The sequence below is a fragment of the Streptomyces sp. NPDC093064 genome, from assembly GCF_044754605.1.
GTDB lineage: Bacteria > Actinomycetota > Actinomycetes > Streptomycetales > Streptomycetaceae > Streptomyces.
Genome location: NZ_JBIVPK010000001.1, coordinates 1 through 95,468 on the forward strand (window position 1 = coordinate 1; position 95,468 = coordinate 95,468).

A 95,468-nucleotide genomic window follows, 5' to 3' on the forward strand; every position below is an offset into this window, starting at 1 on the left:
GTCGATGTCGAGACCAAGCAGGCCATGCGTCCGCGTGACGCCATGGCGTCCGCCGGCAAGACCCTGGTGGAGCTGTTCGGTCTGGCGCGCGAGCTGAACATCGACGCCGAGGGCATCGACATGGGCCCGTCCCCGACGGACGCCGCCCTGGCCGCCGACCTGGCGCTGCCGATCGAGGAGCTGGAGCTCACGGTCCGCTCCTACAACTGCCTCAAGCGTGAGGGCATCCACTCCGTGGGTGAGCTCGTCGCCCGCTCCGAGGCCGACCTGCTGGACATCCGCAACTTCGGTGCGAAGTCCATCGACGAGGTCAAGGCGAAGCTGGCCGGCATGGGCCTGGCCCTGAAGGACAGCCCGCCCGGATTCGACCCGACCGCCGCGGCGGACGCGTTCGGCGCCGACGACGACGCGGACGCGGGCTTCGTGGAGACCGAGCAGTACTGAGCGTTCCGCGGGGAGGCCGTACTGTGTCTGCGGGCCGGTTGTGGCCGGTCGCGCCCACGCGACGGAGTCGCATGTCGACACCACCCCGCGCCCCTTCCGGGAGCCCCCTTCGGGGCGGCTCCCGGATCTCTGACAGACAACCGTCTGCTCAGATACTGACTCCGGTACCTGATACGGCCGGGGCAGACAACTAGGAGAAGAACCATGCCGAAGCCCGCCAAGGGTGCCCGTCTGGGCGGCGGCGCCGCGCACGAGAAGATGCTCCTCGCGAACCTCGCGAAGGCGCTGTTCGAGCACGGTCGCATCACCACCACCGAGGCGAAGGCCCGCCGCCTGCGCCCGTACGCCGAGCGTCTGGTCACCAAGGCGAAGAAGGGCGACCTTCACAACCGCCGCCAGGTGCTCCAGGTCATCACGGACAAGAGCATCGTCCACACGCTCTTCACCGAGATCGGCCCGCGGTACGAGAACCGTCCGGGTGGCTACACCCGCATCACCAAGATCGGCAACCGCCGTGGCGACAACGCGCCCATGGCCGTGATCGAGCTGGTCGAGGCGCTGACGGTGCAGCAGAACGCCGTGGGTGAGGCCGAGGCCGCCACCAAGCGTGCGGTCAAGGAGGCCGAGGAGGCCAAGGTCGAGGAGACCAAGGCGGACGAGGCTCCGGCCGAGGCCACCGAGGCTCCCGCCGAGGAGTCCAAGGACGCCTGAGGCCCTGCCTGACGTCGGAAGCGGGTCCGCCCCTCGGGGCGGGCCCGCTTCCGCGTTTCTTCCGGGGGATCCGCCCTGAGAGGATCTGCACGTGAGTGACGAAGTACAGCCCGGTCATGTCCGCGTCCGTCTCGACCTGTCCTACGACGGCACCGCCTTCCACGGCTGGGCCAAGCAGGCCGGCGGCAGGCGGACCGTGCAGGGGGAGATCGAGGACGCGCTGCGCACGGTCACGCGGTCCGCGGAGACGTACGAGCTGACCGTGGCCGGACGGACCGACGCCGGCGTGCATGCGCGGGGCCAGGTGGCGCACGTGGACCTGCCCGAGCGCGTCTGGCGCGAGCACCACGAGAAGCTGCTCAAACGGCTCGCCGGGCGGCTGCCCAGGGATGTGCGGGTGTGGGCGCTGCGGCCCGCGCCCAGCGGCTTCAACGCCCGGTTCTCGGCCGTCTGGCGCCGCTACGCCTATCGCGTCACCGACAACCCCGGCGGTGTCGACCCGCTGCTGCGGAGCCACGTCCTGTGGCACGACTGGCCCCTCGACGTCGAGGCCATGAACGAGGCCGCGCGGCGGCTGCTGGGGGAGCACGACTTCGCCGCCTACTGCAAGAAGCGGGAGGGCGCGACCACCATCCGCACGCTCCAGGAACTGGGCCTCGAACGCGGCGGCGACGGCATCATCACGGCCACCGTCCGGGCCGACGCGTTCTGCCACAACATGGTGCGCTCGCTCATCGGGGCGCTGCTGTTCGTCGGTGACGGCCACCGTCCGCCGGACTGGCCCGGAAAGGTGCTGGCCGCGGGCGTGCGGGACTCCGCCGTGCACGTCGTGCGACCGCACGGGCTGACCCTGGAGGAGGTCGGCTACCCGGCCGACGAGCTGCTCGCCGCGCGCAGCCGGGAGGCGCGCAACAAGCGGTCCCTGCCGGCGGCCGGCTGCTGCTGAGCGGCGGTCCGCCGGTCCCTCGTGTGTCGCCCGCCGCCGCCGTCGCGGCGGGCGACCGGCTACTGGTTGGCCGCGGCCGACGCCTGGGTCTCGCCGCGCCGGCGGATCTGCTGGAAGGAGAACTCGGCGAGGTCGTCGCCGGCCCGGAAGGCCGCGGTGTCCTTGTTCGTCACGCTCGTGCCGTTGGTGAAGCCGGTGAGGGTGAAGTAGGCGTAGCGGCCGTAGGAGTTGGTCGTGGAGCGGCAGACGGCGCCGTTGCAGAAGGCCTTGACGCCGCTGCCGGACAGCGGCTTGATGATGCTCTTCTTGTCCGTCTCGCTCTTCGCCTTGAGCGCCTGCGCCTCGGTGTCGAAGACCGCGATGCCGACCGTGACCGCGACGCCGCCCTGGCTGTAGGTCACCCGCAGCAGGCGGGTGCAGTCGTTGTCCGTGAGGGCCTTGACGAGCGTGCCCTGGGCGGCCGTGGCGCAGCTCTTGGCGTCGTCCGTGGGGCCCTTCTTGTACACGGTCTCGCCCATGGTCAGCTGGGTGCCCGGGAAGAGCGTGTCCGTGCTGAGGGGGGCCGTGTCCTTCTTCGCGCTGGATATGAAGTCCTTCGGGTCCAGCGGAGGCGGAGCGGTGGTCGGGGCGAAGGACGGCCCCGTGGCGGACTCGCTCGGCAGGGCGGAGGTGCCGGGCGGCTGGGTGGCCGGCCCGCCCGACGCGTTGTTGTCGCCGTTCGCCGACACCACGGCCATGGCGACGGCTGCGCCGATCCCGACGGTGGCCAGCAGGCCACCGCCGACGAACAGCAGCCGGCGCCTTTTGTTCCGTGCCTCCGAGGCCTCGGCGAGCGCGGCCCAGTCCGGGGTCTGGCCGCTGCCTCCGCTGTTCCGCGACTGCTCAGAATTCGGTTTCCAGGGATCCCACTGGGACTGCGAGCCCCCCTGCCCATAACTCATGGGGCGCATCTTAGACGGGGTCCGGGGGCCCTCCGCGCGCCCGCCGCCGGCTCTCCCGGTGCCTTAGGTGCACGCCGGTACAAAGCGACGCGCCGCCGACGGATACCAGCCGTCGAGCGGCCGGGAATGCGGTGCCGGGACCGCCGGGACCCGCGGTCGCACACCGTTTTGACCGTTCCAGGGCGCCACGGGTATCCTGCATCTTCGTTGTGTATTGGCTTGCTCATTCTCACGGGACGGGCCCTTACACCGGTCCACCGGGCCGATGACCAGCGACCAGCACGCGGTTTGCGTCACCGTGGTGCGGTCAGGGCTGTCGTGATCGTCTTCGGTGACCTTGTCAGGACCACCCACTGAAGAAGCGAAGGCTACGAACCGTGCGTACGTACAGCCCCAAGCCCGGCGACATCACGCGCCAGTGGCACGTCATTGACGCCCAGGACGTCGTCCTGGGTCGCCTGGCGTCCACCGCCGCCACCCTCCTGCGGGGCAAGCACAAGCCGATCTACGCGCCGCACGTCGACGCTGGTGACTTCGTCATCATCATCAACGCGGACAAGGTGCACCTCTCCGGCAACAAGCGGACCCAGAAGATGGCGTACCGCCACTCCGGCTACCCGGGTGGTCTGCGCTCCGTCCGTTACGACGAGCTGCTCGACAAGAACCCGGAGAAGGCCATCGAGAAGGCCGTCAAGGGCATGCTCCCCAAGAACTCCCTGGGCCGTCAGATGCTCTCGAAGCTGAAGGTCTACAAGGGTGACCAGCACCCGCACGGCGCCCAGCAGCCGGTGCCGTTCGAGATCACCCAGGTCGCGCAGTAAGTCCGGCCACCCCCTAAGACTGAAGAGAATCTGAGGAGAATCGTGGCCGAGACCACTGCCGAGCAGCCGCTCGAAGAGCTTGACATCGACAGCTACACCACCGAGTCCGAGGTCCCCGTCGAGGGCGAGTACACCTCGGAGTCCATGGCCTCCCGCTTCGGCGAGCCGCAGCCGGCCGCCGGCCTGGGCCGCCGCAAGAACGCCATTGCCCGCGTCCGGATCGTCCCGGGCTCCGGCAAGTGGAAGATCAACGGCCGCACCCTCGAGGACTACTTCCCGAACAAGGTGCACCAGCAGGAAGTCAACGAGCCCTTCAAGGTGCTCGAGCTCGAGGGCCGTTACGACGTCATCGCCCGCATCGCCGGTGGCGGCGTCTCCGGCCAGGCCGGTGCCCTCCGCCTCGGTGTCGCCCGTGCCCTGAACGAGGCCGACGTCGACAACAACCGCGGCGCGCTCAAGAAGGCCGGCTTCCTGCGTCGTGACGACCGTGCGGTCGAGCGCAAGAAGGCCGGTCTGAAGAAGGCCCGCAAGGCCCCGCAGTACAGCAAGCGCTAATCTCAACGGCGCCCCTGCACGTACTCCGAACGCCCCGGCGGCACGCCTATGTGCCTCCGGGGCGTTCGTTTATCGCAAGGCTTCGGCGTATAACGGCACAAGGTGCTCAACGGCTGGTGTGATCGGATGCCCGGAGCGTCGAATGCCATGGACCGGCCCACGGACCGGCCCCTTCTCGAACTGACGCTTCCTCAGGAGGACAAGTGGGACGACTCTTCGGCACGGACGGCGTCCGTGGTGTCGCCAACGCGGACCTGACCGCCGAGCTGGCGCTCGGCCTCTCGGTCGCGGCGGCGCACGTACTGGCCGAGGCGGGCACCTTCGAGGGCCACCGGCCGACGGCCGTGGTCGGGCGGGATCCGCGCGCGTCCGGGGAGTTCCTGGAGGCGGCCGTGGTCGCGGGCCTGGCGAGCGCGGGCGTGGACGTCCTGCGGGTCGGCGTGCTGCCGACGCCGGCGGTGGCGTACCTGACCGGGGCGCTCGGCGCCGACCTCGGCGTGATGCTCTCGGCCAGCCACAACGCCATGCCCGACAACGGCATCAAGTTCTTCGCCCGGGGCGGTCACAAGCTCGCCGACGAGCTGGAGGACCGGATCGAGTCCGTCTACGAGGAGCACCGCACCGGCGCGCCCTGGAACCGCCCGACGGGCGCCGGCGTGGGCCGGGTACGCGACTACGACGAGGGCTTCGACGGGTACGTCGGCCACCTCGTCGGCGTCCTGCCGAATCGGCTCGACGGACTGAAGATCGTGCTCGACGAGGCGCACGGCGCCGCGTCCGGCGTCTCGCCGGAGGCCTTCCGGCGTGCCGGGGCCGAGGTCGTCACCATCGGCGCCGACCCGGACGGCCTCAACATCAACGACGGCTGCGGCTCGACCCACCTCGGCCCGCTCAAGGCCGCCGTCGTCGAGCACGGCGCCGCCCTCGGCATCGCGCACGACGGCGACGCCGACCGCTGCCTGGCCGTGGACCACACGGGCGAGGAGATCGACGGCGACCAGATCCTGTCCGTGCTGGCGCTGGCGATGCGGGAGCGTTCCGCACTGCGCTCCGACACCGTCGTCGCGACCGTGATGTCGAACCTGGGCTTCAAGCTGGCCATGGAGCGCGAGGGCATCCAGCTCGTGCAGACCGCCGTCGGCGACCGCTACGTCCTGGAGGAGATGAAGGACAAGGACTACGCCCTCGGCGGCGAGCAGTCCGGCCACGTCATCATCCTGGACCACGCCACGACCGGCGACGGCACGCTCACCGGCCTGTTGCTGGCCGCCCGGGTCGCCGGGACCGGTCGTACGCTGCGGGACCTGGCCTCCGTGATGGAGCGCCTGCCGCAGGTCCTCATCAACGTCCCCGACGTGGACAAGTCCCGGGTGAAGACCTCCGCCGACCTGGCCGCCGCGGTCGCCGAGGCGGAGCGGGAGCTGGGCGGGACCGGCCGGGTGCTGCTGCGCCCGTCGGGCACCGAGCCGCTGGTCCGGGTGATGGTCGAGGCCGCGGACATCGAGCAGGCCCGCTCGGTGGCGGGCCGCCTGGCGGATTCGGTGAAGTCGGCGCTCGGCTAGTCCTTTCCGGTCGCAGCACTAGAGCAGGCCCTGGCCGGCCTTGGACATGCGCTCGCGTTGCCTCGCCCAGAACCACTTCTGGGCGAGCAGGGTGAGCGTGCCGGCCAGGACGATGCCGAGCATGTTCAGCAGGAGCTGGATCGTCGAGCCCAGGGTCTGGGCGGTGCCGCCGTAGGCGAGTGCGACGGCCGCGTTGGCGGCGGCCGGGACGGTGGTCACGGAGATGGCCACGCCGATCAGGGCGCCGGACTTGGCGGAGGTCAGCGAGAGCGTGCCGGCGGCTCCGGCGAGGACGGCCACGACGAAGGAGAACGCGTCGGGGGCGTAGACGAAGGCGGTGTTGGGCCGGGCGCCCTCCAGTTTCGCCTTGCTGAACAGCCCGACGGCGTCCATGAACAGCGTGAAGCCCGCCGTGACCGCCATCGCCAGCGCGAACCCGGCCAGCAGGGCGATCAACGAGCGCAGTGCCAGCCGCGGGGCCCGCTGGACCAGGGCCGTGCCGATGCCCGCCAGCGGTCCGAACTCCGGTCCCACGGCCATCGCGCCGACGATCAGGACGGCGTTGTCGAGCACCACGCCGCAGGCGGCGATCATGGTGGCCAGCGTGATGAACGCGAGGTAGGTGACCGACAGCGTCGACTCCTCGTGCGTGGCCTCCGTCAGCTCCTGCCACAGCACCGCGTCCGCGCCCTCGCCCGGTGCCGCCTTCTCGGCCCGCTCGGCCTGGGCGGAGAGCGTCAGGTCGGGGCTCTCGACGGAGACGGAGCCGCTCCGTTCGATCCCCAACTTCCGCAGCCCGTCGAGGAGTTCGTCGCCGGCTTCGCGTGCGACGTCGCACAGGACCACGTCACCGGCCGGACTGCGGGCGGCGGAGGGCAGCACGACGAGGTGCGCGGTACCGACCGTCGTCTCGATCAGACGCACCACGGCGTCGGTCTGTTCGGGCGGTGTGATCAGGCGCAGATGCAGCATGGCGGCAGCGTAGACGTCACAGTTTGCGCAGGCTCAGCCGCTGCACCTTGTGGTCGGGTCCTTTGCGCAGCACGAGCGTGGCACGGCCCCGGGTGGGGGCGATGTTCTCCACCAGGTTCGGCTTGTTGATCGTCCGCCACATCGTGCGGGCGTAGTCGAGGGCCTCCGCCTCGGACACCTGGGTGTACTTGCGGAAGTACGAGGACGGGTCCTGGAAGGCCGTCGTGCGCAGCTTGCCGAACCGGTTCAGATACCACCGCTCGATGTCCTCGGCGCGCGCGTCGACGTACACGCTGAAGTCGAAGTAGTCGGCGAGCCCGACCCTGGTGCGGCCGTCCGTGCCGGGCAGGGCGGGCTGGAGGACGTTCAGGCCCTCGACGATCAGGATGTCGGGGCGCCGTACGGTGAGCTTCTCGCCGCGGACGATGTCGTAGATGAGGTGGGAGTAGACGGGCGCGGTCACCTCGTCCTTGCCCGCCTTGATGTCGGCGACGAACCGGGTCAGGGCCCGCCGGTCGTACGACTCCGGGAACCCTTTGCGCGACATCAGCCCCCGCGCCTCCAACTCCCGGGTGGGCAGCAGGAACCCGTCGGTGGTGACCAACTCGACCCGCGGATGCTCGGGCCAGCGGGACAGCAGCGCCTGGAGCAGCCGGGCGACGGTCGACTTGCCCACGGCGACCGAGCCGGCCACCCCGATCACGAAGGGCGTGCCCGACTGGGACCCCTGCTCGCCGAGGAACGTGTTCAGCGCGCCGCGCAGCCCGTCCGTGGCGCCGACGTAGAGATTGAGCAGCCGGGACAGCGGCAGGTAGATGTCGCGCACTTCGTCGAGGTCGATCACGTCGCCGAGACCGCGCAGTTGTTCGACCTCGGCGGCGGAGAGCGGCAAGGGCGTCTTGTCACGCAACGCGCTCCACTCGGCGCGGGTGAGGTCGACGTAGGGAGTCGCCTCCGGCCGGGACCGGTGGGCGCTCCGGGGCATCGAAGAGACCGGAGAGATCACATTCCATTGTTAACGGAGTTCGAACAGCGCGCAGGGTGGGGTGTGTCACGTAGGCGGATGCGGGAGATCACGTCGGCGTCACGGTTGGGTACCGGGCGGCCAATTCATGATCATCTTCGGGTCGCGGTGCGTAGGGTGCCCGTTGACTCGCCGCGGAGACCGTCCGCCGGTCAGAAGAGAAAGAGTGCCCTTCCGTGAGTTCCCCCGTGGTCCGCCGTACCGCGCTCGCCGCGTCCACCGCCGCTCTGGTCCTGCTCGCCACCGCCTGCGGCGGCTCCTCCGGCAGCGGAGACGAGAAGGCCGGTGACGGCAAGACCGCGCAGGCCGACAAGACCGCCTCCACCGCCCCGGCCAAGGCGCTGGGCGCCGCCGAGTTGGAGAAGGCAGCGCTCACCCAGGCGGACGTCAAGAGCGGCAAGGTCACCACCAAGCCGCCGGCGACGGACGACGTCGCGCAGGACAAGGTGAAGACCGGCGACACCGCCTGCACGCCGCTCGCCCTCCTCCAGGCCGGCAGCTACGTGGGCACGCCCGCGGCCACCGTGAAGCGGTCGTGGCTGGGCGACGCGAAGAAGCCCCCGGCGGGCGCCGACCCCCAGGTCGCCCTGCTGGCCGGACTCGACCGGTCGAAGGTCGTCGTGACCCTCGCCTCCTACGACGACGACGGCGCCGAGCAGGCGATGAAGGACCTTCAGGCGGCCGCCGGGAAGTGCGCCGGCGGTTACTCCTACACCGCGGCCGGCACCAAGACCGGGATCGACAAGGTGGCCGTGACCCAGGCGCCCGCGGGTGCCGACGAGGTGTTCGCCGTGACGCAGACCGTGAACGCCGAGGGCGTCAAGGCGCCGGTGAAGGGCGTCGTCGTCCGCAAGGGCGCCACCCTGGCCTACTTCCCCGCCGTCAACCTCGCCTCGGCCGCCTCGGGCAAGGACTTCGACTTCCCCGCGGAGCTCGTCGACGCACAGCTCGCCAAGCTGAAGTGATCCGGAGACCCACCGGGGCCCTTCCTGCCTCGGTGGGAATTTCCGATTTCGGGCATGAAGGAGCCACTTTCGGTGGGTGTGTGCCCGTAGGCTGCCGCCCATGTGCGGAATCGTGGGATACGTGGGGTCGCAATCGGCACTCGAAGTCGTGATGGCCGGTCTGAAGCGGCTGGAGTACCGGGGTTACGACTCGGCCGGTGTCGCCGTGCTCGCGGACGGCGGGCTGGCGGCGGCGAAGCGGGCCGGGAAGCTGGTCAACCTGGAGAAGGAACTCGCGGACCGGCCGCTGCCGACCGGTTCCACGGGTATCGGGCACACCCGGTGGGCCACCCACGGCGGGCCCACCGACGGCAACGCCCACCCGCACCTCGACAACTCGGGGCGGGTCGCCGTCGTCCACAACGGCATCATCGAGAACTTCGCCGCGCTGCGGGCCGAGTTGGCCGAGCGCGGGCACGAACTGTACTCCGAGACCGACACCGAGGTCGTGGCGCACCTGCTCGCCGAGGAGTTCTCGGCGAGCGCCGATCTCGCGGAGGCCATGCGGCTGGTGTGCCGGCGCTTGGAGGGCGCGTTCACGTTGGTCGCCGTGCACGCCGACGAGCCGGACGTGGTCGTGGGTGCCCGCCGCAACTCCCCGCTGGTCGTGGGTGTCGGCGAGGGTGAGGCCTTCCTCGCCTCCGACGTCGCCGCGTTCATCGCCCACACCCGCTCCGCGATCGAGCTGGGCCAGGACCAGGTCGTGGAGCTGCGCCGGGACGGGGTGACGGTCACCGGGTTCGACGGTCGGCCCGCCGACGTCCGCTCCTACGACGTCGACTGGGACGCGGCAGCCGCAGAGAAGGGCGGCTACGACTACTTCATGCTCAAGGAGATCGCCGAGCAGCCCAAGGCGGTCGCCGACACGCTGCTGGGCCGTATCGACGCGGGCGGCTCGCTGACGCTGGACGAGGTCCGCATCTCCGCCTTCGAGCTGCGTGAGATGGACAAGGTCGTCATCGTCGCCTGCGGTACGGCCTTCCACGCGGGCATGATCGCCAAGTACGCCATCGAGCACTGGACGCGGATCCCCTGCGAGGTGGAACTCGCCAGCGAGTTCCGCTACCGGGACCCGATCCTGGACGCGCAGACCCTCGTCATCGCCATCTCCCAGTCCGGCGAGACCATGGACACGCTCATGGCGCTGCGGCACGCCCGCGAGCAGGGCTCCAAGGTGCTGGCCATCTGCAACACCAACGGCTCCACCATCCCGCGCGAGTCGGACGCGGTCCTCTACACCCACGCGGGTCCGGAGGTCGCGGTCGCCTCGACGAAGGCGTTCCTGACCCAGCTGGTGGCCTGTTATCTGGTGGCGCTGTACCTGGGCCAGGTCCGCGGCACCAAGTGGGGCGACGAGATCCAGGTGGTGATCCGCGACCTGTCGCAGATCGGCGGCGCGGTCGAGCGGGTCCTGGAGACGATGGAGCCGGTACGGGCGCTGGCGCGCTCGCTCGCGGACAAGAACACGGTGCTGTTCCTCGGCCGGCACGTGGGTTATCCGGTCGCCCTCGAAGGCGCCCTGAAGCTCAAGGAGTTGGCGTACATGCACGCCGAGGGCTTCGCGGCGGGCGAACTGAAGCACGGGCCGATCGCGCTGATCGACGAGGACCTGCCGGTGGTCGTGGTGGTGCCGTCCCCGCGGAGCCGGTCCCTCCTCCACGACAAGATCGTCTCCAACATCCAGGAGATCCGTGCGAGGGGTGCCCGCACGATCGTGATCGCGGAGGAGGGCGACGAGGCGGTCGCCCCGTACGCCGACCACCTGATCCGCATCCCGGCCACCCCGACGCTCCTCCAGCCGCTGGTCGCCACGGTGCCGTTGCAGGTCTTCGCCTGCGAGCTCGCCACCGCGCGGGGCAACGAGGTGGATCAGCCGCGGAACCTGGCGAAGTCCGTCACGGTGGAGTGACCCTTCAGCGCTTCAAGGAAGTTGGTGAAGGCCTCGGCCGGGAGCGTGACGGTGCCACCGGCCGGGGCCTTGGAGTCTCGGATGACTGTGTGGGCGGGGGAGTTGGCGATCTCGACACAGTTGTTTCCGTTGCCGCCGTCGGAGTAGGACGACTTCCGCCAGTTGACCGGGGTGGCCACGATGAGCCTCACCATTCCTTGGCGGAGCCGTCAGTTCCGCTGCCGGGCCCACCTGCGGACGCGGCTCGTCAGCCAGATGAGCAGGAATTCCGACAGCCACATGCCCCGGATGAAGCCGGCGCTGGTGTCCGGGGCCTGGAGCTCCTGGATCGTCGCGGTCAGGGCGATCAGGCCCCACACGACCGCCACCGCGACCGCCGGCCAGACCGCCACCTGGCGGCCCTGGACGCGGGGGCGCTTCACGGTGGTGGCCATCGATAAGCCGTCGTGGCCCGTCAGGGCACGGGCCCGTCGGGGCGCACGGTCATCGCCGCGCAGGCGTCGTACCGGACGGTGACCGGGCCGCGCGGGGTCCGCAGCACGCTGACGGTCGGTGAAGTGATCAAGTCGCCGCAGGCTGGCAGCCCCCTGTGACAGACGGACAGGTGATTTCGCGGGGCCGTAGGGTGCTCCGCATGAGCATCATCGGGGTCGGTATCGACGTGGCCGAGATCGACCGGTTCGCGGCGTCACTGGAGCGGACGCCCGGACTGGCGACGCGGCTGTTCGTGGAGAGCGAGTTGCTGCTGCCCGGCGGGGCACGCCGGGGCATGGCCTCGCTGGCCGCCCGCTTCGCCGCCAAGGAGGCGCTCGCCAAGGCGCTCGGCGCGCCCGCCGGACTGCTGTGGACCGACGCGGAGGTGTACGTCGAGGATTCGGGCCGGCCGCGGCTGCGGGTGACCGGCACGGTCGCCGCCAAGGCCGCGGAACTGGGCGTCCGCTCCTGGCACGTGTCCCTGAGCCACGACGCGGGAGTGGCCTCGGCCGTGGTGATCGCGGAGGGCTGACGCCTCCCGCCACCGCCCCCGCTCACCGGTCCGCGTGCGGGACCGGACGCATCCGGGGCAGACTCGACCGCATGCGTACCGCGTACAGCGTTGAGACGGTCAGGACAGCCGAGCGCGCGCTCATGGCGAGGCTCCCCGACGGCGCCCTCATGCAGCGGGCCGCCGCCGGACTCGCCGCCGCGAGCGCGGACTTGCTCGGGCGGGTGTACGGACGCCGGGTGGTACTGCTGGTCGGCAGCGGCGACAACGGGGGCGACGCGCTGTACGCCGGGGCCCGGCTGGCCCGGCGCGGCGCCGGGGTGACCGCCGTGCTGCTCGCGCCCGACCGCACCCACCCCGGCGGCCTCGCCGCGCTGCGCCGGGCGGGCGGGAGCGTGGCCCGGGCCGACGGCGCCGAGGAGGCGATCGACCGGGCCGACCTCGTCGTCGACGGCATCGTCGGCATCGGCGGCAAGGGCGGCCTGCGCGCCGACGCCGCGCCGCTGGCCGAGCGCGCGGCACGCTCCGGGGCGGCCGTCGTCGCCGTGGACCTGCCGAGCGGGGTGGAGGCGGACTCCGGCCAGGTGCTGGGCCCCGCCGTGCGCGCCGACGTGACCGTCACCTTCGGCACGCACAAGCCGGGGCTGCTCGTCGACCCGGCCCGCGAGCACGCCGGCACGGTCCGCCTCGTCGACATCGGCCTGAGCCCCGAGCTGCCCGCCGAACCCGAACTGGAGGCGCTCCAGCACGCCGACCTGGCCGCGCTGCTGCCGCTGCCCGCCGCCGAGAGCGACAAGTACCGGCGGGGTGTCGTCGGCATCGCGGCGGGCTCGGCCCGCTACCCGGGCGCGGCCGTGCTCGCCGTGTCCGGCGCGCTGCGCGGCGGGGCGGGCGCGGTGCGGTACGTCGGCCCGGCCGGACGCGCCGTCATCGCCCGCTTCCCGGAGACGCTCGTGTCCGACCAGGGGCCGCACAAGGCAGGCCGCGTCCAGGCGTGGGTGACGGGACCGGGCGCCGGGGACGACGCGGCCACCGTCGCCGAGGTACTGGAGACCGACGTGCCCGTACTGATCGACGCGGACGGGCTGCGCCTCGCCGACCGCGACGCCGTACGCGCCCGTACCGCCCCGACCCTGATGACCCCGCACGCCGGGGAGGCCGCCGCCCTGCTCGGCGTGGCCCGCGAGCAGGTCGAGGGCGCGCGGCTGGCCTCCGTACGCGAACTCGCCGCCCGCTACCGGGCGACGGTCCTCCTCAAGGGCTCCACCACACTCGTCGCCGACCCGGACGGAGGCCCCGTCCGGGTCAACCCGACCGGCACGTCCTGGCTCGCCACCGCCGGCAGCGGTGACGTCCTGTCAGGCCTCGCCGGTTCGCTGCTGGCCGCCGGTCTCTCCGCCCGCGACGCGGGCAGCGCGGCGGCCTATCTGCACGGACTGGCCGGCCGGCTCGCCGCGCACGGCGCGCCGATCGGCGCCCACGACATCGCGGAGACCATCCCGCGGGCCTGGCGGGACGTGCGGGACTGAGCGGCGAACGGGGCGGCGGACGGGGCGCGACGGCGGACCGGAGGTCCGGCCGACGGCACATGCCGCGTCCGTCACCGACCCGCTTCTCGAATGGCCGTCCGGTGCCTCTGAGACACTGGGGGCGCGATGAACGACACAGCACACCCACGGACGGCGCCGCAGCGTGCCCGTGCCGAGATCGATCTGGCCGCCGTACGGGCCAACGTGCGGGCCCTGCGCGGGCGCGTGACCGGCGCCGCCGTCATGGCGGTGGTCAAGTCCGACGCCTACGGCCACGGCGCGGTCCCGTGCGCCCGCGCGGCCGTCGAAGCCGGTGCGACCTGGCTGGGCACCGCCACGCCGGAGGAGGCCTTCGCCCTGCGCGCGGCCGGGCTGTCGCCCGCGCAGGCGCGCATCATGTGCTGGCTGTGGACGCCGGGCGGACCCTGGCGGGAGGCCATCGAGGCCGACCTCGACATGTCCGTGAGTGACCTGTGGGCCCTGGCGGAGGTCCGCGAGGCCGCCCGGCAGGCCGGCCGTTCCGCGCGCGTGCAGCTGAAGGCCGACACCGGACTCGGCCGCAACGGCTGCCAGCCCGCCGACTGGCCCGAACTCGTCGCCGAGGCCCTGCGCGCCGAGGCCGAGGGGCTGGTCCGCGTCACCGGGCTCTGGTCCCACTTCGCCTGCGCCGACGAGCCGGGCCACCCCTCCATCGCCGCGCAGCTCGGCCTCTTCCGCGAGATGACCGCCCACGCCGAACAGCGCGGTCTGCGCCCGGAGGTGCGGCACATCGCCAACTCGCCCGCCGCGCTCACCCTCCCCGAGACCCACTTCGACCTCGTCCGCGCCGGGATCGCCGTCTACGGTGTCTCGCCCAGCGCTGAGCTCGGCACCCCCGCCGACTTCGGGCTGCGCCCCGCCATGACGCTGTCCGCCTCGCTGGCCCTGGTGAAGCACGTGCCGGGCGGCCACGGCATCAGCTACGGGCACCACTACGTCACCCCCGGCGAGACCACCCTCGGCCTGGTGCCCGTCGGCTACGCGGACGGCATCCCACGCCACGCGTCCGGCACCGGGCCGGTCCTGGTCGGCGGCAAGTGGCGTACGGTCGCGGGACGGGTCGCCATGGACCAGTTCGTGGTCGACCTGGGCGGGGACGAGCCCGAGATCGGCTCCGAGGCCGTGCTCTTCGGCCCCGGCGACCGCGGTGAGCCCACCGCCGAGGACTGGGCGCAGGCCGCCGGCACCATCGCGTACGAGATCGTCACGCGCATCGGAACGCGCGTCCCCCGCGTCTATGTGAACGAGAAGCCGGACCGGGCAGAGGGCGGGGAGCGGGCAGCACAGGACGGGTGACCCGCGTGGACACCCGGCCGGGGCACGGCACCCCGCGCGGGGCGGCGGCACCCTCCGCCCACGGGGACCGGTGCCGGCCACCGAGCGAACAGCAGTACGGCAAAAAGAGGAGCGGTACGTGAGCGAGAGCAGTGCGGGGGCCGTCGCGAAGGCCGCCACGGCGGCCGTCGCCTCTGCCGCGGAGGCGGCCGGCGGCTGGCGGCGGGCGACCGGCATCGCCGGCGCCGCGATAGGCGTGGTGGCGGCGGGTGCCGCCGCCGGGGTCGCCATCGAGCGGATGACCGTCGGCCGCGGCATACGCCGCAAGGCCCGGCTCGCCCTGGACTCGGTGGGCCCCTACGGAGCCCTGCGCGGCACCCCGGGCAAGGCACTGGCCGACGACGGCACCGAACTCTACTACGAGGTCGACGACATCGACCCCGACGTCACCGCGAACCTCGGCCCGCGCCGCCGGCGGCTCTTCGGCCGCAAGGCCCCCGCCCCCGTCACCGTCGTCTTCAGCCACGGCTACTGCCTCAGCCAGGACTCCTGGCACTTCCAGCGCGCCGCCCTGCGCGGTGTCGTCCGCACCGTGCACTGGGACCAGCGCAGCCACGGCCGGTCCGAGCGGGGCCTGGCCCAGACCCGCGACGGCGTGGAACTGACCATCGACCAGCTCGGCCGCGATCTGAAGGCCGTCATCGACGCCGCCGCGGCCGAGGGACCGATCGTGCTGGTCGGGCACTCCATGGGCGGCATGACGATGATGGCGCTGGCCGACCAGTACCCCGAGCTGATCCGCGAGCGGGTCGTCGCCACCGCCTTCGTCGGCACCTCCTCCGGGCGGCTCGGCGAGGTCAACTTCGGACTGCCGGTGGCCGGCGTCAACGCGGTGCGCCGGGTGCTCCCCGGCGTGCTCAAGGCGCTCGGGCAGCGCGCCGAGCTGGTGGAGAAGGGGCGGCGGGCCACGGCGGACCTGTTCGCCGGCATCATCAAGCGGTACTCGTTCGCCGGCCGGGACATCGACCCGGCGGTCGCCCGGTTCGCCGAGCGCATGATCGAGAGCACGCCGATCGACGTGGTCGCCGAGTTCTACCCGGCCTTCACCGACCACGACAAGACCGAGGCGCTCGCCCTCTTCGCGGACATGCCGGTGCTGGTCCTCGCCGGAGTGCAGGACCTCGTCACGCCCAGCGAGCACAGCGAGGCCATCGCCGACCTGCTCCCCGAGGCGGAGCTGGTGCTGGTCCCGGACGCCGGGCACCTGGTGATCCTGGAGCATCCGGAGGTCGTCACGGACCGCCTCGCCGACCTGCTCGCCCGCGCGGGCGCGGTCCCGGCAGGCACTACCGTTGACGGTTATGGAAGCACCAGCAGCACGGCACACCCCTGACCCCGGGTCCGTCGAGATCACCGTCAACGCCCCCGAGCAGATGCGCGAGCTGGGCCGCCGTCTGGCCAAGCTGCTGCGCGCGGGCGACCTCGTGATGCTCAGCGGGGAGCTCGGCGCGGGCAAGACCACGCTGACCCGCGGTCTCGGCGAGGGGCTCGACGTGCGCGGCGCCGTCACCTCCCCGACCTTCGTGATCGCCCGGGTGCACCCGTCCCTGGGCGACGGCCCGCCGCTCGTCCACGTCGACGCCTACCGCCTGTCCGGCGGGCTCGACGAGATGGAGGACCTCGACCTCGACGTGTCGCTGCCGGACTCGGTGGTCGTCGTGGAGTGGGGCGAGGGCAAGGTCGAGGAACTGACCGACGAGCGGCTCCAGGTCGTGATCCACCGGGCCGTCGGAGACACCACGGACGAGGTGCGGCACGTGACGGTGTCCGGGATCGGGGACCGCTGGGCCACCGCCGGCCTGGGCGTTCTGACCGCCTGAGGGCCGCCCGGACTTTCCGACAGGACGTCGGCAAGTCCTTGCGCCGGGTGCTCCGGGCATGGTCACATGGTGTTCAGCCCGTGGTTAGGCGTGCCTAACCACGTCCGCCCCCGGCCCCCAGGAGGCGTCCATGTCGGCCATGGAGAGCAACGAGCAGCAGCAGCGGCGGCACCAGTCGAAACCGAAGCCGCGGCCGTACGCGGTGGGCGGTGTGTCCATGCGCGATCTGCTGGCCTCCTGCGCCGCCGCCGACGCGGTCTCCCGGCCGCCGCGCGCCCCGGAGCCGGCGGACCCCCGCACGGTGGAGGAAAGCCGTGAAGCGGCGTAGCCCTATCGGATGACTTTCGGCCGACGCGCCCCGGTGAGGGCATGACCTCGCGAGGGAACGGTCCGGTGGGCGGTGGCTCTAGCGGATGACGACGACCTTCTGGCCGATCGTCGCGAACATCCACATCGCCTCGCCGTCCGCCCGGGACGCACGGATGCCGCCGGTCTTGATCGCCGGGTCGGGCGTCGGCCAGGAGCCGTCCAACGCCGCGCTGAAACCGATGACCACCCCGTCCGTGCTGGTGAACCGCACGACGTGCTCGACGGGGACACCGTCGGTCCCGGTGATCGCCTTCGAACGGGACACGACGGCGTAGGTCCCCGGCGCCGGGTCGACGTTGCCGGGGCCGACCCGGAAGGTGTTCTGGACCGACCCGTTCGGGCCGACCAGCCACACCCGGTCGTCGTCCAGCGAGTACACGACCCGCTCGCCGGTCCCGGAGCCGCCGGGCAGGGCGGTCGGGCGCCGTTTGTCCCGGGGTGCCTTGGCGACGCTCGCCGCGGGCGTCGCCGTCGGGCCGGGCCGGCCGCTCAGGCTCCGCGGAACGGTCGCCTGCGCCTGGTAGGCGAGGAAGCCGACCGCGAGGACGGCCGCGGCGATGAGCCCGGCCACGATCCCCGAACTGCTCCGTGCCACGGTCGTCCACCTCCGCCTCGGTCGTCACGCGCTGCCTCGCGGCGACCGTAGCAGCCGGAATCCGCCCGACCGGGGCGGCCGTGCCGGAGGCGCGGGAGCCGTAGGCTGTTTGCGTGCTCTTGCTCGCTCTGGATACCGCCACCCCCGCCGTCACCGTCGCCCTGCACGACGGAACGGCCGTCATCGCCTCCTCCAGCCAGGTGGACGCGCGCCGGCACGGAGAGCTCCTGCTGCCGGCCGTCGACCGGGTGCTCGCCGAGGCCGGGCTCAAGCTGGACGCCGTCACGGGCGTCGTCGTCGGCGTCGGGCCCGGCCCGTACACCGGCCTGCGCGTCGGCCTGATGACCGCCGACACCCTCGGGCTCGCCCTCGGTGTGCCCGTGTACGGGGTGTGCACGCTCGACGGCCTCGCCTACGCGGCCGACCTCCCAGGCCCCTTCGTCGTGGCGACCGACGCCCGCCGCAAGGAGGTCTACTGGGCCCGGTACGCCGACTCGCGCACCCGGGTCACCGACCCGGCCGTGGGCCGGCCGGCCGATATCGCCGACCAGGTCAGGGGCCTGCCCGCGGTCGGCGCGGGCGCGCTGCTGTACCCCGAGACCTTCCCGCAGGCGCACGAGCCCGAGCACGTGTCGGCCGCCGCCCTCGCCTCGCTGGCCGCCGAGAGGCTGGCCGCCGGTGAGGAGCTGCCCGCGCCCCGGCCGCTGTACCTGCGCCGGCCGGACGCCCAGGTGCCCAAGAACTACAAGGTGGTCACCCCGAAGTGACGGGACAGACGACGACCGGGTCCGCCCGGTGCGTACTGCGCGAGATGCGCTGGTGGGACATCGACCCGGTGCTGGAACTGGAGAAGGACCTGTTCCCGGAGGACGCCTGGTCCCGGGGCATGTTCTGGTCCGAGCTGGCGCACTCGAGGGGGCCGGAGGCGACCCGGCGCTACGTGGTGGCCGAGGACGGCGGCCGGATCGTCGGGTACGCCGGGCTGGTCGCCTCCGGCGGGCAGGGCGACGTGCAGACCATCGCCGTCGCCCGCGACCACTGGGGCACCGGGCTCGGCGCCCGGCTGCTGACCGAGCTGCTGCGGGCCGCGAGCGCCTTCGAGTGCGCCGAGGTGATGCTCGAGTGCCGCGTGGACAACGTCCGCGCGCAGAAGCTCTACGAGCGTTTCGGCTTCGAGCCCATCGGCTTCCGGCGCGGCTACTACCAGCCGGGGAACGTGGACGCCGTGGTGATGCGCCTGTCCGACCCGGCAACCTCCGTCAACGGTGTACAAGGAACCGAGATCCATGACTGACTTGAGGGACGAGCCGCTCGTCCTCGGCATCGAGACCTCCTGCGACGAAACCGGCGTCGGCATCGTCCGCGGCACCACCCTGCTGGCCGACGCGGTCGCCTCCAGCGTCGACGAGCACGCGCGGTTCGGCGGGGTCGTCCCGGAGGTGGCCTCCCGGGCCCACCTGGAGGCGATGGTGCCGACCATCGAGCGCGCGCTCAAGGAGGCGGGGGTCAGCGCGAGGGACCTGGACGGCATCGCGGTCACCGCGGGACCCGGCCTGGCCGGCGCCCTGCTCGTCGGCGTCTCGGCGGCCAAGGCGTACGCCTACGCCCTGGGCAAGCCGCTGTACGGCGTCAACCACCTCGCCTCGCACATCTGCGTGGACCAGTTGGAGCACGGCCCGCTGCCGGAGCCCACGATGGCGCTGTTGGTGTCCGGCGGGCACTCCTCGCTCCTGCTGTCCACGGACATCACCGCGGACGTACGGCCCATGGGCGCGACGATCGACGACGCGGCGGGCGAGGCCTTCGACAAGATCGCGCGCGTACTGGACCTGGGCTTCCCGGGCGGGCCGGTCATCGACCGGTACGCGAGGGAGGGCGACCCGGCGGCGATCGCCTTCCCGCGCGGGCTGACGGGTCCACGCGACCCCGTCTACGACTTCTCCTTCTCCGGCCTCAAGACGGCCGTGGCCCGCTGGATCGAGGCCAAGCGGGCGGCCGGGGAGGACGTGCCGGTGCGTGACGTGGCCGCGTCCTTCCAGGAGGCGGTGGTGGACGTGCTGACCCGCAAGGCCGTACGGGCCTGCAAGGACGCGGGCGTCGACCACCTGATGATCGGCGGCGGCGTGGCCGCGAACTCGCGGTTGCGGGTCCTGGCGCAGGAGCGGTGCGAGGCGGCCGGGATCCGGCTGCGCGTGCCCCGGCCCAAGCTGTGCACGGACAACGGCGCGATGGTGGCGGCCCTCGGCGCCGAGATGGTCTCGCGCGGTCGCGCGGCCTCCAGTTGGGACCTGTCGGCGGACTCGTCCCTGCCGGTGACGGATCCGCATGTGCCGGGCACCGGACACACTCACGACCATGTGCACGAGGTGAGCAAGGAGAACCTGTACCCGTGACGGTGGCGCTGATGTGGGAGGCCCGTGCGGTTGCGGGCCGGGGGGAGGAACTGCTCGCCTGGGCGCGGCGGCAGGAGCTCGCCGGGCGCCCCCTGCGCCGGGAGACCTTCCGCGCCCCGCAGGACCGGGTGCTGGTCATCACCTGGTGGGACGCGGAGTTCACCGCCGAGCTGCCGGAACTTCCCGAACCGGAGGGTGAGTTGGTCACGCGGGCCGTGCATCGGTGGCGGTTCGAGTCGGTCGGTGGGGGCCAGGACGGCTGATTGGCCCGCGGCCCTCCCGGTGGGCTATGATCATTACACGCAAGCGGCCAACAAAGGTCCGCGAGCAGTGCGTTGGTGGTCCAAGGAAAGACGTCCCGCTTCCTGCGGGGAGATGCAGGTGCAAGGCCTGCCCGGCGCTCGACGGAACCCCGTCCCCGGTTCATCCGGGGGCGGGGTTTTTTGTTGCCGTTTCGGCTGCCCCCTGCACCCCCGCTTTCCCACCCTCGCACTCGTCTCGGTGAGTTGAGTGGTTTGAGCCCGTCCGGCGATTGAGGACGAGGCCGTTCAGGCCGAAGCGGGGGTCTGGGGGCGGCAGCCCCCAGGGGGGCGGGTCAAGCCGTCGGTGCGGTTTCCGTTTCGCAGTGCAGGCGGCGCTCCGCGCCAACCTCCCGCACCGGACCCGTCAGGGTCAGGTGCGCTGCGTGGCGGACGTCCGACGCCGACGTGGCCAGCCGCAGTTCCAGGGCGCCCGGCTCCACCACCAGCCGGCCCGTGCGGTCGGTGAACGCCGACAGGTCCGCGTGGAAGCGGAAGGTCACCCGGCGGGACTCGCCGGGGTCCAGCTCCAGCCGCCGGTAGCCGATCAGGCGGACGTCCGGGCGGGTCACCGACGCCACCGGATCGTGCAGGTACAGCTGCACGACCTCCGCACCGGCCCGGTCACCGGTGTTGCGCACGGTCAGCGAGACGTCGTACGAGCCGTCCGTGCCGATCTCCGTGCCGATCTCCGCGCCGGTCGCCGCGCCGCCGGCGCCCTGCAAGTCCGACCACTCGAACGTCGTGTAGGACACCCCGTGCCCGAACGGGTACAGCGGCGTCGGGTCCAGGCTGCTCACCTCGCCCGCCAGGCCCAGCGGCGGCTGGAGGTACGTCCACGGCTGGCCGCCGGGCCCGCGCGGCACGCTCACCGGCAGCCGGCCCGAGGGGTTCACGCGGCCCGACAGGACGCCCGCGACCGCCGGGCCGCCCTCCTCGCCCGGGAAGAACGCCTGCACGGCCGCGCCCAGCAGGCCGTCCCAGCGGCCGAGCGCGTAGGGGCGGCCGGTGAGCAGGACGAGGACGACGGGGACGCCCGTCTCCACCAGCGCGTCCAGCAGCGCGCCCTGCACGCCGGGCAGCGCGAGGTCCGCCACGTCGCAGCCCTCGCCCGACGTGCCCCGGCCGAACAGGCCCGAGCGGTCACCGAGGACGGCCACGCACACGTCCGCCTCCCGCGCCCGGGCGACCGCCTCCTCGAAGCCGGAGGCGTCCGGCTCGGAGACGCCGCAGCCCTCCGTGAACGTCACCTTCGCGTCCGGCAGTTCGCCGCGCAGGGCGTCCAGCAGGGTGGGGATCTCGATGCCCATGGGCACCTCGGGGTGCTGGGTGCCCACATGGGAGGGGAAGGAGTAGCAGCCCAGCATCGCCAGGGCGTCCGCCGCCCGGGGGCCGACGACCGCGATCCGGGTGTCGGGGGAGAGGGGCAGCACCCCGTCCGGGTTGGCCAGCAGCACCACCGACTCCTCGGCCACCCGGCGGGCCACGGCCCGGTTCTCCGCCGAGTCCAGGTCGATGGACTCGGCCGGGGCGTCCGCGGCCCAGTCCTCGTCCAGCAGGCCCAGTTCGCACTTCTGGAGCAGGACGCGGCGGGCCGCGCGGTCCACCAGCGACTCCGGAACCGTGCCGTCCTGGACCGCCGCCACCAGTTCCTTGCCGTAGCACTTCAGCGTCGGCAGCTCGACGTCGATCCCGGCGGCCAGGGCCAGGTGCGCCGACTCGGCGGGGGTGCCGGCGACCCGGTGCAGGGTCCGCAGGAAGTCGACGGCGAAGTAGTCGGCGACCACCGTGCCGGAGAAACCCCACTGCTCGCGCAGGAGTTCGGTGAGCAGCCGCGGGTCCGCGGAGGCCGGGACGCCGTCCGTCTCCGTGTACGCGGCCATCACCGAGCGCGCGCCACCCTCGCGCAGCGCCATCTCGAAGGGCGGGAGCGTGACGTCGGCGAACTCCCGGGTGCCGGCCCGTACCGGGGCCAGGTTGCGGGCGCCCGCCGAGGAGGCGTACCCGGCGAAGTGCTTCAGCGTGGACACGATCCCCGCCGACTCCAGGCCCCGCACGTACGCGCTGCCGATCGTGCCGACCAGGTACGGGTCCTCGCCGGCGGTCTCCTCGACCCGGCCCCAGCGGGGATCGCGGACCACGTCCAGGACGGGCGCGAGCCCCTGGTGCACGCCCACCGCGCGCATGTCCCGCCCGATGCGGCCGGCCATCTCCTCCACCAGCGCCGGGTCGAACGTGGCGCCCCACGCCAGCGGGACCGGGTAGGCGGTCGCGCCCCAGGCGGTGAAGCCCGCCAGGCACTCCTCGTGCGCGACCGCGGGGATGCCGAAGCGGCCGGCCTCGGCGATCCGGCGCTGGGCGCGGGCCAGTGCCTGCGCGCCCAGCGCGGGGTCCACGGGGGCGGTGCCGAAGGAGCGGGTGAGCTGACCGAGTCCGAGGGTGATCAGCTCGTCCCAGTCGTAGTCCGCGTTCATCTGCTGCTGGTGCGGAGCGACGCCGTCGCCGTCCGTCGCGGCACCCACCCACACGCCGTACAGCTGGGCGACCTTCTCCTCGAGGGTCATCCGGGAGAGCAGGTCGTCGACGCGGGCGGCGGCGGGCAGGGCGGGGTCGCGCCAGGGGGCGGTGGTCATGAAACTCCTGTCGGGTCTGTCAATGAGGGGGGATTCGGCTGCCGCGGGTCGGTCCCGGTCACTCGGTCACTTGCCGCCCACGCCGATCAGACCGCCCACGAGGGCGCGCCGGGCCACCAGGTAGACGGCGAAGATCGGGATGCCGGAGAGGACGACGGAGGCGAGCAGTGCGGGGATGTTCACGCCGAACTCGCTGACGTAGTTGAACAGGCCGAGGGTCAGCACGCGCGGGCCGTCGGACTGGGTGAAGATCAGCGGGAAGAGGAAACCGTTCCAGGCCTGGAGGGCGGAGTAGACGACGACGGTGCCGATGCCGCCCTTGGCCATCGGGATGACCAGCTGGAACAGCATGCGCGTGGGGGAGGCGCCGTCCAGCGCCATCGCCTCGTACAGCTCCTCGGAGATGTCCCGCAGGGTGCCGGTGAGGATGAGCGTCGAGACCGGCATCGCGAACGCCGCCGTCGGCAGGATGACCGCGAGCAGGCTGTCGTAGAGGTTCAGCTTGGCGATCATCAGGTAGAGCGGGACGACGACCGCCTGGGCCGGGATCGCGACCCCGAGCAGGAACATGCGGAAGGCCGCGCCCGACCAGAAGCTGCGGGTGCGGACGGCGACGTAGGCGAGCGGGACGCACAGGACGAGGACGATGGCCACCACCGCCGCCGCGACGGTCATCGTGTTGGCGAGGAGGTGGCCGAAGCCGCTGTGCAGGACGGTGTTGTAGTTCTCCAGGGTCGGGTGCTCGGGCGGGTCGAGGGCGTTGCCCAGCGCCTCGTCCTGCCGGGTCAGCGAGGTCGAGATCATCGCGTAGATCGGGATGATCACGACGATCAGCCAGACGACCGAGCCGAGGCCGGCCAGCGGGTTCGGGCGCCTGGTCCAGTGGCGGCGGCGGTGCGTGGGAGCCGCGGTCACCGGCGTCCCGGGGGTGCGCAGCGGACGGCGCGGCAGCGTATCGTGCGACACCTCGTCACATTCCTTCCCTGGTGCTGCGCATGGCACCGAAGCCGGTCAGCCGGACCAGCAGCAGCGACAGCGCGGTGGCGGCCACGACGAGGAAGGACGCGATGGCGCTCGCGTAGCCGAAGTCGTAGCTCTTGAAGCCCGCCTCGTACATCAGGTACGGCAGGATCGCGGTGTCCGTGCCGGGGCCGCCCTGGGTCAGGATCAGGACGGTCTCGAAGTACGTGAGCGAGCCGACGATCATCAGCACGCTGGACGTGGTCGCCGTGTTGCGCAGCTGGGGCAGGGTGATCGAGAAGAACTGGCGGTAGCGGCCGGCTCCGTCGATGGCCGCGGCCTGGTAGAGGACCTCGGGGATCTGCCGCGCCCCGCCCTGGTAGATCAGGGTGTGGAAGGGGATGAACTGCCAGCCGCCGACGAAGACGATCGCCAGGAAGGCGCCGGACGTCGAGCCGAACGTGTCCCCGCGGATGATGCCGAAGTTCGGGTCGAGCAGGGAGTAGAAGAGCAGCGCGATCGCCGTCGAGGACAGCAGGAACGGCGTGAAGAAGATCGCGGACAGCACCGCCCGGTTGCGCTGGCGGCCCGCCGCCCAGACGCCCAGCAGCAGTGAGACCACCGTCTGGAAGGTCCAGCTGACCACGGTGAGCAGCACGGTCACCGTGATGGACTGGGTCAGGCGCGGATCGTTGAACAGTTTCTGCCAGTTGGCCAGGCCCGCCGGTTCGGGGTCGCCCAGGCCGTTCCACTTGGTGAAGGACAGGTAGAAGGCGAGGACCATCGGGGCGATGGCGAAGAAGGCGAAGAACAGAACGCCGGGCAGGGCCCAGGCGGCGTGCGGGCGACCGGCCCGCACGCCCTTCCCGGGCCTGCCCTTCGTTCCGGTGGAGACCGTCGAACTCACTTCAGCCCCTGGAGCGCGGTGACGAACTGGCTCGGGCTCGACTTGCCCACGAACAGCTTGTTGATCTCGGTGAGCATCGGCGTGGAGACGTTCGGGTCGACCGCCTGGTCCCAGCTCAGGGTGAAGGCCGGGGCCTGCTGCACCATCTGGTACTGGAACTTGGCGAACGCGGGGTTGGGGGAGGCGTCCAGCAGGTTGGCCGCGTTGGACGTGGTCGGGATGTCGCCGTTGGCGATCAGGTCCTTGGCGTACTGCTCGGAGGCGCAGTCCTTCAGGAAGGCGATCGCCGCGTCCTTGTTGGACGTACGAGCGTTCACCGACCAGTAGTTGGTCGGGTTGCCGACCACGTTGCGGATGTCGCCGGCGCCGCCGTCGTACTTCGGGAACGCGCACCAGCCCAGGCTCGTCTTGGCGAAGTCCGGGAACTCGCCGAGCTGCGTGGAGTACTCCCACGAGCCCATCAGGTGCATGGCCGCCTTGCCCTTGGCGAAGACCGCCGGCGCGCCCTTGTTGGTGTACGCCACCGAGCTGAAGCCCTTGCCGAAGGCGCCGTCGTCTATGAGCTGCTTGACCGTCTCGGCGGCCTTGAGGACGGCCGGGTCGCCCCAGCCGGAGGAGTCGCCGTTCTTGATCTTGTCGAAGACCTCGGGGCCGCCGATGCGGTCGACCAGGTACTCCAGCCACATCAGTTCCGGCCAGATGTCGGCGCCGCCGAGCGCGAACGGGGTGATCTTCGCCTTCTTCAGCTTGGCGTTGATGTCGAGCAGCTGGTCCCAGGTGGTGGGCGGCTGGAGCTTGTGCTCGGCGAAGATGGCCTTGTTGTAGAAGAGCATCACCGGCTGCATGCCGCGCATCGGGATACCGAAGTTGCGTCCGCTGAGCGCGCCGGCCGCGAGCACGGAGGGCAGGAAGCCGTCCTTGAGGACCGGGTCGGACTCGATGGTGTCGGTCAGGTCGATCAGCTGGCCCGCGTCCTTGTAGGCCTTGATGGAGCCGCCACCCCAGTTGAAGAACACGTCCGGGGCGTGGGGCGAGCCCATCGCGGTGCGCAGCTTGGCCGGGTAGTCCGAGCCGGGCACCTTCTCCAGCTTGATCTTGCCCTTCGCCTTCTTGGCCGCGGCGGAGGCGTTGAACCGGGTGACGGCCGCGGTCTGCACCTTCACCGCGTCGTCGCCGTACACCATCGCCGTGATCGTGCCGCCCGAGCCGCCGGAGCCGCTGCCGGAACCACAGGCGGTAAGTCCGGCGGCCGAGATGAGGGTGGTGGCGCCGGCGCCGAGAAACCAGCGCCTGCTGTAGGACTCCATGTGACGGCACCTCTCACGAATGTCGTGTTCCGAATGTTCGTCTGGCCGAACTGTTCGAATGGCCGAATGTTTCGTATGGCACTTCGAATGTTCCGGGAACCTAAGGCGGTCGAGGGGGTTCGTCAAGAGGTCTCGCAGAGATACGATCGCGGCTATGAAGCCGACGAAGACCGCAGGAACGCAGACCGCCACGCTCGCCGAGATCGCCCGCGAGGCCGGTGTGTCGGCTCCGACTGTTTCGAAGGTTCTCAACGGTCGTGCCGACGTCGCCCCGACCACCCGCTCCCGGGTCGAGGAGCTGCTGCGGGCGCACGGCTACCGGCGCCGGCGGGCCGAGGCGACCCGCTCGCCGCTGATCGACGTGGTCTTCCACGAGCTGGAGAGCGCCTGGGCGATGGAGGTCATCCGGGGCGTGGAGAACGTGGCGCGGGACGCGGGGCTGAGCGTCGTGCTCTCCGAGAGCGCGGGCCGGCTCACTCCCGGGCGGACCTGGGCCGACCAGGTCGCCGCCCGCCGGCCGCACGGCGTGGTCCTGGTGCTGTCCGGGCTCGACGAGTCCCAGCGGGCGCTGCTGACCAGTCGTTCCATCCCGTTCGTGGTGATGGACCCGGCCGGCGACCCGGGCGCCGACGTGCCCTCGATCGGCGCCACCAACTGGCAGGGCGGGCTGGCCGCCACCCGGCACCTGGTGGAGCTCGGGCACACCCGTATCGGCGCGATCAGCGGGCCGTCCCGGATGATGTGCAGCCGCGCCCGGGTCGACGGCTACCGGGCCGCACTGGAGACGGCCGGGCTGCCGGTGGACCCGTCGCTGATCATGACCGGCGACTTCCACCACGAGGCCGGCTACCGGCTGGGGCTGAAGCTGCTGCGCCGCGAGGACCGGCCGACCGCCGTCTTCGCGGGCAACGACCTCCAGGCGCTCGGCGTGTACGAGGCGGCGCGCGAACTGGGCCTGCGCATCCCGGAGGACCTGAGCGTGGTCGGCTTCGACGACCTGCCGGTGGCGCGCTGGGTCGGGCCGCCGCTGACGACCGTGCGTCAGCCGCTGACGGAGATGGCCGAGGCGGCGGCGAAACTGGTGCTGGACCTCGGGCGCGAGGAGGACTCGCCGGTGGCGACCCGGGTGGAGCTGGCGACGAGTCTGGTGGTGCGCAGCAGTACGGCGGCGCCCGCGAAGTGAAGCTCAAGTGCCGAAAGTTTCGGGGAGGATGAGATTTTCCGAAGAAATCGGTTGTGGGCGCCTCCCCCTGTGGGGCTCCTCATGAGTCGGACGTATGTTCCTCCCCGTGAGGGGACACAACAGGGGACATGACAGGGGACAGGACGACAGCGACAGCGGGGAGGCGGGCGGAGGGGCCGGCCGGCGGTCACGGGCCCTGAAGGCCGTGGGCCTCGGCCTGTCGGGCGTCCTGGTGCTGGGCGCCGCGGCGGCGGGCTTCGCGTACTGGCACCTGAACCAGAACATCAAGAGCGTCGACATCAACAGCGCGCTCGGGGACGACCGCCCGCCCGGGGCGCGCACGGGACCGTCGGCCGACACGGCCGCCCTGCCCAGAGGGGCCCTCAATATCCTGGTCCTCGGCTCGGACTCGCGCAGCGGCGAGCAGAACGAGGAACTCGGCGGCGGCGACAGCGAGGGCGCCCGCTCCGACACCGCGATGATCGTGCACATCGACGCCGGCCGGACCTCGGCCACCGTGGTGAGCATCCCGCGCGACACGCTGGTGACCCGCCCGTCCTGCCCGCTGAAGTCCGGCGGTTCCACGGCGGTGGCGAACTACACCATGTTCAACAGCGCGTACTCGGTGGGCGGACCGGTGTGCGCGGTCAAGACGGTCGAGACGCTCACCGGCATCCGCATGGACCACTACGTCGAGATCGACTTCTCCGGCTTCGCGAAACTGGTGGACGCGATGGGCGGGGTCACCGTCACCACCGAGCTGGACATCGACGACGACAAGAGCCATCTGCACCTGAAGGCCGGCACCCACCATCTGAACGGCACCGAGGCCCTGGCCCTGGCCCGTACCCGGTACGGCGTGGGCGACGGCAGCGACCTGGGCCGCATAGGCCTCCAGCAGACCCTGGTCAAGGCGCTGCTGGAGGAGATCTCCGACTCCGGCCTGCTGGACGACCCCGCCGGGCTCTACCGGGTCGCCGACGCGGTGACCGGCAGCCTGACCACCGACACCGGCCTCGACTCGCTGGGCGAACTGGCGACCCTCGGCGAGAGCCTGAAGGGCCTGTCGGCGCAGAACGTGAAGACGGTGACCATGCCGGTGGTGACGGCCCCGTGGAACCCCAACCGGGTGGTGGCGCAGGAACCGGACGCGGGCGAACTGTGGACATCGCTGCGGTGAGCGCCCGCCGTAGAAAAAAATCTTCGAGGAATTCCGGGGAGCGTGTCGATTCCGCGGTGTTCCGTTCGACGCACGGGTGAGAGGCGGGGAAAGGACCCCGCCCCGAACCGAGGAGTCACCGATGCCGCGTTATCTGTCGCTCGTGAAGATCGACGAGAGCACCATGCCCGCCGAGGGCCCCAGCCCCGAGCTGATGCGGCGCATGGGTGAGCTGATCGAGGAGGTCACCAAGGCGGGCGTGATGCTCGACACCGCCGGGCTGACCCCGTCCGCGCAGGGCACCCGGGTGCACTGGGAGAGCGGGAGGATCTCCGTCACCGACGGCCCCTTCACGGAGTCGAAGGAGGTCATCGGCGGCTACGCGATCATGCAGTGCAAGGACATGGCCGAGGCGATCGAGTGGTCCAAGCGCTTCCTCAAGGTCCACGAGGAGTTCTGGACGGTGACCTGTGAGGTGCGCGAGATCGCCGAGGGCTGAGCGGTTTTGCCCCGGGCCGCCGGGGGTGTTCGATGGTGGACTGTGGAACAGCAGCCCATCGGACCCTCCGGCGCCCTGGAGACCGTCTTCCGGCTCGAGTCGCCGCGTGTCGTCGCCGCCGTCGCCCGGATCGTGCGGGACGTCGGCATAGCCGAGGAGCTGACGCAGGACGCGCTGGTCGCGGCGCTGGAGCAGTGGCCCAGGGACGGGGTGCCGGACAACCCCGGCGCCTGGCTGATGACCACGGCCCGGCACCGCGCCGTCGACCTGGTGCGCCGCCGCGAGCGGTACGCCCGCAAGCTCCAGGAGATCGGCCGGGACCTTGGGACGGTGGCACCGCCCGAGGAGCCCTCCGCCCCGGACGACATCGACGACGACCTGCTGCGCCTGGTCTTCACCACCTGCCACCCCGTGCTGTCCGCCGAGGCCCGCACCGCGCTCACCCTGCGGCTGTTCGGCGGTCTGACCACGGCCGAGATCGCCCGCGCGTTCCTCGCGCCCGAGCCGACGATCGCCCAGCGGATCGTGCGCGCCAAACGCACCCTGGCCAAGCGGAACGTCGCCTTCGAGGTGCCGTACGGCCCCGACCGCGAGGCCCGGCTCGGCTCGGTCCTGGACGTCATCTACCTGATCTTCAACGAGGGGTACGCCGCGACGGCCGGCGACGACTGGCTGCGCCCGGGGCTGTGCGAGGACGCGCTGCGCCTGGCCCGGCTGCTGGCGGGCCTGATGCCGAAGGAGGCGGAGGCGCACGCGCTGGTGGCCCTCCTGGAGTTCCAGGCCTCCCGCTCCGCCGCCCGCACCGGCCCGCACGGCGAACCGGTCCTGCTCAGGGACCAGAACCGCCGCCGCTGGAACCGCATGCTCATCGCCCGCGGCGTCACCGCGCTGGCCCACGCCGAGGCCGCTGCCGTCGGCGGCCCCGGCCCGTACCTCCTCCAGGCCGCCATCGCCGCCTGCCACGCGCACGCGTACACCTACGAGGAGACCGACTGGCCGAGGATCGCGGCCCTCTACGGTCTGCTGGCCGCCCGGTCCCCGTCGCCCGTCGTCGAGTTGAACCGCGCGGTCGCCGTGTCGATGGCCGAGGGCCCGGCCCCGGCGCTGCGGATCGTCGACGCCCTCGCCGCCGAACCCGCCCTGCGCGACTACCACCTGCTGCCCAGTGTCCGCGCCGACCTGCTGGCCCGCCTCGGACGTACGGCGCAGGCGCGCGCCGAGTTCGAACGGGCGGCGGCCCTGGCCCGCAACGAGCGGGAGCGGGAACTGCTGCTGAGGCGGGCCGCGGAGCCCGGCTGAGTGTTCGTCGCGTTCCGAGGGCGTCAGCCCGCCCGGTGGCCGAGCAGCATGGTGGGCGCCCCGGCGACCCGGGTGAGGAACACCGTCGCTGCGTTCCTGCCGTGCGGCTTCGGAAGGACCTTCCTGCGCAGTTCCTCAGGCTCGACCGCCGAGCCCCGCTTCTTCACGGTCAGCGCGCCCACCTCGCGCTCCCGCAGCAGGGCCTTCAGCTTCTTGACGTTGAAGGGGAGCCGGTCGGTGATCTCGTAGGCGGTGGCGTACGAGGTGGGGCGGAGTTCGTCGGCGGTCACGTACGCGATGGTCGCGTCGATCAGGCCGCCGTCGAGTTCCTGGGCTGCCTCGGCGACCAGGTGGGCGCGGATCACGGCGCCGTCGGGCTCGTACAGGTAGCGGCCCGGAGTACGGACCGGGGGGTCGGGCAGGCCGCGGCCGCGCAGGGTGCGCGGGCCGGGCAGCAGGGTGGCCCGGACCAGGCCCGGCTCGGTGCCGAACCACAGCACCGCCTCCTTCACGTCCCCGCCGTCGGAGATCCACTCGGCCTCGGCCTGCGGCGGGACCAGCTCGTGCGGGATGCCGGGGGCGATCTTCAGGGCCGCGCGGGGCGCCCGGAGCGCGGCGCCGACGGCCCAGGACAGCGGCGGCGAGTACGCCTCGGGGTCGAAGATGCGCCCGCCCGCGGCCCGGCCGCCGCCCCTTCCTCCGCCCGCTCTGCGGGCCGGATCCACGAACACCGCGTCGTACGACGCGGTGTCGACCTCCGTGACGTCCGCCTCCCGTACCTCGATCAGGTCCGCCACCCCGAGCGCCTCGGCGTTCGCACGGGCCGCGGCGGCGGTCAGCGGGTCCCGGTCCACGGCGAGGACCCGGATCCCGGCGCGGGCGAGGGCGATCGCGTCGCCGCCGATCCCGCAGCACAGGTCCGCGACCGAGGACACCCCCGACTCCCGCAGCCGGCCCGCCCGGTACGCCGCCACGCTCGCCCGCGTCGACTGCTCCACCCCGTTCGGCGTGAAGAACATCCGTCCCGCGTCCTCGGCCCCGAACTTCGCGGCCGCCCGCTGCCGCAGCCGGGCCTGGCCGAGCGCCGCCGACACCAGTTCGGCGGGGTGTTCACGGCGCAGTCGGGTGGCGACCGCGAGTTCGTCGGCGGGTTCGGTGCCGCGCACCTCGTCGAGGAGGCCGCGGCCCTCGGGGGTGAGCAGCGAGGCGAAGGCGTGGAGGTGGTCGTTCACCGGGTCATTGTGGGCCAGTCGGTGGACGGTGTGCCTGCGGCCGCGGTGTCGCCCCGGGTTCCGGGCGGTGGCCTGCGAGGATCCGGCGCCATGAGGCAAGTAGTACAAAATGACAAAAAGGGCCCCGGAAGGGCCCCGAGTCACAGGACCCGGATCCGCGGCGGGCTCGCGGTGCTCGCTGTCGCCGCCCTCGCCTCCGGCTGCGCACAGCCGGAGGCGCAGGTGCGCCCGGCCCCCGGCCAGCAGCACCCCCAGGCGCCCCCCGCCCCCGGCTCCTTCGCGGACCGCCTGCACACCTCCTACGCGCAGCGGGCGGTCACTGCCAAGCGCTGGAGTCTGGAGCGGGTCCCGCTGATCCCCCCGCAGCCGCCCACGGCGAAGCCGAGGGCCACCGCCCGCGTCGGCTTCGAGGTGAAACACCAGAAGGACTGGAACCTGCCCCCGGTCTTCACCACGGTCCCCACCAAGGACAAGGTCGTCTTCCTCACCATCGACGACGGAGCGGAGAAGGACCCGGAGTTCCTGCGGATGATGCGGGACCTGAAGATCCCGTACACGGCGTTCCTCACCGACGACCTCATCAAGGGCGACTACGGCTACTTCTGGAAGATGCAGGGCTCCGGGGTCACCCTCAACAACCACACCCTGCACCACCGCTACCTGCCGGCCCTCTCTTACGAAGAGCAGAAGCGCGAGATCTGCGGCATGCAGGACATCATGGCGGAGCAGTTCGGCAAGCGCCCGAAGATGTTCCGCCCGCCGTACGGCAACTACAACCAGGACACCCTGCGCGCCGCCAAGTCCTGCGGCATCGAGTACGCGCCCATCTGGAACGAGGAGGTCTACGTCGACCACTGGGAGTTCCGCGAGGACGACCAGCGGCTGCGGCCCGGCGACATCGTGCTCACCCACTTCCGGGGCCGCAGCGAGTGGAAGGGCACGATGGCCGACGACATGCGCCGGTTCCTGAACAAGGTCACGGCCGACGGGTACGCGGTGGCCCGGCTGGAGGACTACCTGTGACACCGCGGCCCGTCCGGCCGCGGCGCCTGGCCGCGGCCTTGCTCGCCGCCTCGCTGCTGACCGGCTGTGCCACGTCCGTCGACCCCCTCGAGCGGCTCGGCCGCAAGGCGGCGCAGGGCGTACGGTCGCAGAGCCCGACGGCCGACCAGGCCTACCGGCGCTGGGGGCTCAGGGCGCCACTCGCCGCGCCGCCGAAGCCGCCGGACCGTCCGCCGCGGCTCGCCGGCGCCACCCCGTCCGGCGGCCTGCCCGAGGTCGTGGACCGCGTCGCGACCTCCGACCCGGTGGTCTTCCTCACCTACGACGACGGCGCGGAGAAGGATCCGCGGTTCGTCGACATGGTCCGTGAACTGCGGCTGCCGGTCAGCATGTTCCTCACGGACAGTGTCGTCGGGCCGGGGTACGGGCACTTCGCGCACCTGATGTCGGTCGGCGCGGACCTTCAGAACCACACCCTGGACCACCCCTCGCTGCGCGGCCTGCCCTACGCGGGCCAGCGCGCCGAGATCTGCGGCCAGCGGGACAAGATCCGCTCCCGCTTCGGCGTCAGCCCCCGCCTCTTCCGCCCGCCCTACGGCAGGTACGACACGACGACCCTGCGCGCCGCCGCCGACTGCGGGGTCTCGGCGGTCGCCCTGTGGCGCGGCGTCACGACCGACACCGGCCTGCGCTTCAGGCACGGCCCCCACGAACTGCGCCCCGGCGACATCCTCCTCGTCGCCTCGGACGACGACGACCTCGACGGCCCACCCCTACGCGACCGCACGACCCGCCTGCTCCGCAGAATCCAGAAGAAGGGCCTGACGGTGGGCCGGCTGCAGGACTATCTCTGAGCAGGCCTGTCTCCGGGCTGAGGCGGGACTTTCTTTGGGCTGGGGCAGGGCTGTCTCCGGGTTGGGGCGGGACTGTCTCCGGGCCGAGGCTCTCAGCCGAGTCCGGCATCAAGCAGCCCGTCCGGCGCTTGAGGACGAGGCCGTCCAGGCCGAAGAACGGGGGTCTGGGGGCGAAGCCCCCAGGGCCGTCCACACAGACCCACAGCACCTTGAACACACGTTCCCCCGAAGGCACCCCACCCCCGACGCGCCACGAGGCAATTGGCACTCCGCTTGACCGAGTGCTAACGACGGTCATAGTCTCAGGTCTGGCACTCCCCCCTGGAGAGTGCCAACAAAGCGACGGGCAGGTCCGGCACCCGCGACGACGGATCCACCTGGTCGCCACCTCAGACAGTTAACCCCGTGAGATCTCCGAAGGGGGAGGTCGGATCGTGACGACCGCCAGCACCAAGGTTGCCATCAAGCCGCTCGAGGACCGCATTGTGGTCCAGCCGCTGGACGCCGAGCAGACCACGGCCTCTGGCCTGGTCATCCCGGACACCGCGAAGGAGAAGCCCCAGGAGGGCGTCGTCCTGGCCGTGGGCCCGGGCCGCTTCGAGGACGGCAACCGTCTTCCGCTTGACGTGAAGGTCGGCGACGTCGTGCTCTACAGCAAGTACGGCGGCACCGAGGTGAAGTACAACAACGAGGAGTACCTCGTCCTCTCGGCTCGCGACGTCCTCGCGATCATCGAGAAGTAGTTCACCCGCTTCTTCACGAAGACGAAGCAATTCTGCTTGAGCTGCGCCCCTGGCCCCCCGCGACCGATAAGAAGCCGGGCGCCCGGGGCGCAGTGTCTTTCCACCAGATTTCGAGAGGGCTCCCGCTGCCATGGCGAAGATCCTGAAGTTCGACGAGGACGCCCGTCGCGCCCTCGAGCGCGGCGTCAACAAGCTTGCCGACACGGTCAAGGTGACGATCGGTCCCAGGGGCCGCAACGTCGTCATCGACAAGAAGTTCGGCGCGCCCACCATCACCAACGACGGCGTCACCATCGCCCGTGAGGTCGAGATCGAGGACCCGTACGAGAACCTCGGCGCCCAGCTGGTGAAGGAGGTGGCGACCAAGACCAACGACATCGCGGGTGACGGCACCACCACCGCCACCGTGCTCGCCCAGGCGCTCGTGCGCGAGGGCCTGAAGAACGTCGCCGCGGGCGCCTCCCCGGCCGCGCTCAAGAAGGGCATCGACGCCGCGGTCAAGGCCGTCTCCGACGACCTGCACGCCTCGGCCCGCCCGATCGACGAGAAGTCCGACATCGCCGCCGTCGCCGCGCTGTCCGCCCAGGACCAGCAGGTCGGCGAGCTCATCGCCGAGGCGATGGACAAGGTCGGCAAGGACGGCGTCATCACCGTCGAGGAGTCCAACACCTTCGGTCTGGAGCTGGACTTCACCGAGGGCATGGCCTTCGACAAGGGCTACCTGTCCCCGTACTTCGTCACGGACCAGGAGCGTATGGAGGCCGTCCTCGACGACCCGTACATCCTGATCCACCAGGGCAAGATCTCCGCCATCGCGGACCTGCTCCCGCTCCTCGAGAAGATCATCCAGGGCAACGCCTCGAAGCCGCTGCTGATCATCGCCGAGGACGTCGACGGCGAGGCCCTGTCGACCCTGGTCGTCAACAAGATCCGCGGCACGTTCAACGCCGTGGCCGTCAAGGCCCCCGGCTTCGGCGACCGCCGCAAGGCGATGCTGCAGGACATGGCGGTCCTCACCGGCGCCACGGTCATCTCCGAGGAGGTCGGCCTCAAGCTCGACCAGGCCGGTCTGGACGTCCTCGGCTCCGCCCGCCGTGTCACCGTCACCAAGGACGACACCACGATCGTCGACGGCGCCGGCAAGAAGGGGGACGTGGAGGGCCGCATCTCCCAGATCAAGGCCGAGATCGAGAACACCGACTCCGACTGGGACCGCGAGAAGCTCCAGGAGCGCCTCGCGAAGCTGGCCGGCGGCGTGTGCGTGATCAAGGTCGGCGCCGCCACCGAGGTGGAACTGAAGGAGAAGAAGCACCGTCTGGAGGACGCCATCTCCGCGACCCGCGCCGCGGTCGAGGAGGGCATCGTCTCCGGTGGTGGCTCCGCGCTCGTCCACGCCGTGAAGGTCCTCGAGGGCAACCTCGACAAGACCGGCGACGAGGCCACGGGTGTCGCGGTCGTCCGCCGCGCCGCCGTCGAGCCGCTGCGCTGGATCGCCGAGAACGCCGGCCTCGAGGGCTACGTCATCGTCTCCAAGGTGGCGGAGCTGGAGAAGGGCAGCGGCTACAACGCCGCCACCGGCGAGTACGGCGACCTGATCAAGGCCGGCGTCATCGACCCGGTCAAGGTCACCCGCTCCGCCCTGGAGAACGCCGCCTCCATCGCCTCCCTCCTGCTCACGACCGAGACCCTGGTCGTCGAGAAGAAGGAAGAGGAAGAGCCGGCCGCCGCGGGCCACGGCCACGGCCACGCCCACTGAGCACTCCGCTGAGCTGAACCGAACCACCGGTGCCCGGCGCCCCTACGGGGGCGCCGGGCACCGTCGTCGTCGGCACCGTCGTCGGTGGCCTGCGGCATGATGCGGGGGATACGACGGCCCGGTGCGAAAGGGACGCCGTCGCCGAGTACCGCGACCCGCACGGCATGATCCGTCCCGAGTGGCAGAACCGAGCTGCGGAGCGTTCATGATCGATCTCAACAGTGACCTCGGCGAGGGCTTCGGGCAGTGGCGGCTCGGTGACGACGACGCGCTGCTGTCCCTCGTCACCAGCGCCAACGTGGCCTGCGGCTTCCACGCCGGCGACCCCACCGTGATGCGTCGCACGTGCGAGCTGGCCGCCGAGCGCGGCGTCGCCATCGGCGCCCAGGTGGGCTACCGGGACCTGGCGGGCTTCGGGCGCCGCTTCATCGACGTCGACCCCGCCGAGCTGGTCAACGACGTCGTCTACCAGATCGCCGCGCTCGACGGCTTCGCCCGCCTCGCCGGCACCCGCGTCGCGTACGTGAAGCCGCACGGTGCCCTCTACAACACGATCGTCCACCACGAGGCGCAGGCCGCCGCCGTCGCGGAGGCCGTGCGCCGCTACGACCCGGAGCTTTTGGTGCTTGGCCTGCCGGGCAGCGTCTGGCTGCGCACCGCCGGCGCGGCCGGGCTCACCCCGGTCCACGAGGCCTTCGCGGACCGGGCGTACACCCCCGCTGGCACCCTGGTCCCGCGCCGCGAACCGGGCGCGGTGCTGCACGACCCGGAGGTGATCGTGCGGCGCTGCCTGCGCATGGTGACCGAGGGCGTGGTGGAGGCCGTGGACGGCAGCGACGTGCCGGTCTCCGTACGGTCGTTGTGCGTGCACGGCGATACGGCCGACGCGGTCGCGATCGCGCGCCGGCTGCGTGAGGAACTGGAGCGGGCCGGTCTCACCCCGACGTCGTTCGCCGTGCCGAAGTCCCTGACGGTGCCGGCGTGAGCGTCGGGATCCGCCGGGTCGGCAGCCACGCCCTGCTGGTCGAGGCCGACGGCCTGGAGCAGGTGCTGGCACTGCGCGGCGCTCTGGAGGCGGACCGCCCGCACGGCGTCCGGGAACTGGTCGCGGCCGCCCGCACGCTGCTCGTCACCTACGACCCCGCGGTCACCGCCCACCCTGCCGTGGCCGCGGCCGTGACGGACCACGCGGCGGCCCTCGGCCCGGCCGGGCAGTCCACCCCCGGCACCCCTTCGATACCGGCCGAGTCCGCCGAGCCGGTCGGTGAGCGGATCGTCACCCTCGCCGTCCGCTACGACGGCGAGGACCTGTCCCACGTGGCCGAGTCGACGGGCCTGGGCGTGGGCGAGGTGATCGCCCGGCACACCGCACCCCTCTACACGGTCGCCTTCGCGGGTTTCGCCCCGGGCTTCGGCTACCTCACGGGCACCGATCCGCTGCTGCGGCTGCCGCGCCGGTCCGAGCCGCGCACCGCGGTGCCGGCGGGCTCGGTCGCCGTCGCCGGCGGTTTCACGGGGGTCTACCCGCGCTCCTCGCCCGGCGGCTGGCAACTACTCGGCACCACCGACGCCATGCTGTGGGACGAGCGGCGCGACCCACCGGCACTGCTGGTCCCCGGCAGCCACGTCCGCTTCGTCCCCGAGGAGCCACGGTGACGACGCCCGCAGCGAAGACGACAGCCGACGGCCTGGCCACGAGCGCCCCGACGGCGAGTGCACCGGCCACGACCGACCCGGTGGCGAGTGTTCCGGCCACGACTGCCCCGGCCATAAGGGCTCTGGCGGCGAGTGGTCCGACTACGACCGACCCGACTACGACCAACCCGACTACGACGGACCCGACTACGACCAACCCGACTACGACTGACCAAGCGGCGACCGACCCGTTGGTGAGCGCTCTGGCGGCGAGTGTTCCGGCCGCGAGCGCCCCGGCCACGCCCGCCCTGGCGGCGAGCGCTTCGGCCACGACCGCCCCGGCCACGACCGCCCCGGCGACCGGTTCCTGCCTGGAGGTTCTGGCGCCCGGTCCGCTTGCCACGGTCCAGGACCTGGGCCGGCCCGGCTGGGCCCACCTCGGGGTGCCGGGTTCCGGTGCCGCCGACCGGGACTCGCTGGCCCTCTCCAACCGGCTCGTGGGCAATCCCCAGGACGCGGCCGGGATCGAGACCACCTTCGGCGGACTGCGGGTGCGCGTGCACTGCCGTACGCCGTCCGGGGCGCCGTCGGTGCTGTACGCGGCCCTGACGGGGGCGCCGTGCCCGGCCACCGTGGACGGCCGGTCCGTCCCGGTCGACGCGCCGTTCCCGCTGCACGACGGACAGACGCTGCACCTGGGCGTGCCCGGCACGGGGCTGCGGACGTACCTCGCCGTGCGTGGCGGGCTCGACACGCCGCTGCTCCTTGGCTCCCGCTCCACCGACCTGCTCTCCGGCATCGGCATCCGGCCCCTGCGCACCGGCGACCGGCTGCCGGTCGGCCGCCCCGAGCTCCCCTTCCCGGGCGTGGACCTGGCGCCGCGCACGGCACCGCCGCGCGAGTTCACGCTGCGCGTGGTGCGCGGGCCGCGCGACGACTGGTTCGACGACGCCTCGTACGCGGCGTTGCTCGGTGCCCGTTGGGAGGCGACCAGCCGCAGCAACCGGATCGGCATCCGCCTCGACGGCCCGGCCTTGACGCGTGTCCGTGACGGGGAGCTACCGGCCGAGGGCATGGTGCCGGGCGCCCTCCAGGTCCCGCCGAACGGCAGGCCGGTGCTGTTCCTCACCGACCACCCCGTCACCGGCGGCTACCCGGTCATCGCGGTCGTCGACGCCCCCGACCTGCCCCTGGCCGGACAGATCCCGCCCGGCGCCGCCGTCCGCTTCCGTGCCACCCGGTGAGTATCGCTACAGCTCCAACTCGTCCAGCGCCCCCAGCTGCTGCAGCAGTCCCAACTGGTCGTGCTGCCACCACAGCTCGGCGATCCTGCCGTTGCCGCCGAAGCGGAAGACGGTCATGCCGGTCATGGTGACCCGCCTGCCGGTGGGCGCGATGCCGAGGAACTCGCCCCGATGCGTGGCGGTCCAGCTCCAGCGGGCGCAGACCCGGTCGCCCTGCGCCATCAGGTCCTCGACCGTGAAGGAGGCGTCGAAGGCGTCGCGCCACATGCGGAAGTCGCGGCGGATGGCGTCCAGGCCGATGGTGACCTGGGGGTTGACGGGGTCGTGGCTGTGGCAGTCCTCGTCGATCAGGTCGTTGAGCGGCGGCAGCTCACCGGCGGTCGTGAGGGTGCCGTAGAAACGGCGCACGGCGATCTCGCAGAGCTGCTCGTCCCGGACGACGTCCAGGTCCGTGAAGGTGGGCGTCTCGTCGCAGAGGGCGACCAGGCCCCGGAAGATCTCGTCGGTCTCCGGCAGGTTCGAGCTCCGCATCGCCTCCTCGTACGACGGGAACTCCACCAGCTCGACGACGTGGGCTCCGTCCGACCGGTCCTTGCCGACGACCGCGTGCGTCGCGGTCCGCCTGCCCCCGGTCTTCTCGACCCAGCTGTCCAGCAGCCGGTTCATCTCCTCGAACCGGCTCGTCCTGCAGTCGATGAGCTGTACGAAGGTCATGACGCGCCTCCGGTCCCCCGGCCTGGTCCGGCTCTCCGCCAAGGAGGTCCGGGAAGGAAGGATGTCCGAACAGCCCATTTTCCCACCGGAGTGCCGTCGTCACCTCCGTACGTCACCTCCGCGTCGTCACTGCGGGCCGTACTTGCGGCCCGTCTTCGAGGTGATCCCGCCCAGCAGGCCGCGCGGCGCCACCTTCACCAGACCCATCAGCGCCTTGTACCGAGGGTCCGGGATGGACAGGGTCTTGCCGTGGGCCAGATCCGTCAGGGCCGCCGCGACCAGCTTGTCCGCGTCCAGCCACATCCAGTTCGGGATGTTGTCCGTGCCCATGCCGGCCCGCTGGTGGAACTCGGTGCGCACGAAGCCGGGGCACAGCGCCATCAGCCGTACGCCGCTGCCGGCCAGATCGCGCGCCGCGCCCTGGGTGAACTGCACGACCCACGCCTTCGACGCGCCGTACGTGCCGCGCGGTACGAAGGCGGCCACCGAGGCCACGTTCACGACCCCGCCCCGGCCGCGCTCGCGCATCGCTGCGGTCGCCGCCGACGTCAGCCGCAGCACCGCCTCGACGTGCACCTTGATCATCCTGAGCTCGTCGGCCATCGACACGTCCAGGAAACGGCCCTTGTTTCCGAAGCCCGCGTTGTTGACCAGCAGGTCCACGGGGTCCTTGCGGTCGCCCAGCCGGGTGGCGACCGCCTCGATGCCCGCGTCCGTCGCCAGGTCGGCCGTCAGCACCTCCGCCTCGATGCCGTGCCGGTCGTGCAGTTCGGTGGCCTGCTCCGTCAGGCGCGCGGTGTCGCGAGCCACCAGCACCAGGTTGTGCCCGTCGGCGGCCAGCCGCCGCGCGAAGGCGGCGCCGATGCCCGCGGTCGATCCCGTAATCAGAGCCGTTGTCATGCCGAAAGATTAGTGGTCCCAGGCGCGTTGTCCCGATCTCTGCACAGGCCCTCCCGATCGGTGGTGTCCACGTGTCCGTGCCCCTGTCCGTCCACACGCCGGCAGGGCGATGACGGCCGGTCAGCCCGCGTATTCGCGCGCGTACTTCCGGGCCGCCGCCAGCGTCTCCGGGTGCAGCGCCGCACCCGCCGCGAGCAACCGGGGCAGCAGCGGGCGCTCGGTCGTCATGGCCCGGAACTGCAGGCCCACGGTCACGTCGTGGTCCGGGCGGTGCACGATCTCGACGCGGTCGCCCGCCCGGATCTCACCGGCTTCGAGCACCCGCAGATACGCGCCCGGCGCCGCCCTGTGAGTGAACCGCTTCACCCACCCCTTCTCACCCAGATGGCCCTGGAAGGTCCGGCAGGGAATCCGGCCGCTGGTGACCTCCAGGAGCACCGAAGGACCGAGCGGCGAGCCGATGCGCCACCGCTCGCCGATCCGCGCGCCGGTGATGTCCAGGCCGAGCGTGGTGAGGTTCTCGCCGAAGGCGCCGTTGGCCAGCGTCCGGCCCAGCTCGCGCTCCCATGCGTCGAGGTCCTCGCGCGCCACCGCGTAGACCGCCTGGTCGTCGCCGCCGTGGTGCCGCGTGTCGCACACCGCGTCCCCGGCCAGCCCGCTCGCGCCGACCCCCTTGGGCCCGGGCGCCGCCACCTCGACCGGCCCGTCCACCGGCCGCTTGCCGATGCCGGTCACGCCCTCCGGCTGGTCGGTGTACGGCACAGCCTCCGGGCGGCCCAGGTTCACTGACAGAAGCTTCATGTCGGCACGGTAGGCGAGCGGCGGTCAAAGTGTCGACGCGATAATCCGCCGCTCGCCCAAGTTTCACTTATGCTCGGTGGTGTGATCGAGGCTCGTCATCTCCGTGTGCTGCGTGCCGTGGCCACCACCGGCTCCTTCTCCGCGGCAGGGCGTGAACTGGGCTGCACCCAGCCCGCCGTCAGCCAGCAGATGAAGGCCCTCGAGGCGGCCGTTGGCACCCCGCTGCTGGTCCGGGCCGGCCGCGAGATGCGCCTGACCCAGGCCGGCGAGGCGCTCGTCCGGCATGCCACCGGCATCCTCGCCGGGCTCACCGCCGCCGAGGAGGAGATCGCCGCCATCGCCGGTCTGCGGGCCGGGCGGGTACGGCTCGTCTCCTTCCCCAGCGGAAGTTCCACGCTCGTGCCCACCGCGCTCGCCGCGCTGCGCGCCGCGCACCCCGGCACCCGCGTGTCCCTGGAGGAGGCCGAGCCGCCGAGGTCCGTCGAACTGCTGCGCCAGGGCGACTGCGACGTGGCGCTCGCCTTCCGCTACGAGGGGGCCACGGGCGCGGGGGAGGGCGCCGGGGAGTGGGAGGACCTGGTCGTACGGCCGCTGCTGACCGACCGGCTCGTGGGGCTGGTGCCCGAGCGGCACCGGCTGGCCCGCGCGGGATCCGTCGCCATCGGCGAACTCGCGGGCGAACCGTGGATCGCGGGCTGCCCGCGCTGCCGCGGCCAGCTGGTCCAGGTGTGCGAGGGCGCCGGCTTCACGCCCCGTATCGACTTCGCGACGGACGACTACCCGGCGGTGGTCGGCCTGGTGGGCGCGGGACTGGGGGTCGCCGTCCTGCCCCAGCTCGCGGTCGAGTCGGTACGGCCCAGGGGCGCGCGCACCGTGGAGCTGGAACCGGCGGTGCGGCGGGAGATCGTCGCCCTCACCCTGCCCGACCTGGCACAGGTACCGGCGGTGGCGGCGACGCTGGAGGAGCTGGTGCGGGCCGGGGCCCGCTGACACAAGGGGATCGGGTATCGCGAGGGCACGCGTGGCGCGTGCCCTGCTGCGGCTCAATGCGACCGGATAAGAAGAAACGTTCCTTCAGTTGTCCGAGGCGGTGTCCCCGCTGGTCGACGACGCCGTCACCAGCCGGTTCCGTGCCCGCCCCATGAGCTCTTCGCGCTCGTCCTCGGTCAGGCCTCCCCACACTCCGTACGGCTCGCGCACCGCCAGGGCGTGTGCCGCGCACTCCGCACGGACCGGGCACCTCATGCAGACCTCTTTGGCCGAGTTCTCTCGAGCACTCCGAGCCGCCCCGCGCTCGCCCTCGGGATGGAAGAAGAGCGAGCTGTCGACCCCGCGGCAGGCAGCCAGCAACTGCCAGTCCCACAGGTCCGCGTTCGGTCCGGGAAGGCGGGAGAAATCTGCCATTACGTGACCCCTTGTAGCCGTTCGTGGCGGATACGGTGCCAACGACCGTACATCTCCGATCTAAGGAGATGAAAATATGACTCATTGCGAATCTAGCTCCAGACACCTAGAAACGGGAAGAAAAGGGGCCAAATGGGGCATAGCTTGTGATGAAAAGTTGAGGGTCTGACGTTCATGTCGGCTCTGTGTCCGTTCCCTCACGTAGAGTGCCGAAGACGGCGTACAGCCCCGTAACTCTTTCGAGTGACCGTCGTTGAGAGTGCGGAGGCGGTTGAGAACACAAGCGCTCGGGCGGGCGTCCGAGACGGTCGACCGCACAGGTGACGATTCCGTACCAGCCTGGAGGCTCAAGGTGACGCGCATCAGCTGCGGAGGACGGCCATGACATCCGTCCTCGTCTGCGACGACTCCCCGCTTGCCCGAGAGGCGCTGCGCCGCGCGGTCGCGACCGTGCCCGGCGTCGAGCGCGTGACGACGGCGGCCAACGGCGAGGAAGTCCTCCGCCGCTGGGGCGCCGACCGCTCCGACCTCATTCTCATGGACGTGCGCATGCCCGGACTGGGTGGTGTCGAGACCGTCCGGCGCCTGCTGTCCGCGGATCCCGGCGCGCGCATCATCATGCTCACCGTGGCCGAGGACCTCGACGGCGTGGCGCTCGCCGTGGCCGCCGGGGCACGCGGGTACCTGCACAAGGACGCCTCCCGCGCGGAGCTGCGGGCCACGGTGACGCAGGCCCTCGCCGACCCCACCTGGCGGCTCGCGCCGCGCCGGCTGCGCTCGGCCGAGATGGGCGCCGCGCCCACGCTCACCGCGCGGGAGATCCAGGTCCTGGAGGGCATGAGTCACGGCCGCTCGAACGCGGAGATCGGTCGCGAGCTGTTCCTCTCCGAGGACACGGTCAAGACCCACGCCCGCCGGCTGTTCAAGAAGCTCGGCGCCTCGGACCGCGCGCACGCGGTGGCCCTCGGTTTCCGCTGGGGCCTGGTCCGCTAGGACCCGTGCGGATCCCGGTCGGATCGCCCCGATCCGGCGCACCGGCACGCGACGCGACCCCCACGCACGGCAACGAGCGTGGGGGGCGTCCGGACTGCCGGTCGTGCGGCCGTGCCGCTCGTACGCCTCCGCACGGGCTCCGCTCCCTGGGCTTCCCGGTCCCGGGCGGTCGGGAGGCGGCCGGCGGCCGTCGCGGCCCGGTGAGAGCGTGGGCCCGGACCGCGGTTGACGTGCCATACCTCATCGCGGACGCCGGTGGCAAAGCGCCCCGCCGGGCGCCCGCTGCTCGTTTCGCCGCGGATGACGCATCCTTGAGGGTGTGGAGTTCCTCGGGGACGAGTTGGTCGAGCGGAAGGGGAGGGCGCAGGGGATGAGCTTCGGCGCACCTGCTCATAACGCTTCGGTGCACAACCACGAAGGCGGTGCCACGGAACGGACGACGTCAAGGCACCATGGACCGATGCGCGACGACCAGGCGGCACTTGCCCAAGGGGCGATCGGTGCGCTCGTCCATCGCGCCGTCGACGGCGACGAGCAGGCCACGCACGATCTGCTCGCCCGCGTGCATCCGCTGGCGCTGCGCTACTGCCGCACCCGGCTGTCCCGGCTCCCGGGCGACGCCCGGCATTTCGTCGAGGACCTCGCCCAGGAGGTCTGCGTCGCGGTCCTGCTGGCCCTGCCGCGCTACAAGGACACCGGGCGCCCCTTCGAGGCCTTCGTCTTCGCCATCGCCGCCCACAAGGTCGCCGACCTCCAGCGCGCCGCCATGCGGCACCCGGGCTCGACGGCCGTGCCCTCGGACGAGATGCCCGAGCGTCCGGACGACTCCCTCGGCCCCGAGGAGCGCGCCCTGCTCAGCAGCGACGCCGAGTGGGCCAAGAAGCTGCTGGCCAGCCTCCCGGAGAACCAGCGCGAGCTGCTGCTGCTGCGCATCGCGGTGGGGTTGACCGCGGAGGAAACGGGACAGATGTTGGGAATGTCACCAGGCGCGGTCCGGGTGGCCCAGCACCGGGCGCTCAGCCGGCTGCGCGCCCTGGCCGAACAGTAGGCGGCGGTCCCGCCCCGCACGCACGGCTCCGGATGAACGCGCGTCCGGGCGGTTCCGTATGAACATACGAAGAACGGAGCCGCATAGAACCGTGGAATGAGAGAGCCGCGCTTCCCGTTAGCATGGACATCCGCACCGATCAAGGCCATTTGGGGAAGGTGTCATGACTGCCAACGTCGACGGAGTGCCCGAGAAATTCGCGACACTCGGGCTGACCTACGACGACGTGCTCCTCCTGCCGGGCGCATCCGAGGTGCTCCCCAACGCGGTCGACACATCGTCCCGTATCTCCCGCAACGTTCGGGTCAACATCCCGCTGCTCTCGGCGGCGATGGACAAGGTGACCGAGTCCCGCATGGCGATCTCGATGGCCCGGCTGGGCGGCGTCGGCGTGCTGCACCGCAACCTCTCGGTCGAGGACCAGGTCAACCAGGTCGACCTGGTCAAGCGGTCCGAGTCCGGCATGGTCACCGACCCCATCACCGTGCACCCGGAGGCGACGCTCGCCGAGGCGGACGCGCTGTGCGCGAAGTTCCGCATCAGCGGCGTGCCCGTCACCGACCCGGCCGGCAAGCTGCTGGGCATCGTCACCAACCGTGACATGGCCTTCGAGACCGACCGCAGCCGTCAGGTGCGCGATGTCATGACGCCGATGCCGCTGGTCACCGGCAAGGTCGGCATCTCCGGCGTCGACGCCATGCAGCTGCTGCGCAAGCACAAGATCGAGAAGCTGCCGCTGGTCGACGACTCGGGCATCCTCAAGGGCCTGATCACCGTCAAGGACTTCGTCAAGGCGGAGCAGTACCCGAACGCGGCCAAGGACTCCGAGGGCAGGCTGCTCGTCGGTGCCGCGGTGGGCGCCAGCCCCGAGGCCCTGGAGCGTGCCCAGGCGCTCGCCGCGGCGGGGGTGGACTTCCTGGTCGTCGACACCTCGCACGGCCACAACAGCAACGCGCTGAGCTGGATGTCGAAGATCAAGTCGAGCGTGTCCGTCGACGTGATCGGCGGCAACGTCGCCACGCGCGACGGCGCGCAGGCCCTGATCGACGCCGGTGTCGACGGCATCAAGGTGGGTGTGGGCCCCGGCTCGATCTGCACCACGCGCGTGGTCGCCGGCATCGGCGTCCCGCAGGTCACCGCCATCTACGAGGCGTCCCTCGCCGCCCGCCCGGCGGGCATCCCGCTGATCGGCGACGGTGGCCTCCAGTACTCCGGCGATATCGGCAAGGCGCTCGCCGCCGGTGCCGACACGGTCATGCTGGGCAGCCTGCTCGCGGGCTGCGAGGAGTCGCCCGGCGAGCTGCTCTTCATCAACGGCAAGCAGTTCAAGTCGTACCGGGGCATGGGCTCGCTCGGCGCCATGCAGTCCCGCGGTCAGGCGAAGTCGTACTCGAAGGACCGCTACTTCCAGGCCGAGGTCGCCTCCGACGACAAGCTCGTGCCCGAGGGCATCGAGGGCCAGGTGCCCTACCGCGGCCCGCTGGCCAACGTCCTGCACCAGCTCGTCGGCGGTCTGCGGCAGACCATGGGCTATGTGGGCGCGGCCACCATCGAGGAGATGGAGTCCAAGGGCCGCTTCGTCCGGATCACCTCGGCCGGCCTGAAGGAGTCCCACCCGCACGACATCCAGATGACGGTCGAGGCGCCGAACTACAGCGGCAAGTAGGCGGCACGCCGTGAAGGGCGGCCCCGGAAGCCTCCGGGGCCGCCCTTGCCATGGGTGTCGGCGATACTGGAAGACGCTGCAACGCATCAGGGAAAGGCCACAGACGTGACTGAGATCGAGATCGGGCGCGGCAAGCGCGGCCGCCGGGCGTACGCCTTCGACGACATCGCCGTCGTCCCCAGCCGCCGTACGCGGGACCCGAAGGAGGTCTCGATCGCCTGGCAGATCGACGCCTACCGCTTCGAGCTGCCCTTCCTGGCCGCCCCCATGGACTCGGTCGTCTCCCCGGCCACGGCCATCCGCATCGGCGAGCTGGGCGGCCTGGGCGTGCTCAACCTCGAGGGCCTGTGGACGCGGTACGAGGACCCGCAGCCGCTGCTCGACGAGATCGCCGAGCTGCCCGCCGGGACCGCGACCCGCCGCCTCCAGGAGATCTACGCCGCTCCGATCAAGGAGGAGCTGATCGGCGCGCGGATCAAGCAGGTGCGCGACTCGGGCGTGGTCACCGCCGCCGCCCTCTCCCCGCAGCGCACCGCCCAGTTCTCCAAGGCCGTCGTCGACGCGGGCGTGGACATCTTCGTCATCCGCGGTACGACGGTCTCGGCGGAGCACGTGTCGTCCTCGCACGAGCCGCTGAACCTCAAGCAGTTCATCTACGAGCTCGACGTCCCGGTGATCGTCGGCGGCTGCGCCACCTACACCGCGGCCCTGCACCTGATGCGCACCGGCGCGGCCGGCGTCCTGGTCGGCTTCGGCGGCGGCGCCGCGCACACCACGCGCAACGTGCTCGGCATCCAGGTCCCGATGGCCACCGCGGTCGCCGACGTGGCCGCCGCCCGCCGCGACTACATGGACGAGTCCGGCGGCCGGTACGTGCACGTGATCGCGGACGGCGGCGTCGGCTGGTCCGGCGACCTGCCCAAGGCGATCGCCTGCGGTGCCGACTCCGTGATGATGGGCTCCCCGCTGGCCCGCGCCACCGACGCGCCCGGCAAGGGCCACCACTGGGGCATGGAGGCCGTCAACGAGGAGCTGCCGCGCGGCAAGAAGGTCGACCTGGGCACGGTGGGCACGATCGAGGAGGTCCTCACGGGTCCCTCGCACACCCCCGACGGCTCCATGAACTTCTTCGGCGCCCTGCGGCGGGCCATGGCCACGACCGGGTACAGCGAGCTGAAGGAGTTCCAGCGGGTCGAGGTGACCGTGGGGGACTCGCAGCACAAGCGGTAGCCCCACCGCGTCCACGGCCTACGCCAGGGGCCCGGTCACCCGCTCACGCGGGGCGACCGGGCCCCTTCGCACGTCCCGGGCGTCCGCGCAGGTCAGGTCGCGCGCAGTGCGGGACGGGGGGCGCACGGTTGTTTTCTGGGACCGCTGCCGGCTTCGGCTGGAGCAGCACCGGCTTCGGCCGGTGAAGTTCCGGAGGAGGCGGATCTTGCGTCCGCGCGCGCCCCTTTCACAACCGGTGCGCCGCCCCCGTGGGCGCGGCTCCCCGTGTGTCCAGCAGCAGCTGGGCCTTCACCGACAGGCCCTGGAGGTCGTACGTGCGGTGCTGCTGGAGCAGGATCGTCAGGTCGGCGTCGGCCACCGCCTCGTACAGGCAGTCCGCGCGGGGCACGGGCCGGTCACGTACGCTCCACGCGGGCACGTACGGGTCGTGGTAGCTGACCGAGGCGCCGAGGCCCGTCAGCCGGACGGCGATCTCCTCGGCGGGCGTGCCCTGGAGGTCGGCGAGGTCGGCCTTGTACGTCACGCCGAGCAACAGGACCCGGGCGCCCCGCGCCGACTTGCCGTGCTCGTTCAGCAGGGCGGCGGCGCGCTGGACGACGTAGCGCGGCATGCGGCCGTTGACCTGCTCGGCGAGTTCCACCATGCGCAGCCCGCAGCCCGCGTGGCCGGCCAGGTCCTGCGGGAATGCGTGGCCGCCGATACCGGGGCCGGGGCGGAAGGCCTGGAAGCCGTACGGCTTGGTCTCCGCGCAGCGCACGACGTCCCACAGGTCGACGCCCAGGTCGTGGCAGAGCACGGCCATCTCGTTGACCAGGGCGATGTTGACGTGCCGGTAGTTGGTCTCCAGGAGCTGGACCGTCTCCGCCTCCCTCAACCCTCGTGCGCGCACCACCTTGTCGGTCAGCCGTCCGTAGAAGGCCGCGGCCGATTCGGTGCAGGCCGGGGTCAGGCCGCCGATCACCTTCGGCGTGTTGGCCGGGGTGATCTCGCGGTTGCCGGGGTCGACGCGGCTGGGCGAGTAGGCGAGGTGGAAGTCGCGGCCCGCCAGCAGCCCCGAGCCCTTCTCCAGCAGCGGGAGGAGGAACTCCTCCGTCGTCCCGGGGTGCGCGGGCGACTCCAGGATCACGGTGGTGTGCGGGCGCATCTGCCCGGCGAGCGCGCGGGCGGCGGCCTCCACCTGGCTCAGGTCGAGCCCGCCGTCCGCGCCCCGAGGGGTCGGTGCGCAGATCACCGCGGTGCGCACCCGGCCCAGTTCGGCCGGGTTGGTGGCCGGCCGGAAGCCCCCCGAGAGCATCCGGCGCAGTTCGGCGGGGCTGAGGGAACCGGACTCGGTCCCGATGCGGTACCCGAGGGTGGGGATGCCGGCGGAGACGGCCGCCTGGGCCAGGGGCAGGCCGAGCGGGCCGAGTCCGATGACGGCGAGATCTGCGGGCATGGCGTGGGCGGTCCTTCCCGATAACCGAGGCGTGGCAGGCGCGCAAGTCCTGTGGACAGGACGAGCGAGCGCAATGTCAGACTAGGAGTAAATATGACCGTTATGTGGGATTGACCAGCGTGTTTCTCGGTACGCCCGCGGAGTTGTCCACAGGCGGAGGGCGACTGGTGGCTGAACGCGGGCAACCCGGTCAGAATTTGGGCATGGGCAGGAGGCGGGGGGACACGCTAGAGGCATGGGGGATGGATGCGGGCTTCGCCCGACGGGTGCGGCCGGCGCGACCGACAGCGGGAGGCAGCGGTGAGGACAGCGACACTGGGGCCGGCGCAGCGCGCCGAGGCACTGGCGGGAATGGCCGAGCGGGAGCTGGACATCCTGGTCGTGGGCGGCGGCGTGGTCGGCGCCGGCATCGCTCTGGACGCCGTCACCCGCGGCCTGGCCACCGGCATCGTGGAGGCGCGTGACTGGGCGTCGGGCACGTCGAGCCGGTCCAGCAAGCTGATACACGGCGGACTGCGCTATCTGGAGATGCTCGACTTCGCGCTGGTCCGGGAGGCGCTGAAGGAGCGCGGCCTGCTGCTCGAACGCCTCGCCCCCCACCTGGTCCGCCCGGTGCCGTTCCTCTACCCGCTCCAGCACCAGGGCTGGGAGCGTCTGTACGCCGGGTCCGGCGTCGCCCTGTACGACGCCATGTCGATGGCCCGTGGCCACGGCCGGGGCCTGCCGCTGCACCGTCACCTGACCCGCCGTCACGCCCTGAGGATCGCTCCCTGCTTGCGGAAGGACGCCCTGGTCGGTGCGCTTCAGTACTACGACGCCCAGATGGACGACGCCCGCTTCGTGGCCACCCTGGTGCGCACGGCGGTGTCGTACGGCGCGAAGGCCGCCAACCGCGCCCGGGTCACCGGATTCCTGCGCGAGGGCGAGCGGGTCGTCGGCGCGCGGGTACAGGATGTGGAGGGCGGCGGAGAGTACGAGATCCGCGCCAAGCAGATCGTCAACGCCACCGGGGTGTGGACCGACGACACCCAGGCGATGGTGGGGGAGCGCGGTCAGTTCCACGTCCGGGCCTCCAAGGGCATCCACCTCGTCGTGCCCAAGGACCGCATCAACTCCTCCACCGGGCTGATCCTGCGCACCGAGAAGTCCGTGCTCTTCGTGATCCCCTGGGGCCGCCACTGGATCGTCGGCACCACCGACACCGGCTGGGACCTCGACAAGGCGCACCCGGCCGCCTCCAGCGCCGACATCGACTACCTCCTGGAGCACGTCAACTCGGTGCTCGCGGTGCCCCTCGGCCGCGACGACGTGCAGGGCGTCTACGCCGGTCTCCGGCCGCTGCTGGCCGGTGAGTCCGACGCCACCAGCAAGCTGTCGCGCGAGCACACCGTGGCCCATCCGGTGCCCGGCCTCGTCGTGGTCGCGGGCGGCAAGTACACGACCTACCGGGTGATGGCCAAGGACGCCGTCGACGAGGCGGTGCGCGGCCTCGACATGCGCGTCGCCGACTGCGTCACCGAGGAGATCCCGCTGCTCGGCGCCGAGGGCTACCCGGCCCTGTGGAACGCGCGGGCGCGCATCGCCGCCGAGACCGGCCTCCATGTGGTGCGCGTGGAGCACCTGTTGAGGAGGTTCGGGACGGCGGCGCGGGAGGTGCTCGCCCTCGTCGCCGAGGACCCGACGCTGGGCGCTCCCCTCAAGTCCGCCGACGACTATCTGCGCGCCGAGATCGTCTACGCCGCCTCCCACGAGGGCGCCCGGCACCTGGACGACGTGCTGACCCGGCGTACGCGCATATCCATCGAGACCTTCGACCGGGGCACGCGCAGCGCCCGGGAGGCCGCCGAGCTGATGGCGCCGGTGCTGGGCTGGGACAAGGACCAGATCGAACGCGAGGTCGAGCACTACGAGAAGCGGGTGGAGGCCGAGCGGGAGTCGCAGCGCCAGCCCGACGACCTGACCGCCGACGCGGCCCGGCTGGGAGCACCGGACATCGTGCCGTTGTGAACCGGCCGGGGCCCGGCCCACCGTCCCGCGCGCGACGCACGACACGTGCCGCGAGGGTCCGGCGCAGATTATGGCCGGAATGGTCCGAAGGGTCGGCACCCATGGCTTCCTTGTTGTCACGCCCCGTCATTCCCACGCGTACCACGGGCCGTTCGGCTCCGCCCCCAGGGTGCCTTCAGGGGGCCCCTGGGCGTCGCGTGCTTGTCGGGTGAGAGACAATGGAGGCTCTGTCAGGGCGGGTTGCATGAGGGGACGCATGTCGGACGCGGAGCGGGCGGGCACACCCCGTCAGGACACTCGTCAGGACTCTCTGCAGGACAGGAGCGAGCGTCTTCTCGCCGGGCGCTACCGGCTGGGGAAGGTGCTCGGCCGCGGCGGCATGGGCACGGTGTGGCGGGCCGAGGACGAGACCCTGGGCCGGACCGTGGCCGTCAAGGAGCTGCGGTTCCCGTCGAACATCGACGAGGACGAGAAGCGGCGGCTGATCACGCGCACGCTGCGTGAGGCCAAGGCGATCGCGCGCATCCGCGACACCAGCGCGGTGACCGTCTTCGACGTGGTCGACGAGGACGACCGCCCGTGGATCGTCATGGAACTCGTCGAGGGCAAGTCCCTCGCCGAAGTCATCCGCGAGGACGGGTTGCTGGAGCCGCGGCGGGCGGCCGAGGTCGGGCTCGCGGTCCTCGACGTGCTGCGCTCCGCGCACGGCCAGGGCATCCTGCACCGCGACGTGAAGCCGTCCAACGTGCTCATCGCCGACGACGGCCGGGTCGTCCTCACCGACTTCGGCATCGCGCAGGTCGAGGGCGACCCGTCCATCACCTCCACCGGCATGCTCGTCGGCGCCCCCTCCTACATCTCCCCGGAGCGGGCCCGCGGGCACAAGCCCGGACCGGCGGCCGACCTGTGGTCACTCGGCGGCCTGCTCTACGCGGCGGTGGAGGGCACGCCGCCGTACGACAAGGGCTCGGCGATCGCCACCCTGACCGCGGTGATGACCGAACCGCTGGAGGAGCCCAGGAACGCCGGCCCGCTCAGGGACGTCATCCACGGCCTGCTCAACAAGGACCCGGTCGAGCGGCTCGACGACGCGGGCGCCCGGACCATGCTCAAGGCCGTCGTCAATGCGCCCGCGCCGAAGGACACCGAGCCGGAGCCGCCCGCGGACGCGACCAAGGTCGTCCCGCTGCCCGAGCAGCCGGACGGGCGTTCCCGCAAAGGCGGTTCGGGACGTTCCGGTTCGGGTTCCGGGAGCAGGCGGGGCGAGGAGGCGGGCGAGCGGCTGCGCGGGGCGCTGCGCTCGGTGCGCAAGGCCGCCGTGGCGGCGGAGTCGAACCCCTCGGCGGCAGCCGGGGCCGGTGCCGAGTCCGCGTCCGGCGGCACGGGTCCGGCGGGCTCCGGCTCCGCGGGCGGGGCCGACGCGAAGGCGGCGGAGGCCCGGACGCAGGCCGCGTCCACTTCGGACAGTGGTGCCGGTGGTGCGCAGGCGGGGCGGCCCGGTTCCGGGTGGCCCGTGATGACCCCGCCGGACCTGGACCTGCCCCCGCGCCCGGCGCCCAGGGCGTCGCTCACCGACGTGGTGCCGCGGCGGACGCTGGTGATCGTCGCGGTGGTCGTGGTGCTCGCGGTGATCGGCACCGTGCTCGCCCTCACGCTCGGCCGTGACGACAAGGGCGGCGACGACAAGAACGCGGCTGGCCGCACGGCAGCCACCGCCGACCCGTCCGCGGGCGCCTCCACCAAGAAGGACGCGAGCGGCGAGCCCGCCACGGGCGGGGACCGGTCCGGCTCCGAGACGGAGGCCGACGGCTCCGGCGGCACACCGGCCACGGACACCGACACCGGGAAGTCGGGCAAGGGCTCCGGTGCGGGTTCCGATTCCGGTTCTGGTTCCGATTCAGGTTCCGGTTCCGGCGGGGACAGGTCCGGGGACGGCGGCGCCGCTGTGGCGTCGACGTACAAGGGCGCTCAGGGCTTCTCCATCGGGCTGCCCAAGGGCTGGACGTACGCGAGCACCGACCCCGCGGGGGTCCGCTTCACCGGCCCCGACGGGCAGCGGCTGCTCGTTGCCTGGACCACCACGCCCAAGGGCGACCCGGTGACCGACTGGACCAACCAGGAAAAGGGCATGGTGCGCTCTCAGTACCAGAGGGTGCGCATAGAGGCGGTGGAGTACCGCGGCTGGAACACCGCCGACTGGGAGTTCACCTACGTCGAGGGCGGGACCAAGTACCGCTCCATCGACCGCGGGTTCGTGGTGAACGACCACCTCGGGCACGCGCTGATGTACAGCGCGAAGGCCGCGACGTGGGACAGCGACCTGCGCAAGAGCACCTGGAAGACGCTGACGGGGACCTTCCAGCCCAAGAAGTAGTGAGCGGACCGGTCCCGCCGTCCGTCCCCGGGGTTCCGGGTTCGGCGCGGCGAGATCTCGCATCCCGTCATTGCGGGTTGCCTCCGGCACGTATCGTGAGTGGTTGCGGACCGTAAGCATCGGGAACGGGACGCGTGGCGAACGGAATTGACCGACCGTGCGGCCGGGGGAGGCAATGTGGACGACTATGCGGGCCGGGTTCTCGCCGACCGCTACCGCCTGCCGTTGCCTCCGTCCGACGAGTACGAACTGACCGAGACCCGGGGCTTCGACACCTACAGCGGGCAGGAAGTCCTGCTGAGGCAGGTGCCGTTGCCGGAGGTGGTCGAGGCGGAGGTGCTCGACGCGGACGGGCTGCCCGACGGTTTCACCGCGCGCGACGGAGCCTCCCGGCGGGGGCCGGTCCGTACCGGGCGTGAGGCGGGCGATGCCCGTGGCGCGCGTGAGGCGACGCGGCGGCCCACCGATCCGGCGGTGCGGCGGGCGGTCGAGGCCGCGCAGGCCGCGGCGCGGATCCCGGACCATCCCCGGCTGGACCAGGTCTTCGATGTGTTCGCGGAGGGCGGCTCGCTGTGGGTCGTCAGTGAACTGGTCGCCGCGCGGCCGCTGGCCGCACTGCTCGCCGAGAAGCCGCTGACGCCGTACCGGGCGGCCGAGGTCGCCTCCGACATCCTCACGGCGCTGCGCGTGCTGCACGCCCACGGCTGGGTGCACCGCAACATCACCGCCCGCACGGTCCTCGTCTGCGACGACGGCCGCGTGATGCTGACCGGCCTCGCGGTCGGGGCGGCGGAGGAGGCCCTGTGCGGGTACGACCCGGTCCCGGTCCAGGACACCGGGGACGAGGACCATCCTGACGGTGTGTCCGGCACGCCGGGCGGTTCCACGGCCCTCGGTGCCTCGGCTGGTGCGGCCGGCGGGGCGGGCTTCGGCGGATTCACCGAAGTCACCGGCGGCGTCGGCGGTTTCGGGGGCGGCGCCGGCACTCCGCCGGCGGATCCCGAGGCCGCGCGGCGGGCCGCGATCGAGGCGCGGGCGGCCGGGCCGCTGCCGCTGCCCGGCCCGGACGCCGGGCCCGGCGCACCGGGCACGCCCGCGCGGCGGACGCCTCAGACCGGCGGGGACATCAGGGCGGCGCGGGCCGGGGCGATCGCCGCGTACCGCGCCGGCGCGCGGGCGGCCGCCCGGGTGCAGGAGGCACAGCAGAGCGCACGCGCCGAACTGCCCGGCGCCCGCACACCCGTCGAGGGCGAGCCCCGGGCCGCCGGAACCGCCACACCGCCGGGCCAGATCGCCGATCCCTACGGCGTCCAGGCTCCCACCCGGAACGGCACCGCCCCGTACCCCGGAGCAAGCACGGCGCTCCCACCCGCGACCCCCGACCACCCCACCGACGACGAGCCCGGCCCGCACCCGCCCCGCACCACGGGACTCGGAGCCCCGCCGGCCCTCGGCCCCGGAACCACCCCCGGCTCGGCACCGGACCACGGCATCGCGGGCTCGGGCCACGGCGGCCCGGCCGCCGGTCACGGCACCTCGGGCGCCGCGTACGTGGTGCCCGCACAAGGCCGGGCCGAGCCCGGTGCGGGCGCGGCGGACGACGCCGGGCGCGTACCAGCCCGTTGGGGCGATCTCGCCGCCGGCGGTCCCGTGCGGCGGGGGCCCGCCACCGCGCTGGCCGCCGAGCGGGCGCGGCAGGCGCGGATGGCCGTGGTGGGGCCGGTGACCGAACGATGGGCACCGGAGCAGGCCGGGCCCGTGCACGAGAACTGGCAGCTGGCCGCGCCCATCGGCCCGGCGACCGACCTGTGGGCGCTGGGGGCACTGCTCTTCCGAGCCGTGCAGGGCCACGCGCCGTACCCGGAGGAGTCGACCGCCGAGCTGGTGCAGATGGTGTGCGCCGAGCCGCCCGCGTACGCGGAGGAGTGCGGGCCGCTGCGTCCGGTCGTGGAGTCGCTGCTGCGTCAGGACCCCACCGAGCGCCTCGACTTCGAGGAGCTGCGCGGCTGGCTGCGTTCGCTGGTGCGCTCCGCGCCCGAGCCGGAGGCCGGTGCGCACGTCATCGCCGCCCCGCCCGCCGATCCCAGCAGGCTGCCCGTCGTGCGGCGCCGCGGCGAGCTGGTGCGCAGGCGGCGCGCCGGGCTGCCCGCCACACACGCACGGCACAAACGGCAGACGGGTTCGCCGCGGCGCCTGGGCCGCACGCTGCTCCTGCTCATTCTGCTTCTGATGGCCGCCGCCGTCGCCTACGCGGTGCTGTTCATGCCGAAGGCCGACCGCGACGGCGCGGTGGGCGGCGACCGCACCGGAACGGCCGGTGAGGCGAGCCCCGCCCCGACGCACTCGGGCGGCGACGACGGGGGGAGCGGCGCTCCGCAACCCGGCCAGACCTCGTCCGCGGCGGACGACAGCCCTTCGCAGACGGCCGGTTCGGCCGAGGCGCAGACGACCGCGCCGGATGTCTCCGACGGCTTCACGCTGCGCAAGGACCCGGCCGGTTTCCAGGTCGCCGTAGCCAAGGGCTGGGTGCGCACGCCCGGCAACGGGATGGGCCAAGTGATCTACTCCCAGGGTGGGTTCGAGCTGATCGTGGTGCCCGGACGGGACGCCGCGGCCGAGTTCGGCAGCGACCCGATGGCGTACCAGCGGGAGAAGGAGCGCGAGTTGCAGGCCTACCGGGACTCCAGCTGGGCCACCTCGTCGGGCCTGCGGACCACCCAGGTCGGCGGACGGACCATGGCCGAGGGGCAGTTCACCTGGACGGACGCGAGCGGGCGGCAGCTGTACGTGCGCAACCTGGCCATCCTGATCGACGGCAAGTACCACGTGGTGCAGGTACGGGGGCCCGAGGCCCAGCGGGACCGGGTGACCACGCTGTACGAGCAGGCTTCGGCGACGTACCGGTACACCGGCTGAACCGCCGTAACCGTCCGAACCGCAGGAACCGCCCGAACCGCACACTCCGGGGAGCGACAACCGTCACAGTGAGGCCTTCCTGGGACCCCGCCGGTTCCCAGTAGGTGTGCTGGTCCATACCCTGAGCCTGTCAAGACCACTGCGGGGAAACGTGAATCAGATGCAGGGCCTGCTCCTCTCGGGGCGCTACCGGCTCGATGAGGCCATCGGCAGCGGCGGCATGGGCCGGGTGTGGCGCGCACACGACGAGGTGCTGCACCGGGCCGTCGCCATCAAGGAGTTGACCGCCGCGCTCTACGTTGCCGAGAGCGACCAGGAGGTCCTGCTGGCGCGCACTCGGGCGGAGGCGCGCGCGGCGGCGCGGATCAACCACTCCGCCGTCGTGACCGTGCACGACGTACTGGAGCACGACGGCCGCCCGTGGATCGTGATGGAGCTGGTCGAGGGCCGCTCGCTGGCGGACGCGCTCAAGGAGCGGGACCGCATGGACCCGGCGGAGGCCGCTCGCATCGGCATATGGGTGCTGCGCGCCCTGCGCGCGGCGCACGCCGCCGGGGTGCTGCACCGCGACGTCAAGCCCGGCAACGTCCTCCTCGGCCAGGACGGCCGCGTCCTGCTCACCGACTTCGGTATAGCCCAGATAGAGGGCGACACCACCATCACCCGCACCGGCGAGGTCGTCGGCTCGGTCGACTACCTGGCCCCCGAGCGCGTCCGTGGCCACGACCCGGGGCCGGCCTCCGACCTGTGGGCGCTGGGTGCCACGCTCTACACGGCGGTGGAGGGCCTGTCGCCGTTCCGCCGCACCTCGCCGCTGAGCACCATGCAGGCGGTCGTCGACGAGGAGCCGCGCGAGCCGCGGCACGCCGGCCCGCTCGCCCCGGTCATCACCGCCCTGCTGCGCAAGGACCCGGCCGAACGGCCGCAGGCGGAGCAGGCCGAGCAGATGCTCGCCGAGGCGGCCGAGGGCCGCAGGCCGAGCAGCGCGCAGGCGTACGTGCCCACGCAGGCGGCCGGCCTCCCCCCGGAGACCGCCGCGCACCCCGCCCAGGGGTCGTGGCCGCCGGCCACCACGCCGTACCCGGTGCCCCAACCGGCGGCCGCCGGACCCGCGCTGCAGCACCACCCGGCCCCGGTACCCAGGCGCCGCCTGCGCACCCTGATCCTGGTCGTGGCGCTCGCCGCGCTCGTCGGCGGCGGCACCGCCCTGATGCTGCAGAAGTGGGACCAGAACCGGCGGCAGGACTCCGGCACCTCCCAGTCGACCCCGCCGCCCGGGACCACCACGCCCTCCCCGACCACCAACGGCTCCGGCGGTCTCCCGGACGGCTGGGTGCGCGTCCGCGACCCCTACGGCTTCAGCATCGCCGTGCCCGACAGGAGCTGGCAGCGGCAGGAGTTCGACGAGGCGACCCACCAGGTCGACTACACCCCCGACGGCGGCAAGCACTTCATCCGCGTCGCCGTGGACGACACGCCGGAATTCGCCACCGGCCACGAGCACCAACTCGACCTGGATCGGCGGCTCCAGAGGCTGGTCGACTACCGGCGGCTGAGCCTGGAGCCGAACACCTACCGCGACCGCCCGGGCTCCCTGTGGGAGCACAGCTGGACGGCCCTGGCGAAGGACACGCCGTTCCCCGGCCCGCGCCACGCCATCGAGGAGACGTACATCTCCCGCGGCGGCGTCGAGTACGCGATCTACATGTCCTCACCGGAGGAGGACTGGACACGGACGCGGCAGCAGTTCCGGACCGTGCTCAAGAGCTGGCAGCCGACCGCCGGCTGACCCCGGCCGGAGGCCGCGTTGTTGGCCGGTCGACGTCCCGGAGGGGGCCCGGGCGATGCGGCATGATGGGGCGTATGGGGATCGAGGGGGACGACTTCCGTGTCATCGCGGGCCGTTACCGCCTGGAGGCGAGGCTCGGACGCGGGGGCATGGGCATCGTCTGGCGGGCGACCGACCAACTCCTCGAACGGCGGGTCGCGGTCAAGGAACTCGCGTTCGACGAGACCCTGTCCGCCGAGGAGGCCGCTCTCCAGCGGGAGCGCACCCTGCGTGAGGCCCGCGCGGTCGCCCAGTTGCGGCACCCGCACATCGTCGTCGTGCACGACGTCGTCGTCGAGGACGAACGCCCGTACATCGTGATGGAGTTGATCGACGGCGGCTCGCTGGCCGACCGGATCGCCGCGCGCGGCCCGGTGAACGTCGCCGAGGGCGCACGCATCGGCGTCGCCCTGCTGAGCGCGCTGCGCACGGCGCACGCCGCCGGTGTCCTGCACCGGGACATCAAGCCGGCCAACGTCCTGGTGGAGCCGGGCACCGACCGGATCGTGCTCACCGACTTCGGCATCGCGCGGATGGCCGGCGCGACCACGCTCACCGAGACCGGGTCCTTCGTCGGCTCGCCGGAGTACACCGCGCCGGAGCGGATGTCCGGGGCCAGGACCGGACCGGAGTCCGACCTGTGGTCGCTCGGCGCGCTGCTGTGCACCGCCCTGAGCGGCGAGTCTCCGTTCCGGCGCGACTCGCTGGGCGGCATCCTGCACGCGGTCGTCGTCGACGAGATCCGGCCGCCCGCGCAGGCCGCGCCGATCCTGCCCGTCGTACGCGGGCTGCTGGAGCGCGATCCGGACCGGCGGCTGGCGGCGGCCGAGGCGGAGCGGATGCTGCGCGCCTTCCTGGAATCGGGCCGCGCACCGGAGCCGCCGGTCCCCTGCACGCCGACGCAGCGCGGCGTGCCCGTCGCGCCTCACGTGCCTGGGCCGGCGCCGACGGTCCCCGCCTCCTCGGCTTCCGCCCGGTACCCCACCCGGAACGTGCTGATCGCCGCGCTGCTGGTGGCCGCCACGGCCGGGGCGGGCGTGTCCGCCGTGGCGCTGCTGATGCAGGGCGGCGGCAACGGCGGTGGTACGCCGACAAGTTCGGCCCCGGACACCTCCGCAGGCACCCCGTCCGGCACCGCCTCCCCGTCGACCACGCCGTCAGCACCGCCCAGCTCGCCGCCCGGTTCGCTCCCCGTCCCGGTCTCCACGGTCACCGTCACCCGTGCCGCCCCGCCCGCCGGCGACGGCACCACCGCGCCTTCGGGCTACCACCTGGTCCACGACGCGGCCGGCTTCTCCGTCGCCGTACCGAACGGCTTCACCCGCGAGCCGCAGGGCGAGCGGATCTTCTACGTGTCGCCCGGGGAGGCCTTACGCCTCGGCATCAAGGTCACCGAGCCGGGAAGCGGGGGCCCGCTCGCGGCGATGCGCCGCGCCGACGCGGCGGGACCGGACACCAACCCCGGCTACCACGACGGCCGGGTCACCGCCACCAGCCACCGCGGACACCCGGCCGCGCTGTGGGAGTTCACCTGGGACGGCTTCAGCGCGGCGGAGGGCCCGCGGCACACCTACGACCTGTGCTGGGAGCAGGGCGGGCGGATGTACGACGTATGGGTGTCGGCACCGGTCGGCAGGGTGGGCGAGGCCAAGGAGCAGTTCGACGTCGCGGTCGGCAGTTTCCACGCACGGTAGGTCACGGGTCGGTGACCGGATACGCCGCCTGCTGGAGTCGGCGGAGGCGGTCGCGATATGGATGGACCCATGAGCAACCACGGGGGCGCCCAGCACGGGGCCGACGATCCGACGACTTTCGCCTTGCAACCGCCGGACAGACAGGGACGGGTGCCCCATCCCCACAACCGGTACGCCGCGCCCGCACCGGACGGCGGGGAAGGGCAGCCGCAGGGCACTGCACCCTGGCAGCCGCACGGCACCGCACCCGCGCAGCCGCAGGATCCCGGCGCCGGTCGGCTGATCGGCGGGCGCTACCGGCTGCTCGCCAAGCTCGGGCACGGCGGCATGGGGACCGTGTGGCGGGCCAAGGACGAGACGATGGACCGCGAGGTCGCCGTCAAGGAGCCCAGCGTCCCCGACCACCTTCCCGAACGGGAACGTGCCAACACCTTCGAGCGCATGCGCCGCGAGGCCCGCGCCGCCGCCCGGCTCGACCACCCCGCGGTCGTCAACGTCCACGACGTGGCCGTCGTCGACGGGCAGCCGTGGATCGTGATGGAGCTGGTGCAGGGCCGCTCGCTCGGAGCCGCGCTCCAGGAAGGCACCCTGGACGCCCGCGAGGCGGCCCGAATGGGCCTGGAGGTGCTCGGTGCGCTCGAGGCCGCGCACGCCGCGGGCGTCCTGCACCGGGACGTCAAACCGGACAACATCCTGCTCGGCCGGCACGAGAGGATCGTCCTCACCGACTTCGGCATCGCCCAGATCGAGGGCGAGACCAGCCTGACCGACACCGGCGGCTTCGTCGGCTCACCCGAGTACATCGCGCCCGAACGGGTGCTGGGGCAGCGCCCCGGCCCGGCCTCCGACCTGTGGTCGCTCGGCGTGGTCCTGTACGCGGCCACCGAGGGCGTCTCCCCGTTCCGCCGCAGCAACACCCCGGCCACCCTCCAGTCGGTCCTCAACGCCACGCCCGCCCCGCCGGCCGCCGCGCGGGGCCCGCTCGCCGAGGCCATCACCGGCCTGCTGCACAAGGACCCGGCGCACCGGCCGCCCGCCTTCCGGGTCCGTGCCCTGCTGGAGGCGGCCGCCGCGCCGTCCGCTCCGGCACCCACGCAGGTGGTGCGGTACGCCGAGGGCGCTCCCGGCGGGCCGCGCGGCCTCCGGCTCGGGCGCGGGGCGTGGCTCGGGCTCGGCGCGGCGGTCGTCGCGGCCGCGGTGACGGCGTACGTCCTGACCGCCCACCCGTTCGCGGGCCCGCTGCCCGAGGGCTGGGCGACCCGTCAGGAGAAGGACGTCGCCGCGACGATCGCCGTGCCGAAGGACTATCAGAGGCAGGTACCGGACGGGAAGAACGACAAGAAGCACTGGGTGACCTACAGCGACTGGAGCGGCAGCATCACGGTCGGGTTGCGCCTGCTGAGGAAGTCCGAGGAACCGGAACGCTCCATCAAGGACTCCGCGGCCGCCCAGATGTACGACGACAACGGCACCTACAAACAGTCCGGCAACTACGAACTCAGCATGCCCGAGAATCCGACGACCCACCCGAAGGATTCGACGTACCAGGGCAAGAAGGCCGCCGAGAACACGATCGTCTACACCACCAACGACAGCACGCACCCGATGCCGCGCGAGCTGCGGATGTTCTACTACACGACCGCCGAGGGCGACCTGTACAAGCTCACCGTCGGCTACCCGGGCAAGGGCGACTTCACCGAACGCGGGCGTGAGGTGGCGCGCGCGGCGATTGCCAACCTGGACCTCGATCTCCTGTGACAACGCCCTGATCAGCGCATTCGTTGCCAGTGATCACTGGCGCGCTGTGAGCACTCGGTGAATCCCGTGAATCCCTATTACTGACGGGTACACAAAGCCGCCCGACCGGCATACCCTGCGCGTCATGACGGACGCGCAGGCCCCGGCGAAGACCGGCACCAATCCCCAGGCCCCCGCCCCCGCGGGGGCCCGTACCGCCGCCGACGTGGTGACCCCCGAGCTGGTCGCCCGGCTCACCAAGGGCGTCGCCGGATCCGGCCGGACCGCCAACCACACGCCGTTCACCGGCGACAAGCTCGCCGACCTGCCCGAGTCCACCCCCGAGGACGTGGCCGGTGCCTACGAACGGGCACGCGCCGCACAGGCGGTGTGGGCGCGGGTTCCGGTACGGCAGCGCGCGGCCGTCCTGCTCCGCTTCCACGACCTGGTGCTCGCCCGCCAGGCCGAGGTCCTTGACCTGATCCAGTTGGAGACCGGCAAGGCCCGCCTGCACGCGCACGAGGAGGTCCAGGCCGTCGCCGTCGCCGCCCGGCACTACGGCCGCCGCGCCGCCGCCTACCTCAAGCCCAAGCGGCACACGGGCGCCATCCCCACTCTCACGCGCGTCACCGAACTGCGCCACCCGCGCGGGGTGGTGGGCCAGATCGCCCCGTGGAACTACCCCCTGGAGCTGTCCGTCGGCGACGCGCTGCCCGCCTTCGTCGCGGGCAACGCGGTGGTGATGAAGCCCGACACCGAGACCTGCCTGACCGCGCTGTGGGCCCGCGACCTGCTCGTCGAGGCAGGGCTGCCCGCCGAGGTGTTCCAGGTCGTCATCGGCGAGGGCCCGGTCGTCGGCCCCGAGGTCGTCAAGCACGCCGACTACGTCTCCTTCACCGGCTCCACCCGCACCGGACGCGAGGTCGCCCAGAGCGCCGCCGCCCGCCTGGTCGGCGTCTCCCTCGAACTCGGCGGCAAGAACGCCATGCTGGTGCTCCAGGACGCCGACATCGAGAAGGCGGCGGCCGGAGCGGTCCGCGCCTGCTTCTCCTCCGCCGGTCAACTGTGCATCTCCATCGAGCGGTTGTACGTCCACGAGGCGGTCGCGGACGCGTTCCTCGAGCGGTTCGCGGCTCGTACGCGGGCGATGCGGCTCGGCACGTCCCTGGCGTACGGCGCCGACATGGGCTCGCTGGTCGGGGCGCGGCAACTGGCGACCGTCACCCGGCACGTGGAGGAGGCCGTCGCCAAGGGGGCCAAGGTGGTGGCCGGGGGCGTCGCCCGCCCGGACATCGGCCCGTACTTCTTCGAGCCCACCATCCTCGACGGCGTCGAGGCCCCGATGGCCGTGTGCACGGAGGAGACCTTCGGCCCGGTCGTCTCCGTCTACCGCTTCACGAGCGACGACGAGGCGATCGAGCGCGCCAACTCCACGCCGTACGGCCTGAACTCGTCCGTCTGGACTAGGGACGCCCGCCGCGGCCGCGAGGTCGCCGCCCGGCTGCGCACCGGCACGGTCAACATCAACGAGGGCTACGCCCCCGCCTACGGCAGCGTCCAGTCGCCGATGGGCGGCATGAAGGACTCGGGGCTCGGCCGCCGGCACGGCTCCGAGGGCATCCTCAAGTACACCGAGGCCCAGACCCTGGCCCACCAGCGGCTGCTGCCCATGGCCCCGTCGCTCGGCATGGACGACGAGCGGTACGCGGCGTTCATGAGCCGCAGCCTGAGGCTGATGAAGGCGTGCCGTTTCCGCTAGCGGCCCCTCGTTCCCGACAAGGAGAGCACGTGTCTCAAGACGGCTACGACTACGACGTCATCGTCGTGGGGTCGGGGTTCGGCGGATCGGTCTCCGCACTCCGCCTGACCGAGAAGGGCTACCGCGTCGGCGTCCTGGAGGCGGGCCGCCGCTTCACCCGCGAGACCCTGCCGAAGAACTCCTGGGACCTGAAGAACTACCTGTGGGCCCCGAAGCTCGGCATGTACGGGATCCAGCGCATCCACCTGCTCGGCAACGTCATGGTGCTGGCCGGCGCGGGTGTCGGCGGCGGCTCCCTGAACTACGCCAACACGCTCTACATACCGCCGAAGCCCTTCTTCGACGACCCCCAGTGGCGGGACATCACCGACTGGCAGGACGAGTTGGCGCCGTACTACGACCAGGCGCGGCGCATGCTCGGCGTGCGGCTCAACCCGACGACGACCCCCTCCGACGTGCATCTGAAGGCCGCCGCGCAGCGGATGGGCGTCGGCGACACCTTCCACATGGCGCCGGTCGGGGTGTTCTTCGGCGACGGCGAGGACGCCGACGGCGCGACGACGGCGAAGGCGGGCGAACGGGTCGCGGACCCCTACTTCGGCGGGGCCGGACCGGACCGCAAGGCCTGCACCGAGTGCGGCGAGTGCATGACGGGCTGCCGGCACGGCGCCAAGAACACCCTGAACGAGAACTACCTGTACCTCGCCGAGAAGGCGGGCGCGGTGGTCCACCCCATGACGACGGTCGTGTCGGTCACGGACGACTCACGCGGCGGCTACGCGGTCGCCACGCTCCCCACCGACGACAAGAAGAAGGGCGCGGGCCGCCTGTTCACGGCACGCAGGGTGGTCCTGGCGGCCGGCACCTACGGCACCCAGACGCTGCTGCACCGCATGAGGGAGAGCGGCCGGCTGCCCTGCCTCTCGCCCCGGCTGGGCGAGCTGACCCGCACCAACTCCGAGGCTCTGGTGGGCGCCCAGACCGACGACCGGCGCTACCGGAAGGCGACCGGGGAGCCGAAGGCGGACTTCACCCGCGGAGTCGCCATCACGTCCTCCATCCACCCGGACGAGAACACCCACATCGAGCCGGTCCGCTACGGCAAGGGCTCCAACTCGATGGGCGGCCTGTCGATCCTCCAGGTCCCGTACGCCGAGGGCTCGTCCAGGGCGGCGGCCTGGCTGGCCAACGCCGCCCGCCATCCCCTGCTCGTCCTGCGCTCCCTGTCCAACCGCCGCTGGTCGGAGCGGACCATCATCGGCCTGGTGATGCAGTCCCTGGACAACTCCTTGACCACGTACCTGAAACCGGACGGCATGGGCAGGGGACTCCTCACGGCCCGCCAGGGGCACGGCGCGCCCAACCCCAAGCAGATCAGGGCCGCCACGGAGAGCGCCACCGCGCTCGCCGCCGAGATCAACGGCTTCGCCGGGTCCAACGTGGGCGAGCTGATGGGCACCCCGCTCACCGCGCACTTCCTCGGCGGCTGCCCGATCGGCTCCTCGCGCGAGACCGGCGTCATCGACCCGTACCACCGCCTCTACGGCCACCCCGGCATCTCGGTCGTCGACGGCGCCGCGGTCTCGGCGAACCTGGGGGTGAACCCGTCGCTGACCATCACCGCCCAGGCCGAGCGGGCGATGTCGTACTGGCCCAACGAGGGCGAGACCGACCCGCGCCCGCCGCAGGGTGCGGCCTACGGGCGTCTGCGGCCGGTGGCGCCACGGCATCCGGCGGTCCCGGCGGAGGCTTTCGGCGCGCTGCGGCTGCCGTTCCTGGGGATGCCGTCGGTGCCGCCGAGGAAGTAGGAACGGCGCCGGTGAACAGGCCCGGGCAAGAGAGAGGACCTGCACCCCCCTCCTGGCGCAGGTCCTCCTCCGTCTGCTGATGTGACCCGGGGGGACCGTGAATGGTTGCGCACCGGTCGGCAGGATTCATGTGTGTCCTGCGTCACATTCCCGGGGTCGTGTCCGCGAGTGCGCAGGCGAAGGGCCCCGCGGCCTTGGGTCGCGGGGCCCTCTCTCGACAGCACCGACGTCAGGGCGGCGCCGGGGGATTGCGCCGCCTGCCGCTGCCGTGTGCCCTCCGCGCCTCGTGATGCGTCGGCGTGCGCCCCGGCGCACGGGGGGCGCGCACCTGGTCCCGGCCTCTGGCTGTCGGGTGGCGCACCACGGCGCTGCCGTCCGTACGGGAGTGCGGAGCCGGGAGCTGTGTGGGCATCGTGCTGGACGAACCTGGCGTCCGCAGCCCTTTGGCCCGGCCTGGTGCGTTTTCCTGTTCCGCCGGCCGGCTCCGGGCGTCCCCGGAGCCGGCCGTTTATCTGGGTGACCGGGCTGCTGTCCCCTGCCGTCCGGTCACTTCCCAGGAGCGAGGTCCCACGGCGCGCGGCATGATCCGCACGCCTCATCGCTCCGGAGATCCACGCGTGGTTCTTTCGGGCCCGTCCCTGGCTGGCACGGACACCGGAACAACGAGGCGGACCGCGCGGCGGTCACGCGCCGTACGGGTGAGAGCGGTGAGGCATGGCAGCGGGGGCGGGTGAGGAGGGCGGCGGTCAGGGGGTCAGATCCTGCCCCGGCACAGCTCCAGCAGCGTCATCGCCAGGGTCGTGCCCGGCTTGCCCAGGGCGTCCCTGTAGTGGCCCAGGATCTCCATCTCGCGGGAGAGGTTCACCCGTCGGCCCCCGGAGGCGATCCGGGTCTCCTGGATCACGGCGGATACGGCCATCCGTTCCTGGATCAGGCCGATGATCCGGTCGTCGAGGGTGTCGATGCGCTCCCGGGCGCCGCTGATCACGTTCGCGGCCTCGTCGGTGCGGGCGCCGCTCGCGGCGGCGGCTGCCGGGGTCTGGGGCTGTGCTGCGGTGGCGGTCATGGCGGGGGGCTCCTCGCTGGTCGGGTGCGGTGCCCCGGATGACAAGGACCACAACGCCAGGCGCCCCGGACCTTGTCGGCCCGGGGCGCCTGGGAAGTCGCTTGTCAGTTGCTCAAGCAGCACGACCATGGCAGCCGGTGGGCCGGGTGCCATAGGTAAACACGAAGGTCGTCTGCGCGAGCATGCTGCCAGTATGCCTCGCCTGCCCGCGACCTCCAACACGGTTCACCTGATGAGACGGACGGTGGACGGGCCCTGGACGGGATGCCCGGGGCGGGATGCCCTGGGCGGCGGTCGCCGAGGCGACGGGGGGAGGCACCCGCGACCACGTCGGTAGAATCGACAAACACAAGGACCCCCCGACCGCCGGAAGGCACCCCGTGTCATCAGCGACCCCCGCTGCCGCCGCCCCCGACACCGTCCTGGTCGTCGACTTCGGCGCGCAGTACGCCCAGCTCATCGCCCGTCGCGTCCGCGAGGCGCGGGTCTACAGCGAGATCGTGCCGAGCTCCATGCCGGTTCAGGAGATGCTCGCCAAGAACCCGGCGGCGATCATCCTCTCCGGCGGCCCCTCCTCGGTGTACGAAGAGGGCGCCCCCCGCCTCGACCGCGCGATCTTCGAGTCCGGCGTCCCCGTCTTCGGCATGTGCTACGGCTTCCAGCTGATGGCGCAGGTCCTCGGCGGCACCGTGGACAACTCCGGAGCCCGCGAGTACGGCCGTACCGGACTGGCCGTCTCCAAGCCTTCCTCGACCCTCTTCGAGGGCACCCCGGCCGACCAGGACGTGTGGATGTCGCACGGCGACGCCTGCTCCGCCGCCCCCGAGGGCTTCTCGGTCACGGCGTCCACGGATGTCGTCCCGGTCGCCGCGTTCGAGAACGACGAGAAGAAGCTGTACGGCGTCCAGTACCACCCGGAGGTCATGCACTCCACGCACGGCCAGCAGGTCCTGGAGCACTTCCTCTACCGCGGTGCCGGCCTCAAGCCGAACTGGACCACCGGCAACGTGATCGACGAGCAGGTCGCCGCCATCCGCGAGCTGGTCGGCGACAAGCGGGCGATCTGCGGGCTGTCCGGGGGCGTGGACTCCGCGGTCGCCGCCGCACTCGTGCAGAAGGCCATCGGCTCCCAGCTGACCTGCGTCTACGTCGACCACGGCCTGATGCGCAAGGGCGAGACCGAGCAGGTCGAGAAGGACTTCGTGGCCGCGACCGGCGTGCAGCTGAAGGTCGTGGACGCCGAGGAGCGCTTCCTCACCGCCCTCAAGGGGGTCAACGACCCCGAGGAGAAGCGGAAGATCATCGGCCGCGAGTTCATCCGCGTCTTCGAGCAGGCCCAGGCGGAGATCATCGCGGACGAGGGCCCGGCCGTGGAGTTCCTCGTCCAGGGCACCCTCTACCCGGACGTCGTCGAGTCCGGCGGCGGCACCGGCACCGCGAACATCAAGTCGCACCACAACGTCGGCGGCCTGCCCGAGGACCTCGAGTTCAAGCTGATCGAGCCGCTGCGCCAGCTGTTCAAGGACGAGGTCCGCATGGTCGGCCAGGAGCTCGGCCTGCCGGACGAGATCGTCCAGCGCCAGCCCTTCCCTGGCCCCGGCCTCGGCATCCGGATCGTCGGCGAGGTCACCAAGGAGCGCCTGGACCTGCTGCGCGAGGCCGACGCCATCGCCCGCGAGGAGCTGACGACGGCCGGCCTCGACCGTGACATCTGGCAGTGCCCGGTGGTCCTGCTCGCGGATGTCCGCAGCGTCGGCGTCCAGGGCGACGGCCGCACCTACGGCCACCCGATCGTGCTGCGCCCGGTCTCCAGCGAGGACGCCATGACCGCCGACTGGTCGCGGCTGCCCTACGACGTGCTGTCGAAGATCTCGACCCGCATCACCAACGAGGTCCGGGACGTCAACCGCGTGGTCCTCGACGTGACGTCGAAGCCGCCGGGCACCATCGAGTGGGAGTGAGCCGGCCCTAGTTCCGCCTGAGAGTCCGCACCGGCTCTCCGGGCTTCCAGACCTGGACGACCAGGAACGTGTCGTCCTCGACGCAGGTCCGTACGACCTCCGTCAACTCGGTGCGGAAGAGGTGGAACGGCTGTGGCGGTTCCACCTCTTTCACGTACGCGCCCTTCACCTCGGGGTCCTCCACCTCGACCGCCCGCCCGGAGATCCGCGCGTCACCGCCGGCCATCGCGGTGTCCGGCCCCGGGTTCGCCTGAAGCGCGAGCCTCGGATCCCGGCGCAGATCGAGCGCCTTGAGCGAGCCCGGCATCATGCCGAGCCACAACTCGCCGTTCAGGAAGCGCACCTCCAGCCCCGTGGTGCGCGGGGAGCCGTCCGCGCGCAGAGTCACCAGGACGTGGTGCGGGAACGCCCTGAACCGCTGCTCGACGGTCGTGGCCAGGTCGGGTTCCGCCGCGGCAAAGGCCGCCCAGTTCGTCGCCATGCCCCGAGTGTGGCGCCGATACCCGACATCCTCTGTCGGTATTCGGCGGTATTCGGTGGCGTACGACGGCGGAGCCGGTGTGCTGCCGGGCATCTTCACCTCACCGCGCTCGTATCCCGGCCCGTTCGGCGGTAGCTTCCCGCCCGTACGTCGTCGATCCAGCGACGGAGGTCCCATGCTCGGCCCCACCCCCACCCCGCCCCCGCCCCTGCCCACCGAGAGGCTGCTGTTCGCGATGCCGCCGATGCACGAGTCGGTGGACGACGAACGCCGGTACCGCAAGGAGCGGCTCGCGGGCGCCCTGCGGATCTTCGGCCGGTACGGCCTCGAGGACGGCGTCTCCGGCCACATCACCGCGCGCGACCCCGAGTTCAGCGACTGCTTCTGGGTCAATCCCTTCGGGATGCCGTTCAAGCACGTCACCGTGAGCGACCTGGTGCTCGCCAACCAGGACGGGCAGGTGCTCGAGGGCCGCCACCACGTCAACCAGGCGGCGTTCACCGTGCACGCCCAGGTCCACGCCGCCCGCCCGGACGTCGTGGCCGTCGCCCACTGCCACTCCGTACACGGCCGCGCCCTGGCGGCGCTCGGTGACCTGCTGGACCCGATCACCCAGGAGAGCTGCGCCTTCTACGAGGACCACGCCGTCTACGGCTCCTACACCGGCGTCGCCGTCGACGCGGAGGGGGGCCGCCGGATCGCGGCCGCGCTGGGCTCGCGCAAGGCGCTGGTGCTGCGCAACCACGGGCTGCTGACGGTCGGCGACTCGGTGGACGCCGCCGCCTGGTGGTTCCTGGCCATGGAACGCTCCTGCCAGGTGCAGCTGACCGCCCGGGCGGCGGGCCGGCCGGTCCTGATCGACCACGAACTGGCGGTCGCGACCCGGGAGCAGCTCGGCGGCGACCTGGTGGCGTGGATCAACTACCAGCCCCTGTGGCAGGACATCAGCCGCAGCGAACCCGACCTGCTGACCTGAGCCCTCGGCACGCCGGGTATCTCGCTCATACGGAGATTCCCGCCACCTGGTCAACACAGCGTTCCCGGCTTCACCCGCGCTGACCGGACCTGGCGAACGCGGGCGGGGCGGTATAGGGCACAATTCGCCTTCTGCGTAGGGGTGTTGTTGCCGCGGCCGGGCCGCGGGATCCGGGGAAGGCGGGCGTCGGGCGTGGCGGTGCAGGAGGCGAGAGGCGGCGTGGGCGCCCATGGGGGCGGCTGCACCTGCGGGGACTGCCCGCACGGGGCACGTGCGGGACACCGGCAGGCCGTTGCCGCGTTCCTTCTCAAGCGGGACGAGTTCGCCGCGGGCCGGGGACTGCCGGTGGCCGTGGCGCACTCGGCGTCGGCCTCCCGGCAGTGGGTCTCGGAGGAACTGACGCAGTCCGCGGAACTCGTCGCCGAGCGGGGGCGGGCCGAGGGTGAGGCCTGGCTGGCACGGCTGTGGCGCTGGACGGCGTACACGGTGTGGTCGGCGGTCGTACTGCTGCTTCTGGTGCAGGCGTTGACGGCGGTCGGCGTGGGCTGGAGTTCCGCGCGGACGGCGGGACTGCTGGCGGCCGTCCTGGTGGCCGGGGCGCTGACGGCCGCGTCCTGGCTCCACCGGGGGCGCGGCGGGGCGCTCGCTCCGGTCATCGGCGAGGACAACCGGCTGTCCACCTCCCGCGCGGTGGCCGCGGGGTGGGTGCTGTTCGTGGCGTACGCGGTGCTGGTGCTGGCGGGCCGGCTCGCCGCGGCCTCGAACCAGACCGAGCGCGACGCGCTGATCTCCGGGCTGGACCTGGCGCGCGGCGCCGGTGTGGTCACGGTGCTCGCCGTGGTGTGCGGGATCGCGGTCCTCGTACGGCGGGTGGTCGGACTGCGGGTGCTGGGGCAGCGCATCCAGAAGGTGCGCGCGGACCGGCCGCGGGCGGCCGACCTCCTGACCGACGACTCGGGACGGGGCGCCTTCACGGACATCCAGTACGTGGTGATCAGCGCCGTCGCGCTGGCGTTCGCGGCGGTGCGGCTGGCCCGGCGCCCCGACCAACTGCCCGACCTGCCGTGGGGGCTGGCGGTGGTGGTGCTGGTGTCGGCGGCGACCTACCTGGCGGGCAAGTACGCCGACGGCGGTCGTCCTGTCGTCCTGTCGGTGGTCCGGGCCCGGGAGGCCGGGGATCTGGACGCGCCGATCCGGACGGGCGACGACATCGAGATCCGGGGCGCCGGGTTCGTCCCGCCGGGTGCGCAGGGGGCCGACCGGCTGGCCCGTATGAGGGTCCGCATCGGCGCGGTCAACGTGCACGTGCCCCTCGTCCCGGTCACGGGCGGCTTCAGCAATCCCACGGACACGGCACTGACCGTGCCCGTCCCGGCGGACGTGGAGCCGGGCCGGGTCGAGGTGCAGGTGGTGACGGCGGCGGGCGTGGAGACGAACCGGTACACCATCGACGTGACGGAGTAACAGAATTCCGGAGTGCCGGAGTGCCGGAGTGCCGGCGGATGACACCTCCGGCGGATCGGGTGCGGATGGATTTGTGGAGGGCCGTCAGCACCCCGACGCCTTGGGACGCATGAGCCGAAGTCACGCGGAAACCGGAAATACATACCCCTGGGGTTGAGCGGGTCCCGCCCCGCGTACGTATGGTCGATTGAGGGGCACATACGACAGCGGTGAGAGGCGGCTCGCAGCGATGACCCAGGTTCGTACGGACACCCGACCCATGCATGCCGATCTGAGCCCAAGCCGGCGGGACACAGCGGGCCGATATGCCCTCCTGCCCCTCCGCATCTTCCTGGGCGTCACCTTTATTTACGCCGGTCTCGACAAGCTCACCTCCAGCGGCTTCATGCAGGACACCGGCCCTGGGTCGATCGGCGAGACGATGCGCGCGGTCCGCGACTCCTCCGCCATCCCGGCCCTGGTCGACCTGGCCCTGAAGAACCCGGTCGGCTTCGGCTACGGCATCGCCTTCGCCGAACTGGCCGTCGGCCTCGGCACCCTCATCGGTCTGCTGAGCCGCCTGGCCGCGCTCGGCGGCGCGCTGATCTCCCTCAGCCTGTGGCTCACGGTCAGCTGGGCCACCACCCCCTACTACTACGGCAACGACCTCGTCTATCTGATGGCCTGGCTGCCCCTCGTCCTCGCCGGCGCCCCGATGCTCTCCGCCGACGTCGCGCTGCGGGTACGGCGGCGGCGACGGTCGGGGGAGTACCGATAGCTCGGCACGGGGGAGTACCGGCAGCTCAGCCCGTTCCTCCGGTACCCGTCCCGCCGAGGGCCGCGCGGGCGTCCCGGCGCCTGCGCACGGCCCTGTTCACCACCGCCGCCGCGCCTCCCAGGCACAGGCCGCCGACGACCATCGGGGCCAGCAGGAACCACGGGGCCTGCCAGGCACCGGCCGCGTCGCCCGCGTAGACCACTCCCGCGCCGGTGAGGAAGACACCGGACACCAGCTTCCCCGGCTGGAACTCATGGCGCAGCACGGTTCACCTCCGCCTGTCCCATGCCGACCTGGAGCTTGATGTCCAGGGTCCCGGCGTCCTTGCCGCCCGCGGTCGCGGGCAGCGTGATCTTCTGGTGCCGGCCGGGCGCCACGTCCACGTCCTGTGAGGTGTCGCCCGGCAGCCGGATGTCGCCGATCCCCACCTCGATGTTCGCCCGCACGGTCACGCCCGCCGGCACGATCACCCGCAGCCGGCCCACGCCCACCTGAGCCTTCGTCGTCACCGTCGCTCCCTTGCCGGGGCGTATCCGGGTCAGGTCCAAGGTGCCCTCCCCGGTGCCGAGGTGGTACTCGGGCCGGACGCCCGCCGTCGCGGCGGGCTGCCAGGTCTGGTGCCCCCACTGTGTGGTGACGTCCTTCGGAAGCGCCGCGGAAGTGCCGAGGAGGGCCGCGGTGACCAGCGCCAGCAGTATCGAACCGAAGCCCGTCCGGCCCAGGAACGCGCTCACCACCATGCCCAGGCCGAAGACCGCGAGCGCGCAGGCAAGACCGGCTTGGAGGCTGGTGCCCAGGGCGTCGCCGTCCCAGGTCAGGCGGGTGCCGAGGGTGCCGGCGAGCAGGGCCAGCAGGAAGACCCAGCCGCCGATCCCGCGCGGGCCGCGGGGGCGGGGGCGGGGCGGCTCGGTGCGCACCGGACGGGTGTACTGGCCGGCATGCGCGCCGAGGCCGATGTTGACGGCCGTGGCGACGTCCCGGCCGCGCGAGTCGCGGGGACCCCACAGATAGCCCGTGCCGCCGACATGGGTGCCGTCCTTGACGATCGGGTCGCGCCACCAGGAGGGGTAGATCGCGGGCACCGGCGGTGCCTTGGCCTCCGGCGGGGCGTCGGCTGCGGCCTGGGCGGCCAGCGGGTCGGGGCCGGGGGCGCCCCGATGCTGCGACCAGTACCCGGCGCCGGCGAGGAGCAGGGACAGGACGACGCCGAAGGACAGCACGCTGCCGTTGCCCAGCATGGACAGGAAGACCCCGCAGCCGACCAGCGCGAACAGCACGGCCGCGAGCGCCGGTCCGTCCACCCGGCCGGTGAGGAGCTTACGTACCTCGTTCTCCTCCTCGTCGTCGTACGGCACGAAGAGCCAGGCGAAGCCGTAGAAGATGAGGCCTATGCCGCCGGTCGCGGCCAGCACGGCCAGCGTGATCCGGAAGATCACCGGATCCATGTCGCACTGCCGCCCCAGACCGGCGCAGACGCCGCCGATCATTCGGTGCGTCCGGTCCCGCCGGAACTTCGCCACCCCGCCGGTGCCGCCCGCTCCGGTCTCGGCCTCGGCGCGCGCCCCGGCAGCGGTGCCGGCTCCCGCCGTCCCGGTCTCCGGCCCGGTGGCCGGGTCCCGGTGTTCGGCCGCCCCCGTCGTGCCCGTCACGCTCTCCCCTCCCATCCCGTCGGCCGAGCCCGGCCGTTCGTCCGCGCGCGGCGCACCCGGCTGCCCGGGTGCCCGCGGCTGTTCACCCGCACCCGCGCCGGGCACGGCGTCCCGCGGCCCGGTGCCCGGGGACGGGCCCGGGCCGGAGCCGGGTTCCGGACCCCTCGCGGCGTGCTGGTGATTCGCCATGCGTCCATGGTGACGGGCGTGCGGTCGTGGCGGGAGCCGGGACGACCCTGGGCGAACCCTGATTCGCCCCTGAGCCGTGGCCGGGGATACGTCCGACAGGCCGTCGGGCCGCGACCCGGGCCCTTTTCGAAGAGCCTTTCCGAAGAGCGGATCCGAAGATCAGGGGAGTCTAGGGGGTGGACCCTGATGTCCCCGCACCGCCGGGCGTGTGACCATCAGTGGCATGCCGGAAGCCGCAGCAGTGCCCGTCGACGCCCCGCGGCCGCCGCGCAAGCTCTACCGCAGCAGCGACGGACGCTGGCTCGGCGGAGTGGCGCGGGGTCTCGCCGGGCACCTCGGGCTGCCCGTGGTCTGGGTGCGGCTCGTCTTCGTCGGCCTGTTCATGGCCGACGGGCTCGGCGCGTTGGTGTACGCGGCCTTCTGGTTCTTCGTGCCCCTCGGCGTCGGCGGCGTCGGCGACCAGAAGCCGCCGTCCCTCGTCACCACCGAGACCTCGCCGGACGGCCGCCGCAGAATCGTCGCCCGCAAGCCGGACAAGGGCCAGATCGTCGCCCTGCTCCTCATGGTCGTCGTGGCGATGGTCTTCGTCGGCAGCGTCAATCCGGGCACCGGCGCGAAGGCCTACCTCCTGCCGGCCGTCCTCGTCGCCGCGGGCGTCGCCCTGGTCTGGCGCCAGGCGGACAACGCACGCCGGGCCCGCTGGGTCGAGGTCGGCCGCCGCCGCCGTACGCTCACCCTGGCCCGCGCCGGCGCGGGCGTCCTGCTGGTCACGGCCGGCGTCTCGGCCATCTTCGTGATGCAGGGGTCCGCCGCCCATCTCGGCTCGGTCCTCCAGGCGGCCCTCGCCGTCCTGGTCGGCATAACCCTGCTCGCCGGCCCCTACCTCGTGCGCATGACCCAGGACCTCTCCGAGGAGCGTCTGATGCGCATCCGCGCCCAGGAGCGGGCCGAGGTCGCCGCCCACGTCCACGACTCGGTGCTGCACACCCTGACCCTGATCCAGCGCAACGCGGAGAACGCGGGCGAGGTGCGCCGCCTCGCCCGGGCCCAGGAGCGCGACCTGCGCGCCTGGCTCTACAAGCCGGAGGGCAACGGCAAGGACGAGGCCGACGAGCCGGCCACCCTCGCCGAGGCGGTCAAGCGCAACGCCGCCGAGGTCGAGGACAAGCACGGCGTCCCCATAGAGGTGGTCGTGGTCGGCGACTGCCCGCTCGACGACCGGATCGGCGCCCAGATGCAAGCCGCGCGGGAAGCCATGGTGAACGCCGCCAAGTACGGTGGCGAAGGCGGCGCCGTCCAGGTCTACGCCGAGGTCGAGGGCAGGACGGTCTTCGTGTCCGTCCGGGACCGCGGACCCGGCTTCGACCTCGACGCGATACCCGCCGACCGGATGGGCGTCAGAGAATCGATCATCGGCCGTATGGAGCGCAACGGGGGGACGGCCCGGCTGCGGGCCGTGCCGGACGGCGGCACGGAGGTCGAGCTGGAGATGGAGAGGGCGGAGAACACGTGATGAGCGACCCGACCGAGACGAACGGTACGGCGGGAGCGGAGACGACGGGGGCGGGCGGGCGGCATGTGCGCGTGGTCCTCGTCGACGACCACCGCATGTTCCGCACCGGGGTCCAGGCCGAGATCGGCCAGACCGAGCAGACGGGCGTGGAGGTCGTCGGCGAGGCCGCGGACGTCGACCAGGCGGTCACGGTCATCACCGCGACCCGGCCCGAGGTGGTCCTGCTCGACGTCCACCTGCCCGGCGGCGGCGGAGTGGAGGTGCTGCGGCGCTGCGCCGCCCTGACCACCGACGCCGAGCGGCCCGTGCGCTTCCTCGCGCTGTCCGTGTCGGACGCGGCGGAGGACGTGATCGGCGTGATCCGCGGCGGAGCGCGCGGCTATGTGACGAAGACGATCACGGGCACCGACCTCGTCGACTCGATCTTCCGGGTCCAGGAGGGCGACGCCGTCTTCTCCCCGCGCCTGGCCGGCTTCGTCCTCGACGCCTTCGCCTCCACCGACGCCCCGCCGGTCGACGAGGACCTCGACCGCCTCACCCAGCGCGAGCGCGAGGTGCTGCGCCTCATCGCCCGCGGCTACGCGTACAAGGAGATCGCCAAGCAGCTCTTCATCTCAGTCAAGACGGTGGAGTCCCACGTCTCCGCGGTGCTGAGGAAGCTCCAGCTCTCCAACCGCCACGAGCTGACCCGCTGGGCGACGGCACGCCGGCTGGTGTGACCTACCGGTAGGCACGCCTCCGCGATCGCGTCGTCCAGCAACGGCACGTCACCGCGGGGGCGGCGCCGACCGCCGGTGCGCATCCCGGTCCGGACTCCCTCACGCCACTCGTGTCGCCCCCGCGAAGGGCATCTGGTCGACCGGGGCCAGGCGGACCGGGGCCGAGGGGTTCGGGGCGTGGATCATCTGGCCGTTGCCGACGTAGAGGCCGACGTGGCTGATGCCGGAGTAGAAGAACACCAGGTCGCCGGGGCGCAGTGCGGAGCGTGGGACACGTTGGCCCGCCCCGATCTGGGCGTAGGTGGTGCGGGGCAGCGAGACCCCGGCGGAGCGGTAGGCGGCCTGGATCAGGCCCGAGCAGTCGAAGGCGTGAGGCCCGGTCGCGCCCCACACATAGGGGCTGCCGAGCTTCCGGTAGGCGTAGGCGACGGCCGCCGCCGCCCGCGAACCGGGGGCGGTGACCGAGGCCGGGTCACCGAGTGGGTCCCAGGCCCCGGTGCCGTGGCGGGCCGCGTGCCCGGTGTCCCCGCCCGCGCCGATCGCCGTGCGCTGCTGCGGGGACAACCCGGCCAGCAGCCGCCGGGCCTCGTCCAGTTTGGTGGTGACCGTCTTCTTCTGCCGGCGCAGTTCCGCCTGCCGTGACCGGAACGAGGTCAGCTCCACGCGCGCGTCCCCGCGCAGCCGGTCGACCTCCCGGAGCTGCCGGCGCACATCGGCCACGGCAGCCGTCTGCCGGACGCCCGCGCGCTCGGCGAACTCGGCCCCGTCCAGGTACCGCCGGGGGTCGTCGGACAGCATCAGCCGCACCACCGGGTCGATCCCGCCGTCCCGGTACTGCGCCGCGGCGATCGAGCCCAGCGCGTCGCGGGCGGAGTTCAGTTTCAACTGCCTGCGGGCGGCCTCGTCGCCCAGTGCCTTCAGCCGCTGCTCGGCCGTGTCCGCCTTCTCCTTCGCACCGTCGTACTTCTCGGTGGCGGTCTCCGCCTCCCGGTAGAGCCTGTCCACCGTGGCCTTGATCTGCTCCGGCCCCGGCCGCGGAGCGGCGTGCACGGTGCCGTCGAAGCCGGTCGCCGTCGCGGCGCCCGCGAGGGCGATCGTGGCGGCCGTACGGACGGTGCTCCCGCCGAGCGAGCGCTGTCGGAGCTTGCGGTGCGCTGCCACGTGGAGCGTCACGTCCCTTCTGCCGGCCGCGGAGGCGGGGTCCGGGTCCGGCGGCGGCCCGCACAGGGGAAGCAGCCCGCCGCCGGACTTCTCGGCGGTGGTGTCCGGCTGCCGCCCCTGGCCCGGGCGGCGGTGAAGCCGGTCACCTGAGGGAGGAGCTAAGCCGCTCGGTGAGCGCCGGGTGAGGTCATGTACGGAAGTGGCGGCAGGGGATCGCCGGGTGACCGTATGTGACCGCGATCTCGTTCCGGCGACATCGCCTTCACGCGCTGCGATGACCGATGCGTGGATTTCCGGGGCGTTCGGGCTGGGCGAGGTGCTATGTGTCGCATATATGCGGCGACCGGCAGGCGTCCGCTTGTGTCCACCCGGGTCCTCTGTCCGCCCTCGTCCCACGTCGGCGTGCGCGCGTCGGCGGGCGGCCGCCTGGGACGGGCCGGTGCCGGGAGAGGAAAGGCCGCTGGTTAGGCTCCGGACTCATGGACGTACTCATCCATCTCTTCGTCGGTCTGCACATCGTCGGTATCGCCGCGCTGCTCGGCGGCTTCCTCACCCAGATGAAGGCGATGGGCCGCGGCACGGCCCGGTTCGTGCCGGCGATGCTGCACGGCGCGCTGACGATGCTGGTCACCGGTGTGGTCCTGGTCGGCCTCAACCAGGCTCAGGGCCACCACGTCGACAACATCAAGATCGGCGTGAAGCTGGCGCTGCTGATCGTGATCCTCGGCCTGGTCTACGTCAAGCGGGACGACGAGAAGGTGGACAAGGGCCTGTTCGGCCTGGTGGGCCTGCTCACCACGGCGAACATCTTCATCGCCGTGCTGTGGACGTGACGGTCAGCGCAGCGCCCTGAGCTCCGCGCGCGCGTCCAGGACCGCGCCCGTGGCGACGGCCAGCCAGGCCGCCACCGCGACCCACAGCAGCACCTCCCCCAGCCCCCGCGACGGGACGTCCGCGGCGGCGGCGACGGACACGCTCGCCGCCGCCGTTATACCCATCGGGAACACGGTCGACCAGCGGCGCACGTCGTAGCGCAGCCGGGGCCGTGCCAGCTCGGCGACGACCAGGACGGCGTACCAGCACAGGTCGAGCACGAGGAGCGCCAGGGTCACCGTCCGCAGCACACCGCTGTCGTCGGCGTCCCACAGGTACATGCCTGAGCCGCCGGCCGCGATCAGCTGTGCGCCGGCGAGAGCCGAGATCGCCAGGGCCCCGCCCGCGATCCACTGGTCCCCGTGCCCCTCGAGCAGCTGCCGCAGGTCGAAGCAGTACAGCGCGCACACGTACAGCACGAGTCCGAGCCAGAACAGCACCAGCGCGGCGTACGCCGGCCAGGCCACGGCCTGTGCCTTGGCCAGAGTGGCCGCGAGCACGGCGAGGCCCTCGGTCGCCACGCAGCTCAGGAACACCGCCCCGGGCATGGGCCGGCGGTAGTTGCGGACCACCAGCACCAGCAGCCCCGGCCACAGCACGAAGGCCAGCGCGAGCAGCGCCTCCGCGAGGGTCTGCCACCCCAGCGCCGAGAAACGGGTCCCGAGCACGGTCGTCGCCGCGACGGCGGTGAGGGCGCCCGGCGTTCCCGCCTCCCTGATCCACCGCGTTCGGTCGCCCAGCAGCCGTAGGGCGAAGTCTGCCGCCAGCGTCAGCCAGGCGAAGCAGGCCACCGCGAGGATCACACGGGACAGGAGTTCGTAGCCCGTCAGATGCAGGGCGACCGACACGATGCCGGTGGCCATCACGGCGGCCCCGGCCGCCGGGGGGCGCTGGGCCAACCAGGCGCGGAAGGGTGAGGTGCCGGGCATGGCCCGATGCTAAGGAGCTTCGCGCGCCCATGCGTGGGGCACGCGCGCGGGTGCGTGCAAAAACCGGCCCGCCGAAAACCGGCCCGCCGAAAACCGGCCGGACGGGACGCGCCGCCCTCAGGCCGGCCGCACCACGCGGTGCACCGCCGATTCGCCGTCGTGGTGGACGGACTCCTCGCGGACGCGGCCGCCGGGCCTCGGCGCGTGGATCATCATGCCGTCACCGGCGTAGAGACCGACATGGTCCGCGTCGTCGAAGAAGGCGAAGAAGACGAGGTCGCCCGGCCGGGCCTCGGAGAGCGGGACTGCCGTACCGGCCTGGGCCTGGTCGCGGGCGGCGCGGGGCAGCGTGACGCCGGCGGCCTTCCAGGCGGCCTGGGTGAGGCCGGAACAGTCGTACGATCCCGGACCCGCCGCACCCCACACGTACGGCTTGCCGATCTGCTCGCGGGCGAAGGCGAGGGCCTGGTCGGCCCTGGTCGCCTGCGCGGGGCCGGACGCCCGCCCGGGGAACACACCGGACGAGGCACCGGGGGCCGCGCCGTCGCCCTGACGAGGGGAGGGGGCGGCGTTCTCCGCGTTCGCAGCGTTCTCTGCGTACTCCGTGTTCGCTGCGTTCTCCGCCGCCTGCGCTTGCGGCGCGGGCTCAGGCGCGCGCACGGCCTCACGTGCTTGGGGCGTCGACAGCAGCAGTACGCGCGCGTGGGCCAGCTTCCGCTGGACGGCCGCCTTGGCCGCCGCGATCTCGTGCTGCGGCCCGGGGAGGTCAGGGGCCGGGGCCGGGGAGGTGCTTGGGGCTGTGGCCGTGACCGTGGCCTCGGGCGCCGGCGGCCGCGAGGTGGGGCCGTCGATCAGGCTTTCGCGGCGTGCGTTCAGTCGGCTGATCAACTGGGCCTGGTCGAAGTAGCCCTGCGGGGTCTCGGCGAGCTGCAGGGCGGCGGTCTCGGGGGCGGGGTCACCGTTGCGGTACGGGGCCGCCGCGAAGGAACCGAGCATCTCCCGCGCCTTGCCGAGCATGTCGGCGCGCTTGGCGACGTCGTCGAGGAGTGCGGCGACCAGCCCGCGCTGCCTCGCCCCCCTCTTCTGGGCGGCGTCGTTCCGCGCGGTCGACGACCCCGCCCGGCCGTACAGGTAGTCGAGCTTCCTCTCGACCTCTTCCGGACTCGGCCCGTCGCCGTCCGCCCCGTGTGTGACTGGTCCGTGCGTGCCTGGTCCGTGCGTGCCTGGTCCGTGCGTGCCTGATCCGGGTGTTGCGGCGGCCCGCGTGCCGCTGTGCGACGCCAAGGGAGGCGACTCCTTCCATCGTCCGCCTGCCGGTTGGCCGTCGGGATCGGGTGGATTGCATGGGGAGGCCGCGTCGTCGGCGAATCCCCCGGTGACGATCATGCGGTCAGATCGCACGCTAACCAACTTGTGTGGCTCGTGTGAAGGTTGGTGCGAGGTATGTCCGATACGTTTTCGTGACCTCGGTCTCGGCCTCGACGAACCGGTCATTTCCCGGGGCGGCCACGGGTTGTCGGTGGGGCGCCCTAGACTCGTAGAGCGATGAGCAGCCTCTTTGACGACAGCTTCCTGGCGGATCTCCAGGCCCCCCGCGGGCACGAGGAAGAGCCCCCGCCGCCGCCCGAGGACGATCACGCTCCGGAGCCGGTTCCGGACGATCTGTTCGGCGGGAAGTTCGACGTGCCCCCGGACCGGGACGCCTACTACCGCGACGGCGCCCAGCGGCCGGTCGTGGACCCGGCCGCGCTCCTGGAGGGGCTGAACGACAATCAGCGCGCCGCCGTCGCGCACTCCGGCTCCCCGCTGCTCATCGTGGCCGGCGCCGGCTCCGGCAAGACCCGTGTGCTCACGCACCGGATCGCGTACCTGCTGGCCGAGCGGGACGCCCACCCCGGCCAGATCCTGGCGATCACCTTCACCAACAAGGCCGCCGGCGAGATGAAGGAGCGCGTCGAGCAGCTCGTCGGACCGCGCGCCAACGCGATGTGGGTGATGACCTTCCACAGCGCGTGCGTGCGCATCCTGCGCCGGGAGAGCAAGAAGCTCGGCTTCACGTCCTCCTTCTCGATCTACGACGCCGCCGACTCCAAGCGCCTGATGGCCCTGGTCTGCCGCGACCTGGACCTCGATCCCAAGCGCTACCCGCCCAAGTCGTTCAGCGCCAAGATCAGCAACCTCAAGAACGAGCTGATCGACGAGGAGGACTTCGCCGCCCAGGCCACCGACGGCTTCGAGAAGACCCTCGCCCAGGCCTACGCCCTCTACCAGTCGCGGCTGCGCGAGGCCAACGCCCTCGACTTCGACGACCTGATCATGACGACGGTCAACCTGCTGCGTGCCTTCCCCGACGTCGCCGAGCACTACCGCCGCCGCTTCCGGCACGTCCTGGTCGACGAGTACCAGGACACCAACCACGCGCAGTACGCCCTGGTACGGGAACTGGTCGGCACCGCCGAGCACCCCGTGGACGTACCGTCCGCCGAGGACGAGCTGCGACCGGCCGAGCTGTGCGTGGTCGGTGACGCCGACCAGTCGATCTACGCCTTCCGCGGCGCGACCATCCGCAACATCCTCCAGTTCGAGGAGGACTACCCGGACGCGACGACGATCCTGCTGGAGCAGAACTACCGCTCCACGCAGACGATCCTGTCCGCCGCCAACGCGGTCATCGAGCGCAACGAGTCCCGCCGTCCCAAGAACCTGTGGACCAACGCAGGCGCGGGCGCCCGCATCACGGGCTACGTCGCCGACACCGAACACGACGAGGCGCAGTTCGTCGCCGACGAGATAGACCGCCTCACGGACGCCGGCGAGGCCAAGGCCGGCGACGTCGCCGTCTTCTACCGCACCAACGCCCAGTCCCGTGTCTTCGAAGAGGTCTTCATCCGCGTCGGCCTGCCCTACAAGGTCGTCGGCGGCGTCCGCTTCTACGAGCGCAAGGAGGTCCGGGACGTCCTGGCCTACCTGCGCGTCCTGGCCAACCCCGAGGACTCCGTCCCGCTGCGCCGCATCCTCAACGTGCCCAAGCGGGGCATCGGCGAGCGCGCCGAGGCGATGATCGACGCCCTCGCCCAGCGGGAGAGGGTCAGCTTCCCGCAGGCGCTGCGCCGCGTCGACGAGGCGTACGGCATGGCCGCGCGCTCCACGAACGCGGTCAAGCGGTTCAACACGCTGATGGAGGACCTCCGCACGATCGTCGAGTCGGGCGCCGGACCAGCCACGATTTTGGAGGCCGTCCTGGAACGCACGGGCTACCTGGCCGAGTTGCAGGCCTCCACCGACCCGCAGGACGAGACCCGTATCGAGAACCTCCAGGAACTCGCCGCGGTCGCCCTGGAGTTCGAGCAGGAGCGCGGGGAGGGGGAGCCGGTCGCGCTCTCCGACTTCCTGGAGCAGGTCGCCCTGGTCGCCGACTCGGACCAGATCCCGGACGAGGAGGACGGCGACGGCGTCATCACGCTGATGACCCTGCACACCGCCAAGGGCCTGGAGTTCCCGGTGGTCTTCCTGACGGGCATGGAGGACGGCGTCTTCCCGCACATGCGCGCCCTCGGCCAGACCAAGGAGCTGGAGGAGGAGCGGCGCCTGGCCTACGTCGGCATCACACGCGCGCGGGAGCGGCTGTACCTGACCCGTTCGGCGATGCGCAGCGCTTGGGGCCAGCCGTCGTACAACCCGCCCTCCCGGTTCCTGGAGGAGATCCCGCCGACACACGTGGACTGGAAGCGGACGGGCGGTTCGGCCTTCGCGCCCTCCGGTCCGGCCTCCTCGGTGGCGGCCTCGCTGTCCTCGTCCCGGTCCCGCTCGTCGGCGTCCGGCGCCTCGGGCTTCGCCACCCGCCGCACCACGGAGAAGCCGGTGGCGGCGCTCGCCGTCGGAGACCGGGTCACGCACGACCAGTTCGGCCTGGGCACGGTGGTCGCCGTCGCGGGCACGGGCGACAAGGCCCAGGCAACGATCGACTTCGGCGACGGCAAGGCGAAGCGGCTGCTGCTGCGGTACGCGCCGGTGGAGAAGCTGTAGCGGGAGGGGGTTACGTCGGGTCGAGGCCGTGGCTGCGCAGCCACGACAGCGGGTCGATGGGCGCCCCGCCCGCGGGCCTGACCTCGAAGTGCAGGTGCGGGCCGGTGGAGTTGCCGGAGTTCCCGGAGTAGGCGATCGGCTCTCCGGCCTTCACCGTCGCACCGGAGGGGACCCGGTAGCTGGAGAGGTGGCAGTACCACGTCTCCGTGCCGTCCATCGCGGTCACGATCATCATGTTGCCGTAGGCGCTGTTCCACTGCGTGCGGACCGTGCCGTCGGTCGCGGCCAGCACCGTCGTCCCGTACGAGACGGGGAAGTCGATGCCGGTGTGCACCGACATCCAGTTCACGCCGGCCTGTCCGAAGTAGGCGCTGAGACCCCTCTCGAAGACCGGGACGGCGAACTTGGGGCGCAGCCGCTCTTTGCGGGCCGCCTCCTCCGCCGCCTTCTTCTTCTCGGCCTCCTGCTGCGCCTTGAGGTCGATGCGCTCCTGGTACCGGCTGGCCCGGTCGGCGAAGTCGTTCGCCCCCGCGGACAGGCCCTGCAGTTGGGTGTCCAGCTTGTTGTTGGCGGTGGACGCCTTGACGGGGTGCGCGTCGGGCGTGACCGCCGCGCTGTCCTTGCCGTCCTCGGTCAGACCGCCCACGGAGGCGGCGGCGATCCCGGCGACCCCCATCACGCAGACCGAGGGCACCGCCACCGTGAGCAGTGCGGAGCGCCTGGCCGGGGGGCGGCGCCGGGAGCGGCCCGCTGCGCGGGAGGCCGCTCGCGAGGCGGGGGCCGGAGCGGAAGTGACTTCTTCCTCGTCGTCGAGCAGCAGCGGGGCCGGGTCCGGCTCAACCGCGGCGGCCGGTTCCTCTTCCGCCGAGTCGCCCTGCGGCTCGTGCGGTTCGGGCCCCTCGAAGTTCTCCCCGACCGTGGTGCCGCCGTCGCTGTTCCACTGCGTGGCGTCGTACGCGCCGGTGTCGAAGGCCTGCGTGCCCCAGTCCCACTGCTGGGTGGCGTCGGCGGCGGCCGTCTGGTCCGGCTGGAGCCAGGTGTGCGCGTCCCACTGGCCGCTGGTGTCGACCGGCGTGGACTGTGGTGGAACGGAGGCCAGTTGCTGCTGGTAGCCGGTCGCCCAGGCGGTGGTGTCGTACGCGCCGGTGTCGTAGGCGGTGTGGTGCTGGGCCGCGTACGGGTCGTAGTTCTGGCTCTGGTGGCCGTTCGTGGACCAGGCGGTGGTGTCGTACGAACCCGTGGTGTGCGTCTCGCCGGTCGTGAGACCGTCGTAGAGAGGGTCGGCGGTGTAGTTCGCCGTGGCGTACGTGCCGGTGTGGTAACCGGTGGCGTTGTAGTCGCTGTACGTGGTGAAGTCGCCGTATGCGGCTTCCTGTCCGTCGTACGACGCGTAGGGCGTCGAGGCGGTATCGGAGGCCGGAGCCGGGGCGGCCATGGTCCCCGACGGGTGACGGTCGTTCACCAACTTCTCTTTCGCCTCGACAACAGGGGCTGGCAGAGCAGTGCGGTGACTGTACCCGGCGGTACGAGGGCGCGACAATCTTCCGCAGGTTTCCCCGAGGCGGGAAACGGGCATTCAGCCGTGTTTCGCCGGGGTGTGGAGACGGCTTTAACTTTGTGTTCGAGTTGCGTTCGATCCCGAGGGGTTGGCCGTCAGGCGACGGTCACTCCGCCGGCGCGGTCGGCGGTCGGGTCTCCGGGGCGCGCGGTGTCGAGGACCTGCCGTATCCCGGTCGCCACGGCGGGGTGGAGCGGCAGGGCGAGATGTCCGATTCCGCTGACCTGGATGTTCTCCACCTTCAGGTCGGGGTGCTCGATGCAGGCCGACTCCAGCGGGTCCATCAGGTGGTCGAGGTCGCTCCAGAAGCTGACGAAGTGCGTACGGCAGCCCGGCGCGGGGCGCGACAGCTCCTCGATCAGCTCGGAACCGGGGCGCATCTGCCGCACGATCGGGTGGGCGTTGGCCAGCGGCGCGACCCGGGTGCCGGAGTGCGGGGTGCCGAGGGTGACGAGGGTGCGGACCCGCAGGTCGCCGCCGAGCCGCTGCACGTAGTAGCGGGCGATCAGTCCGCCGAGGCTGTGCCCGACGACGTCGATCTGCCTGCTGCCGGTGCGCTCGCAGATCTCCTCTATGTGCCGGCCGAGCAGTTCGGCCGCGGTGCGGATGTCGCAGGTCAGCGGTGAGTAGTTCAGGGACTCCACGCGCTGCCTGCCGTGCTGGGCGAGGCTGCGGCGCAGCAGGACGAACACGGAGCGGTTGTCGATGAACCCGTGCAGCAGCACGACTGGTGGCTTGGCCTCGGTCGGCAGCTGGGCGGTGCCCTCGGGCGCCGGGATCGCGCGGGAGGCGCCGCGGCGCTCCTGGACGATGCCCGAGGGGTAGAGCAGGAGATGTCCCGCGAGGATCGCGAGTTCCAGAGCGGTCGCCTTCAGCAGGGCCAGTGAGAGCCCGGCGAGTCTGCACGGCAGCAGGCACCGGCAGAGCGGGAGGATGGGGTCCGCGACCCTGGTGACCTTCATGGCCGACCTCCTGTCGGCACGCGGGAGGACGGCCCTGTCCCCCCTGTGCCCTCGTGGGCAGTCGCGGCGGGGGCGGTCGGCCGGGCAGGCTTCGCGCTGCCGTGCCCCACCGGCCCCGGGTGCCCTTCGTGCCCTCGCGGATACGGCGCACCACCGCGGCGCGCGGTCTGCGGCGCGGTGGTGCGACGACCTCGTTGCGGTTCCCGTCGTGCTTGCTCCCGCAGTGGTCCGCGCGCCGCGGCAAAGGCATGCGACGCGAGGGCCGCGCGGACGGGGAAAGATGCGCGGCCTGCGGGTCCCCCCTGCCCGGAGAACTCGGGGGAGTGTCCCACCATGTGATTTCCCCCTCCCTCTGCACCGTGAAACTGCCGGTTGCGGGATGCTGGCGATAACGTTCGTTCACTTCCCCGGACGGTGTGGTGCGGGGCGTCCGTGCCACATGTGAGGTACTTGTCGGTACGGATGGATGTAGTCGCTTCATGGAGGCAGTGATGGGTGTGGCAGCCGGTCCGATCCGCGTGGTGGTGGCCAAGCCGGGGCTCGACGGCCACGATCGGGGTGCCAAGGTGATCGCGCGGGCCCTGCGCGACGCCGGTATGGAGGTCATCTACACCGGGCTCCACCAGACCCCGGAGCAGATCGTGGACACGGCGATCCAGGAGGACGCCGACGCGATCGGCCTGTCCATCCTCTCGGGCGCGCACAACACGCTGTTCGCCGCGGTGATCGAACTGCTCAGGGAGCGCGACGCGGAGGACATCGTCGTCTTCGGCGGCGGCATCATCCCGGAGGCGGACATCCCCCCGCTCAAGGAGAAGGGTGTCGCGGAGATCTTCACCCCGGGCGCGACCACCCAGTCGATCGTCGACTGGGTCAGGGCGAACGTCCGCCAGCCCGCCGAGGCGTAGGGGCGCCGGCGGCTCCCGCAGGACCTCCCGGCGCCGCCCGGGTGCGAGCGGTCCGTCCTGGGGGCGCGGCCCCCAGGGAGGTCCGCCTTCACCCGGGGCAGGACTCAGTCGGCGCGCGCCGCCTCCAGTTCCCCGGCCATGGCGGAGCGCAGCCGCAAGGTCGTGACCAGCCGCTGGAAGGCCTCCGCCCAGTACCCTCCGGCTCCCGGCGACGCGTTCTCCGCCTCGTCCGGAACCGCCAGCAGTCCGTCGAGCCGACTCGCCTCCGCGGGATCCAGGCACCGCTCGGCAAGCCCCATCACTCCACTGAAACTCCATGGGTAACTCCCTGCGTCCCGCGCGATGTTGAGCGCGTCGACCACCGCCCGCCCGAGCGGTGCCGCCCACGGCACCGCGCACACCCCGAGCAGCTGAAACGCCTCGGGCAGTCCGTGTGCCGCGATGAATCCGGCCACCCAGCCGGCCCGTTCGGCGGCATCCAGCGTGCCGAGCAGCTTGGCGCGCTCGGCCAGGGACACCGCGCCGGGGCCGCCGGCTTCGGGGGCCGCGGGCGGCCCGAGGAGCGCCCGCGCCCACTGTGCGTCCCGCTGTCGCACCGCCGCCCGGCACCAGGCGGCGTGCAGTTCGCCCTGCCATCCGTCCGCGACCGGCAGGGCCACGATCTCCCGCGGCGTGCGCCCGCCCAGCCGTCCGGGCCAGGTCCCGAGCGGCGCCGCCTCCACCAACTGGCCCAGCCACCAAGATCGCTCGCCCCGTCCTGCCGGAGCCTTGGGGGCGATCCCGTCGCGCTCCATGGCCGAGTCGCACTCGTGCGGCGCCTCGACGACGAGCGTGGGTGTCCCGCGCGTGTGGTCGACGGCCACGCAGGAGCGGGCCCGGGCCGCCATCCGCGCGGCCAGCGCAGATCCGGGCAGCGCCGAGAGCAACTCCGCGGCCGTGGACCGTACATTGCGGCTGCGGTCGGACAGGGCCTGTTCCAGAAAGGCCTCGTCGTCCGGGCCGAGACCCGTCCGCAGGGAGTCGAGGAACATCAGCCGGTCCTCGGCCCGCTCGGTGGCCCAGGAGTCGGCGAGCAGTTCGCGTGCGGCCGCGGGCGTGCGGGCACGTATCGACGCGAGCAGCGCGACCCGCTCCGCGAACAGGCCCTCCTCCCACAGCTTGCGGACGCGGTCGGCGTCCTTGGAGCCGCTCTGGGCGGCGCCGGCGCCCGGGGCCGCCCGCAGGGCGAACCGCCAGTCCGGGTTCAGCCCCGCCAGCCACAGCGCGCGCGGGCCGCCGAAGGCCAGTGCGGCCGGACGCAGGTCCGTACGGCCCCGCGCGGCGTCCAGCAGGGCGGGCAGCGTCTCCGGCGGCGGGGCGTACCCGTGGGCGTTCGCCGCCGCGAGCCACTGGGGAAGCAGCTCCATCAGGTCCGGTGCCGTGCCCCGGCGGCCGCCCGCCGCACCGGGCCGGTCGGCCAGCAGCACGGCGAGCCTGCGCGCCGCGGCCGCGGGCAGCGGCGGACGCGGATCCTCCGGTGCGGGCTCCGGACGCCGGGCCGCAGGCGCGGGGCGCAGTCCCGCACGCCGCCGTACGGTCTGCACGGCCGCCGCGTCGAGCAGCGCCACCGGCGCGGTCCGTCCCGGTGCGCCGCCCGGGGGCGTGCGCCGGTCCGTGCCGAGCAGGGCGGTGGTGACCAACTCCTCCCAGGCGCCCGTGGCGGGCGCCTCTGGCGGGGTGGAGGTCCTGATCATGAGCTTCCTTTCCGTAGCCGGCTGCCCGGGAGTGGTTGAAAGGTCACATGGACCGGGTTTCCCCTGGGGTGGAACAAATGCGTGGGGCAGAAGGGAAAACCTATTCAGATGGGATACTCTCTGACATTTTGCGCCTTTTGGGTGAGAGGTTCCCGCTGTGCCGACAGTGCCCCGCGTGTCGCGGTGACGTCACTCCTTTGCCGGACATCCCGAGCCCGCTGCCAGGGATGATGTCACGGATGGTCGATGATGCATCAACACAGCGTCACCATTTCTCCCTCGTCCCGCGGCCATGCGGTCAACGGGGTGAAGCCCCGGTGGCCGCACTCGCCGAAGACCGTGACCGGCGCGCCGCCCGACAGGGCGACCAGCCGCCACAGGCCCGGACGCGTACGGGCCACTCGAGTGACGGGCAGCGCGGAGTCGGAGGCGGCGTCGGCCAGCTGCCAGGACTCGCCGTCCGGCACCGGTACGACCTCCCGCAGTGTCACCGGAACCGACTCCAGCCACGGGTCGTCCTGCAGCGCCGCGCCGTAGCGGGCGGCCGCCTGCGCCGTCGTGACCCCGCGCGGGCGGATTCGGACGGGCGCCGGGGGCGCGAACCGCTCTCCCAGGGCCGCACGCAGCTGCCCCGCGCCCGGATAGGAGGACAGCTCCGCCTCCAGGGCCAGGCCCACCGGCAGCGCGAGCTCCGGGGCGCGGCCCGCCGCGCCGTAGGAGAGCAGCAGAGCCGTGCGGCCCGAGTCCGCGCCGTGCAGCCATATCCTGCGTGTGGTCAGCTTCGCGTCCGCGGTGTCGTACTGGGCGAGGACGAGCCAGCGATCCCGCACTGGAGGCCCGTCTGCGGAGACGGGCAGGCCCACCCGGGAACGGACCGTCGCCGACACCCCTTCCGGCAGCCGCTCGCGGCCCAGCCAGCCCTGGCCCAGCAGGTGCAGCAGCGCGCACTCCTCCAGCAGCCGCACCGGCCAGCCCGGCCCCGACGACGGCACGGCCCCCAGCTCCCGCACCCGTCCCGCCAGTCCGGGAGCCTGCGCGTCGACCATGCGGGCCGCCGTCTCCTCCCACAGCCCGTACCCCTCCTGCTCCGCCGGGGCCAGACCGCCGCGCAGCAGGTCGGCCAGGCGCTGCTCCAGCTCCGTCACCCCCGCGGTGATCCGCTCGGCCCGGCGCCCCGCCCTGCGCAGCGCCGCCTGCGGATCAGCGGCGCCGGAGGCCGGACCCGCGGCCCCCTCCGACCGCTTCCGCGCCGTCCGCTCCCTGCGGGCCGCCATCCACTGCTCGGCCCAGTCGGGCGCCTGTCCCGACGGCACCGCGCCGTCGTCGCTCGCGCACAGCAACAGCAGGCCGAGCGCGTGCTTGCACGGGAACTTGCGGCTCGGACAACTGCACTTGTACGCCGGCCCGGCACCGTCCGCGACGTCGACGACCGTCTGATAGGGCCTGCTGCCGCTGCCCTTGCACCGTCCCCACACCACCCCCTCGTCGGAACACCCCGCCTCGGACCACGGCCCGGCCGCGCCGAGTTTGCTTCCCGCTTTGCGCGACGCGGTGTCAGGCGCCAGTGCCAGCACCTGGTCCGCGCTCCAGCGCACCCCCTGCTGAGTCATGTCATCGAAGGTAGGACCTGCCACTGACAATCGACCGGGCAAGCGCGTTTGTACAGGTCAGAATGCATTGTCAGTGCCGTGGTTCATGGTTGGTGACAGATCCGAACCGGCCGAGCTGGAGGGGGCCTCAGCCATGTCTGTGTCCGTCGAACCGACACCCGTCGAACCGCGCCAGAACCACTCCGCGCCCGCGAACACGCCGGAGGCGCAGACGCTGCGCCCGCACGCCGAGCACGCCTTCGCGGCCGAGCTGGCGGCGCTCGCCGCGCACGACGACCGTCTGCGTCCGGCCCGCTGGAAGCTGTCGCCGTGGGCCGTCGCGACCTACCTCCTCGGCGGCACGCTGCCGGACGGCACGGTGATCACACCGAAGTACGTGGGCCCCCGCCGCATCGTCGAGGTCGCGGTCACCACCCTCGCCACCGACCGCGCCCTGCTCCTGCTCGGCGTGCCGGGCACGGCGAAGACCTGGGTGTCCGAACACCTGGCCGCCGCGGTCAGCGGCGACTCGACGCTCCTGGTGCAGGGCACGGCCGGCACCCCGGAGGAGGCGATCCGCTACGGCTGGAACTACGCGCGCCTGCTGGCGCACGGCCCGAGCCGCGACGCCCTCGTGCCCAGCCCGGTCATGCGGGCCATGGCGCAGGGCATGACCGCCCGGGTCGAGGAGCTGACCCGCATCCCGGCCGACGTGCAGGACACGCTGATCACGATCCTGTCCGAGAAGACCCTGCCGATACCGGAACTGGGCGAGGAGGTGCAGGCGGTCCGCGGCTTCAACCTGATCGCCACCGCCAACGACCGCGACCGCGGGGTCAACGACCTGTCCAGCGCCCTGCGCCGCCGGTTCAACACCGTGGTGCTGCCGCTGCCGGAGAGCCCCGAGGCCGAGGTCGACATCGTGGCGCGCCGCGTCGACCAGATCGGCCGCTCCCTCGACCTGCCGGGCGTCCCGGACGGGGCCGACGAGATCCGCCGTGTCGTGACCGTCTTCCGCGAGCTGCGCGACGGAGTCACCGCGGACGGCCGTACGAAGCTGAAGTCGCCCAGCGGCACCCTGTCCACCGCCGAGGCCATCTCGGTGGTCACCGGCGGCCTCGCGCTGGCGGCCCACTTCGGCGACGGCGTGCTGCGGGCAGGTGACGTGGCCGCCGGCATCCTCGGCGCCGTCGTCCGCGACCCGGCGGCCGACCGCGTCGTCTGGCAGGAGTACCTGGAGACCGTCGTCCGCGAGCGCGACGGCTGGAAGGACTTCTACCGGGCCTGCCGGGAGGTGAGCGCGTGAGCGGCACCGGACGGCCGACCGACGGCGGACGCCTGCCGGCCGGCACGGCGCGGGCCCGCGCCGACGACGAGCCCAGCTGGACCGCGGGACGAGGACGAGGGAGGACGAGGAGGGGGACGACGTGAGGAGAGCTGAGGAGTCCGGGAGCCGGCGGCCCGGCGCGGGGCCGCTGCTGCTCGGGGTCCGGCACCACGGGCCCGGATCCGCCCGCGCGGTGCGAGCCGCGCTGGAGGCGGCGCGACCGCGGGCGGTGCTGATCGAGGGCCCGCCGGAGGCGGACGCTCTGATCCCGCTCGCCGCCGACCGGGACATGCGGCCGCCCGTCGCGCTCCTCGCCCACGCCGTGGACGAGCCCGGCCGCTCGGCGTTCTGGCCGTTGGCCGGCTTCTCGCCCGAGTGGGTCGCCGTCCGCTGGGCTCTGGAGCACGACGTCCCGGCCCGCTTCATCGACCTGCCGGCCACGCACACGCTCGCGTGGGGCCTCGCGTGGGGCAGGGAAGACGCCGGCACGCCCGCGGACGGCGGCGCCGACGCGGAGGGCTCCGCGGTGGAGGGGATCGCGGAGCCCCCGGCGGAGGCGTGTCCGCCCGAGACAGCCGTGCGCGTCGACCCGCTCGCCGCGCTCGCCGAGGCCGCCGGGTACGACGACCCCGAGCGCTGGTGGGAGGACGTGGTCGAGCACCGGGGCGCCGGCGAGGGCGACGCGTTCGCCCCGTTCCTGGTGCTGGAGGAGGCCATGGGCGCGCTGCGAGAGGCGTACGGCAGCGGGGAGGACCACCGGGATCTCGTGCGCGAGGCCCACATGCGCCTCCAAGTGCGTGCCGCACAGCGCGAGTTCGGGGACGGCGTCGCCGTGGTGTGCGGGGCCTGGCACGTGCCCGCGCTGCGGCGGAAGGTGACCGTCGCCGCCGACCGGGCCCTGCTGAAGGGACTGCCCAAGGTCAAGGCGGACATGACCTGGGTGCCGTGGACCCATCGCCGGCTGTCCCGGGCCTCCGGCTACGGCGCGGGTATCGACTCGCCCGGCTGGTACGCCCATCTGTTCGACGCGCCGGACCGGCCCGTCGAGCGGTGGCTGACCAAGGTGGCGGGACTGCTGCGGGAGGAGGACCGCATCGTCTCCTCCGCGCACGTCATCGAGGCGGTGCGGCTGGCGGGGACGCTCGCCGCGATGCGCGGCCGCCCGCTGGCTGGGCTGAGCGAGACGACGGACGCGGTGCGCGCGGTGATGTGCGACGGCTCCGACGTGCCGCTGGCACTGGTGCACGACCGGCTGGTGGTCGGGGACGTGCTGGGCGCGGTGCCGGAGGCGGCGCCCGCGGTGCCGTTGCAGCGCGACCTGGCCCGGCTGCAGCGGCGGTTGCGGCTCAAACCGGAGGCGCTGGAGCGGGAGCTGGAGCTCGACCTGCGCAAGGAGACCGATGCCGGGCGCAGCAGGCTGCTGCACAGGCTGCGGCTGCTGGGCGTGGGCTGGGGCGAGCCCATGGCCTCGCGGGGCAGCACCGGTACGTTCCGGGAGACCTGGCGGCTGTGCTGGGAGCCCGAGCTGTCGGTGCGCGTCGCCGAGGCCGGGGTGTGGGGGACGACCGTGCTCGCCGCCGCGACCGCCAGGGCGGAGGCGGACGCCGTGGCCGCGCGGGCCCTCGCCGAGGTCACCGCGCTCGCGGAGCACTGCCTGCTTGCCGAACTGCCCGACGCGCTGCCCGTGGTCATGCGCGTGCTCGCCGACCGGGCGGCGCTCGACGCGGATGTCGGGCACCTCGCCCAGGCGCTGCCGGCCCTGGTCCGTTCCCTGCGCTACGGGGACGTGCGCGGCACGGACACCGGGGCGCTGGCCGGGGTGGCGGCCGGCCTGGCCGAGCGGATCTTCGTCGGCCTGCCCCCGGCCTGCGTCGCACTGGACGCGGACGCGGCCGAGGAGATGCGGCGGCATGTGGACGCGGTGCACGGCGCGATCGCCCTGCTCGGCGACACCCCCCAGGCCGCGCACGGCGATCTGCGCGCCCGCTGGCACACCGTGCTCCGGACCCTCTCCGGACGGGACACGGTCCCCGGGGTGCTGCGGGGACGCGCGGTGCGGCTGCTGCTGGACGACGGGGAGGTCGAGCAGGAGCAGGCGGCGCGGCTCATGGGCCTCGCGCTGTCGCCGGGCACGCCGCCGGCCGACGCGGCCGCGTGGATCGAGGGCTTCGTCGGCGGTGGGGGCGGGATGCTGCTCGTGCACGACGAGCGGCTGCTCGGGCTGGTCGACGCCTGGCTGACCGGAGTGCCGGCGCAGGCGTTCACGGACGTACTGCCGCTGCTGCGGCGCACGTTCTCGGTGTACGAGCCGGGGGTGCGCAGAACGCTCGGCGAGCTGGTCGGGCGCGGTCCGGGGCAAGGCGGCGGCGGGGCCGGGGGCTCGACGGGCGGTGTGCCCGGGTTCGCCGAGGAACTCGACCAGGAGCGCGCGGACGCCGTACTGCCCGTGCTGCGGCTGCTGTTGGGGCTGGACGGCCCCGGTCCCGGCGCGGAGAAGCCGGGCAACGAGCTTGCGGGGGTGGCGGGATGACCATGGGAGAGGGATACGACGTGACGGACGCGGTCCAGGAGCGGCTGCGGCGCTGGCGGCTCGTGCTCGGCGGCGGCCCGGCCGACGGCACCGGATGCGCGCTGTCGGGACGGGACACGGCGATGGACGCGGCGCTCGCCGCGCTCTACGGAAAGGGGGACAAGCCGTCGACGGGACGGACGGGACGCGACCGTTCGGCGGGGCTGGGAGGCTCGGCCCCCTCGGTGGCGCGGTGGCTCGGGGACATACGGACGTACTTCCCCTCCTCCGTCGTGCAGGTCATGCAGCGGGACGCCATCGACCGGCTCGGGCTGGCCACGCTGCTGCTGGAGCCGGAGATGCTGGAGGCGGTGGAGGCGGACGTCCACCTCGTCGGCACCCTGCTCTCGCTCAACAAGGCGATGCCGGAGACGACGAAGGAGACGGCCCGGGCCGTGGTGCGCAAGGTCGTCGAGGACCTGGAGAAGCGACTGGCCACCCGCACCCGGGCCACGCTCACCGGCGCCCTCGACCGCAGCGCGCGCGTCAGCCGGCCGCGCCACCACGACATCGACTGGAACCGCACCATCGCGGCCAACCTCAAGAACTACCTGCCGGAGTACCGGACGGTCGTGCCCGAGCGGCTGATCGGCTACGGCCGGGCCTCGCAGTCCGTGAAGAAGGAGGTCGTCCTCTGCGTCGACCAGTCGGGGTCGATGGCGGCGTCCGTTGTGTACGCCTCCGTGTTCGGGGCGGTGCTGGCGTCCATGCGGTCCGTCAGCACGCGGCTGGTCGTCTTCGACACGGCGGTCGTCGACCTCACCGACCAGCTCGACGACCCGGTGGACGTGCTCTTCGGCACCCAGCTCGGCGGCGGCACGGACATCAACCGGGCGCTGGCGTACTGCCAGTCGCGGATCACCCGGCCCGCGGAGACGGTGGTCGTGCTGATCAGCGATCTGTACGAGGGAGGCATACGCGACGAGATGCTGAAGCGGGTCGCCGCGATGAAGGCGTCCGGAGTGCAGTTCGTGACGCTGCTCGCGCTCTCCGACGAGGGCGCGCCCGCCTACGACCGCGAGCACGCGGCGGCTCTCGCGGCGCTCGGGGCACCGGCGTTCGCCTGCACGCCCGACCTGTTCCCGGAGGTGATGGCGGCGGCGATCGAGAAGCGGCCGCTTCCGATGCCCGACGCCGTGTGACCTTGCCTGCCCAGCGGTGGGAGAGGGCTTGCGCAGCCTTGGGAACCCCGTGCGAGGATCGATGCTCCGACACCCTTGTCGCCGTACGCGAGGAACCGCCCTCTCTTGACCTGGCCAGCAGCCCTGCCCGGTGCCGCTCTACGCGCGACGCGTACGGCGGCCGGGCGGCGTGTGCTGCAACTGGGGCTGCTGGCGGGGGCGTTGTTCGCCTTTGGGTTCTTGTGCGGGCAGCAGGCGCGGGCGGCGGAGGGCGGACCGACGGCACCCTTGTCCGAGACGGTGACCGCATCGGTTCCGGAGCCCGCGACCTCGTCCTCGCCATCGTCCTCGTCCGGCGGCCTCGCGGCCGTGACCGTCCGGGTCGCGAAGCCTGTCGTCGGTCCGATCACCGAGCCCGTCGAGAAGCCGGGCGTTCGGATGGCTGCCGAGCCGGTCGTCGAACGCGTTGTGCGGCCAGTTGCCGAGTTCGTGGTCGAGCCGGTCGCCCAACCGGTCGCCGCACCCGTCGTGCGGCTGGTCGACGAGCCGGTTGTCGAGCGTGTTGTGCGGCCGGTTGCCGAGTTCGTGGTCGAGTCGGCCGCCCAACCGGTCGCCGCGCCCGTCGTGCGGCTGGTCGACGAGCCGGTCGACGAGCCGGTTGTCGAGCCCGTCGTGAAGCTGGGTGTTCGGTCGGTCGTAGAGCCCGTCGCCGAGCCGGTCGTGCGGCCGGTTGCCGAGTCCGTTGCCCAGCCGGTTGTTGAGCGCGTCATGAGGCCGGTCGGCGAGTCCGTCGTAAAGCCGGCTGTCGAGCCCGCCGCCGAGCGCGTTGTGAGGCCGGTCGTCCAGCCGGTTGTCGAGCGTGTCGTGAAGCCGGTTGCCGAGCCGGTTGTCCGGCCCGTCGCCGAGCGCGTTGTGCGGCCGGTTGCCCAGCCAGTCGTCGAGTCCGTAGTCCGGCCC

The 95,468-nt window shown here is 72.4% G+C and carries 82 protein-coding genes; 54 read left to right on the forward strand and 28 right to left on the reverse strand.

All coding sequences use genetic code 11. The features are described 5' to 3' along the window. The 3 genes from ACIQFZ_RS00005 to truA form a co-directional block, all read left to right on the forward strand. A partial coding sequence (locus tag ACIQFZ_RS00005; RefSeq protein ID WP_402690253.1) for a DNA-directed RNA polymerase subunit alpha C-terminal domain-containing protein occupies window positions 1-444 on the forward strand: 444 nt, incomplete at its 5' end. Between the two features lie 204 nt (window positions 445-648). Continuing rightward, window positions 649-1,155 (forward strand): 50S ribosomal protein L17, encoded by a 507-nt coding sequence (gene rplQ, locus ACIQFZ_RS00010; RefSeq protein WP_365424378.1) that lies wholly within the window; start codon window positions 649-651, stop codon window positions 1,153-1,155. Window positions 1,156-1,246: 91 nt separating this feature from the next. Continuing rightward, window positions 1,247-2,101 (forward strand): tRNA pseudouridine(38-40) synthase TruA, encoded by an 855-nt coding sequence (gene truA / locus ACIQFZ_RS00015; protein ID WP_402690254.1) that lies wholly within the window; start codon window positions 1,247-1,249, stop codon window positions 2,099-2,101. 59 nt (window positions 2,102-2,160) lie between these two features. On the opposite strand, the gene ACIQFZ_RS00020 is transcribed toward truA, so the two are convergent. Next, window positions 2,161-3,042, reverse strand: coding sequence for a hypothetical protein (locus ACIQFZ_RS00020; RefSeq protein WP_402690255.1), 882 nt, complete (start codon window positions 3,040-3,042; stop codon window positions 2,161-2,163). 377 nt (window positions 3,043-3,419) lie between these two features. On the opposite strand from ACIQFZ_RS00020, the gene rplM reads away from it, so the two are divergent. The 3 genes from rplM (at window position 3,420) to glmM (ending at window position 5,980) form a co-directional block, all read left to right on the forward strand. Beyond that, complete coding sequence (rplM, locus tag ACIQFZ_RS00025; protein WP_030173943.1) at window positions 3,420-3,863, forward strand: 50S ribosomal protein L13; 444 nt, start codon at window positions 3,420-3,422, stop codon at window positions 3,861-3,863. Window positions 3,864-3,905: 42 nt separating this feature from the next. Next, window positions 3,906-4,418 carry a 30S ribosomal protein S9 gene (gene rpsI / locus ACIQFZ_RS00030; RefSeq protein WP_095750302.1) on the forward strand — a complete coding sequence of 171 codons (513 nt, stop codon included), beginning with the start codon at window positions 3,906-3,908 and terminating at the stop codon, window positions 4,416-4,418. 203 nt (window positions 4,419-4,621) lie between these two features. Further along, window positions 4,622-5,980: a phosphoglucosamine mutase gene (glmM, locus tag ACIQFZ_RS00035; RefSeq protein ID WP_365424371.1), complete on the forward strand. Its 1,359-nt coding sequence runs from the start codon at window positions 4,622-4,624 to the stop codon at window positions 5,978-5,980. Window positions 5,981-5,998: 18 nt separating this feature from the next. On the opposite strand, the gene ACIQFZ_RS00040 is transcribed toward glmM, so the two are convergent. After that, window positions 5,999-6,952 (reverse strand): DUF389 domain-containing protein, encoded by a 954-nt coding sequence (locus tag ACIQFZ_RS00040; RefSeq protein ID WP_402690256.1) that lies wholly within the window; start codon window positions 6,950-6,952, stop codon window positions 5,999-6,001. A 16-nt stretch (window positions 6,953-6,968) separates the two neighbouring features. Continuing rightward, the gene (gene coaA, locus ACIQFZ_RS00045) at window positions 6,969-7,937 is read right to left on the reverse strand and encodes a type I pantothenate kinase (RefSeq protein WP_365424367.1); all 969 of its coding nucleotides are present in this window, start codon (window positions 7,935-7,937) and stop codon (window positions 6,969-6,971) included. A gap of 215 nt (window positions 7,938-8,152) precedes the next feature. Between coaA and ACIQFZ_RS00050 the strand changes: the two genes are divergently transcribed. Together ACIQFZ_RS00050 and glmS are read left to right on the forward strand one after the other, a co-directional pair. Then, entirely contained in the window at window positions 8,153-8,941 is a 789-nt protein-coding gene (locus tag ACIQFZ_RS00050; protein WP_402690257.1) for a hypothetical protein, read from the forward strand. A 100-nt stretch (window positions 8,942-9,041) separates the two neighbouring features. Continuing rightward, a complete protein-coding gene (glmS, locus tag ACIQFZ_RS00055) occupies window positions 9,042-10,889 on the forward strand; it encodes a glutamine--fructose-6-phosphate transaminase (isomerizing) (RefSeq protein ID WP_402690258.1) in 1,848 nt (615 codons plus the stop codon). On the opposite strand, the gene ACIQFZ_RS00060 is transcribed toward glmS, so the two are convergent. Further along, window positions 10,850-11,068, reverse strand: coding sequence for a DUF397 domain-containing protein (locus ACIQFZ_RS00060; protein WP_402690445.1), 219 nt, complete (start codon window positions 11,066-11,068; stop codon window positions 10,850-10,852). The genes glmS and ACIQFZ_RS00060 overlap by 40 nt on opposite strands. A gap of 30 nt (window positions 11,069-11,098) precedes the next feature. Then, window positions 11,099-11,323, reverse strand: a complete 225-nt coding sequence (locus ACIQFZ_RS00065) for a hypothetical protein (RefSeq protein WP_383058763.1) — start codon at window positions 11,321-11,323, stop codon at window positions 11,099-11,101. Window positions 11,324-11,523: 200 nt separating this feature from the next. Between ACIQFZ_RS00065 and ACIQFZ_RS00070 the strand changes: the two genes are divergently transcribed. The 6 genes from ACIQFZ_RS00070 to ACIQFZ_RS00095 all read left to right on the forward strand — a co-directional run bounded on the left by ACIQFZ_RS00070 (window position 11,524) and on the right by ACIQFZ_RS00095 (window position 16,925). Next, window positions 11,524-11,895 (forward strand): holo-ACP synthase, encoded by a 372-nt coding sequence (locus ACIQFZ_RS00070; protein ID WP_361418600.1) that lies wholly within the window; start codon window positions 11,524-11,526, stop codon window positions 11,893-11,895. 71 nt (window positions 11,896-11,966) lie between these two features. Further along, window positions 11,967-13,403 carry an NAD(P)H-hydrate dehydratase gene (locus tag ACIQFZ_RS00075; RefSeq protein ID WP_376652830.1) on the forward strand — a complete coding sequence of 479 codons (1,437 nt, stop codon included), beginning with the start codon at window positions 11,967-11,969 and terminating at the stop codon, window positions 13,401-13,403. 126 nt (window positions 13,404-13,529) lie between these two features. Next, window positions 13,530-14,738: an alanine racemase gene (gene alr, locus ACIQFZ_RS00080; protein WP_402690259.1), complete on the forward strand. Its 1,209-nt coding sequence runs from the start codon at window positions 13,530-13,532 to the stop codon at window positions 14,736-14,738. Window positions 14,739-14,856: 118 nt separating this feature from the next. Beyond that, on the forward strand, window positions 14,857-16,110 hold the full coding sequence (locus ACIQFZ_RS00085; protein ID WP_402690260.1) for an alpha/beta fold hydrolase: 1,254 nt from the start codon (window positions 14,857-14,859) through the stop codon (window positions 16,108-16,110). Continuing rightward, complete coding sequence (tsaE, locus tag ACIQFZ_RS00090; RefSeq protein ID WP_376405492.1) at window positions 16,079-16,597, forward strand: tRNA (adenosine(37)-N6)-threonylcarbamoyltransferase complex ATPase subunit type 1 TsaE; 519 nt, start codon at window positions 16,079-16,081, stop codon at window positions 16,595-16,597. Before ACIQFZ_RS00085 ends, tsaE begins: the two co-directional genes overlap by 32 nt. Window positions 16,598-16,727: 130 nt before the next feature. Then, window positions 16,728-16,925: a hypothetical protein gene (locus ACIQFZ_RS00095; protein ID WP_376652829.1), complete on the forward strand. Its 198-nt coding sequence runs from the start codon at window positions 16,728-16,730 to the stop codon at window positions 16,923-16,925. 78 nt (window positions 16,926-17,003) lie between these two features. Here the strand turns inward: ACIQFZ_RS00095 and ACIQFZ_RS00100 are convergent, their stop codons facing one another. After that, the gene (locus tag ACIQFZ_RS00100; protein ID WP_383058755.1) at window positions 17,004-17,561 is read right to left on the reverse strand and encodes a hypothetical protein; all 558 of its coding nucleotides are present in this window, start codon (window positions 17,559-17,561) and stop codon (window positions 17,004-17,006) included. A 113-nt stretch (window positions 17,562-17,674) separates the two neighbouring features. Here ACIQFZ_RS00100 and tsaB point away from each other — a divergent pair, with 113 nt between their 5' ends. The 4 genes from tsaB to ACIQFZ_RS00120 are packed head-to-tail and all read left to right on the forward strand — an operon-like array spanning window position 17,675 to window position 20,217. Further along, on the forward strand, window positions 17,675-18,328 hold the full coding sequence (gene tsaB / locus ACIQFZ_RS00105) for a tRNA (adenosine(37)-N6)-threonylcarbamoyltransferase complex dimerization subunit type 1 TsaB (RefSeq protein WP_402690261.1): 654 nt from the start codon (window positions 17,675-17,677) through the stop codon (window positions 18,326-18,328). Next, complete coding sequence (gene rimI, locus ACIQFZ_RS00110) at window positions 18,325-18,855, forward strand: ribosomal protein S18-alanine N-acetyltransferase (protein WP_365424347.1); 531 nt, start codon at window positions 18,325-18,327, stop codon at window positions 18,853-18,855. Before tsaB ends, rimI begins: the two co-directional genes overlap by 4 nt. Beyond that, the gene (gene tsaD / locus ACIQFZ_RS00115; RefSeq protein WP_402690262.1) at window positions 18,848-19,954 is read left to right on the forward strand and encodes a tRNA (adenosine(37)-N6)-threonylcarbamoyltransferase complex transferase subunit TsaD; all 1,107 of its coding nucleotides are present in this window, start codon (window positions 18,848-18,850) and stop codon (window positions 19,952-19,954) included. Before rimI ends, tsaD begins: the two co-directional genes overlap by 8 nt. Further along, on the forward strand, window positions 19,951-20,217 hold the full coding sequence (locus ACIQFZ_RS00120; protein WP_365424344.1) for a hypothetical protein: 267 nt from the start codon (window positions 19,951-19,953) through the stop codon (window positions 20,215-20,217). The genes tsaD and ACIQFZ_RS00120 overlap by 4 nt, the downstream gene beginning before the upstream one ends. 332 nt (window positions 20,218-20,549) lie before the next feature. Here the strand turns inward: ACIQFZ_RS00120 and ACIQFZ_RS00125 are convergent, their stop codons facing one another. The 4 genes from ACIQFZ_RS00125 to ACIQFZ_RS00140 all read right to left on the reverse strand — a co-directional run bounded on the left by ACIQFZ_RS00125 (window position 20,550) and on the right by ACIQFZ_RS00140 (window position 26,060). Then, on the reverse strand, window positions 20,550-22,886 hold the full coding sequence (locus ACIQFZ_RS00125; protein ID WP_402690263.1) for a glycoside hydrolase family 3 N-terminal domain-containing protein: 2,337 nt from the start codon (window positions 22,884-22,886) through the stop codon (window positions 20,550-20,552). Between the two features lie 66 nt (window positions 22,887-22,952). After that, on the reverse strand, window positions 22,953-23,852 hold the full coding sequence (locus ACIQFZ_RS00130) for a carbohydrate ABC transporter permease (RefSeq protein ID WP_402690264.1): 900 nt from the start codon (window positions 23,850-23,852) through the stop codon (window positions 22,953-22,955). A 4-nt stretch (window positions 23,853-23,856) separates the two neighbouring features. Continuing rightward, window positions 23,857-24,753: a carbohydrate ABC transporter permease gene (locus ACIQFZ_RS00135; RefSeq protein WP_383058749.1), complete on the reverse strand. Its 897-nt coding sequence runs from the start codon at window positions 24,751-24,753 to the stop codon at window positions 23,857-23,859. Next, entirely contained in the window at window positions 24,750-26,060 is a 1,311-nt protein-coding gene (locus tag ACIQFZ_RS00140; RefSeq protein WP_402690265.1) for an ABC transporter substrate-binding protein, read from the reverse strand. Before ACIQFZ_RS00140 ends, ACIQFZ_RS00135 begins: the two co-directional genes overlap by 4 nt. A gap of 154 nt (window positions 26,061-26,214) precedes the next feature. Between ACIQFZ_RS00140 and ACIQFZ_RS00145 the strand changes: the two genes are divergently transcribed. The 4 genes from ACIQFZ_RS00145 to ACIQFZ_RS00160 all read left to right on the forward strand — a co-directional run bounded on the left by ACIQFZ_RS00145 (window position 26,215) and on the right by ACIQFZ_RS00160 (window position 30,200). Further along, complete coding sequence (locus tag ACIQFZ_RS00145; protein WP_365427822.1) at window positions 26,215-27,243, forward strand: LacI family DNA-binding transcriptional regulator; 1,029 nt, start codon at window positions 26,215-26,217, stop codon at window positions 27,241-27,243. A 94-nt stretch (window positions 27,244-27,337) separates the two neighbouring features. Further along, window positions 27,338-28,423 (forward strand): LCP family protein, encoded by a 1,086-nt coding sequence (locus tag ACIQFZ_RS00150; RefSeq protein ID WP_402690266.1) that lies wholly within the window; start codon window positions 27,338-27,340, stop codon window positions 28,421-28,423. A 121-nt stretch (window positions 28,424-28,544) separates the two neighbouring features. Then, on the forward strand, window positions 28,545-28,901 hold the full coding sequence (locus ACIQFZ_RS00155) for a YciI family protein (protein WP_365427828.1): 357 nt from the start codon (window positions 28,545-28,547) through the stop codon (window positions 28,899-28,901). Window positions 28,902-28,943: 42 nt separating this feature from the next. Continuing rightward, window positions 28,944-30,200: an RNA polymerase sigma factor gene (locus ACIQFZ_RS00160; RefSeq protein WP_376652826.1), complete on the forward strand. Its 1,257-nt coding sequence runs from the start codon at window positions 28,944-28,946 to the stop codon at window positions 30,198-30,200. 23 nt (window positions 30,201-30,223) lie between these two features. Here the strand turns inward: ACIQFZ_RS00160 and ACIQFZ_RS00165 are convergent, their stop codons facing one another. Further along, window positions 30,224-31,540 (reverse strand): class I SAM-dependent methyltransferase, encoded by a 1,317-nt coding sequence (locus tag ACIQFZ_RS00165; RefSeq protein WP_365427834.1) that lies wholly within the window; start codon window positions 31,538-31,540, stop codon window positions 30,224-30,226. Between ACIQFZ_RS00165 and ACIQFZ_RS00170 the strand changes: the two genes are divergently transcribed. The 7 genes from ACIQFZ_RS00170 to ACIQFZ_RS00200 all read left to right on the forward strand — a co-directional run bounded on the left by ACIQFZ_RS00170 (window position 31,523) and on the right by ACIQFZ_RS00200 (window position 38,666). Continuing rightward, window positions 31,523-32,455 (forward strand): polysaccharide deacetylase family protein, encoded by a 933-nt coding sequence (locus ACIQFZ_RS00170; RefSeq protein ID WP_383058742.1) that lies wholly within the window; start codon window positions 31,523-31,525, stop codon window positions 32,453-32,455. The genes ACIQFZ_RS00165 and ACIQFZ_RS00170 overlap by 18 nt on opposite strands. Then, a complete protein-coding gene (locus ACIQFZ_RS00175) occupies window positions 32,452-33,288 on the forward strand; it encodes a polysaccharide deacetylase family protein (protein WP_376652823.1) in 837 nt (278 codons plus the stop codon). Before ACIQFZ_RS00170 ends, ACIQFZ_RS00175 begins: the two co-directional genes overlap by 4 nt. A 434-nt stretch (window positions 33,289-33,722) precedes the next feature. Further along, on the forward strand, window positions 33,723-34,031 hold the full coding sequence (gene groES / locus ACIQFZ_RS00180; protein WP_100569792.1) for a co-chaperone GroES: 309 nt from the start codon (window positions 33,723-33,725) through the stop codon (window positions 34,029-34,031). A gap of 130 nt (window positions 34,032-34,161) precedes the next feature. Beyond that, window positions 34,162-35,787 carry a chaperonin GroEL gene (gene groL / locus ACIQFZ_RS00185; RefSeq protein ID WP_365417089.1) on the forward strand — a complete coding sequence of 542 codons (1,626 nt, stop codon included), beginning with the start codon at window positions 34,162-34,164 and terminating at the stop codon, window positions 35,785-35,787. A 205-nt stretch (window positions 35,788-35,992) separates the two neighbouring features. Further along, window positions 35,993-36,772 (forward strand): 5-oxoprolinase subunit PxpA, encoded by a 780-nt coding sequence (locus tag ACIQFZ_RS00190; protein WP_365417087.1) that lies wholly within the window; start codon window positions 35,993-35,995, stop codon window positions 36,770-36,772. Then, the gene (locus ACIQFZ_RS00195; RefSeq protein WP_365417085.1) at window positions 36,769-37,443 is read left to right on the forward strand and encodes an allophanate hydrolase subunit 1; all 675 of its coding nucleotides are present in this window, start codon (window positions 36,769-36,771) and stop codon (window positions 37,441-37,443) included. The genes ACIQFZ_RS00190 and ACIQFZ_RS00195 overlap by 4 nt, the downstream gene beginning before the upstream one ends. Window positions 37,444-37,730: 287 nt before the next feature. Next, window positions 37,731-38,666: a biotin-dependent carboxyltransferase family protein gene (locus tag ACIQFZ_RS00200; RefSeq protein ID WP_383058775.1), complete on the forward strand. Its 936-nt coding sequence runs from the start codon at window positions 37,731-37,733 to the stop codon at window positions 38,664-38,666. 6 nt (window positions 38,667-38,672) lie between these two features. Here ACIQFZ_RS00200 and ACIQFZ_RS00205 read toward each other — a convergent pair whose 3' ends face one another. From ACIQFZ_RS00205 to ACIQFZ_RS00215, 3 genes are all read right to left on the reverse strand, one after another. Then, window positions 38,673-39,380 (reverse strand): ester cyclase, encoded by a 708-nt coding sequence (locus ACIQFZ_RS00205; RefSeq protein ID WP_365417083.1) that lies wholly within the window; start codon window positions 39,378-39,380, stop codon window positions 38,673-38,675. A gap of 126 nt (window positions 39,381-39,506) precedes the next feature. Beyond that, a complete protein-coding gene (locus tag ACIQFZ_RS00210) occupies window positions 39,507-40,280 on the reverse strand; it encodes an SDR family oxidoreductase (protein ID WP_365417081.1) in 774 nt (257 codons plus the stop codon). Window positions 40,281-40,400: 120 nt separating this feature from the next. Beyond that, the gene (locus tag ACIQFZ_RS00215; protein WP_365417079.1) at window positions 40,401-41,081 is read right to left on the reverse strand and encodes an MOSC domain-containing protein; all 681 of its coding nucleotides are present in this window, start codon (window positions 41,079-41,081) and stop codon (window positions 40,401-40,403) included. A gap of 81 nt (window positions 41,082-41,162) precedes the next feature. Between ACIQFZ_RS00215 and ACIQFZ_RS00220 the strand changes: the two genes are divergently transcribed. Next, on the forward strand, window positions 41,163-42,071 hold the full coding sequence (locus tag ACIQFZ_RS00220) for a LysR family transcriptional regulator (protein WP_365417077.1): 909 nt from the start codon (window positions 41,163-41,165) through the stop codon (window positions 42,069-42,071). A gap of 84 nt (window positions 42,072-42,155) precedes the next feature. Here the strand turns inward: ACIQFZ_RS00220 and ACIQFZ_RS00225 are convergent, their stop codons facing one another. Then, window positions 42,156-42,485 (reverse strand): WhiB family transcriptional regulator, encoded by a 330-nt coding sequence (locus ACIQFZ_RS00225; RefSeq protein WP_402690267.1) that lies wholly within the window; start codon window positions 42,483-42,485, stop codon window positions 42,156-42,158. A gap of 381 nt (window positions 42,486-42,866) precedes the next feature. Here ACIQFZ_RS00225 and ACIQFZ_RS00230 point away from each other — a divergent pair, with 381 nt between their 5' ends. The 4 genes from ACIQFZ_RS00230 to ACIQFZ_RS00245 all read left to right on the forward strand — a co-directional run bounded on the left by ACIQFZ_RS00230 (window position 42,867) and on the right by ACIQFZ_RS00245 (window position 47,422). After that, the gene (locus ACIQFZ_RS00230) at window positions 42,867-43,478 is read left to right on the forward strand and encodes a response regulator transcription factor (RefSeq protein ID WP_003948568.1); all 612 of its coding nucleotides are present in this window, start codon (window positions 42,867-42,869) and stop codon (window positions 43,476-43,478) included. A 460-nt stretch (window positions 43,479-43,938) separates the two neighbouring features. Further along, window positions 43,939-44,526: a sigma-70 family RNA polymerase sigma factor gene (locus ACIQFZ_RS00235; protein ID WP_100569800.1), complete on the forward strand. Its 588-nt coding sequence runs from the start codon at window positions 43,939-43,941 to the stop codon at window positions 44,524-44,526. A gap of 163 nt (window positions 44,527-44,689) precedes the next feature. Continuing rightward, on the forward strand, window positions 44,690-46,192 hold the full coding sequence (guaB, locus tag ACIQFZ_RS00240; RefSeq protein ID WP_365417074.1) for an IMP dehydrogenase: 1,503 nt from the start codon (window positions 44,690-44,692) through the stop codon (window positions 46,190-46,192). Window positions 46,193-46,297: 105 nt separating this feature from the next. Beyond that, entirely contained in the window at window positions 46,298-47,422 is a 1,125-nt protein-coding gene (locus ACIQFZ_RS00245) for a GuaB3 family IMP dehydrogenase-related protein (RefSeq protein WP_365417072.1), read from the forward strand. 226 nt (window positions 47,423-47,648) lie between these two features. On the opposite strand, the gene ACIQFZ_RS00250 is transcribed toward ACIQFZ_RS00245, so the two are convergent. Beyond that, on the reverse strand, window positions 47,649-48,857 hold the full coding sequence (locus ACIQFZ_RS00250; protein ID WP_365417070.1) for a nucleotide sugar dehydrogenase: 1,209 nt from the start codon (window positions 48,855-48,857) through the stop codon (window positions 47,649-47,651). Window positions 48,858-49,157: 300 nt separating this feature from the next. Between ACIQFZ_RS00250 and ACIQFZ_RS00255 the strand changes: the two genes are divergently transcribed. The 8 genes from ACIQFZ_RS00255 (at window position 49,158) to ACIQFZ_RS00290 (ending at window position 64,980) form a co-directional block, all read left to right on the forward strand. Then, window positions 49,158-50,864, forward strand: coding sequence for a glycerol-3-phosphate dehydrogenase/oxidase (locus tag ACIQFZ_RS00255; RefSeq protein ID WP_365775735.1), 1,707 nt, complete (start codon window positions 49,158-49,160; stop codon window positions 50,862-50,864). A gap of 256 nt (window positions 50,865-51,120) precedes the next feature. Beyond that, window positions 51,121-53,238, forward strand: coding sequence for a serine/threonine-protein kinase (locus ACIQFZ_RS00260; RefSeq protein ID WP_383058736.1), 2,118 nt, complete (start codon window positions 51,121-51,123; stop codon window positions 53,236-53,238). A gap of 177 nt (window positions 53,239-53,415) precedes the next feature. Next, window positions 53,416-56,154: a protein kinase gene (locus ACIQFZ_RS00265; RefSeq protein WP_402690268.1), complete on the forward strand. Its 2,739-nt coding sequence runs from the start codon at window positions 53,416-53,418 to the stop codon at window positions 56,152-56,154. Window positions 56,155-56,314: 160 nt separating this feature from the next. After that, the gene (locus ACIQFZ_RS00270; protein ID WP_383058774.1) at window positions 56,315-57,943 is read left to right on the forward strand and encodes a protein kinase domain-containing protein; all 1,629 of its coding nucleotides are present in this window, start codon (window positions 56,315-56,317) and stop codon (window positions 57,941-57,943) included. A gap of 74 nt (window positions 57,944-58,017) precedes the next feature. Further along, entirely contained in the window at window positions 58,018-59,676 is a 1,659-nt protein-coding gene (locus ACIQFZ_RS00275; protein WP_402690269.1) for a protein kinase, read from the forward strand. 69 nt (window positions 59,677-59,745) lie between these two features. Next, window positions 59,746-61,434 carry a serine/threonine-protein kinase gene (locus ACIQFZ_RS00280; protein WP_402690270.1) on the forward strand — a complete coding sequence of 563 codons (1,689 nt, stop codon included), beginning with the start codon at window positions 59,746-59,748 and terminating at the stop codon, window positions 61,432-61,434. A 124-nt stretch (window positions 61,435-61,558) separates the two neighbouring features. Further along, window positions 61,559-63,172, forward strand: coding sequence for a succinic semialdehyde dehydrogenase (locus ACIQFZ_RS00285; protein ID WP_402690271.1), 1,614 nt, complete (start codon window positions 61,559-61,561; stop codon window positions 63,170-63,172). 29 nt (window positions 63,173-63,201) lie between these two features. Then, a complete protein-coding gene (locus ACIQFZ_RS00290; RefSeq protein ID WP_402690272.1) occupies window positions 63,202-64,980 on the forward strand; it encodes a GMC family oxidoreductase N-terminal domain-containing protein in 1,779 nt (592 codons plus the stop codon). Window positions 64,981-65,734: 754 nt separating this feature from the next. Here ACIQFZ_RS00290 and ACIQFZ_RS00295 read toward each other — a convergent pair. Further along, entirely contained in the window at window positions 65,735-66,046 is a 312-nt protein-coding gene (locus ACIQFZ_RS00295; protein WP_383058727.1) for a chorismate mutase, read from the reverse strand. A 380-nt stretch (window positions 66,047-66,426) separates the two neighbouring features. Between ACIQFZ_RS00295 and guaA the strand changes: the two genes are divergently transcribed. After that, window positions 66,427-68,007 carry a glutamine-hydrolyzing GMP synthase gene (gene guaA, locus ACIQFZ_RS00300; protein ID WP_365417052.1) on the forward strand — a complete coding sequence of 527 codons (1,581 nt, stop codon included), beginning with the start codon at window positions 66,427-66,429 and terminating at the stop codon, window positions 68,005-68,007. Between the two features lie 7 nt (window positions 68,008-68,014). Here the strand turns inward: guaA and ACIQFZ_RS00305 are convergent, their stop codons facing one another. Further along, window positions 68,015-68,488, reverse strand: coding sequence for a pyridoxamine 5'-phosphate oxidase family protein (locus ACIQFZ_RS00305; RefSeq protein WP_383058726.1), 474 nt, complete (start codon window positions 68,486-68,488; stop codon window positions 68,015-68,017). A gap of 175 nt (window positions 68,489-68,663) precedes the next feature. Here ACIQFZ_RS00305 and ACIQFZ_RS00310 point away from each other — a divergent pair, with 175 nt between their 5' ends. The 3 genes from ACIQFZ_RS00310 (at window position 68,664) to ACIQFZ_RS00320 (ending at window position 71,685) form a co-directional block, all read left to right on the forward strand. Continuing rightward, window positions 68,664-69,464 (forward strand): class II aldolase/adducin family protein, encoded by an 801-nt coding sequence (locus ACIQFZ_RS00310; RefSeq protein WP_402690273.1) that lies wholly within the window; start codon window positions 68,664-68,666, stop codon window positions 69,462-69,464. A gap of 192 nt (window positions 69,465-69,656) precedes the next feature. After that, window positions 69,657-70,928: a hypothetical protein gene (locus tag ACIQFZ_RS00315; protein ID WP_383058725.1), complete on the forward strand. Its 1,272-nt coding sequence runs from the start codon at window positions 69,657-69,659 to the stop codon at window positions 70,926-70,928. A 259-nt stretch (window positions 70,929-71,187) separates the two neighbouring features. Further along, window positions 71,188-71,685, forward strand: a complete 498-nt coding sequence (locus ACIQFZ_RS00320) for a DoxX family protein (RefSeq protein WP_376652811.1) — start codon at window positions 71,188-71,190, stop codon at window positions 71,683-71,685. Between the two features lie 25 nt (window positions 71,686-71,710). On the opposite strand, the gene ACIQFZ_RS00325 is transcribed toward ACIQFZ_RS00320, so the two are convergent. Next, the gene (locus tag ACIQFZ_RS00325) at window positions 71,711-71,950 is read right to left on the reverse strand and encodes a hypothetical protein (protein WP_361418730.1); all 240 of its coding nucleotides are present in this window, start codon (window positions 71,948-71,950) and stop codon (window positions 71,711-71,713) included. Then, window positions 71,937-73,523: a PspC domain-containing protein gene (locus tag ACIQFZ_RS00330; RefSeq protein WP_402690274.1), complete on the reverse strand. Its 1,587-nt coding sequence runs from the start codon at window positions 73,521-73,523 to the stop codon at window positions 71,937-71,939. The genes ACIQFZ_RS00325 and ACIQFZ_RS00330 overlap by 14 nt, the downstream gene beginning before the upstream one ends. Before the next feature lie 223 nt (window positions 73,524-73,746). Between ACIQFZ_RS00330 and ACIQFZ_RS00335 the strand changes: the two genes are divergently transcribed. After that, window positions 73,747-75,036, forward strand: coding sequence for a PspC domain-containing protein (locus tag ACIQFZ_RS00335; RefSeq protein ID WP_402690275.1), 1,290 nt, complete (start codon window positions 73,747-73,749; stop codon window positions 75,034-75,036). Beyond that, entirely contained in the window at window positions 75,036-75,755 is a 720-nt protein-coding gene (locus ACIQFZ_RS00340; protein WP_361418739.1) for a response regulator transcription factor, read from the forward strand. Before ACIQFZ_RS00335 ends, ACIQFZ_RS00340 begins: the two co-directional genes overlap by 1 nt. 99 nt (window positions 75,756-75,854) lie before the next feature. Here ACIQFZ_RS00340 and ACIQFZ_RS00345 read toward each other — a convergent pair whose 3' ends face one another. Further along, window positions 75,855-76,916 (reverse strand): NlpC/P60 family protein, encoded by a 1,062-nt coding sequence (locus ACIQFZ_RS00345; protein ID WP_402690446.1) that lies wholly within the window; start codon window positions 76,914-76,916, stop codon window positions 75,855-75,857. A 479-nt stretch (window positions 76,917-77,395) separates the two neighbouring features. Here ACIQFZ_RS00345 and ACIQFZ_RS00350 point away from each other — a divergent pair, with 479 nt between their 5' ends. Further along, window positions 77,396-77,749, forward strand: coding sequence for a hypothetical protein (locus tag ACIQFZ_RS00350; protein WP_225077931.1), 354 nt, complete (start codon window positions 77,396-77,398; stop codon window positions 77,747-77,749). 3 nt (window positions 77,750-77,752) lie between these two features. Here ACIQFZ_RS00350 and ACIQFZ_RS00355 read toward each other — a convergent pair whose 3' ends face one another. Beyond that, window positions 77,753-78,718, reverse strand: a complete 966-nt coding sequence (locus tag ACIQFZ_RS00355; protein ID WP_402690276.1) for a tellurite resistance/C4-dicarboxylate transporter family protein — start codon at window positions 78,716-78,718, stop codon at window positions 77,753-77,755. Between the two features lie 117 nt (window positions 78,719-78,835). Next, the gene (locus ACIQFZ_RS00360) at window positions 78,836-80,002 is read right to left on the reverse strand and encodes an NlpC/P60 family protein (protein WP_402690277.1); all 1,167 of its coding nucleotides are present in this window, start codon (window positions 80,000-80,002) and stop codon (window positions 78,836-78,838) included. A 261-nt stretch (window positions 80,003-80,263) separates the two neighbouring features. Between ACIQFZ_RS00360 and pcrA the strand changes: the two genes are divergently transcribed. Continuing rightward, the gene (pcrA, locus tag ACIQFZ_RS00365; protein WP_376652808.1) at window positions 80,264-82,744 is read left to right on the forward strand and encodes a DNA helicase PcrA; all 2,481 of its coding nucleotides are present in this window, start codon (window positions 80,264-80,266) and stop codon (window positions 82,742-82,744) included. 10 nt (window positions 82,745-82,754) lie between these two features. Here pcrA and ACIQFZ_RS00370 read toward each other — a convergent pair whose 3' ends face one another. Then, a complete protein-coding gene (locus ACIQFZ_RS00370) occupies window positions 82,755-84,320 on the reverse strand; it encodes a M23 family metallopeptidase (protein ID WP_383058722.1) in 1,566 nt (521 codons plus the stop codon). A 77-nt stretch (window positions 84,321-84,397) separates the two neighbouring features. Beyond that, window positions 84,398-85,264 (reverse strand): esterase/lipase family protein, encoded by an 867-nt coding sequence (locus ACIQFZ_RS00375; protein WP_376405405.1) that lies wholly within the window; start codon window positions 85,262-85,264, stop codon window positions 84,398-84,400. Window positions 85,265-85,755: 491 nt separating this feature from the next. Between ACIQFZ_RS00375 and ACIQFZ_RS00380 the strand changes: the two genes are divergently transcribed. Then, complete coding sequence (locus ACIQFZ_RS00380; protein ID WP_141359236.1) at window positions 85,756-86,172, forward strand: cobalamin B12-binding domain-containing protein; 417 nt, start codon at window positions 85,756-85,758, stop codon at window positions 86,170-86,172. Between the two features lie 104 nt (window positions 86,173-86,276). Here the strand turns inward: ACIQFZ_RS00380 and ACIQFZ_RS00385 are convergent, their stop codons facing one another. Together ACIQFZ_RS00385 and ACIQFZ_RS00390 are read right to left on the reverse strand one after the other, a co-directional pair. After that, window positions 86,277-87,905 carry a DUF5691 domain-containing protein gene (locus tag ACIQFZ_RS00385; RefSeq protein ID WP_402690278.1) on the reverse strand — a complete coding sequence of 543 codons (1,629 nt, stop codon included), beginning with the start codon at window positions 87,903-87,905 and terminating at the stop codon, window positions 86,277-86,279. A 254-nt stretch (window positions 87,906-88,159) separates the two neighbouring features. Next, window positions 88,160-89,515, reverse strand: coding sequence for an SWIM zinc finger domain-containing protein (locus tag ACIQFZ_RS00390; RefSeq protein ID WP_402690279.1), 1,356 nt, complete (start codon window positions 89,513-89,515; stop codon window positions 88,160-88,162). Window positions 89,516-89,648: 133 nt separating this feature from the next. On the opposite strand from ACIQFZ_RS00390, the gene ACIQFZ_RS00395 reads away from it, so the two are divergent. The 3 genes from ACIQFZ_RS00395 to ACIQFZ_RS00405 all read left to right on the forward strand — a co-directional run bounded on the left by ACIQFZ_RS00395 (window position 89,649) and on the right by ACIQFZ_RS00405 (window position 94,532). Then, a complete protein-coding gene (locus tag ACIQFZ_RS00395; protein WP_402690280.1) occupies window positions 89,649-90,800 on the forward strand; it encodes an AAA family ATPase in 1,152 nt (383 codons plus the stop codon). Between the two features lie 121 nt (window positions 90,801-90,921). Continuing rightward, complete coding sequence (locus ACIQFZ_RS00400) at window positions 90,922-93,351, forward strand: DUF5682 family protein (protein ID WP_402690281.1); 2,430 nt, start codon at window positions 90,922-90,924, stop codon at window positions 93,349-93,351. Next, window positions 93,348-94,532 (forward strand): VWA domain-containing protein, encoded by a 1,185-nt coding sequence (locus tag ACIQFZ_RS00405; RefSeq protein WP_383058715.1) that lies wholly within the window; start codon window positions 93,348-93,350, stop codon window positions 94,530-94,532. The genes ACIQFZ_RS00400 and ACIQFZ_RS00405 overlap by 4 nt, the downstream gene beginning before the upstream one ends. 138 nt (window positions 94,533-94,670) lie before the next feature. Here the strand turns inward: ACIQFZ_RS00405 and ACIQFZ_RS00410 are convergent. Next, window positions 94,671-95,468: hypothetical protein (locus tag ACIQFZ_RS00410; RefSeq protein ID WP_402690282.1), on the reverse strand; the 798-nt coding region annotated here is incomplete at its 5' end.

What these genes read in the sequence shown, in the direction of transcription:
- rplQ (WP_365424378.1), top strand. Translation starts at nt 649, where the DNA reads ATGCCGAAGCCCGCCAAGGGTGCCCGTCTGGGCGGCGGCGCCGCGCAC.
- ACIQFZ_RS00020 (WP_402690255.1), bottom strand. Translation starts at nt 3,042, where the DNA reads ATGAGTTATGGGCAGGGGGGCTCGCAGTCCCAGTGGGATCCCTGGAAA.
- ACIQFZ_RS00040 (WP_402690256.1), bottom strand. Translation starts at nt 6,952, where the DNA reads ATGCTGCATCTGCGCCTGATCACACCGCCCGAACAGACCGACGCCGTG.
- coaA (WP_365424367.1), bottom strand. Translation starts at nt 7,937, where the DNA reads ATGCCCCGGAGCGCCCACCGGTCCCGGCCGGAGGCGACTCCCTACGTC.
- glmS (WP_402690258.1), top strand. Translation starts at nt 9,042, where the DNA reads ATGTGCGGAATCGTGGGATACGTGGGGTCGCAATCGGCACTCGAAGTC.
- ACIQFZ_RS00065 (WP_383058763.1), bottom strand. Translation starts at nt 11,323, where the DNA reads ATGGCCACCACCGTGAAGCGCCCCCGCGTCCAGGGCCGCCAGGTGGCG.
- ACIQFZ_RS00070 (WP_361418600.1), top strand. Translation starts at nt 11,524, where the DNA reads ATGAGCATCATCGGGGTCGGTATCGACGTGGCCGAGATCGACCGGTTC.
- ACIQFZ_RS00075 (WP_376652830.1), top strand. Translation starts at nt 11,967, where the DNA reads ATGCGTACCGCGTACAGCGTTGAGACGGTCAGGACAGCCGAGCGCGCG.
- alr (WP_402690259.1), top strand. Translation starts at nt 13,530, where the DNA reads ATGAACGACACAGCACACCCACGGACGGCGCCGCAGCGTGCCCGTGCC.
- tsaE (WP_376405492.1), top strand. Translation starts at nt 16,079, where the DNA reads ATGGAAGCACCAGCAGCACGGCACACCCCTGACCCCGGGTCCGTCGAG.
- ACIQFZ_RS00095 (WP_376652829.1), top strand. Translation starts at nt 16,728, where the DNA reads ATGTCGGCCATGGAGAGCAACGAGCAGCAGCAGCGGCGGCACCAGTCG.
- tsaD (WP_402690262.1), top strand. Translation starts at nt 18,848, where the DNA reads ATGACTGACTTGAGGGACGAGCCGCTCGTCCTCGGCATCGAGACCTCC.
- ACIQFZ_RS00125 (WP_402690263.1), bottom strand. Translation starts at nt 22,886, where the DNA reads ATGACCACCGCCCCCTGGCGCGACCCCGCCCTGCCCGCCGCCGCCCGC.
- ACIQFZ_RS00140 (WP_402690265.1), bottom strand. Translation starts at nt 26,060, where the DNA reads ATGGAGTCCTACAGCAGGCGCTGGTTTCTCGGCGCCGGCGCCACCACC.
- ACIQFZ_RS00145 (WP_365427822.1), top strand. Translation starts at nt 26,215, where the DNA reads ATGAAGCCGACGAAGACCGCAGGAACGCAGACCGCCACGCTCGCCGAG.
- ACIQFZ_RS00150 (WP_402690266.1), top strand. Translation starts at nt 27,338, where the DNA reads ATGTTCCTCCCCGTGAGGGGACACAACAGGGGACATGACAGGGGACAG.
- ACIQFZ_RS00155 (WP_365427828.1), top strand. Translation starts at nt 28,545, where the DNA reads ATGCCGCGTTATCTGTCGCTCGTGAAGATCGACGAGAGCACCATGCCC.
- ACIQFZ_RS00170 (WP_383058742.1), top strand. Translation starts at nt 31,523, where the DNA reads ATGAGGCAAGTAGTACAAAATGACAAAAAGGGCCCCGGAAGGGCCCCG.
- groL (WP_365417089.1), top strand. Translation starts at nt 34,162, where the DNA reads ATGGCGAAGATCCTGAAGTTCGACGAGGACGCCCGTCGCGCCCTCGAG.
- ACIQFZ_RS00190 (WP_365417087.1), top strand. Translation starts at nt 35,993, where the DNA reads ATGATCGATCTCAACAGTGACCTCGGCGAGGGCTTCGGGCAGTGGCGG.
- ACIQFZ_RS00205 (WP_365417083.1), bottom strand. Translation starts at nt 39,380, where the DNA reads ATGACCTTCGTACAGCTCATCGACTGCAGGACGAGCCGGTTCGAGGAG.
- ACIQFZ_RS00210 (WP_365417081.1), bottom strand. Translation starts at nt 40,280, where the DNA reads ATGACAACGGCTCTGATTACGGGATCGACCGCGGGCATCGGCGCCGCC.
- ACIQFZ_RS00215 (WP_365417079.1), bottom strand. Translation starts at nt 41,081, where the DNA reads ATGAAGCTTCTGTCAGTGAACCTGGGCCGCCCGGAGGCTGTGCCGTAC.
- ACIQFZ_RS00225 (WP_402690267.1), bottom strand. Translation starts at nt 42,485, where the DNA reads ATGGCAGATTTCTCCCGCCTTCCCGGACCGAACGCGGACCTGTGGGAC.
- ACIQFZ_RS00230 (WP_003948568.1), top strand. Translation starts at nt 42,867, where the DNA reads ATGACATCCGTCCTCGTCTGCGACGACTCCCCGCTTGCCCGAGAGGCG.
- ACIQFZ_RS00235 (WP_100569800.1), top strand. Translation starts at nt 43,939, where the DNA reads ATGCGCGACGACCAGGCGGCACTTGCCCAAGGGGCGATCGGTGCGCTC.
- guaB (WP_365417074.1), top strand. Translation starts at nt 44,690, where the DNA reads ATGACTGCCAACGTCGACGGAGTGCCCGAGAAATTCGCGACACTCGGG.
- ACIQFZ_RS00250 (WP_365417070.1), bottom strand. Translation starts at nt 48,857, where the DNA reads ATGCCCGCAGATCTCGCCGTCATCGGACTCGGCCCGCTCGGCCTGCCC.
- ACIQFZ_RS00260 (WP_383058736.1), top strand. Translation starts at nt 51,121, where the DNA reads ATGTCGGACGCGGAGCGGGCGGGCACACCCCGTCAGGACACTCGTCAG.
- ACIQFZ_RS00270 (WP_383058774.1), top strand. Translation starts at nt 56,315, where the DNA reads ATGCAGGGCCTGCTCCTCTCGGGGCGCTACCGGCTCGATGAGGCCATC.
- ACIQFZ_RS00275 (WP_402690269.1), top strand. Translation starts at nt 58,018, where the DNA reads ATGGGGATCGAGGGGGACGACTTCCGTGTCATCGCGGGCCGTTACCGC.
- ACIQFZ_RS00280 (WP_402690270.1), top strand. Translation starts at nt 59,746, where the DNA reads ATGAGCAACCACGGGGGCGCCCAGCACGGGGCCGACGATCCGACGACT.
- ACIQFZ_RS00285 (WP_402690271.1), top strand. Translation starts at nt 61,559, where the DNA reads ATGACGGACGCGCAGGCCCCGGCGAAGACCGGCACCAATCCCCAGGCC.
- ACIQFZ_RS00295 (WP_383058727.1), bottom strand. Translation starts at nt 66,046, where the DNA reads ATGACCGCCACCGCAGCACAGCCCCAGACCCCGGCAGCCGCCGCCGCG.
- ACIQFZ_RS00305 (WP_383058726.1), bottom strand. Translation starts at nt 68,488, where the DNA reads ATGGCGACGAACTGGGCGGCCTTTGCCGCGGCGGAACCCGACCTGGCC.
- ACIQFZ_RS00310 (WP_402690273.1), top strand. Translation starts at nt 68,664, where the DNA reads ATGCTCGGCCCCACCCCCACCCCGCCCCCGCCCCTGCCCACCGAGAGG.
- ACIQFZ_RS00320 (WP_376652811.1), top strand. Translation starts at nt 71,188, where the DNA reads ATGCATGCCGATCTGAGCCCAAGCCGGCGGGACACAGCGGGCCGATAT.
- ACIQFZ_RS00330 (WP_402690274.1), bottom strand. Translation starts at nt 73,523, where the DNA reads ATGGCGAATCACCAGCACGCCGCGAGGGGTCCGGAACCCGGCTCCGGC.
- ACIQFZ_RS00335 (WP_402690275.1), top strand. Translation starts at nt 73,747, where the DNA reads ATGCCGGAAGCCGCAGCAGTGCCCGTCGACGCCCCGCGGCCGCCGCGC.
- ACIQFZ_RS00340 (WP_361418739.1), top strand. Translation starts at nt 75,036, where the DNA reads ATGAGCGACCCGACCGAGACGAACGGTACGGCGGGAGCGGAGACGACG.
- ACIQFZ_RS00350 (WP_225077931.1), top strand. Translation starts at nt 77,396, where the DNA reads ATGGACGTACTCATCCATCTCTTCGTCGGTCTGCACATCGTCGGTATC.
- ACIQFZ_RS00355 (WP_402690276.1), bottom strand. Translation starts at nt 78,718, where the DNA reads ATGCCCGGCACCTCACCCTTCCGCGCCTGGTTGGCCCAGCGCCCCCCG.
- pcrA (WP_376652808.1), top strand. Translation starts at nt 80,264, where the DNA reads ATGAGCAGCCTCTTTGACGACAGCTTCCTGGCGGATCTCCAGGCCCCC.
- ACIQFZ_RS00370 (WP_383058722.1), bottom strand. Translation starts at nt 84,320, where the DNA reads ATGCCCGTTTCCCGCCTCGGGGAAACCTGCGGAAGATTGTCGCGCCCT.
- ACIQFZ_RS00375 (WP_376405405.1), bottom strand. Translation starts at nt 85,264, where the DNA reads ATGAAGGTCACCAGGGTCGCGGACCCCATCCTCCCGCTCTGCCGGTGC.
- ACIQFZ_RS00380 (WP_141359236.1), top strand. Translation starts at nt 85,756, where the DNA reads ATGGGTGTGGCAGCCGGTCCGATCCGCGTGGTGGTGGCCAAGCCGGGG.
- ACIQFZ_RS00385 (WP_402690278.1), bottom strand. Translation starts at nt 87,905, where the DNA reads ATGATCAGGACCTCCACCCCGCCAGAGGCGCCCGCCACGGGCGCCTGG.
- ACIQFZ_RS00390 (WP_402690279.1), bottom strand. Translation starts at nt 89,515, where the DNA reads ATGACTCAGCAGGGGGTGCGCTGGAGCGCGGACCAGGTGCTGGCACTG.
- ACIQFZ_RS00395 (WP_402690280.1), top strand. Translation starts at nt 89,649, where the DNA reads ATGTCTGTGTCCGTCGAACCGACACCCGTCGAACCGCGCCAGAACCAC.
- ACIQFZ_RS00405 (WP_383058715.1), top strand. Translation starts at nt 93,348, where the DNA reads ATGACCATGGGAGAGGGATACGACGTGACGGACGCGGTCCAGGAGCGG.